Genomic DNA, 87,095 nt, shown 5'->3' on the forward strand with positions numbered 1-87,095 from the left:
CCTCAGAGGGCCACTCGCCGTCCACCCGGGTCTCGACAAGGTGCCGTATCGCCTCGTTCGCCTCGGCGGCGGACGGGCGGGCGGGCCCCGCGGGGGTGAGTGTCTTGTGCATGGTTTCAAGGCTACGGGCGGGCACTGACAGCCACCTACGGATTACGCGTGGCATCCATCACCCGGAACGCGCACCGATGGCCGCTCGTGCCCGCCCACCTGCTCAGAGTGCTTGTGCGGCGGGCTTGACCATGCCGCGCACTGTGCGCGACTTCACAAAGTCACCCATGGCGGTCATCTCCCACTCGCCGGAGAACTGCTTGATCAGCTTGGCCATCATCACGCCGGTCTGGGGCTCGGCGCCCGTCAGGTCGAAGCGCACCAGCTCCTCGCCGCTCGCCGCGTCGATGAGCCGGCAGTAGGCCTTGGCCACCTCGGTGAACTTCTGGCCGGAGAAGGAATTGACCGTGAAGACCAGGCCGGTGGCGTCGGCGGGGATCCGGCCGAGGTCCACGACGATCACCTCGTCGTCGCCGGCGCCCTCACCGGTGAGGTTGTCACCGGAGTGCTTGATGGCGCCGCCGAGGATGGACAGCTTGCCGAAGTAGCAGCTGTCGATGTGGTTGCGCTGGGGTCCGTACGCGATGACGGAGGCGTCGAGGTCGATGTCCTTGCCGCGGAAGGCGGGCTCCCAGCCGAGCCCCATCTTGACCTGCGAGAGCAGCGGGCGGCCGCCCTTGACGAGGGAGACGGTCTGGTTCTTCTGGAGGCTGACCCGGCCCTTGTCGAGGTTGATCTTCCCGGCGCCGGGGGCGGGGGCCGCCGGTGCGGGAGGCGCGACGGGGGCGGCCGGGGCGGGAGCCGCGGGCTGGGTGGCGCCGCCGAGCCAGGGGGAGGGCGGGTAGGAGGCAGGCGGGGCCGGGGGAGCGGCGGGCGCCGCGGGCGCGGGCGGGGCGGCCACGGCCTGGGGCGCCGCGGGCTCCTCGTCCACGGAGACCCCGAAGTCGGTGGCGATGCCGGCCAGGCCGTTCGCATACCCCTGGCCGACCGCGCGCACCTTCCACACGCCGCCCCGCAGGTAGATCTCGACGACGACGAGCGCGGTCTCGGTGCCCAGCTGCGGCGGGGTGAACCCGGCGATCACCGCGCCGCCGTCGGCGTTGCGCACGGTGGCGGTGGGCTCGATGCCCTGGAAGGTCTGCCCGGCGGCGTCCGGGCTGGCCGTGACCACGATCCGCTCGATGCCCGGGGGCACGGCGCCGGTGTCCACGGTGATCGAGTCCGGCGTCGCACCGCCGCCGGACCGGTAGCTGACACCGGGCCCGGTCGGCTGGTTGAAGAAGATGAAGTCGGCGTCGGAGCGCACCTTGCCGTCCGCCGTCAGGAGCAGGGCCGATACGTCGAGACGCACCGGCGCAGCCACGTCGACCGTCACACGGACGGCATTGAGCGGCAGGTTGGATCCAGGGGTCATAGCGGTCATGCCCGGAGAACGACCGGAGGCGCTTTGCCGTTCCCTTACCCTCGTGACATTTCCGTTCCGCTTCCCACGGGTGGGCCCTCGCGGACGCCCACCGTCCCGGGCGGTCGTACGCGCGTCGCCCCACGCTGCGGCGGGGCGACGCGCGTCCGGTTCAGCCCCCGGTGACCTGGCGCGGCAGACCCAGCGGGTTGGACTCGCGCAGCTCCGGCGGAAGGAGCGCGTCCGGCACGGACTGGTAGGCCACCGGCCGCAGCCAGCGCTCGATCGCGGTGCCGCCGACCGAGGTGGAGTGCGAGGTGGCCGCCGGGTAGGGGCCTCCGTGGTGTTGGGCCGGCGCCACCGCCACCCCGGTCGGCCAGCCGTTGACCACGATCCGCCCCGCCAGCCCGGTGACCTGCCCGATGAGCTCGGCGGCCGGGCCCGGCGCGCCCTCGGTCTCGGCGGCCGACAGCTGGAGGGTGGCGCTCAGGTTCCCGCCGAGGAGCCCGAGGACCGCGCCCACCTCGTCCTGGTCGGCGTACCGCACGACGACGGTGACCGGACCGAAGCACTCCTCCAGGAGGACGTCGTACCCGCCGCCCTCCAGGAGCTGCCCGGCCCGCACCGTCAGGTAGCCCGCCCCGACGGTGTGCTCCCCGCCGGAACCGGGGGTCACAGGTGCGTCGACGCCGGGCAGCGCGGCCCGTTCGCGCACCCCGGAGACGAAGTTCTCCCGCATCCGGTGGTCGAGCAGCACCCCCGGCTCGGTCTCCCCGAGCGCCTTGGTGAGCTCGCCGGTGACCCGGTCGCCGTCCACGCCCTCGGGGATCAGCACCAGGCCGGGCTTCACACAGAACTGCCCGACGCCGAGGGTGACCGAGCCCGCGAGCCCTGCGCCGATCTCCTCGGCGCGTTCGGCGGCGGCGGCCGGGGTGACCACGACGGGGTTGAGGGAGCCCAGTTCACCGTGGAAGGGGATGGGCACGGGCCGGGCGGCGGCCGCGTCGAACAGGGCCCGCCCGCCCCGGATGGAGCCGGTGAATCCGGCGGCGGCCACCAAGGGGTGGCGGATCAGCTCCAGGCCGGCGTCGAACCCGTGGACCACGCTCACCACTTCGGCCGGGAGCCCGGTGGAGACCGCGGCCCGGCGCAGCAGCGAAGCGCACAGCTCGGAGGTGGCGGGGTGGTCGGGGTGCGCCTTGACGACCACCGGGCAGCCGGCGGCCAGCGCGCTCGCGGTGTCGCCGCCGGGGACGGAGAAGGCGAGCGGGAAGTTGGAGGCGGCGTAGACCGCGACCACGCCGAGCGGGATCTTGTAGCGGCGCAGCTCGGGGCGCGGCGGGCTGAGGGTGGGATCGGCGCGGTCGATCCGGACGTCGAGGTAGGCCCCGGCGTCCACGGCGTCGGCGAAGGCGCGCAGCTGGCCGGTGGTGCGGGCCAGTTCGCCGGTGAGCCGGCCCGGTCCGAGCGCGGTCTCGGCGTCGGCGGCCTCGATCACGTGGGCGGCCGACTCGTCCAGGAGCGCGGCGGCGGCGCGCAGGAAGGCGGCGCGGACGGTGGCGTCGGCGAGTGCGCCGCGGGCGGCGTGGGCGGCCCGTACGGCTTCGTCCACCTCCTGGGGTGTGGCCTCCACCGCAACCTGTTCGCGCTGCTTCCCGGTGCGGGGGTCCACACTCCAGACTGAAGTCGTTGTCATGGCCCGCCGCCTCCTGGATCGTTCAGTATTCTGAACGTCGTTCTGGTGGATGAATGATCACATCTGCTGTGGACTCTATTTCCGCGTCCTCGGCGTGACAAGAGGCGACCAGAGGGGGAGCAGGCGTATGACGACGGCCGAGTCGGGGATTCCGGTTCAGGCGGCGCCGGTCAAATCGGCGGTTCGGACCGTCCTGCTGCTGGAGCATTTCGCGGCGCGACCGGGCCTGCACAGCCTGGCCGACATCCAGAACGACCTCTCGCTGCCGAAGTCCAGCCTCTACATGCTGCTGCGGACGCTGGTGAACCTGGGGTGGGTGGAGACGGACGCGACGGGCACCCGGTACGGCATCGGCGTACGGGCCCTGCTGGTCGGCAGCTCGTACATCGACGGCGACGAGGTGGTCGCCGCCGCCCGGCCCACCCTGGACCGGCTCTCCGACGACACGACGGAGACCATCCACCTGGCCCGGCTGGACGGGACGAGCGTGGTCTACCTCGCCACCCGGCAGTCCCAGCACTACCTGCGCCCCTTCACCCGGGTCGGGCGGCGGCTGCCCGTGCACTCGACGGCGTTGGGCAAGGCCCTGCTGGCCACGCACACGGACCAGGAGGTGCGCGGGCTGCTGCCGCGGCGGTTGGAGGCGGTCACCGAGCACACCCTGACCGACCGGGAGCAGCTGATCGAGGAGCTGGCGCTGGTGCGGGAGCAGGGGTACGCGGTGGACCGGGAGGAGAACACGCTCGGCTTGCGCTGCTTCGGGGTGGCCGTGCCGTACCGGACGCCGGCGCGCGACGCGGTGAGCTGCTCGGTGCCGGTGGCCCGGCTGACGGGGGAGCACGAGCAACTCATCAAGGCGGCACTGTTCGAGGCGCGGGACCGGCTGTCGGTGGTGACGCGCCGCATGTGACGGGCGGTAGGAGGGGCGGGTGTCGTTCCTCCCCCGCGTGGGGGAGGCGGTTCCCCATCACGGGGGAGGTGGCGGGGCCGCGCGGCCGCGAATGTTGAGTCATGAACACGCGAGAGACGCATCCGAGTGACCTGACGGAAGTGAAGCTGCCGTCGCCCTCCCGCCCGGGGGCGGGGCGGCGGGTCCTGCGCGCGGTGGCCCTGGCCGCCACCGTGCCGTATCTGGGGCTCAAGACGGTCTGGTTGTGCGGGAGTCACCTAGGGATACCCGAGGGCAGCGTGTTGCGGGAGCCGGGCCCGTTCTTCACGGCGGCCAATTCCGTCACGCTGGCCATGGACGCCTGCGTGATCCTGCTCGTCCTGGTGCTCACCAGGCCCTGGGGCATACGTGTGCCGGGTCCGCTGCTGACCTTCCCGGTGTTCGTGGCCACCGGGCTGCTGACCCCGATCGTCCTCGGCTTCTCGGGCCAGCTGCTCGTACGCGCCCTCGGCCTCGGGGCGGATCCGATGGGACAGTCGGCGCGGGAGCCCTTCCTGGACCCGTGGGTGTTCCACGTCGTCTACACCGGATTCTCGATCCAAGGACTCGCCCTGGCGGCCCTGTTCGTGCCCTATGCGCGGGAGCGCTGGGGGTGGGCCTGGCGGGGCGTGACGGGGGAGCGGCTGCCGTCGTCCACGGGGGTGGTGGCGGCAGCCGCGGCGACCGTCGGCCTCGCGGTCGCGGGGGTGTCCCTGTACTGGGCCTTCGGCGGGGCCGTCGGCCCGGGCGCCGAGCGGGCGGCCGGGTACTCCGCGGACACGGCCGTGGTGTCCGCGGTCCACGCGGTGTGTGCGGTCGCCGCCGGAGCCGGGGCTCTGTTGTCGGCCCGTGGGGGGACGCTGCGGGCGCGGTGGCCCCTGGGCCTCACCTGGGTCGGCGGGGCGGCGACGCTGAGCTGGGGGGCGTGGATGACCCTCGCCGCTCTGGGACCGCAGTTGGGCGGCGGTGAAGTTCCCCCCGACACAACGGTGTTGATCTACGCTGGACAGATGATCACCGGATTGCTCGCCGGCACCGTCCTCATACGGTTCCTCGCCACCCGCCGCCCGGGGTGAAGCGGTCGCAGGTGGCGCGGGCCCGGTGGCGCTGGGTCCACCTGATCCTCGGCGGCGCCCTGCTGATGCCGTACTTCTTCCTCACGGAGGTGGTGGTCGGTGTCGCCGCGGGCGGGGTCAACGCCCTCAACTCCGGCTCGCTCACCCTCCTGTCCTACGCCGCCTCCCTGCCCCTCGTCGCCGTCACGGCGCTGTTCGGGCCGGTCCGGCCGATGTCGGTGGCCGCCGTACGGGCCATGTGCGAGGTGCTGGGGGACGGGTTGGCCGACGGGCCCGCGCGCTCCTGGGCCGCGCGGGGGCGGGCCTCGGCCTGGTGGACCCTGCACCTGGGGACCGGCGCGGTGATCAGCGCGTTGACCCTCGCGGTGCCGCCCATGGCGGTCCTGCTGATCGCGGTGCCCGTCGTCGGGCGGATGCGGGACATGCAGGTGGGGTACGGCTGGTTCGGCACGCACGCCGACCCGTACGTCGCCCCGCTGCTCGGCATCGGGCTGCTCGCCGGGCTCACCCTGTGCGCGGTCGGCGCCGGGCGGCTGCTGGCCGCGATGGCGCCCGTACTGCTCGGGCCCACGGCGGCGGACCGGCTGGCCGCGGCCGAGGAGCGGGCCGCCGACCTGGCGGTGCGCAACCGGCTGGCCCGGGAGCTGCACGACGCGGTCGGGCACGCCCTGAGCGCCGTCACCCTCCAGGCCGCCGCGGCCCGGCGGATGCTGGAGCGCGACCCCGACTTCGTACGCGAGGCGCTGGCCGCGATCGAGGACACCACGCGGCGGACGGTGGGCGAGCTCGACGCCGTGCTGGGCCTGCTGCGGGACGGGGACCCGGCCCGGCCGGACACCGCGCCCGCACCCACCCTCGCCGCCGACCTCGACGGGTTGTTGTCCCGCACCCGGGCCGCCGGCACCACCGTCACCGCGCACCAGGACCCCGGACCCGCCGGGGACTGGGCCGCCCTCCCGGCGATCGCCTCCCGCGAGGCGTACCGGATCGTCCAGGAGGGTCTCACCAACGCCCTGCGGCACGGGGCGGGCCCGGTGGATCTGCGGATCCGCGTCCAGGCCGGCCCCGACACCGCACACCGTGAACTGGAGATCGTCATGACCAATCCGCCGGCGGTCCCCGCCGAGGAGCGGGAGCCCCGTACCACCGGAGGCCGTGGGCTGCGCGGCTCCGCGGAGCGGGCCGCACTGCTCGGCGGCAGCCTCGAAGCAGGCCCGCACGGGGACCGGTGGCGGCTGCGGGCCGTCCTGCCGCTCACCGGGGAGGACCGATGACCGTACCCGCGAATGCTTCCGGAGCCCCTCCCGCGACGACTCCCGGGAGCACTCCCGTGCCGCGGCCGCCGCTGCGCATCGTGCTCTGCGACGACGAGCGCATGGTTCGCACCGCGCTGCGGGTCATCCTGGAGGCCGAGGCGGACCTGGAGGTCGTCGGCGAGGCGGCCACCGGGGCCGAGGCGGTGCCGCTGGTCCGCTCACTCGCGCCCGACGTGGTGCTCATGGACGTCCGGATGCCCGAGATCGACGGCATCCGGGCCACCGAGCAGATCCTCGCGACCATGGCCGAGCCGCCCCGGATCGTGGTCGTCACCACCTTCGAGAACGACGCCTACGTCTACGACGCGCTACGGGCGGGAGCCGTCGGCTTCCTCCTCAAGCGGGCCGACCCCGACGAGCTGATCGGCGCGGTCCGGCTCGTCGCCCGAGGCGACTCGCTGCTCTTCCCCGCCGCCGTCCGCTCCCTCGCAGCCGCCCACACGGCCGGTGCCCCGCCCGCCGACGCGCCCTGGGTCGCCCGACTCACCGAGCGCGAGGCCGACGTACTGCGGCTGATGGTCACCGGGCTGTCCAACCACGAGATGAGCCGGCGCCTCGGGGTCGGACCGCAGACCGTCAAGACCCACGTCGCGGCGGTCCTCACCAAGACCGGCTCCCGCGACCGTACGCAGGCGGTCATCGCGGCCTACGAGGGAGGCTTCATCATGAAGAAACGCTGAGAACCCCGCCACAATCGGGGCAGAGCGGAACGGCTGGGGTCCCCGGGACGTCCTTCTGGGGGATGAACAAGACGATCAGGCGTGCGTCGGTCTTCTGTCTGCTTCTGGTGCTGGCCCTGCTGGTCCGCGTCACCTGGGTGCAGGCATACCAAGGCCAGGCCCTCGCAGAAGACAAGCACAACCGCCGGAATCTCATCGCGCAGTACGAGAACCCGCTGGGCAACATCATCGTGGGCGGGGAGGCGATCACCGGCTCGGAGAAGACGGGCGGCAAGGACTTCGGCTACAAGCGGACGTACGTCGACGGCCCCCTGTACGCACCCATCACGGGCTACAGCTCCCAGGCCTACGGCACCACCCTGCTGGAGGGCATCTACAAGAACATCCTCAACGGCTCCGACAGCCGACTGAGGACCGTGATGGACATGCTCACCAACAAGCGGGCCTCCCCCGGCAACGTCCTGACCACCATCGACAAGGACGTCCAGAAGGCCACCTACGACGCGCTCCAGGGCAAGCAGGGTGCGGCCGTGGCCATGGACCCCAAGACCGGTGAGATCCTCGCCGTGGTGAACAACCCCTCCTTCGACCCGGGCAGCATCGCCGGCGCCAACGACAAGGCGGCCTGGGACGCGCTCTCCGCGGACAAGGGCAAGGCCATGGAGAACGTGGCGCTGCGCAAGCCCCAGGCGCCCGGCTCCACCTTCAAGCTGGTCACCCTCGCCGCCGCGATCGAGAACGGACTCGTCACCGACATCGACCGGCAGACGGGGATCGCCGACCCGTACACGATCCCCGGCACCCGCACCCCGCTGCCCAGCGAGGCGGGCTCCGCGGCCTGCAACAACGTCTCGGTGCGCACCGCCCTGCGGCTGTCCTGCAACAACGTCTTCGCCGAGCTCGCCTCGAAGCTGGGCCAGGACAAGATGCGGGCGACGGCCGAGAAGCTCGGCTTCAACGTGCAGATCGACACCCCCGTCCGTACCAACCCGCCCAGCAAGTACCCGTCGAAGAAGATGTCGATCGACCAGGTCGCGCAGACCGGTATCGGCCAGTTCGACGTGCAGGCCACCCCGCTCCAGATGGCGATGGTGACGGCCGCGATCGAGAACGGCGGCAAGCTCGTCGCCCCGCACCTGGTCTCCGAGGTCACCGACTCGGGCGGCGACGTGCTGGAGAGCTTCAAGAACCCGAAGTCCCAGCAGGTCATGGAAGAGCGGACCGCCTCGATGATCCGCGACGCCATGCGTACGGTCGCCACCGAGGGCGGCGGCAAGCCGGCCCAGGTGTCCGGCGCCGAGGTCGGCGGCAAGACCGGTACCGCCCAGCGCGGTGTCAACAACAGCCTCGCTCCGCTGGCCTGGTTCACCTCCTACGGCAAGTCGAACGGCAAGCAGATCGCGGTGGCCGTGGTGATCGAGAACTCCGACACCGACCGTTCCGAGATCGGCGGCGGGAAGCTGGCCGCCCCCATCGCCCAGAAGATGATGGCGGCCTGGCTGAAGAAGTAGCCACGAAAGCCGCACGGCCGACGCGCCGGGAACCGTCGAGGTTCCCGGCGCGTTCCCACTCCCATGATCAGAGCCGCGCTCCCCGCCGACGTCCCAGCGATCGCCGCCCTGCACGCCCGGGCCCGCGCCACCTACTACCAGGGCCACATCCCCGAGCAGGCCTACCCGGGCGACGCCGAGCTCCAGCGGACCCGCGAGGGCTGGTCGCGTGCCCTCGCCCGGGACGCCGCCGAGGGCGAGGTGCTGTGCGCCGAGCGGGACGGCGAGCTCACCGGGGTCGCCGCGTTCCGCACGCGGGACGGCGAGACCACCCTCACCCAGCTCCACGTCGACCCCGCCCACTGGCGCCGCGGCACCGGAGCCGCCCTGCACGCCGCCTGCCTCGACGCATGGCGGCGGGCCGGAATCCGCCGGGTCCGCCTGGAGGTCTACGAGCACAACCTCCGCGCCCAGGCCTTCTACGCCACCCAGGGCTGGCTGGAGGACCCGTCGGCCCCCCGCTCGGGCTCCCACCGGACCCTCTGGTTGCGGGTGGGCCAGGTGCCGGTGCCGTCCGGGGAATGAGACGGGGCGGTGAATGGTTGAACCACAAACCGTTTCATCCCCCCTGAACCCGGAGAGAAGAAGGATCATGCGCGTCGAGATCTGGAGCGACATCGCTTGTCCCTGGTGCTACATCGGTAAGGCCCGTTTCACCAAGGGCCTGGCCGAGTTCGCTCACCGAGACGAGGTGGAGGTCGTCTTCCGGTCCTTCGAGCTCGACCCGGGTGGAGCGAAGGGCGTCACCGCCCCCGTCGTGGAGATGCTCGCCAAGAAGTACGGCCGCACCCTCGACGAGGCGCGCGGCATGGAGGAGCACGTCGCCGCGAGCGCCCGCGCGGAGGGGCTCACCTACCTCACCGAGGGCCGCGACCACGGCAACACCTTCGACATCCACCGACTGCTGCACCTGGCCGCCGCCCGCGGCCGCCAGGAGGAGCTGCTCGACCTCGCCTACCGCGCCAACTTCGGAGAGGAGCGCTCCGTCTTCGACCCCGAGGTTCTGATCGCCCTGGCCGTCGAGGCCGGACTGGACGAGGCCGAGGCCCGCGCCGTCCTCGCCGACGACTCCGCCTACGCCGACGAGGTCCGTGCCGACGAGCGCGAGGCCGCCGAGCTGGGTGCGAACGCCGTCCCGTTCTTCGTCCTCGACCGCCGCTACGGCATCTCCGGCGGCCAGCCGGCCGAGGTGTTCACCCGGGCCCTGGAGCAGGCGTGGGCCGGGCGCGAGGCCCTGGAGCCGGCCGCGACCGCCGAGGCCTGCGAGCCCGACGGCGCGTGCGCGGTCCCGCAGGCATAGAAACGGCTCGGGGATCCCCGGGGATCCGGACAACTCCGAGACTCGGTGAACCCGGCGATGGACTGCGGGCCGTTCCTGGCGCAGAGTTGACGGCATGGATCTTGCACTCGCCGAAGCGACCCGTGCCGAGTTCGCCCACTCCACCACCTATCTCAACACCGCCAAGTGCGGGGTCGTCCCGCGTTCCGCCGTCGCGGCCGTACGGGAGCTGGCCGAGGCGGCGGGGGCCGGGCTCCCCACCGGCTTCGGCGACTTCGACCGTGTGAACGGGGCCCGGGCGGCCTTCGCCCGCCTCGCAGGGGTCGACACCGACCGGGTGTCCGTCGGCTCGGCCGTCTCGACCCACGTCGGCCTCGTCGCCGCCTCGCTCCCCTCCGGCGCCGAAGTGCTCTGCCCCGAGGGCGAGTTCTCCTCCCTGATCAACCCCTTCGTGGCGCGCGGCGACCTCAAGACGCGCTTCGTCCCGCTCGAATCCGTCGCCGAGTACGTCGGCCCCGGCACCGCCCTGGTCGCGTTGAGCGTCGTGCAGTCCGCGGACGGCCGCAAGGCCGACCTGGCCGCGGTGCGCGAGGCGGCGACCGCGCACGGGGCCCGGATGCTCGTGGACGCGACCCAGGCCGTCGGCTGGCTCCCCTTCGACGCCTCCCCGTACGAGTACACGGTCGCCGGCGGATTCAAATGGCTGCTCGGCGTGCGCGGAGCCTCGTACCTGGCGGTGTCGCGCGAGGCCCAGCACACGCTGACCCCGCTGCACGCCGGCTGGGTACCCGCGGTCGCCGACGGGGACGCCACCTACGGGCCGATGACGGGACTCGCCCACGGGGCACGACGGTTCGACGAGTCCCCCGCCTTCCTCGCCTACCACGCCTCCGCATCCTCGCTGGCCCTGTTGGAGCGGATCGGCATCGAGGCCGTCCACGCCCACGACACCGCCCTGGCCGCCCGCTACCGGGCCGGCCTCGAACGCCTGGGCCACGAGCCCGTCCCCGGCGACTCCGCCATCGTCTCCGTGCCGGGCCTCGCCGACCGACAGCCCGCCCTGGAGGCGGCCGGCATCGTCACGTCCCCCCGGGCGGGCATGCTGCGGGCCTCGTTCCACCTCTACAACACGGAGGCGGACGTGGACCGGCTCCTGAACGTCCTCGCCGACTCCTGACGCCGCGGGTCCCGTGCGTACAGTGCCGCCATGAACGATGCGACTGATGTGAGCGACGTGCTGCACGTGAAGGGGCGGGTGCTGGTCGGGCCCGACGAGGTACGCGACGAGCTCTGGGTGGTCGGCGGGCGGATCTCCTACGAGCGCCCGCTCGGCGCCCGTGAGATCACCACGGTGACCGGCTGGGCCCTGCCCGGACTGGTCGACGCGCACTGCCACGTGGGTCTGGACGCCCACGGCCCGGTCGACGCCGAGACCGCCGAGCGCCAGGCCCTCACCGACCGCGATGCCGGGACCCTCCTCATCCGCGACGCCGGGTCACCCTCCGACACCCGCTGGATCGACGACCGCGAGGACCTGCCGAAGATCATCCGAGCCGGCCGGCACATCGCGCGCACCCGCCGCTACATCCGCAACTACGCCCACGAGATCGAGCCGGCCGACCTCGTCGAGTACGTCGGGCGGGAGGCGCTGCGCGGCGACGGCTGGGTCAAGCTCGTCGGCGACTGGATCGACCGTGACGCCGGTGACCTCGCCGCCTGCTGGCCGCGCGCCGAGGTCGAGGCGGCCATCGCCGAGGCACACCGGCTGGGTGCCCGCGTCACGGCGCACTGCTTCGCCGAGGACTCGCTGCGCGACCTCGTCGAGGCGGGCATCGACTGCATCGAGCACGCCACCGGCCTCACCGAGGACACCATCCCGCTGTTCGCGGAGCGCGGGGTCGCGATCGTCCCGACGCTCGTGAACATCGCCAACTTCCCGAAGATGGCGGCGGGCGGCGAGGCGAAGTTCCCCGACTGGTCGGCGCACATGCGGCGGCTCCACGAACGGCGTTACGACACCGTCCGGGCCGCCTACGACGCGGGCATCGAGGTCTTCGTCGGCACCGACGCGGGCGGCTCCCTGCCGCACGGCCTGGTCGCGGCGGAGGTCGCGGAGCTGGTCAAGGCCGGCATCCCGGCGATCGACGCCCTCTCCGCGACGGCCTGGGCGGCCCGGGAATGGCTCGGCAGGCCGGGGCTGACCGAGGGGGCGCCCGCCGACCTCGTGGTGTACGCCGCCGACCCGCGGGTCGACGTGGGCGTGCTGGCGCAGCCGCTGCGGGTCGTCGTGAACGGCCGGGTCCGGGCCTGAGGCCGGCGCCGGCGCCCGGTTGACGTCGCGTGACATCGGTGCCCGTCGGTCGTTGAAGACGACCGCACGGGCCGGATGTCCGTGAAACGAGAGCACTTGCGTTCAACATGAGGCGCATTGATTCGAATATGCGCCCGGAAACCACCCTTTGGGGTGAAGTAACGTCAGCTTGCCCCTCGTTCACCCACAGTGCGTAAAGATTCCGGGGTCGAGTCCGTCGGCGCCCGCGGTGTCCCCCATCGGCGGCGCGACGGCACCCAACTCCCCGGGGGTTCCACCACCGTGAACAGCCATACCTTCCGCATGCCCGCGGCCGTCCTCCTCGCCACGGGAGCGGTCGCCCTGCTCACAGCGCCGCCCGCCTTCGCCACGGGAGGAGGCGCCACCGGGGGTGAGGGCAAGGCCGGCGCCGTCGTCCTGCGCGCCGGGCTGGACGTGGGCCTGCTCAACACCGTGCACGTCCCGCTGAAGACGACCCTCAACGAGGTCAGTGCCCCGGCGACGGCCGAGAAGACCGCGCTGACCGTCACGCTGGACGGGGTCGAGGGGAACAAGCCGGTCAGTGTGCTGCGCGCCGACGTGGCCACCTCCAAGGCCACCGCCGACAAGACCCGGGCCCAGGCGGAGGCGAACCTGGCCAAGGCATCCGTCCACGTCCCCGGACTGCCGCTGCTCTCCCTCATCGAGGTGGAGAAGGTCACCTCCAAGGCCGTCTGCGAGGCGGGCAAGAAGCCGGTGGCCACTGCGAACGTCCTCGGGACGGTGACGGCGCTCGGCAAGAAGGTCACCCTGTCCGCCGGCGGCCCCACCAAGGTCGAGGTCCCCGGAGTGGGCCGGATCGACCTGGAGCTGTCCGGCACGGAGACCACCTCCACCACGGCGGCCGCCGCCGCGCTCCGCCTCAAGATCGCCGTGAACCCGCTCAACCTGAACGTGGCGAAGGTCGACGGCGAGATCGTGCTCGCCGAGGCGCACTGCGCGTCCCCGACGGGCGCCGCACCGTCCTCGGCCCCGCCCGCGAACCCGGACATCAAGCCCCAGACGGCGACCGGCACGGGCACCGGAGCCGCCACCTCCGGCGGCGCCACCGGCACGACGGGCACCACCGCCGCCAACCTCGCCGAGACCGGCGGCGGTTCACTGACTCCCTACGTCGCGGGCGGGGCCCTGACCCTGCTGGCCATCGGCGGGGGCGCGCTCCTGCTCACCCGGCGGGGCAGGGCCTCGTAGGGCGGCCGGGAGCCCCGGGCCGCCGCCCGGCGCGTCCGTCCCGAGGAGCGCACGGAGGGGAGTGCTCAACGGGACGGGCGAGGGCGGGCGGCGGTCCCGGGGCGACGCACGGGCCGACGGACCCGGCGGGTCCGGCAGCGGACGGCCGCAGATGGCGGCGGATGGCCGCGGCGCTCAGCGGGTGGCGTGCTCCAAGCCCTGTCCGCCCGCCCCACGCGACATCACGGCCTCGGTGACCTGCTGGTCGATCCGCGCGTACTCGCTCCGCTTCGCTGCCGGCAGCGAGGTGTCCGAGGCCGCGCAGGAGGCGCAGACGACACGGAACGGCGGCCCCATGTCCGAGTACTGCGTGAGGTATTCGGCCTTCACCACCTCCCAGCGGCCCGGACGGCCCGCCGCCGGGGAGAAGGTGAAGCGGGGGACCGAGGACTGGTTGCCGCGCAGTTTGTCGGCCGGTACGAAGCTGGCGACCTGGTCGCCCATCCCGAAGACCACCCAGGTGCCGTTGATCTTCTCGTAGGGCTGCGGCACGTGGTTGTGCGTACCGATGATCAGATCGATGTCGGGGAGCCCGTCGGCCGAGCGGGACGCGGTCAGCGCCTGCGCCAACGTCTTCTGCTGCTCGTCGGGCGCCGTCTGCCACTCGGTACCCCAGTGGACGCTCAGCACCACCACGTTCGCGCCCTGCGCCCGGGCGGCCCGGGCGTCCGCGATGATCCGGTCCTTGTCGATCAGATTGACGGCCCACGGCTTGCCCGGCGGAAGCGGGATGCCGTTCGTGCCGTAGGTGTACGAGAGCTGGGCGACCTTCGCCCCGCCCGCCGCGAGCAGCGCCGGGGCCTTGGCCTCCTCCGCGCTGCGGGCCGAGCCGACGTGCGGGATGCCGACCCGGTCGAGGTGCTCCAGGGTGCGGGCGAGGCCCTCGTCACCGTCGTCCAGGGTGTGGTTCGAAGCGGTGGAACAGCTGTCGTAGCCGGCGTCCTTGAGGGCGTCCGCCAACTGGTGCGGGGCCTTGAAGGTGGGATAGCCGGTGTAGGGGCCGCCGGGGCGCCCGTACGGTATCTCGTGGTGGCATATCGCCAGGTCGGCCGCGGACACCAGGGGTTTGACCCCGGCGAGTATCTTCCGGAAGTCGTACTCCCCGGCCTTGCCCGCGTCGTCCGCCGACCGCTGCACGATCGACGGGTAGGGGATGATGTCGCCCGTCGCGACCAGCGTGAACGGCTTCCCGGCGGCGGCCGCGGCGGTGCCCTCCGGCCGGTCCGCCTCGCCCTGCCCCGGCTTGCCCTGGAAGCGCTGCCCCGTGGCGGGCGCCGCCGCTCCGTCGTCGAACAGCCGTGGTACGGCGTAGATCCCGCCGCCCACGATCGCCAGCGCGGCCAGCGCGGCTATCGCCGTGCCCGTGCTCGCGGATGCCTTCATTCCCGCCCCCGGTCGTCATGCGTCGATGCGGGGATCCTCACCCGGCCCCGCCCCCGCGGCCATCGTAGGGGGCCGAACGGGTGACGGCCCCCTCGGCGCTCCGTGATGAGTACAGGTCAGGCGGGTGCGGGGAAGGCCGGTAGAGGCCGGTACCGGCCGTACACCGGTGCGGCGGCACGCCCCGCATGTGTTCAGCGCGAGGCCAGCGCGAGGGCGTGGTCCATGGCCTGGAGCAGTCGGCCCGTCGTCGCCCGGTCGCGCACCGCCAGCCGTAGCCAGGAGTGGTCCAGCCCCGGGAAGGTGTCCCCGCGGCGGACGGCGAAGCCGAGGGCGCGCAGCCGGGTGCGGACCTCGGCCCCGCCCGTCACCCGGATCAGTACGAACGGCCCCTCCGCCACCCCGACGGACGTCACCTCGTCGAACTCCGCGAGCCCGGCCAGCAGGTGGGCCCGGTCCACCGCGATCCGGCGGGCCGCTTCCTCGGCCTCGGCCAGTGCCGCCGGAGCCATACAGGCCTCGGCCGCCACCAGCGCCGGGGTCGAGACCGGCCACAGCGGCTGTGCGGCCGCCAGCTTGGCGATCACCTCGGGCTCGGCCAGGACGTAGCCGATCCGCAGTCCCGCCAGCCCCCACGTCTTGGTCAGGCTCCGCAGCACCACCAGGCCCGGCAGGTCCATCCGCCCGGCCAGGGCCTCCCGTTCACCCGGGACCGCGTCCATGAAGGCCTCGTCCACGACCAGGATCCTGCCCGGCCGGGCCAGCGCGGCGAGGATCCCCGCCGGGTGCAGCACGGACGTCGGGTTGGTCGGATTGCCGATCACCACGAGGTCCGCGTCCTCGGGCACGGCCGCCGGGTCCAGCCGGAAGCCGTCCGCCGCCCGCAGCACCACGCGCTCGACCCGGTGTCCGGCGTCCCGCAGGGCGGCCTCCGGCTCGGTGAACTGCGGATGCACCACGACCGGCCGCACCGCTCCCAGCGCCCGGGCGATCAGTACGAACGCCTCCGCGGCCCCGGCCGTCAACAGCACCCGCTCGACCGGCAGCCCGTGTCGAGCCGCCACCGCCGCGCGGGCGGACCGCCCGTCGGGATATGCGGCGAGATCCCCGAGGGAGGCGGCGATCCGCCGCTTGAGCCAGTCCGGGGGTGTGTCCGCCCGTACGTTGACGGCCAGGTCCACCAGTGCGGAGCCCGCGTCGATCACCTCGGCGTCCCCGTGGTGGCGCAGGTCGTGCGGGTGCGCCGCGGCCACGGCGCAGGTCGCCGACACCGACCGCCGCTTGGGTACGAGGAGTTCCCCGCCGCCCGCGAGAGCGGCGGCCTCCGCCACCGAGGGGGTCCCGGTGGCGGTACGCGCCGCCTCCGAGGGGTGCGGGACGGTGATGGCGGCCAGCCGGTCGGCGGGGTAGCTCACCAGGGGAACGCCGAAACGTTCCGCCGCACCCGTGATCCCGGGCTCGCCCGCCTTCGACTCCACCGTGGCCAGCGCCGTCACCGACCCCACGGCCAGCCCGGCTCCCCGCAGCGTCTCCTCGACCAGGGCGCAGACCTCCGCGACGGAAACCCCCGCGCGTCCGCCGACCCCGACCACCACCTGCGTCGTGTACTCGCCCACCGCGGGCCCTCCCTCCGTAGTCACCGTCACCGTCACCGTCACCGGCACGCACACCCACACATCACCCGCACCGGCCGTTCGTCAACACTCCGCCGCCCACCACCCGCGCGCGGACGTGCGCGCGGGGCGATGAGTCTGTATTCAGGGGCGCATGGCCGTGATCGTCGCGTTGGGCGCGTTCCTGATGACCCTGGCGGGCGGATGGGCGGCGCAGCGCGTCACCGACCGCCGCCACCTCGTGCTGGGCCTGGCCGGCGGGCTGATGCTCGGCGTCGTCGGCCTCGACCTGCTCCCGGAGGCCCTCCACGCGGCGGGCGACGAGGTGTTCGGGGTCCCGCTCGCCCTGCTGCTCTTCGTGGCCGGATTCCTGGTCGCGCACGTCGTGGAACGGCTGCTGGCGGTCCGCCAGGCCGCGCACGGGGCCGAGGACGGGGCCCGCGTGCCCCAGGTCGGACTCACCGCGGCCGCCGCCATGGTCGGCCACAGTCTCGCCGACGGGGTGGCCCTGGGAGCGGCCTTCCAGGTCGGCGGGGGGATGGGCGTGGCCGTGGCGCTGGCCGTCATCACCCACGACTTCGCCGACGGGTTCAACACGTACACGCTCACCAGCCTCTACGGGGACGACCGCCGCAAGGCCCTGATGATGCTCTTCGCGGACGCCGTCGCCCCGGTCGTGGGCGCGGCGTCCACTGTGCTGTTCACCCTTCCGGAGGAACCCCTCGGCGCGTACCTCGGCTTCTTCGGAGGCGTCCTGCTGTACCTCGCCTCCGCCGAGATCCTCCCCGAGGCCCACCACAAGCACCCCGCCCTGTCCACGCTGATGTGCACGGTGGGCGGGGTGGCCGGGATCTGGCTCGTGGTGGGCATCGCGGACTGAGTGCCGGCCGGGGACGGAGGTCACCGCCGTGCTGCCGCGGCTTCCGTGAAGCGGCGGGCGACGGACGGCTCCGCCGCCCAGTGGGTGTGCAGGTAGCTGGCGTGTACGCCCTGCCGCACGAAGCCCTCGACCCGGCGTTCCGGGTGCGTGAACCCCCAGGCCGGGGCCGCCCCGGCGCCCGGCTCGATCACCGTCCGGTGGAACTCGTGCCCGCGCAGCCGGGTTCCGGCCCGCGCGAGCGCGCTGTCGGACAGGGCCACCGCCTCGCGGTAGCCGAGGGTCAGGCGCTCCGACATCCGCGCGTCGGCGTCGAGCACCCCGCACATGGGCTTCCCGTCCAGCGATCGGCCCAGGTAGAGCAGCCCGGCGCACTCGGCGGCGACCGGGCCGCCGGCCGCGGCGAAGGCGGCGACGGCCGCCCGCAGCGGTTCGTTGGCGGACAGTTCGGGCGCGTACATCTCCGGGAAGCCGCCGCCTATCACCAGGCCGGCGGTGCCGGGCGGGAGTGCCTCGTCCCGCAGGGGGTCGAAGGTGACGACCTCCGCTCCGGCGGCGGTGAGCAGCTCCGCGTGTTCGGCGTAGGAGAACGTGAACGCCGCTCCGCCCGCGACGGCGACCACCGGCCGCCTGCCGGGGGCTCCGCCGAGGCCTGCCGGTGCGGCGCCGTCGCCGAGGGCGTCGCCCTCGGACCCCTGCGCCTCGGACGCCGGCGAGGCCGACGTACGGCCCCCGCCGCGCGTCAGCGCGGCGGTCGGCGACCACGCCGCGCACTCCAGCGGCGGAGCCGTACGCGCCAGGGCCATCAGGGCGTCCAGGTCGCAGCCCGCCCGGACCTGCGCGGCCAGCGCCGACACCGAGGCCAGCGCGTCGGTGTGCCGTTCGGCCACCGGGACCAGGCCCAGGTGACGCGAGGGCGTGGCCACCTGCGGAGCCCGCCGCAGGACGCCGAGCACCGGCATCCCCGCCTCCTCCAGGGCCTCCCGCAGCATCACCTCGTGCCGGTCGGAGCCGACCTTGTTCAGGATCACCCCGCCGAGACGCACCTGCGGGTCGAAGGACGCGAAGCCGTGCACCAGCGCCGCCACGGACCGCGACTGCGAGGAGGCGTCGACCACCAGCACCACCGGCGCCCGCAGCAACTTCGCGACCTGCGCCGTCGACGCCAGTTCACCCCGGCCCGCGGCCCCGTCGTAGAGCCCCATGACGCCCTCGACCACGGCCAGATCGCACCCGGTCGCCCCGTGCGCGAACAGTGGGGCGACCAGCTCCGGGCCGCACATGAAGGCATCGAGGTTGCGTCCCGGCCGGCCGGTGGCCAGCGCGTGGTAGCCGGGGTCGATGTAGTCGGGCCCGGCCTTGTGCGGGGACACGGCGAGGCCGCGCTCCGAGAAGGCCGCCATCAGGCCCGTGGCCACGGTGGTCTTGCCGCTGCCCGACGAGGGAGCGGCGATGACCAGCCGGGGTACGTTGAACGAAGTCACCACTCGATGCCCTTCTGGCCCTTCTGCCCCGTGTCCATCGGGTGCTTGACCTTGGTCATCTCGGTGACGAGGTCCGCGAACTCCACCAGCTTCTCCGGCGCGTTGCGGCCCGTGATCACCACGTGCTGCGTGCCGGGACGGCTGCGCAGCACCTCGATGACCTCGTCGACGTCGATCCAGCCCCAGTGCATCGGGTAGGCGAACTCGTCCAGCACGTACAGCTTGTGCGTCTCGGCGGCCAGATCGCGCTTGACCTGCTCCCAGCCTTCCTTGGCCGCCTGCTCGTTGTCGAGCTGCGCGTCCCGCTGGACCCAGGACCAGCCCTCGCCCATCTTGTGCCAGACGACGGAGCCGCCCTCGCCGGAGGCGCCGAGCACCTTGAGCGCGTTCTCCTCGCCGACCTTCCACTTCGCCGACTTGACGAACTGGAACACCCCGATCGGCCAGCCCTGGTTCCAGGCGCGCAGCGCCAGTCCGAAGGCCGCCGTGGACTTGCCCTTGCCGGGACCGGTGTGGACGAAGACCAGCGGACGGTTGCGGCGCTGGCGCGTCGTGAGCCCGTCGTCCGGAACGACGGACGGCTGTCCCTGAGGCATTAAGCGGCCCTCCTGTTGCTGTTGCTGCTGCTGTGGGGTGATGCAGTGGATGCCACTGCCGTACGTACGTTCTTCACGAGCCCGGCCAACGAGTCGGCCCGCAGCCCGTCCAGCGTGACGGCGGGACCGCCGAGGTCCTGGGCCAGTACGCCGGCCAGCCCGAGCCGGACCGGCCCGGACTCGCAGTCCACGACCACGGAGGCGACGCCCCCGGCCTGCAGCAGCCGCGCGCTGTGCCCCGCGAGCTCCCGCGGGCTGCTGTCCGTACGGCCCCCGACGTTCCCGGCCGAGGTGGCCCGCCCGTCGGTGACCACCACGAGCAGCGGCCGGCGCGAGGGATCCCGCAGCCGTTCGATCCGCAGCACCTCGTGGGCCTTCAACAGCCCGGCCGCCAGCGGGGTGCGGCCGCCCGTCGGCAACTGCTCCAGCCGGGTCGCCGCCGCGTCCACCGAGGAGGTCGGCGGCAGGGCCAGCTCGGCCGTGGCACCCCGGAAGGTGATCAGGCCGACCTTGTCCCGGCGCTGGTACGCGTCCAGGAGCAGCGACAGCACGGCGCCCTTGACCGCGCTCATGCGCTGCCGGGCGGCCATGGAGCCGGAGGCGTCGACGACGAAGAGGACGAGGTTGCCCTCGCGGCCCTCCCGCGTGGCCTGGCGCAGATCGTCCTTACGGATCACCAGGCCGCGCCCGTCGCGGCCGCGCGCCTTCTGGTGCGGGGCGGCGGCCTGGACGGTGGCGGCCAGGTGCAGCTTCGTCAGATGGCCGCGGGGGCGCTGGGAGCCGGTGGTGCGGCCGTGGGCCGTGCGGGCGCGGGACCGGCGCCCGGACGCGCCCTCGCCGAGGCCGGGCACGCTGAGCATCTTGGTCCGGAACGGCTCGGCGGCACGCACCGCGGCCTGCTCGGGCCCGGCCGCCTCCTGGGCGGAGGGCTGCGGAGCCTCGGGAGCCTCCGCGGGGGCCTCGCCGGTCTCGGGGGTCTCGGGAGACTCGGCCGGGGTACCCGGGTCCTGGGACCCGTCACCCTGCGGGGGCGTGCCACCGGGACCGCCGTCGGGACCACCGCCGGGGCCGTCGTCCTCGGGGCCGCTGTCGCCGGGGCCCTCGGGCTCCGGCTCGGGCTCGGGCTCCGGGTCCTCGTCGGGGAACTCGTCCAGGATCCGGTCGAGCATGTCCTCGTCGAGCCCGGGCGCGTCGAAGGGGTTGCGGCGCCGCCGGTGGGGGAGCGCCAGCAGGGCGGCCTGCCGGACGTCTTCCTTCCGTACGTCGGTCCGCCCGGCCCAGGCGGCCAGCGCGGTCGCGGTCCGCGCCATCACGATGTCGGCCCGCATCCCGTCGACCTCGAACCCGGCGCAGGTCGCCGCGATCTGCAGGAGCGCGGTGTCGCCGAGCGAGACCTTCGGCAGCAGCGCCCGCGCGGCCACCACCCGGGCCCGGACCTCGTGCTCGTCCCCGGCCCAGCGGGTCGCGAAGCCCGCGGGATCGTCCTCGTAGGCGAGCCGGCGGCGGACCACCTCGACGCGCTGGGCGGGCTCGCGGGAGGCGGCCACCTCGACGGTGAGCCCGAACCGGTCGAGGAGCTGCGGCCGCAGCTCGCCCTCCTCGGGGTTCATCGTGCCGACGAGCAGGAAGCGGGCCGCGTGCCGGACGGAGACGCCCTCGCGCTCCACGTACGAGGCGCCCATCGCCGCGGCGTCCAGCAGCACGTCCACCAAGTGGTCATGGAGCAGGTTCACTTCGTCGACGTAGAGGATCCCGCGATGCGCGTCGGCCAGCAGGCCGGGCTCGAAGGCCTTCACCCCCTCGGCGAGAGCGCGTTCGATGTCCAGAGCACCGACCAGCCGGTCCTCGGAGGCGCCGACGGGCAGCTCCACCATGCGCGCGGGCCGCAGGGCGCCGGGGCCGGACTCGTGCGGGCCGTCCGGGCACGACGGGTCGGGTGCGGCCGGTGCGCAGGAGAACCGGCAGCCGGGAACGACGTCGACCTGCGGCAGCAGCGCCGACAGCGCGCGCACGGCGGTGGACTTGGCGGTCCCCTTCTCACCGCGCACGAGCACCCCGCCGACCGCTGGGCTCACGGCGTTGAGCAGAAGAGCCAACCGCAGGTCGTCCTGCCCGACGACGGCCGAGAACGGGAAGTGGGTGCTGCTCACGAGATGGTCACTCCTTCGAGTGGCTTGCGATGGACATCGGTGCCGCTGTACCTGCGCTTCGCCGTGCCGGCGTTCCTGCTCCCCGCTCCGGCGGGGATGTCCCCCTCCTGCGCGAGCACCTGATCGAGCTCTTGTCGTGGTTCCCGTTCCCGCGGGGACGAGACCTTCCGGGGACGCGTCGCTCGCCGGGTCCGGGCGGAGCCCGGTCCCGGGAAGGGGCGGGGTGGGGGACAGGCCCGCAGGGCCCGGCCCGTCACGGGGCGCCCGGCGGCAGGAACGGGAGGCCCGCGGGGGCTCCGCCCTCGATCAACCGCAGCAGCGCGTCCGTGTCGGCGTGTTCTTCGATCAGGTCGCCGAGCAGGTCCAGCTGCTCCTCCCGCAGCACGGAGAACGACGTGTCCGGCGCCGGGACGAAGCGCCGCCCCGCGGCGGCGGCCACCTCGCGCAGGAACGCCCGGCGGAAGCCGTCCGACTCCAGCGATCCGTGCCAGTGGGTGCCCCACACCGACCCGACGCGACAGCCGTCCAGGAAGGCCTCGCCACCGAGCACCTCGGCCACGCCGTGGTGGATCTCGTAGCCCGCGACGTCCTCGCCCAGCGCCGAACCCACCGGCCTGGCCAGGGTCTTCTCCCGCTCGAAGCGCACCCGCACGGGGAGCAGCCCGAGGCCGTCCACCTCGCCCGCCCGCGATTCGACCTCGTCCGAGATCCGCTCGCCCAGCGCCTGGAACCCGCCGCAGATGCCCAGCACCGGCCGCCCCTCGGCGGCCCGGCGCAGCAGCGCGTCCGCGAGCCCGCGTTCGCGCAGCCACTCCAGGGCCTTCACCGTGCCCCGGGTGCCCGGTACGACGACCAGGTCCGCGTCGGCCAGTTCCTCGGCCCGGTCCACGAACCGCACCACGACCCCCGGCTCCGCCGCGAGCGCGTCCACGTCCGTGAAGTTCGACATCAGCGGCACCGCGCACACCGCGACCCGCAGGACGTCCTCACCCACCGGTGGCGCGACCACGGACTCGCGCACCGCCCCGCGCAGGGAGACCCGCAGGCCGTCCTCCTCATCGATGCCCAGGCCGTGCTGGAACGGCAGCACCCCGAAGGTGGCACGGCCCGTCAGGCCGCGCAGCATCTCCATGCCAGGCTCCAGCAGCGACACGTCACCGCGGAACTTGTTGACCAAATAGCCCGCGATCAGGGACTGGTCCTCGGGGGAGAGCAGCGCGGTCGTCCCGAAGAACGACGCGAAGACCCCGCCGCGGTCGATGTCCCCGACCACGACCACCGGGAACCGCGCGGCGCGCGCGATGCCCATGTTCACGATGTCGGTCCGGCGCAGGTTGATCTCGGCCGGACTCCCCGCCCCCTCGCAGATCACGGCGTCATACGTGCCCCGGAGCTGCTCCAGGCACTCCGTGACGATGCCGAGGAGCTGCTCCTGGCGCCCGCCGTGCAGCGCCTTCCCGGGGGACGACCCCCCAGCTCCCCCGAAGAACCCGCGCGCGCTCATCTCGCCCACGGGCTTCCCCAGCAGGACGACCTGGCTGCTGCGGTCGCTGCCGGGCTTGAGCAGCACCGGGTTCATCAGCGCGGTCGGCTCCACGCGGGCCGCCTGGGCCTGCATCGCCTGGGCGCGCCCGATCTCGGCGCCCTCCCGGGTGACGAAGGAGTTCAGCGACATGTTCTGTGCCTTGAAGGGCGCCACCTTCACGCCCTGGCGGGCCAGCCAGCGGCAGATGCCCGCGGTCACCACGCTCTTGCCCGCGTCCGACGTGGTGCCCGCGACCAGCAGACCCCCGCCGCGCCTCGTGCCGCTCATGCGCGTCCCCCTCGTACCGCTCGTACCCCGCGTACCGCTCCTGCTCGTGCCACCAGCATCCGGGTGGCCACGCAGGCGCCCAGGGCCAGCCAGGTCACCTGGCGCGACAGCCGTACCGCCCGCTCGATGTCCGCGACCTCCACCGGTCGCCCCGCCTCGCCGTTCAGTACGGCCCGGTGCTCGACCCGGCCGCCGTACGCCAGGGTTCCGCCCAGTCTGACGCCCAGCGCCCCGGCGAAGGAGGCCTCCACGGGGCCGGCGTTCGGGCTCGGGTGTGCGGCGGCGTCCGCGCGCCAGGCCCGTACGGCGCCCCGCCGGTCGGGGCCGGCCAGTACGGCGGCGACCGCCGTCAGCCGGGCCCCCGGCCAGCCGGCCAGGTCGTCGAGCCGGGCGGAGGCCCAGCCGTAGCGCAGGTAGCGGGGGGACCTGTGGCCGACCATCGCGTCCAGGGTGTTCACGGCGCGGAAGGCCAGCAGTCCGGGGACTCCGGCTACGGCGCCCCATACGAGGGCCCCCACCACCGCGTCGGAGGTGTTCTCGGCGACGGACTCCACGACGGCGCGGGCCATCTGCTGTCCGTCCAGGGCCTGGGGGTCGCGTCCGCACAGGTGGGGCAGCCGTTCCCGGGCCACCTCGATGTCCCCGGCGGCGAGCGCGCCCGCGATGGCGCGGGCCTCCCGGCCCAGGGAGGTGCCGCCCACGACGGCCCAGGTGGCGGCGGCGGTCAGGGCGATACGGGCGGCCGCGGGCCGGGAGCGCACGGCGCGGGCGCCCAGCGCTCCGACGGCGGCCGCGCCCCCGGCGCACACCAGGGTGTGCAGGAGGCCCCGGGCGCGGTCGTCGCTCCACAGGGAGCGTTCGACGGCGGCGGCGGCCCGTCCGAAGGCGGCCACGGGGTGCCCTCGGCGCGGATCTCCGAGGATCCGGTCGCCGATCAGGCCCGCCGTGGCGCCGTACGCGAAGACGCGATCGGCACGCATGGTGGCAGGTATGTCCTCACTCAGGGTCCGCGCCCTGGTTCGACGTGTCCGGCGGCGAGAGTTCCTGGCTCCCGGGACGCACGCGCGGCGTGCGATTCCGGTGACAGTGGCGGGACCGCGCCGGATTCGCACCGGACTTCCTCTCCATGCCGCCGTATTGGCTCCGGCAGTCCACCACGCGCCTCGAACGCCCGTCAACTCGCCGTTGACCTGCGGTGCGGCGGGGACGGAGGGCGAAGGAGGGAACGCGAAAGCTCCCCCCGGGACAAACCCGGAGGGAGCCTTCACACCCGACCCGCCCTACGGCGGCGGATCAGGAGACGATCAGGTAGATCCCGTACGTCACGGCCGCCGCGACGAGCCCGAAGCAGAGGTACGCGCCGGTGCGGGCGAGGGTGGCGGTGCCGCCCTGCTCGGTGGCCGTCTCGTGCTTGGACAGGCCCACCAGGCCCAGGGTGAACAGGGCCACGAGGGCGACGGTGGCGGAGAGGCTGACCCCGAAGACGGAGCCGAGTGCTTCCCAGTCGATCTTCATACTGCCGTTTCCTCTGTATGTCTCGGTCAGACCGCGGCGGCCGGAGCCGGTGCGGTCGTCGGGGCGGTCGTCTCGGCCGGGATGGTGGCCTTGAGGTCCTCGTCCGTGACCGCGGCGGTGGTACCGGCGGCGGCGACGGTCGGCGGGACGGTGACGGCCGCGATGGCCGTGGTGACGACACCCGGCGCCTCGACGTCCGCCCGCTCGACGTCGTTGACGTTGTGGTGGTCGACGACCTGGCGGCGGGAGATGACCCAGATGGCGAGGCAGGAGGCGACCAGGAAGACGGCGACGGCGGCGACGCCGATGTCACCGGAACGCATGACCAGCTCGGCACCGGCCGAGACCAGCGCGGCGGCCGGCAGGGTCAGGCCCCAGGCGATGAACATGCGGGTCGCGGTGGACCAGCGGACCACACCGCCCTTGCGGCCCAGGCCCGAACCCATGACGGCGCCGGAGCACGCGTGGGTGGTGGAGAGCGAGAAGCCGAGGTTCGAGGAGGCGAGGATGACGGACGCGGCCGAGGTCTGGGCGGCGAAGCCCTGCTGCGGCTGCAGGTCGGTCAGGCCGGTGCCCATGGTGCGGATGATGCGCCAGCCACCCAGGTAGGTGCCCATCGCGATGGCCAGACCGGCGGAGACGATGACCCAGACCGGCGGGTTCGCGTCGGGCGCGATCGCGCCGCCGGCGATGAGGGCCAGGGTGATGATGCCCATCGTCTTCTGCGCGTCGTTGGTGCCGTGCGCGAGGGAGACGAGACCGGCCGAGGCGATCTGACCGGCGCGGTAGCCCTTGGCGGAGGTCTTCTCGCCGACCTTGTCACCCAGCTTGTAGGTGACCTTGGCGGCCAGGTACGCGGCGATGCCGGCCACCAGCGGGGCGGCGATCGCGGGGATGAGGACCTTGGTGACGACGACGCTGCCGTTGACCGCGCCGATGCCGGCGGAGGCGACCGCGGCGCCGATCAGGCCACCCATCAGGGCGTGCGAGGAGCTGGAGGGGAGACCCACCAGCCAGGTGACGAGGTTCCAGAGGATCGCCCCGACCAGGGCGGCGAAGATCACCTCTGGCTGGATGCCTTCCTCGTTGACGAGGCCCTTGGAGATCGTCTTGGCGACCTCCACGGACATGAACGCGCCGACGAGGTTGAGCACGGCGGACATGGCCACCGCCGTCTTGGGCTTGAGGGCGCCGGTCGAGATGGTGGTAGCCATCGCGTTGGCTGTGTCGTGGAAACCGTTCGTGAAGTCGAACACGAGAGCGGTGATGATCACGATCCCGAGGAGAAGCGTTATGTGCTCCATTTACCCAGGCTTCTGTTTGACGTCAGTGGCTCGGCGACCGTAGGCAACCTGAGTGAACGGAAGATGAACTGGCGCGGGCGGAGCGGTGTACTGGCGCGGGGTGTGATCGGGTCATTCGTCCTGATACTTGCGTAGATAGCGCCATTAATGCACGTCAAAGCCGGGTGAATGAACCCCTCCGGAGGGTGTCCGGTGCGCGTCCGACTCCCCCTCCGGGGCGCCGAAAGAGACTCAGATCACACGCCCCCGGCCCGGCCCGCGCCGGCGGTGGACGGATCTGCTCCGGTGGCCCGCCGGAGGCCCCGACCCGACACTGGAGCAGTGCGTACCGCCACAGCGACGGCAGCGGCCGTCACCACCACCCTGCTGGGCGCCGGCGCGGCCGCCGTCGCCATCGGCCGGCACGCCGCCGACGCGGCCCTGCGGCCCGAACCCGGACGTCCCCTGCCCGGCGGACCACGGCTCGCCGTCCACGACGTGGCCGACGGCCGGATCACGCTGACCCGCTCGCTCGCCTCCCTGCGCCCCGGCACGTACGGCCTGGTCGCACCCGGCGTGCACGCCGTCGTCGGACCCGTGGACCCGGACGCCGACCCCGGCCCGGACGCGGTCGTACGACGACTCGTCTCCGTCACCCACGGCACCCTCGCACCCGGTACCCGGGTCTCCCTCACCCCCCAGGTGTACGTCGGCAACCCGCGCACCGCCCTCGGGCTCGACCACGCCGACGTGGACATCCCCGGAGAGCTCGGCGCCCTGCCCGCGTGGTTCCTGCCCGCCGCCCGGGACACCTGGGTGATCACCGTGCACGGGCTCGGCGGCAGCCGGGAGCACCCGATGGTGGTCATGCCCTTCCTGCACCGCCACCAGCTGCCCGTCCTGGACCTCGGCTACCGGGGCGACCTGGGCGCCCCCGCCTCCCCGGACGGCCTCGGCCACCTCGGCGAATCGGAATGGCGCGACCTGGACGCCGCCATCCGCTACGCCCTGCGCTACGGAGCCCGCCGCGTGATCCTCCACGGCTGGTCCACCGGCGCCACCATGGCCCTGCGCGCCTTCGAGCGTTCGCCGCTGGCCCACCGCGTCTCCGGGCTGGTCCTCGACTCCCCGGTGCTCGACTGGCACGCCACCCTGCGCGGGCTCGCCGCGGCCCGCGGGGTCCCCGGTGTGGTGCTGCCCCTGGCGGTCCGGGCCGCCGAGGGCCTCACGGGCCTGCGGGCCGACCGCCGGCCGGCGGGCGCCGACCCCGGCGTGCTGCGCGTGCCCGTACTGATCGTCCACGGCCCGGACGACGCGCTCGCCCCCTGGGGGCCCTCCCGCCGGCTCGCCGCAGCCCGCCCCGACCTCGTCACGCTGCACACCGTGGCCGGAGCCGGACACGGCGCGATGTGGAACGCCGACCCGGCCGGTTACGAGGAGGCCCTGCGCCGCTTCCTCACCCCCCTCATGTGAAGACCGTGTCGAGGCCCGCGTCGAAGGCCTCGTGAACGACCCTGTCGAAGAGCCGTCATGTGAAGGCCCTGTGACGGAGAGGGCCGCACGGGCGGCTTGTCCCGGTCTGCGCTGCGGGTGAGCGGCGACAACGGCCGGTTCCGTTTGGGCTTTCGGCCAGTGACGGGCGAGACTGCTTCCGTGACGTCCCGAAAGCCTGATGAGCAGTTGGCTCGCGACTCCAGACTCCGACTCGTCTCGCCGCGCTCCGTCGCCGCGGCCCGCAAGGCGGTGACCGACCGACGTACCCGGCCCGCGCCCCGGCCCCCGGCGGGTACGCCCGCCACGGCCGACCTCGCGAACCGGGCCCGGGCCTCGCTCGCCGACGCCGTACGCCTGACCCGCTGGGCCGAGCGCAACCTCGGCGCCGGAGACGGCGGCCGGCCCGCCCCCACGGGCGCCCTGCCCGCGGCCGACGTCGAACGCGCCGCCGCGGAACTGGGCCTGACGCACGGCCAGATCCAGGTCGGCTGGGACCGCGCCCGCCTCGCCGGACTGGTCGAGGTGCACGGCGGCCACGCCCGCCCCGGCTGGCGACTGCGCGCCTGGGACCGCGACGACACCGCCGTCCTGCGCGGCTGGGTCGCCCTCTTCGACGCCTGGTCGCTGGTCCATCCCGCGCCCGCCGACATCGCCCCCTCGGCCGTCGCCGAGGTCGTCGAGGCCATGCCCCAACTCCTCTCCCTGCTCCAGCTGTCCGCCGGCCCGGTGACCGTCCCGGACCTGCTCGACCTGCTCGGGCAGCGCGTCACCGAACTGCGCGACGAGCGGTGCGAGATCCCCTACGAGTCCGAGCCCACCGTGGCGCTGACGTCCGCCGCCGGTTCCGCGGAGGCCCGCCCCGTCCCGCTCGCCCGGCTGCTGCGCTGGGCGCTCGGCGGACTCGCCGCCGTGGACGCCGTCACCCTCGGCCCCGCCCGGGCCACGCTCACCCCGCTCGGCAGCTGGGCCGTCTGGGTCAAGCTGGAGCAGATCTGCGTCGCGGCGCAGAGCCCCGCCGGGAACATCGAGCAGTCCGCCGCCGCCATGCTGCACGGCTGCGCGCGGCTCACCCCCGGCCCGGCCCGCGCCGAGTACCAGGCCTGGCTCGCCGCCCGGCCCGTCGGCCACGCGGTGACCGAGCTGCTGCAGGCCGCCCGCGGCGAGGACGCCCTGCTGCGCGGCCTCGCCTTCGAGGCGCTGCGCGTGGTCGGAGCCCCCGCCGAGCCCGAGGTGCGCGCCGCCGTCCGCGAGCCCGCCCTGCGCCCCTACGCCCTGCTCTGGCTCGCCGTGCACGACGGGGTCGACCCCGACGACGCCCAGGACGTCCTGACCGCCGAGGAGTCGACCTGGCTCTGGGTGGACACCGCGGCCGCGATCGCCGACCACGGTGAGGCCGAGCTGCTGGCCCGCCACCTCGACTCCGCCGTCCGCACCACCGTCCCCCGGCTGCTGGACGAGGTCCGCGCGGTCGGCCATCCGCGCACGGTGCAGGTGCTCGTCGCGCTCGCCGCGGCCCACCCCGACCCGACCCTGGCCAAGGCCGTCCGCCGGGCCGCCTTCCAGGTCCACACCGGCGGCGAGTGAGCCCGTAGGGGAACGCGGGCGGGGACGGGCGCGCCGCCGGGGTCAGACCTGCGGCGCGTACGTCCCGAAGCTCCAGACGTTGCCCTCGGCGTCACGGGCCATGTAGTCACGGGAACCGTAGTCCTGGTCGGTGGGTTCCATCACGATCTCCGCGCCGTGCTCGACCGCCCGGCGGTGGTGGGCGTCCACGTCCTCGACCACGACATAGACCCCCGAGGGGCCGGCGCCCTCCATGGCCTTGTCGAAGGCCCCACCCCTGCCCGAGCTGCCCAGCATGACCATGCCGTTGCCGTACGCCAGCTCGGCGTGCGTCACCGAGCCGTCCTCACCCTCGTAGACCGCGACCTGGCTGAAGCCGAAGGCCTCGGTCAGCAGCTTGATGGCCGCCTTCGCGTCGCGGTAGACCAAGGTGGGACAGATGGACGGAACGCCTGCCATGACGATCACTCCCTCTCGTGACGGTGACCCGCGTCACACCAGCATGGCAGGCGTCACCGACAGTCAGCGGAAGGTGTTGCACTGGGCCATGTCGCCCGTCCGGTAGCCCTGGTAGAACCACTGCTGCCGCTGCTCGGCCGAACCGTGCGTCCAGGACTCCGGGGACACCCGGCCCTGGAACTTCTCCTGGATCCGGTCGTCGCCGACCGCGGCCGCCGCGTTCAGTCCGTCCCGGATGTCCGCCTCGGTCAGGGACGTGATGAGCGGCCGCCCGGTGGAGGCGTCCGCGACGTTCGTCGCGTTGTGCGCCCACACCCCGGCGTAGCAGTCGGCCTGCAGCTCGACCTTGACCGCGTTGCTGTTCGGGCCCTGCCGGCCGTCCTGGGCCCGCTGGAGGGTTCCGGTCAGGTTCTGGATGTGGTGCCCGTACTCGTGGGCGACGACGTAGGCCTGGGCGAAGGGGCCACCGGTCGCGCCGAACTTCGTCCGCAGGTCGTCGAAGAAGCCCAGGTCCAGATAGACCTGCCGGTCCGCCGGACAGTAGAAGGGGCCCACCGCCGCGCTCGCGGTCCCGCACGCGGTGTTCACCCGGTTCTCGAAGAACACGGTCGACGCCGGGCTGTACTGGCCGCCGCGCTTGGCGAACTCCTGCTTCCAGAAGGCCTGGGTGCTCCGGACCACCGCCACCAGCCGGCAGTCCTCGCGCGTGTTCGCGTCCCGCCCCGACCTGCAGGCCTGCTGCACCTGGTTGAGCGACGAGGAGACGGGCGTCGGTTCCGGCTCCCCGGTGGACAGCCCCAGCTGCTCCGGCCCCACCCCGAACAGCAGCCCGATGACCAGCGCGATCAGACCGACGATGCCGCCGCCGACGGTGGCCTTCCCGCCCGGGATGCGGCCGCCGCCACCCCGCATGTCCTTGACCTCGGAGCCGTCGAGACTGGCGTCGTCGTCGAACTGCATCCCGCACCGCCCTCCATCCGTGAAACAGGCGCGGTCGCGTCTCCGCCCATGCGGCGAGTATCAACCCAATCATCCCGATATGCGTTTCGGCCGCTCCGGGGGGACGCCGGCCCGAACGGGGGATACGGGGGAGCGGATCCCGCAGGCCGGACGGCCCCGCCCGCGCCCGGAAACCAGTTGCAGACCCCCGGTAGAATGTCTCTCATGGCAAATCTCCTCGCGGATTAGCGGCGTCGAAGCTTCGCGTCCTGCCCCCCTTCCGCCGTCCCGACCCGCCCTGGAGTATTTCCGTGATCACCGCCACCGGCATCGAGCTGCGCGCCGGCGCCCGCGTCCTTATCGAGTCCGCTTCCTTCCGTGTCGCCAAGGGCGACCGCATCGGCCTGGTCGGCCGCAACGGAGCGGGCAAGACCACCCTCACCAAGTGCCTCGCCGGCGAGGGCCAGCCCGCCGCCGGCTCCATCGCCCGCTCGGGCGAGGTCGGCTACCTCCCGCAGGACCCGCGTACCGGCGACCTCGACGTGCTGGCCCGCGACCGCATCCTGTCCGCGCGCGGCCTCGACGTGCTGATCAAGAAGATGCGCGCCAACGAGGAGCGCATCGCCACCGGCACCGGCGGCACCCGCGACAAGGCGATGAAGCAGTACGAGCGCCAGGAGACGGAGTTCCTGACCAAGGGCGGGTACGCCGCCGAGGCGGAGGCCGCGACCATCTCGGCCGCCCTCGGCCTGCCCGACCGCGTGCTCGGCCAGCCCCTGCACACCCTCTCCGGTGGTCAGCGCCGCCGCGTCGAGCTGGCCCGGATCCTCTTCTCGGACGCCGACACCCTGCTCCTCGACGAGCCCACCAACCACCTCGACGCCGACTCCATCGTCTGGCTGCGCGACTACCTGAAGACCTACCGCGGTGGCTTCATCGTCATCTCCCACGACGTCGACCTGGTCGAGACCGTCGTCAACAAGGTCTTCTACCTGGACGCCAACCGCTCCCAGATCGACGTCTACAACATGGGCTGGAAGCTCTACCAGCAGCAGCGCGAGGCGGACGAGAAGCGCCGCAAGCGCGAGCGCCAGAACGCCGAGAAGAAGGCCGCGGCCCTGAACTCGCAGGCCGACAAGATGCGCGCCAAGGCCACCAAGACCGTGGCCGCGCAGAACATGGCCAAGCGCGCCGACCGGCTCCTCGCCGGCCTGGAGGCCGTCCGCGTCAACGACAAGGTCGCCAAGCTCCGCTTCCCGGACCCGGCGCCCTGCGGCAAGACCCCGCTGACCGCCGAGGGCCTCTCGAAGTCGTACGGCTCGCTGGAGATCTTCACCGACGTCGACCTGGCCATCGACAAGGGCTCACGCGTCGTCATCCTCGGCCTCAACGGCGCCGGCAAGACCACCCTGCTGCGTCTGCTCTCGGGCACCGAGAAGCCGGACACCGGCACGGTCGTCCCCGGCCACGGCCTCAAGCTCGGCTACTACGCCCAGGAGCACGAGACCCTGGACCCGGAGCGCACGGTCCTGGAGAACATGCGCTCCTCCGCCCCGGACCTGGACCTGGTCGCCGTCCGCAAGACCCTCGGCTCCTTCCTCTTCTCCGGGGACGACGTGGACAAGCCCGCCGGGGTGCTCTCCGGTGGCGAGAAGACCCGGCTGGCCCTGGCCACCCTGGTCGTCTCCTCGGCGAACGTGCTGCTGCTCGACGAGCCCACGAACAACCTCGACCCGGCCAGCCGCGAGGAGATCCTGGGCGCGCTGCGCACGTACAAGGGGGCGGTCATCCTCGTCACGCACGACGAGGGCGCGGTCGAGGCGCTGGAGCCGGAGCGGATCATCCTGCTCCCGGACGGCGTCGAGGACCTCTGGGGACCGGACTACCGGGACCTCGTCGCCCTCGCCTGATCGGGTTCCGGTTCCCGTTCCGCTTCTGATCCAGTTCCTTATGGATCATTCGGCTCACGGGTGATCCATCATCTGAGTGAGACGGTCTCGTACCGTTGCGCGTCGTCCGACGGCCCCGGCCGCACCCTCGAAGGTGCGCGACCGGGGCTGTTCGTTTTCCGCTTCCGCGCCCCTGACCTGGTGATTCCCGGCGAGCGCAGCGGAGTGTGACGGAAGTCATGCAGCGGAAGCGAAGATTCCGTTCTGCTCGGGTGTCCACGGGTCGAGAAATGCCGTCGTACCGACCTTGCTGAATGGGTGGCCAGGAAGCGTGGGAGGGGTGATCATGAGAAGTCCAGAGCGCACTTCCCATGAGGAGGCACGGGTGGCCGAGACTCTGAAGAAGGGCAGCCGGGTAACCGGCGCCGCGCGCGACAAGCTCGCGGCAGACCTGAAGAAGAAGTACGACTCCGGTGCGAGTATCCGGGCGCTGGCCGAAGAGACCGGCCGGTCCTACGGATTCGTCCATCGGATGCTCAGTGAGTCCGGGGTGTCGCTGCGTGGTCGCGGAGGCGCGACGCGAGGCAAGAAGGCCGCCACGGCCTGATCCCGGTCCCATCGGTTCCAACGCTCCAACAGCTTCAAGGTTCATCAAGATCCGTTGGTGCCTTCGGTGACCCCCGGTCGGCCTCCCGGTCGGCTGGGTGGTTACTGTGCAGTCACTTAGGCCGAGCTTGCGGCCGACTGCACACCGGAGGCATGAGAGATGGCTCTGCTCGACAAGGACGGCGTACGACTCACCGTCGACGACACGGTCGCCACGGTGACACTGACCAATCCGGCCAAGCGAAATGCCCAATCCCCCGCGCTCTGGCGGGCTTTGGCCGAGGCCGGGAGGTTGTTGCCGGGCACCGTCCGGATCGTCGTGCTGCGCGGTGAGGGCAAGTCCTTCTCCGCAGGGCTCGACCGGCAGGCGTTCACCCCCGAAGGTTTCGAGGGCGAGCCGTCCTTCCTCGATCTGGCACGCGGTTCGGACGAACTGCTCGACTCCACGATCGCCGAGTACCAGGAGGCATTCACCTGGTGGAGGCGTAACGACATCATCTCCGTCGCCGCCGTGCAGGGGCACGCGATCGGCGCCGGCTTCCAGCTCGCGCTCGCGTGCGACCTGCGCGTCGTCGCCGACGACGTGCAATTCGCCATGCGCGAGACCAGCCTGGGCCTGGTTCCCGACCTGGCCGGTACCCAGCCCCTGACCTCCCTGGTCGGCTACGCCCGCGCGCTCGAGATCTGCGCGACGGGCCGCTTCGTGCACGCCGAGGAGGCGGAGCGGGTCGGCCTCGCCAACCTCATCGTCCCCGCGGACGAGCTCGACGCCGCCGTCCAGGACCTCACCACGGCCCTGCTGGCACCGCCGCGGGACGCCGTGATCGAGACGAAGACGCTGCTGCGCTCCGCCCAGGCCCGCCCCTACGACGACCAGCGCGCCGCCGAGCGAGCGGCCCAGGCCCGCCGCCTGCGGGACCTGGCCGGTCTCTCCGACTGAGGGCCGCCGCGACACCGGAGCCCCGGGCGAAGTCGGCCAGCCGACCGGCGTAGTCCCGGGGCGCCCGCGCGTCCGGGCGCCTAACGTGGTGCGGAGTGAGTCCGTCACCCACGTGAAGGGATACGCGATGACCGAATCCGCAGCAGGGGGCCTCGGCAAGGAGCCCGGCGACCGGGGACGTACGAGCATCGCCGACGGAGTGGTCGAGAAGATCGCCGGGCTGGCCGCCCGTGAGGTCGTCGGCGTGCACGCCATGGGCAGCGGCAGCGGCCTCTCCCGCACCTTCGGTGCCGTCCGCGACCGTGTGCCCGGCGGCCAGAAGGCCGGGGTCAGCCGCGGGGTCAAGGCAGAGGTCGGCGAGACCCAGACGGCCCTCGACCTGGAGATCGTCGTGGACTACGGCGTCTCGATCCGCGACGTCGCGCGAGCGGTCCGGGAGAACGTCATCTCGGCGGTCGAACGGATGACGGGCCTGGAGGTCGTCGAGGTCAACATCGCGGTGAGCGACGTCAAGCTGCCCGATGAGCCCGACGAGGAGCCGGAATCCCGTCTCCAGTAGCCGAGAGGACCCCGCATGAGCATGGCGATCGCCGGAATGTTCGCCGGCATGGCCCTGGCGTTCGCCGGCTACTTCGGCGGCTTCGGAGCCTTCCTGCTGGTGGCCGCCCTCGGCGCCATCGGCTTCGTCGCGGGCCGGTTCCTCGACGGGGACCTGGAACCGGGCGACCTGTTCCGCCGCCGAGACGATCGGCGCGGGTGAGGCGCCGATGAGCAGCCCACCGCGCTCCGCCCCACCCCGGGTGGACGCCGCCGAGCGCGGTGCCACCCGTATCGCCGACCGGGTCGTCGCGAAGATCGCCGCCCAGGCCGCCCGGGAGGCGCTCGCCACCACCCCGGGCACGCCCGCGCATGCCACCACCCCGGGCACGCCCCCGCACGCCGCCGTCACCGTGCACCACGACATCGCCCGGGTCCGGGTCAGCCTGGAGCTGGACTACCCCTCCGACCTGGCCGCCCAGTGCGCGGCGGTACGCCGACAGGTCGCCCTGCGGATCGAGGAGTACGCGTCGATGTCCGTACCCGAGGTGGACATCGACATCGAGCACCTGCACTCCAGCCGGTCCCGGACCGCCACCGGACGCGACCGGCGGCTGCGATGACGGCCCGCGGCTCCGGCTCGGGCTCCGGCCGGGTGCGTCGCTTCCGCTCCGCCCGCCGGGTGCCCGCCGCGCTCACCGCCCTGGTCGTGCTCGGGGTGGCGGCCCTGTTCCTGTACGACCTGGCCGCCGTACGGGCCGGCCGACCCGGGATGAACTGGCGCGGTGACCTGGCCGACGCACTGGCGACGCACACCCCCGCGGACCTGGGCGTGCAGCTGATCGCCGGGGCCCTGGTCCTGGCCGGGGCGGTCCTCCTGCTGCTGGCGTTCGCCCCCGGGCTGCGCCGGATCCTGCCGATGCGGCCCCCGGACCGGCCGGCGGGAGTCCGCGCCGGGCTCGGCCGCAAGGATGCCGCGCAGATCCTGCGGGACCGGGCCATGGAGGTGTCCGGAGTACGGTCGGTCCGCGTCAAGATGGGCCGGTCCCACGTCGGGGTGCGGGCCACCTCGCACTTCCGCGAGCTGGACGACGTACGGGCCGACCTCGACGCGGTGATCGCCGTCGGCATCGAGGAACTGGGCCTCGCCCACCCGCCGCAGCCGCGCGTACGGGTCAGGAGGTGAATGGATGCTCGCGACGGTGAACCGGATCCTGCTGGCCGTGGCCGGAGCGGTCCTGCTGGCGGCCGGGACCGTGGTGCTGACGGGCGTGTGGCCGCTGCACGGCCGCCGCGCGCCGCTGTTGAGCGAGGCCACCAGGGACCGGTACTGGCACGCCGACGGCTGGTGGTGGTGGGTGGTGCTCGCCGCTCTCGCGGTGGGCGTGCTGCTGGCGCTGTGGTGGCTGCTGTCCCAGCTCCGGCGGCCGCGCCTGCCCGCGCTGGTGGTGGACACCGGCGACGGGGCGTACGCCGTGCTGCGCGGGCGGGCGCTCGAAGAGGCGGTGGCCGCGGAGGCCGGAGCCCTGGACGGGGTCGCCGGCTGCCGGGTCGCCCTGCGCGGGCGACGCGGATCGCCGGCGCTTCGGGTCGCGCTCGAACTGGAACCCCACGCGGTCCCCGCCGACGCCCTGGCAGCCGTGGCCGGCCCGGTCCTGACCCACGCCCGGACCTCGGCGGGCCTCCCGGAACTGCCCGCGGAGGCCCGCCTCAAGGTGACGTCCCACCGGGCCCAGCGCGTCACGTAGGACTCCGGGAACGGGACCGGGGACACGGTGGGTCAGAAGCCGTGGCGGGAGCCGCCGTCGACCGGCAGCATGACGCCCGTCAGGTACGACGCGGCCGGGGAGAGCAGGAAGGCCGCCGTACGGCCGAACTCCTCCGGGGCGCCGTAGCGGCGCAGCGGGATGCGGGACTCGTTCCCGGCCCGCGTGGCGGCGGCGTCACCCGACAGCGCGTCCAGCTCGCGCACCCGGTCGGTGTCGATGCGGGCCGGCAGCAGGCCGACCACCCGGATCCCGCGCGGGCCGAGCTCCAGCGAGAGGGACTTCGCGAAGCCCGCGAGGCCCGGACGCAGGCCGTTGGAGATGGTCAGGCCGGGGATCGGCTCGTGGACCGAGCCCGACAGGACGAAGCCGATGACCCCGCCCTCGCCCAGCTCGGCGGCCGCCGCCCGGGCGAGACGGACCGCACCCAGGAAGACCGACTCGAAGGCCGCCGCCCACTGCGCGTCGGTGTTGTCCGCGGCGAAGCCCGGCGCCGGGCCGCCCACGCTGATGAGGATGCCGTCGAGGCGGCCGAAGCGCTCCCGCGCGGTGGCGACCAGCCGCGCGGCCGCCTCCGGGTCGGAGTTGTCGGCCGCCACACCGGCCGCGTTCGGGCCGAGCTCGGCGGCGGCGTCGGCCGCCCGCTTCTCGTCGCGGCCCGTGAGGAGGACCTTCGCGCCGTCGGCGGTCAGTTCCCGGGCGGAGGCGAGGCCGAGGCCGCGCGTGGCCCCGGTGACGATGTAGACACGGTCTTTCAGTCCAAGATCCATGCCGACACGCTACGCCGTCGCCGGCTCCTGCCGGGAGGCCTCGGCCCGAGCGGCCTCCTCCTGCCGCTCGCGCTTCTCCCGCCGTACGAGGACCACCCAGCCCACCGGAACCGCGGCGGCGAACAGCCACCACTGGACGGCGTACGCCATGTGCGGGCCGATCGAGTCGTGGTCGGGGTCGGCGATGGGCTCCGGAGCGCCGTCCGCCGGGGCCGGAGCGGTCAGCTCCAGATACCCGCCGAGCACCGTCCGGCCCAGGTACTCCGCCTGCTGCGCACTGTTGATCAGCATCACCTGACGGTCCGGCAGGCCCTTGCGGTCCTTGATGCCGCTGCCGCCGCTGGTCTCGTCGGCCTTCAGCCGGCCGGTGACCGTGACCTCGCCCGTGGGCGCGGTCGGCACCGGCGGGTAGGCGCGCGGGTCGTCGCCGCCCGGCACCCAACCCCGGTTGACCAGGACCACCCGGCCGTCGGAGAGGACCAACGGGGTCAGGACGTGGAAGCCGACCTTGTCGTCGTTGTCGGTGCGCATCCGTACGACGACCTCGTGCGCGGTGTCGTACGTGCCGGTCGCGGTGACCGCGCGCCAGAAGTCCGCGCGCGGGACCCGGTGACCGGGGGAGGTGACCTCCGTCATGGGGACCGGCTTCGCCCGCAGGTTGGCCTCGATCAGCTGGTTCTGCGCGACCCGGTGCTCATGACGGTGGTACTGCCAGAACCCCAGCTCGATCATCGCGGGGATGAGGGCGAGGGCCATCAGGGTGAGGAACACCCACTGCCGGGTCAGCACAAAGCGGTACACGCCCACGACGGTACCCGCAACGCGAAGGACCCCGGCGGCCGGGTGGCCGTCCGGGGTCATGGCGTACGGATCGGGGCGTCGGTACGGGGGGCGTCGGTACGGGGGGCGTCGGTACGGGGGCGTCGGTAGGGGGCCGGCCGTACGGGCTTTCGGGACGGCGGTCGGGACGGGGGCCGGGCCGCGGGGAGTCAGACGCGGTCGACGATGCCCACCTTCCCCTCCGCACGGGCGCAGTGCGCCCCGCAGAACCACTGCCCCGCGACCTCGACGCCCTGGCCGATGATCGAGACCCGGCAGTGCTCGCAGACGGGCGCCATGCGATGGATGGCGCAGGAGAAGCAGTCGAAGACGTGCACCGCACCTTGTGCATGAACCTCGAAGGACATGCCGTAATCGTTTCCGCAGACCTCACAACGTGCCATGGGCCGAATGCTGCGCACGGGGAACGAGCGGAACAAGATCCAGCGGGGTGAGTCGCCGCGCCTGCACCCGGCCGGCGCAACGGCCCCGCGGTTCAGGACTCGGCCGGAGCCACGTCCCGCAGCAGCTGGGTGAAGGCCGCCTCGTCGACGACCGGCGTCCCGAAGCTCTTCGCCTTGACCGTCTTGGACGTCGCCGAATCGGGGTCGTTGGTCACCAGGAGACTGGTGAGCCGCGACACACTCGTCGCGACGTGCAGGCCCGCCTCGACCGCACGGTCCTCCAACAGCTCCCGCTCCACCGAGGTGTCACCGGAGAAGGCGATCCGCATGCCTTGCTTCAGCGGCTTCCCGTCCTCGAAGCGCCCCGGATTCGGGTGCGGGCACGGCGGCCGCTTGCGCGAGGGCCGCCAGCTGCCGCCCCGGTAGGAGGCCTGGTACCCGACCCGCGGGGTGACGGCGGAGTCCGACCACTCCGTCAGCGGCCGGCATTCCAGCAGGGGCAGCCGTACCCCGCCCTCCGCGGCCGCGTGCAGCGAGGGCCGGAACGCCTCCGCCAGCACCCGGGCGTCGTCGAGCGCGTGGTGGGCGCGCTGCTGGACCACGCCGAAGTGCGCGGCGAGCGACTCCAGCTTGTGGTTGGGCAGCGGCAGGTTCAGTTCCTTCGACAGGGCGATGGTGCACAGCCGCTGACGGACCGGTGCGGTCGTGGCGGCCCGCGCGTACTCCCGGGCGATCATCTGCCAGTCGAAGATGGCGTTGTGCGCGACCAGGACGCGGTCGGCGAGCCGGTCGGCGAACTCGCCCGCGATGTCCTCGAAGAGCGGGGCATCGGCGAGCATCGCGCTCGTCAGCCCGTGGATCCACACCGGTCCCGGATCCCGCCGCGGGTTGACCAGCGTGTACCAGTGGTCCTCCACGTTGCCCTGGGCGTCGAGCCGGTAGACGGCGGCGGAGACTATCCGGTCGTCGCGAGCGAGTCCGGTGGTCTCCACGTCGACGACCGCGTACCCCTGTGGGTAAGCGGTCGGCCACGTCGTCTCTGCGGTCGTACGGTCGTCGAGCATGGTCACAGAGGATATCGGCCCCGACTGACACCCGTGGCCGCGCAGGCGTTTCCCGGCCGTCAGCCCAGGGATCCGCCCGTTCGGTGCGGGAACGTGGAGGCGAGCGGCGTCAACGCGGCGGGGCGGCGCCGGTCGCATCGGCGGTACCTGCCGCACCTGCCGCACCTGCCGCGCCCGGCGCGAGCAGGGCGTGCACCAGGGCCCGTACGGACAGCAGGAACAGCCGGTCGGGGTCCGCCGGGCGGGCCAGGGCGCGGGCGAGCGCCGGGTCGTGGGGGGCCGCGGCCGGGTCCCAGAGCTCGCTCTCGGCCGGGGACTGGGCGGGGGAGCGCTCACGGTTGCGCTCGACGAGCAGGTACCCGACGACCTGGAACTGGACGGCGCGCACCGCGTCCGCCGCCCGAGCGCCCCGCAGCCCGGCGGCGTGCACCTCGTGGACGAGTGCCTGCTGGGCGGGCAGGAACATCCGCTCGGTGAGCCCGCGTTCGTGGACCATCGCGATCAGGTGCGGGCGTCCGCGCAGTTCGCGGCGCAGGATCCGGGCAACCGCCAGGATCCGGTCGGCCGGGGTGCGGCCGGTGGGCCGGATCGCCCCCATCTCCTCCACGGTCCGCTCGACCAGGGCATCGAGCAGCGACTCCCGGTTGCCGACGTGCCAGTAGATGGACGTCACGGCGGTACCCAGTTCGGCGGCGAGCCCCCGCATGGTGAGCGCGGCCGGACCGTGCCGCATGACCAGGGACGCCGCGGTGTCCAGCACCTCGTCACGGGTGAGCGTGGTTCTGCCCACGGCCCGCCACCACCAATCTGTCGGAGCGTCAATTCTGGTCGACGCAGGGGTCTTTACCCTTCATCGGTGGCGGTGTAACTGTGTTACAGAACCGACTCCCCCCGAGCCGAGGGATGGTGCGAGACATGGCACGCGTACGGTACGGAGCGCGGACCGAGGCCGAGATCGCGGCGGCGCGCGAGAAGAGTTCGAAACTCCCCGACATCTGGTCCACCGGCGTCGTGGCCGTCTGGGAGAGCGACCCCGACGTGGTCGCGGCGGTCCTGCCACCGCCGCTCAAACCGGCCGACCGGCCCCTGGTGCGGGCCAACATCAGCAAGGTCGACCTGCCCGGCTACCCGCTCGGCGCCGGCTCGGTGGCCGTCGCCGCCCAGCACGACGGGGTCGAGGGCTGGTACCCCCTCGTCATGCCGATGACCTTGGAGCGCGCCCTGACCGGCGGCCGCGAGGTCTTCGGCGAGCCGAAGAAGCTGGGCGAGGTCACCGTGGAGCGCGACGGCCTCGTCGTACGGGCCGCTCTCGCCCGCCACGGGATCGCCTTCGTCGAGGTGCGCGGGGCGGTGGACCGCGCACTGCCACTGCCCGAGCCCACCCGGAAGACCGACTTCTACTTCAAGTTCCTGCCCGCCGTCGACGGCTCGGGCTTCGACGTGGACCCGGTGCTCGTGCACTGCACGCGCAACGAGAAGGTCCGCAAGCTGGAGCACATCACCGGCGACGTCGTCCTGCGCGAGTCGATGTACGACCCGGTCGCCGACCTGCCCGTCCGCCGGATCGTGGAGATCACCATCGGCGAGAAGACCACCGACCAGCAAGGCCGGGTCGTCGAACGGGTCAGCGCCCAGGCCCTCCTCCCGTACATCCACCAGCGCTACGACGACCCCCTGCAGATCCTCGACGCGCCCCCGGAGGGCTCGTCCGGCGGGAGGGGCTGACGTGCGACTCGAACCAGGACAGGTGGCCGTGGTCACCGGCGCCGCCAGTGGTATCGGCCTCGCCATGGCCCGCCGCTTCGCCGCCGAGGGACTGAAGGTGGTCCTCGCCGACGTCGAGGAGGGCGCCCTGCGCAAGGCCGCCGACGAACTCGCCGCGGACGGCGCCCAGGTCCTCGCCAGGGTGGTCGACGTCAGCGACCGCGACTCCGTGATCGCGCTGGCCGACGCCGCCTACGAGACCTTCGGCGCCGTGCACGTGCTCTGCAACAACGCGGGCGTCGGCTCCGGCGCCGAGGGCCGCATGTGGGAACACGAGCCCAACGACTGGAAATGGGCCTTCTCCGTCAACGTGTGGGGCGTCTTCCACGGCATCCAGGCCTTCGTCCCCCGCATGATCGCCGCCGGCGACCCCGGCCACATCGTCAACACCTCCTCCGGCGACGGCGGCATCGCCCCGCTGCCCACCGCCTCCGTGTACGCCGTCACCAAGGCGGCCGTGGTCACCATGACCGAATCGCTCTACGCCCACCTCAAGGCGGAGGGCGCCACCGTCGGGGCCTCCGTCCTCTTCCCCGGACCGCACATGCTGCGCACCGGGCTGTGGGAGTCGCACCGCAACCGGCCCGATCGGTACGCGAAGCAGCGGCCGCGCAAGGCTCCGTACCGCAGCCTCGACCAGTACGAGGCGGCGATGAAGCGGGCCGGCCACGAGGTGGAGTTCACCCCGGTCGAGGAGGTCGCCGAGCACGTCGTCGACGGCATCCGCGCCGACCGCTTCTGGATGCTCCCGGCGAGCGAACACAGCGACCGGCAGATCCGCGCCCGGTCGCAGTCGATGCTCGACCGGTCCGACCCCGGCTACCTGGAAAGCTTCATCCTCGACTGAGGGGCGTCTGTGGTGAGTACGAACGAAGAGCGGACCGGGAACACAACCGGAAACCGGACCGAAGACCCGTACCTGATCATCTCCTCCGACTGCCACGCGGGACTGCCCACCGAGCAGTACCGGCCCTACCTGGATTCCCGCTTCCATCGCCAGTTCGACGAGTTCCTCGGCGAACGCGACGCACGCCGGGAGGAGGCCACCCGGCTCGGCGTCCGCAACGAGGCCTTCGCCGAGAAGTGGTTCCACGACCACGAGGAAGGCCTCAAGGGCGGCTGGGACACCGGACAGCGACTGAAGGAACTCGACGGCGACGGCGTGGCGGCCGAGGTCGTCTTCCCCGACGCGGACGCCGTCGACAGCCAGACCGCCGCCCCCTTCGGCGTCGGCCTCGGCCTCTCCGGCGACCAGGACCCCGAGCTCGGGATGGCGGGCGCGCAGGCGCACAACCGCTGGCTCGCCGAGTTCGTCGGGCAGCACCCGGAACGCCACTGCGGAGTCGCGCTGCTCCCCATCACCGGCGAGCCCTCGAAGGTCGTGGCCGAGATCCACCGGGCCAAGGAGTCCGGGCTGGGCGCCCTGATGATCCCCGCGATGTGGGTGGACAAGGCGCCCTACCACGACCGCCGCTACGACCCCGTCTGGGCGGCGGCCGCCGAGACGCGGATGCCGATCGTCACCCACTCCGGGTCCTCGCCGCGCCACGAGTACGGAGACCACCTGGGCATCTTCGTCTCCGAGGTCACCTGGTGGCCCGCCCGGCCGCTGTGGTTCCTGCTCTGGTCCGGCGTCTTCGAACGCCACCCCGGCCTGAAGTTCGGCGTCGCCGAGGCGGGCTGCTGGTGGCTGCCCAACCAGCTGTGGTTCATGGACCGGCTCTACCTCGGCGCGCACGGCGGCAAGAAGCTCTCGCCGTTCGAGGAGCTGAAGAGGCCGCCCAGCGAGTACCTGGACCGCCAGGTCTTCATCTGCGCGACGAACACCAAGCGGCGCGAGCTCGCCCAGCGCTACGAGATCGGCGTCGACAACATCCTGTGGGGCTCGGACTTCCCGCACCCCGAAGGCACCTGGCCCACCACCCGAGCCTGGCTGAAGAACACCTTCCACGACATCCCGATCGGGGAGACCCGCCGGATGCTGGGGCTCGCGGCGGCCGAGGTCTTCGACTTCGACACCGCGAAGCTGGCCCCGATCGCCCGCCGGATCGGCCCCACCCCGACAGAACTGGGCCAGTCCCCGGACCAGGCGGCGGTCGAGGCCTCCTGGGCCCGCTCCCGCGAGGTGGGCCGCCACTGGCTCACCGACAACGACTTCCCCGTGCTGGGGGTGTCGTCATGACGGAGGACCGCTACACGGTCATCTCGGCGGACTGCCACGCGGGCGCCGACCTGCTGGACTACAAGCCGTACTTGGAGAAGCGCCACCACGAGGACTTCGACGCCTGGGCCGCCGGCTACGTGAACCCGTACGAGGACCTCCTCGCGGACACCGCCGACCGCAACTGGAACTCGGCGCGCCGCCTCGCCGAACTCGAAGCGGACGGCATCGTCGCGGAAGTCCTCTTCCCGAACACGATCCCGCCGTTCTTCCCCAAGGCCTCGTTGATGGCCCAGCCCCCGACGGCCGCCGAATACGAGATGCGCTGGGCGGGGCTGCAGGCCCACAACCGCTGGCTGGCGGACTTCTGCGCGGACGCGCCGGGGCGGCGGGCGGGGGTCGCGCAGATCCTGCTGAACGACGTGGACGCGGCGGTCGGGGAGATCCGCCGGACCCGGGAGGCCGGCCTGACGGGCGGCATCCTGCTGCCGGGCGTCCCACCCGGCTCCACGGTGCCCGAGCTGTACTCCGCCGCCTACGACCCCATCTGGGCGGTGTGCGACGAACTGGACGTCCCGGTCAACCACCACGGCGGCTCGGCCTCACCGCCGCTGGGCGACGAACCGGCGGCCCGGGCCGTCTTCATGGTGGAGACGACCTGGTTCTCGCACCGCGCCCTGTGGCACCTCGTCTTCGGCGGAGCCTTCCACCGCCACCCGGGCCTCAAGCTGGTCCTCACGGAGCAGGGCTCCGGGTGGATCCCCGGCGTGCTGGAGATGCTGGACTACTACCACAGCCGCCTGGTCGCGGCATCGGCCACGGCCGAGTCCAAGTTCGGGGCGGGCCTCGCGGAGTCGATGGGCCGCGGCCCGAGCGAGGTCTGGCGGGACAACTGCTTCGTCGGAGCGAGCTTCATGCGCCCCCACGAGGTCCCGCTACGGGAGCGGATCGGCCTCGACAAGATCATGTGGGGCAGCGACTACCCCCACGACGAGGGCACCACCCCCTTCTCCCGCGAAGGCCTCCGCATCGCCTACGCGGGCCTCCCGCGCGAGGAGGTCGCCGCGATGGTCGGCGGCAACGCGGCCCGCGTGTACGGCTTCGACCTGGCCCTGCTGGACGCGGCCGCCGCCAAGCACGGCCCGCTGGTGTCGGAGATCGCGGAGCCGCTGACGGCGGTGCCCCCGGATGCCACCAGCCCGGCCTTCGCCCGAGGGGGCTCGGTCCGGGTCTGGTGACGACGGCTCCCGCCGGGGCGGCTCAGTTCTTGTACACGAGCCGCTCCGGCGGGCCCGCGCCCGACCGGGGCGGCTCACGGGAGGTACGTGATCCGCTCCGGGTGCACGGACTCGACCCCGTGCACCCGGACGTTCTCCCCGACCTCGATCCGCAACCGGTCGAGCGGGGCGAGGGGCGCGAGGTCGTACTCGCCCCCGTTGAAGAGGCTCAGCCTGGTCAGCTCGGGCAGCTCCCGCAGGACGTGCAGGCCCGCGGGAAGGTCACAGTTGCTCAGGGCGAGGGTCTTCAGGCGGGGACACCGCAGGAGCGCTTCGGGGCCGAACCGCGCGTCGAGGACCTGGAACCCGGTCAGGTCGCCCGGATCGCGCAGTGCCACGAAGTCCGCCACCCGCTCGGACCCGGAGAGCGTCAACCAGGTCAGCCCCGGCCAGCGGTCGATCCCGTCCAGAGCCAGGTGCGCCGCCCGCGGCAGCAGGCTCAGCGCCGTGAGTCCGGGAGGAGCGGGCAGTTCGGAGACCCGGTCGATGCCGGCTACCGCGTAGTTGAGGTTCAGGACGGTCAAGGCGTCCATGCGGGCCAGCGGGGCGAGGCTCAGCCGGTCGGGGACGTCGGTGAGGGACAGGGTGTCCAGCCGCAGCGCGTTCAGAGGGTCGAGGACTTCGATCCACGGGCAGTTGTAGAGACCGAGGGACGTCAGGTTCTCGAAAACGATGAGGGGGGCCAGGTCGGTCAGCGCGCTGCGCAGCAGCGTGAGCTGGCGCAACCCCCGCAGGGCCAGTACCTCGGGGGGCAGTGGCCGGTCCCAGGTGAGGTGGATCCGTTCGATCCCGTGCAACCGGCTCAGGGCGGCGAACTGGTCCCGGTTGCCCACCCACAGCTGGACGTCGTCCAGGCGGGTGCGCGCCAGCACGGCGTCCGCGTACCCGCGCGCATCTTCGAAGCGGTCCCAACCGTCGGCGAGTTCCCGGCGCACCTTGTAGCGATCGTCCGAACGGAACCGGGCGAGGCGCCCCACCGCCTGCTCGCCGCCGATCAGCGTGGCCGTCCGGACCGTGGCCGCGGCCGCGTCCTCCTCCAGGTACAGGGGTTCCGTCAGCAGCTCCAGCACCAAGGGGCCCGCCTTCGCCAGCTCTTGGGCCTGCGCTGCGCTGCGGGGCGGCAACAGTTCGGCGGTGCGCTCCTCGATCTCGGTGCGGACGCCCGGGTCCAGTTCCGGGGCGTGTTCCAGGCAGGCCGCCGCCAGGAGGACCAGCCGGCTGCGGGCGCCTTTTACCTTGTCGGCCCGGCGGAGCAGGCCCCGCAGGAGGCGGGCGCGTTCGTCCGGGCGGGCGTGGCCCACCGCCATGCGGACCACGTCGTCCCAGGAGTCGTCGTGGGCGTTCTTGACCAGGACGCCGAAGTCCCGCGACTCCACCGCCGCCTTGGCCCCCAGGTAGTCCTGGAAGGTGCGGTGGACGAAGACCACCGCACCCGGGGTCGGCTCCAGCAGCAGGCCGCTGCGGATCAGCAGGTGTGCGAAGACCTGCTCGGCCCCGCCCTGCGCGCGGACCTGCGGCATCGCCTCCAGCCACTCGCCCACCATCTCGACGGCCTCGTTCCGGGCCGCCTCCAACTGTCCGTTGCGGATCAGCCAGTACGCGAGCCGCTGGAGCAGGGCGACCTGTTCCTCACGCGTCAGGTAGACCCCCTCGACCCCGCTGATCTCCCGTTCCGTGTCCCGTCGGACCAGCAGCATGTCCAGCGCGGCGTCGTACAGCTCCTTGCGGGCTCGCGGGAGCTGCATCCGCCGGTCCTGGTTCAGGGCGCAGAGCAGTGCGCACATCAGCGGGTTGGTCGCCAGCCGGGCCAGATCCCGCCGGGAGGACACCGCCTCCAGCAGCGACGCCTCATACGCGTCCACCTCCTGCCCCTGCACCCGCGCGGCCGCGTGCCAGTGCTCGACGAAGGCACGGATGTCCCGCTGCTCCATCGGCAGCATCGCGTGCGTGGCGAACCCGAGGCCCGCGAGCCAGTCCTCCGGGACGGCGGAGGGGCGGGTCGTCACCACGTAACGGGCCTTCGGGAAAGCGGAGACGAGCGACCGCAGCCAGGTTTCCGTACGGGCCCGCAGCCGCTGCGGGACCTCGTCCACTCCGTCGACCAGGACCAGCGCCCGGCCGCTCAGCATGAGGTCCTGCACCCAGCCCGCCGGGGCGGACAGCGGTACGCCGCCCGCGCGCAGGAAGTCCTCCGGAAGGGGCAGGTCGCCCGACGCGGTGAAGGAGCGAAGCCGCAGCACGAACGGCACGCACGTGCTCCACGGCCCGTCGCTCTGCCGGGCCGCGTTCAGGGCCAGCCACTGCATCAGGGTCGATTTCCCGGAGCCCGCCGGGCCGCGCAGCAGGATGCGGTCGGCCGAGGCGAGGGCCTGCTCGGCCCGGAGCTGGGTCCGGTGCGCGGTCGGGGCGCCCGGCATCAGCTGCTCCTCACCGCTGACCGCGAGGCTGATGTACGCCACGTCCAGCGGCCACTCCTGGTGGGAGCGGCTCAGGGTCAGCCCGAACAGCTGGAGGCGACCGTGGGTGCGGGCCACGTACTGCGCGTACCGCTCCTCGAAGGCGTACGCCGTCCCGTCCCCGGTGGCGCCCAGCCGGTCCACGGCCCGCGCCAGTTCGCCCGTCCGCCGGACCAGTTCCACGTCCGCCCGGGCCCCGAAGCCCGGCAGTGTCGTCACGTACTCCACCGCGTGCGCGCAGCACAGTCGGACCAGGCGGCCGTACAGGGCCTCCGCGGCCGGGGCGAGGCCCGCCGGGGGCGGGGGCAGGGCCGTCGCCAGGGCCGTCGGGTCGAGGTCCGCCGCGAAGAGGGCCTCCGCGTCCAGGGTGCCGAGCGCGGCGAAGCCGTCGCCGACCGCGTCCAGTGCGGCCAGCCGCTCGTGCTCCGGCAGCGCCGCGCATTCCGGGCCGAGTCGCGCCGCCAGGGTTTCGGTCAGGCGCCGCATCTCGCCGTCGCCGAGTTCCGCCGGGGGCTTGCGCCGGCGCGGGGCCGGCCGGGCCGGATCGGCTGCCAGGCCCGCTCCCGGGGCCCGCGCGAGGAGGGACTTCACCAGTGTCCCCGCCGCCGTCCCGGCCACCCGTAAGAGAACCGTCTCGATGCCCGTCATACCCCGCCCTCCCCTTGGCTCGGACATCATCGCGCGAACCGCTGGTAACCCCGATGGATACCGATCGGTAACAACCCCTAGCGGCACCCCCGAGGGCGCCTCTATGGTGCGGGACATGCCGAACCTGCCCGATGTCGTGCTGTGGTCCATACCTGCCTTTGTGCTGCTCACCGTCATCGAGGTGGTGAGCTACCGGCTCCGTCCCGACGAGGACGCCGCCGGCTACGACACCAAGGACGCCGTCACGAGCGTCACCATGGGGCTGGGCAGTATCGGCTTCGATCTGCTCTGGAAGATCCCGGTCGTCGCCGTCTTCACCGCGGTCTACGAACTGACCCCGCTGCGCGTGCCGTTCCTGTGGTGGACCGCCCTGCTGATGCTGCTCGCGCAGGACTTCCTCTACTACTGGCAGCACCGCCTCCACCACGTGATCCGCATCCTGTGGGCCTGCCACGTGGTCCACCACAGCAGCGAGCGGTTCAACCTCACCACCGCCCTGCGCCAGCCCTGGACCAGCGCCACCACCTGGTGGTTCTACCTGCCCATGGTGGCGCTCGGGGTACACCCGGCGGCGATCCCGTTCTGCTACGGACTCAACCTCCTCTACCAGTTCTGGGTCCACACCGAGCGCATCGGGAAGCTGCCGCGGCCCTACGAGTACGTCTTCAACACCCCCTCCCACCACCGCGTCCACCACGCCTCGCAGGGCGGCTACCTGGACCGCAACTTCGGCGGCATCCTGATCGTCTGGGACCGGATGTTCGGTTCCTGGGTGGGGGAGACGGACAAGCCCGTCTACGGACTGACCAAGAACATCGGCACCCACAACCCGCTGCGCGTGGCCACCCACGAGTACGCCGCCATCGCCCGCGACGTGCGTGCCGCCGGGAGCTGGGGCCAGCGGGCCGGACACGTCTTCCGCGGCCCCGGCTGGCGGCCCGCCGCGACGGACGCGCCCTTCCCGGCACCCACGGCCGCGCCCGCCCCGGCGGCAGCCGAGTCCGCACCCGCGCCCGCCCCGGCAGCCGCGTCCACCCCGCCGAGCGCCGCCCCGGTCGCCGACGCCGCCCCGGCCGTACAGGAGACCACCGCGTGAGCACCGCCGAGTCCCCGGGCCGACCCGCTCCCGCCTGGGCCGCGGACCGGGCACCGGCCGGCCCGTCGCGCCTCGGGCACATCGCCCTCGTTGCCTTCGTCGTGGCCGCCGCCGTCGACCTCGGCTCGCTGCTGGCCGGCTGGCACCTCGGGCACGTCATCGCCAAGCCGCTGCTGATGCCGCTGCTCGTGACCCACATGGCCACCCGCGGCGCGCCCCGCCTGCTGCTCGCCGCCCTGCTGTTCGGCTGGGGCGGGGACCTGGCCCTGCTCTTCGACGCCGACATCGCCTTCCTCGTCGGCATGGGCTCCTTCGCCGTCGGGCACGTCTGCTACCTCGTCCTCTTCGGCAAGCGGCCCGCGAACCCGCTGCTCGGGGGCGCGTACCTGCTCGCCCTCCTCGGGACCGTCGCCCTGCTGTGGTCCGATCTGCCGGCCGACCTGCGGATCCCGGTGGCCGGCTACAGCCTGCTGCTCACCGCCATGGCGTTCCGCTCCAGCGCCCTGGGCCTGCGGGCCGGCATCGGCGGCGCGCTGTTCCTGCTCTCCGACACCCTCATCGCCACCGGTGTCGCCGAATGGCCCCAGCTGCCCCGCCCGGACTTCTGGATCATGGCCACCTACCTGGCCGCCCAGTACCTCCTGGCCACAGGTTCGACCACGCGGGAAGCAGGCGTACGGTAGGACGGTTCCACAGTCGTACAAGACTGAACGATCCCGATCCGGAGGACTGCACCACCATGCGCGCCACCGTCATCCACGCCCCGCACGACATACGCGTGGAGGAGGTGCCCGACGCTGCGATCCAGCGCCCCGAGGACGCCGTCGTCCGCGTCCTGCGTGCCTGCATCTGCGGCAGCGACCTGTGGGCCTACCGCGGCGAGGCCGCGCGTCAGCCCGGCCAGCGCATCGGCCACGAGTTCCTCGGCATCGTCGAGGAGACCGGCTCCGCCGTCACCGACCTGCGCGCCGGCGACCTCGTCGTCGCGCCCTTCATGTGGTCCGACGGCACCTGCGAGTACTGCGCCGAGGGCCTCTTCACCTCCTGCGAGCACGGCGGCTTCTGGGGCTCGGTCGGCCACGACGGCGGCCAGGGCGAGGCCGTCCGCGTCCCGCACGCCGACGGCACCCTCGTGAAGCTGCCCGCCGAGGCCGTCTCCGACGACCACCTGCTGACCGGGCTGCTCGCGCTGTCCGACGTCATGGGCACCGGCCACCACGCGGCGCTGGGCGCCGGCGTCCGCGAGGGTTCCACGGTCGCCGTCGTCGGCGACGGCGCGGTCGGCCTGTGCGGCGTGCTCGCCGCCAAGCGCCTGGGCGCCGAGCGGATCATCGCGCTGGGCCGGCACACCGTACGTACGGACATCGCCAAGCTCTTCGGGGCCACCGACGTCGTCGCCGAGCGCGGCGAGGCCGCCGAGGCGGCCGTGCGCGAGCTCCTGGGCGGCCGGGGCGCGCACGCCGTCATCGAGGCGGTCGGCACCGAGCAGTCCATGCGTACCGCCGTGAACATCACCCGCGACGGCGGGGCCATCGGCTACGTCGGCGTCCCGCACGGCAGCGGCACCGGCCTCGACCTCGGCGTGATGTTCGACCGCAACATCACCCTGCGCGGTGGCGTGGCCCCGGTCCGCGCCTACATCCCGGAGCTGCTGAAGGACGTCCTCAGCGGTGTGATCGACCCGGCGCCCGTCTTCGACCGGACCGTGTCCCTCGACGAGGTCCCGGACGGCTACCGGGCGATGGACGACCGCAGCGCGCTCAAGGTCATGATCAAGCCCTGACCCGCGGAACGAAGGGGCCGGGCCGGGCGGGGAGCACCCCGCCCGGCCCGGCCCCTTTTCCTTCGTGCCGGTGTGACCGGTCCTACTTCACGGCCTTGAGCGCGTCGATCACGCCGTAGCCGTAGTAGCCCGTCTGACCCCACTTGCTCGCGCAGGTGGTGGCGTCGACCAGGGTGCCCGCAGCGTTGTATATCTGCGTCGGGCAGGCCGCCTTCGTGGACTGGGCCTTCAGCATCGCCTGGAGCTGCGAGGGCGTGGCCGACGGGTGGGCGCTCTTGAGGAGCGCCGCGACGCCCGCGACGTGCGGGGCGGCCATCGAGGTGCCCTGCTTGTAGCCGTAGCCCCCGCCCGGGACGGTCGACAGCACGCGTCCGTTGGCGTCCGGGGTGTCCGGGACCTGCCACTTGTCACCGCCGGGGGCGGCGACGTCCACGACCCCGAGGCCGTAGCTGGAGTAGTACGAGCGCAGGCCCTTGTCGCCGGTCGCCGAGACGGTCACCACACCCGGCAGCTGCGTCGGCAGGTCCAGGCAGACCTTCGGGTCGATGGTGCGCGGCACCGGGGTGGTGTCGTTCGGGCTGGTGTCGTCGTCGAGGGAGTCGGCCGCCAGGTCCTGGTCGGAGTTGCCGGCCGAGGCGATGTGGAGCGTGCCCTTGCGCTCGGCGTACTTGGTGGCCCGGCCGATGGCCTCCACCAGCGCCTTCTGGTCGTCGTCGGTCTTGCAGTTGAAGAGGTACGGATCGACGTAGTAGCTGTTGTTGGTCACCTCGATCCCCTTCTCGGCGGCGAACATGAAGCCGCAGACGACCGCCTCGGTGTAGAAGAGGCTGGTCCCGGGCTCGCTCACCTTGATCGCGGCGATCTTCACGCCCGGCGCGACACCACTGACGCCGATGCCGTTGCGCGCGGCCCCGATGGTGCCCGCCACGTGAGTGCCGTGGTCGCTGCCGTCGGCGTACGGACGCCAGGCGCCCTCGGTGGTGTCGGCGACACCGCCCACGCAGTTGGCCGACTGGCTCTTGGAGAAGTTCGGGGCGAGATCGGGGTGGGTGTCGTCGACCCCCGTGTCGATGATGCCCACGGTGACGTTCCGGCTGCCATCGTTGATCTTGTGAGCCTTGTCGGCCTTGATCGTCCGCAGGTCCCACTGGTTGGGCTCCAGCGGCTCCTGACCCTCCTGGGCCGCTGCCGCCGCCTTGGCGGCGTCCGCCGCGCTCAGCTGCTGGGTCGCGCCCTCGTCGGTGGTCCGCGCCGCCGTCATCGGGGCCGTCCGGGTGGCACCGACCGACACGAACAGGCCCCGCTGGGCGCGCAGCTGCTTCGCGAAGTCCGGGTTCTGGGAGTGTGCGACCACGACCCCGATCTGCTCATGGGCCGTCACCACCGTTCCGCCGGCCCGCTCGACGGCCTTCTTCGCCGCCTTCATCGTGGCGTACGCGTTCAGGTTGGCCACGTACGACAGCTTGGGGCCGGAGGTGTCGGCCTTCGAGGCCGGTGCCGTGTCGGCCGTGTTGCCCAGCGGGGCGGCCGAGGCCGAGACCACGGGCAGGAAGGCGAGCGAGGCGGTGAGCGCCAGGCCGACCGGTACGGCGAGAGCACGGCTGCGCTTCTTGGGCGCACGCGACCCCAGCTGATCCATGGGTTCTCCAGATCATCTCGGAATGGGAAAAAGCCGTCCGGACGCGATCGCGTCGGACGGGTTCATGACAAGCGAACCTAGCGTCGCCGTTCCCCTCTACGCCATCAGTTCGAGAAATCAGTTCCCCAAGAATCACCGGGTGTTGAACCGTCCCGACGCGCCGTCCGTGCCGTTGACAGGGGGGATCGGCACCACCGTCCCCCCACACGGAGGTTGTTTTGTCCGTCGTCCCCACCGCACCCGCGTCACAAGGAGAGCCCCCCGTGACCACCGAAGCAGCGCCGCCGCCGGGCAGCGCGGGAACGCCACCGACGGCCCCCACGGCCGATGACTACACGAGCGTCCAGCAGAGCCCCGAATTCGGCGAACTGCGCAGCTCCTACCGCTCCTTCGCCTTCCCGCTCACCGTGGCCTTCATCGCCTGGTACCTGCTCTACGTCCTGCTGTCCAACTACGCGGGCGGCTTCATGGGGACCAAGCTCTTCGGCAACATCAACGTCGCCTTCGTGCTCGGCCTCGCCCAGTTCGCGACGACCTTCCTGATCGCCTGGTTCTACGCGCGGTACGCGGCCGCGAAGCTCGACCCCAAGGCGGAAGCCATCAAGGCACGGATGGAGGCCGCCGAATGAGCAGCGCGCACCACCTGACGACGGTCGCCGCGGGAGCCTCCGAGCACCGCCCGCTGATCATCACCCTGTTCGGACTGTTCGTCGTCGCCACCCTGATCATCACCGTCTGGGCCGGCCGCCAGACCAAGGGCGCCGCCGACTTCTACGCGGGCGGCCGCCAGTTCACCGGCTTCCAGAACGGCCTCGCCATCTCCGGCGACTACATGTCGGCCGCGTCCTTCCTCGGCATCGCCGGAGCCATCGCCCTCTTCGGCTACGACGGCTTCCTCTACTCCATCGGCTTCCTCGTCGCCTGGCTGGTCGCCCTGCTGCTCGTCGCCGAGCCGCTGCGCAACTCCGGCCGCTACACGATGGGTGACGTCCTCGCGTACCGGATGCGCCAGCGGCCCGTCCGTACCGCCGCCGGCACCTCCACCATCGTGGTCTCGATCTTCTACCTGCTCGCCCAGATGGCCGGCGCCGGTGTCCTCGTCTCGCTGCTCCTGGGCATCACCAGCGACGGAGGCAAGGTGGCCGTGGTCGCCCTGGTCGGCGTCCTGATGATCGTCTACGTGACCATCGGCGGCATGAAGGGCACCACCTGGGTCCAGATGATCAAGGCGGTGCTGCTGATCGCCGGCGCCCTGCTGATCACCTTGCTGGTGCTGGTGAAGTTCAACTTCAACATCTCCGACCTGCTGGGCAAGGCCGCCGAGAACAGCGGACAGGGGGCGAAGTTCCTCGAACCGGGGCTCAAGTACGGCAAGGACTCGACCTCCAAGCTGGACTTCATCTCGCTGGGCCTGGCCCTCGTCCTCGGCACCGCCGGTCTGCCGCACATCCTGATCCGCTTCTACACGGTGCCCACCGCGCAGGCCGCCCGTAAGTCCGTCCTGTGGGCCATCGGCATCATCGGCGGCTTCTACCTGATGACGATCGCCCTCGGTTTCGGCGCCGCGGCCCTGCTCGACCGCGCCGAGATGATCAAGTCCAACAAGGCCGGCAACACCGCCGCCCCGCTGCTCGCCCAGGCCGTCGGCGGCGGCCCCGACTCCACCGGCGGCGCCATCCTGCTCGCGGTGATCTCCGCCGTCGCCTTCGCCACCATCCTGGCCGTCGTCGCGGGCCTCACCCTCGCCTCCTCCTCGTCCTTCGCGCACGACCTGTACGTGAACGTGATCCGCAAGGGCAAGGCCACCGAGAAGGAGGAGATGCGCGCGGCCCGCTGGTCCACCGTCGTCATCGGCGCCGTGGCCATCGCCCTGGGCGCGCTCGCCCGCGACCTGAACGTGGCCGGCCTGGTCGCGCTCGCCTTCGCGGTCGCCGCCTCCGCGAACCTGCCGACCATCCTCTACAGCCTCTTCTGGAAGCGCTTCACGACCCAGGGCGCGCTCTGGTCCATCTACGGCGGACTGATCTCGGCCGTCGGCCTGGTGCTGTTCTCCCCGGTCGTGTCCGGAAAGCCCACCTCGATGTTCAAGGACGCCGACTTCTTCTGGTTCCCGCTGGAGAACCCGGGGATCATCTCGATCCCCCTCGGCTTCCTCCTGGGCTGGCTGGGAACCGTCCTCACCAAGGAGGAGGCCGACCCCCAGAAGTTCGCCGAGCTGGAGGTGCGCTCCCTCACCGGAACCGGGGCGCACTGACATCCTCCGAACACCCAGCGTGGCCGCGTGGTAGGTCCCTACGACGCGGCCACGTCACGTCTCGTTCATTCGGGCACCTCTCGATGACACACGCGTCACGTAGTCTCGAAATAGAACGCGTGCAGTAGATCCAATGTCCGCGCGTACCTCTACTTCCGGACAGGGGAGGGGGCCCACAGTGCTTCTCGACACCTATGGCCGCGTGGCCACTGACCTGCGCGTCTCACTGACCGACCGGTGCAATCTGCGCTGCACCTACTGCATGCCCGAGGAGGGGCTGCAGTGGCTCGGCAAGTCGGACCTGCTCAGTGACGACGAGATCGTCCGGCTGATCCGCATCGCGGTCACGCAGCTGGGGATCACCGAGGTCCGCTTCACCGGTGGTGAGCCGCTGCTGCGGCCCGGCCTGGTCGGGATCGTCGAGCGGTGCGCGGCCCTGGAGCCCCGCCCCAAGATGTCGCTCACCACCAACGGCATAGGCCTGAGGCGCACCGCCCAGGCCCTGAAGGCCGCCGGCCTGGACCGGGTGAACGTGTCCCTGGACACCCTGCGGCCCGAGGTCTTCAAGACCCTCACCCGCCGCGACCGGCACAAGGACGTCATCGAGGGCATGGCCGCCGCCCGCGAGGCCGGCCTCACCCCCGTCAAGGTCAACGCCGTCCTCATGCCCGGCCTCAACGACGACGAGGCCCCCGACCTGCTGGCCTGGGCCGTGGAGAACGAGTACGAGCTCCGCTTCATCGAGCAGATGCCGCTCGACGCCCAGCACGGCTGGAAGCGCGACGGCATGATCACCGCCGGGGACATCCTGGAGTCCCTGCGCACCCGCTTCACGCTCACCGAGGAAGGCGCCGTCGAGCGCGGCTCCGCCCCGGCCGAGCGCTGGGTGGTCGACGGCGGCCCGGCCACCGTCGGCGTCATCGCCTCGGTCACCCGCCCGTTCTGCGGCGCCTGCGACCGCACCCGGCTCACGGCCGACGGCCAGGTGCGTACGTGCCTGTTCGCGACCGAGGAGTCGGACCTGCGCGCGGCGCTGCGCTCGGGCGCCCCGGACGAGGAGATCGCCCGGCTGTGGAAGGTCGCGATGTGGGGCAAGAAGGCCGGGTCCGGTCTCGACGACCCGTCCTTCCTGCAGCCCGACCGCCCGATGTCCGCGATCGGCGGCTGACCCGCCCCGGGGACGCGGGCGCGGTCGGTGGGGGCGGTCAGCGGGGGCGTTCCGAGCCCTCCGGCTGCACCCACTCGTCCAGCTTCACGACGTCCTTGAGGAAACCGCGGACCCCCAGGAACTGGGAGAGGTGTTCGCGGTGCTCCTCGCACGCCAGCCAGGTCTTGCGCCGTTCCGGCGTGTGCAGCGTCGGGTTGTTCCACGCCAGGACCCATACGGCCGCGTCACGGCAGGCCTTGGCGGAGCAGGTGGGATTCTCGTCGGGGCCGGAGGCGTTGGAGGAAGTCACGGCCCCACATTAGAACGGAATGGCGACGCCGAGCAGCCACGGGGGGAGCTGCCCGGCGTCGGTCCGTCGCTCCGACGGGGGATGCGGAGCGCGTCAGCAGTATGTCACGCAGGACCCGGTGGAGTGCACCGGAACTTCATGATTGATCTGAGCTTTTATTGAGGTTTCCGGCGTCCAGCGCCGGTCGCACGGGAGCCGGAACGAAGTGCGAGGGAAGCGAGGGCGTCGACTCGCGTCCGGCGTTCGCGATGACCACGGCCACGTACGGGAGCAGGGCGCCGGCCACGAGCGTCACGATGGCCACAGGGCGCTGCACGTTCCACAACAGCACGGTCGCGATGACCGAAAGGGTCCTGATCGCCATCGAGATCACGTACCGGCGCTGACGGCCCCGCACGTCCTCGGCGAGACCCATCCGCGCACCGGTGATCCGGAAGACCTCGGCCCCGTTCCGCTTCTGCCGCTTCGTCCGCTCCATGCTCCACCACCCGATCGCCCACCGGGCGCTCCCGGCCCGGACCCCTCCCACGGTACGCCCGCCCCCCTGTCGTGAGGAGAGGGGGGACCCCCGTACGGATCTGTCCGAAATGCGCGGTACGCCGGATGGGTCGAAACTGGGCCCACGTGCGCACGACGCGCCAGGAGGAGGCTCGACATGGGTTGGTTGTGGGCGATCATCGTCGGTTTCGTGCTGGGGCTGATAGCCAAGGCCATCCTGCCGGGCAAGCAGCACCAGCCGCTGTGGCTGACCACGCTCTTCGGCATCGCCGGTGCCGTCCTCGGCAACGCGGTGGCCACATGGATCGGTGTCGGCGAGACCAAGGGCATCGACTGGACCCGCCACCTGCTGCAGATCGTCGGTGCGGTCGTCATCGTCGCGCTCGGCGAGATGGCGTACGGAGCGATCAAGGGCAAGCGGCAGACGACCTGACGTACCGCGGGTCACGACGAAGGGGCCGGCCCGGACCAGATGTCCGAACCGGCCCCTCCGCCGTGTTCCGTCGCGCCGCCGCGTGTCCTACGAGGCGTCAGGCGCCGGTGACCTCCACCGCGGCCAGGTTCTTCTTGCCCCGACGCAGCACCAGCCAGCGCCCGTGCAGCAGGTCCTTCTCCGTCGGGACCGCGTCCTCGGCGGTGACCTTCGCGTTGTTCACGTAGGCGCCGCCCTCCTTCACGGTCCGGCGGCCGGCCGACTTGCTCGCGACCAGGCCGGTCTCCGCGAGCAGGTCCACCACCAGGCCGAGCTCCGCCACCTGGGCGTGCGGCAGCTCGGACAGGGCCGCGGCCAGCGTGGCCTCGTCCAGCTCCGCCAGGTCGCCCTGACCGAAGAGGGCCTTCGACGCGGCGATCACGGCGGCGCACTGGTCGGCGCCGTGCACGAGCGCGGTCAGCTCCTCGGCCAGCGCCCGCTGGGCGGCGCGCGCCTGCGGCCGCTCGGCGGTCTGCGCCTCCAGCGCCTCCAGCTCCTCAGGAGACTTGAAGGACAGGATCCGCATGTAGGTGGAGATGTCCCGGTCGTCCACATTCAGCCAGAACTGGTAGAACGCGTACGGCGTGGTCATCTCCGGGTCGAGCCATACGGCGCCGCTCTCGGACTTGCCGAACTTGGTGCCGTCCGCCTTGACCATCAGCGGGGTCGCCAGCGCGTGCACGACCGCACCCGGCTCGACCCGGTGGATCAGGTCGAGTCCGGCCGTCAGGTTGCCCCACTGGTCGGAGCCGCCCTGCTGGAGCACGCAGCCGTAGCGCCGGTACAGCTCCAGGAAGTCCATGCCCTGGAGCAGCTGGTAACTGAACTCGGTGTAGCTGATGCCCTGGTCGGAGTCGAGCCGCTTGGCGACCGAGTCCTTCGTGAGCATCTTGTTGACGCGGAAGTGCTTGCCGATGTCCCGCAGGAACTCGATGGCGGACAGGCCCGCCGTCCAGTCCAGGTTGTTCACCATCAGCGCCGCGTTCTCGCCCTCGAAGGACAGGAACGGCTCGATCTGGGTGCGCAGCCGGTTCACCCAGTTCGCGACGGTCTCCGGGTCGTTCAGGGTCCGCTCGGCCGTCGGTCGCGGGTCGCCGATCTGCCCCGTGGCCCCGCCGACCAGCGCCAGCGGCCGGTGACCGGCCTGCTGGAGCCGGCGCACGGTGAGCACCTGGACCAGGTGCCCCACGTGCAGCGAGGCCGCGGTCGGGTCGAAGCCGCAATAGAAGGTGACCGGACCGTCCGCGAAGGCCTTGCGCAGCGCTTCTTCGTCGGTGGACTGGGCGAAGAGCCCGCGCCACTTCAGTTCGTCGACGATGTCAGTCACGGTCGTGACTCTCCTTGAGAGATGGAGTGAGTAGGGATGCGGATGAGGGGTCTACCCGCACATTCTAGGTGGTCAGACGCCCTTGCTCACCGAACTCATGTTGAAATCCGGGATACGCAGCGCCGGCATCGCGGCCCGCGTGAACCAGTCGCTCCACTCGCGCGGCAGGGTCTTCTCCGTCCGGCCGGCCTCCGAGGCCCGCGACAGCAGGTCCACGGGGGACTCGTTGAACCGGAAGTTGTTGACCTCGCCGACGACCTGCCCGTCCTCCACCAGGTAGACGCCGTCCCGGGTCAGGCCCGTCAGCAGCAGCGTCGCCGGGTCCACCTCGCGGATGTACCAGAGGCAGGTCAGCAGCAGGCCCCGCTCGGTGGCCGCGACCATCTCCTCCAGGGACTTCTCGCCGCCCGCGTCCAGGATCAGGTTCCCGAAGCCGGGGGAGAGCTGCATCCCGGTCAGGCCCGCCGTGTGCCGGGTCGTGCTCAGCCGGTTCAGGTGACCGTCCGCGATCCACTCGGTCGCCGGGACCGGCAGGCCGTTGTCGAACACCGAGGCGTCGTCGCCGGAGCTGTGCGCGATCACGAACGGCGCGGACTCCAGGCCCGGCGCGTTCGGGTCGCTGCGCAGGGAGAGCGGCAGCTCGGACAGCTTCTCGCCGAGCCGGGTGCCACCACCGGGCTTGGAGAAGACCGTACGGCCCTCCACCGCGTCCCGGGCCGCCGCCGACCACATCTGGTAGATCAGCAGGTCCGCCACGGCGGTCGGCGGCAGCAGGGTCTCGTACCGGCCCGCGGGCAGGTCGATCTTGCGCTCCGCCCAGCCGAGGCGCACGGCCAGCTCCGCGTCCAGCACGGTCGGGTCCACGTCCTTGAAGTCCCGGGTCGAGCGGCCCGCCCAGGCGGAGCGCTGCCGGTCCGGGGACTTCGCGTTGAGCTCCAGGGTGCCGTTCGGCTGGTCGTGGCGCAGCCGCAGGCCCGTCGAGGTTCCGACGTAGGTGGAGACCAGCTCGTGGTTGGCGAAGCCGTACAGCTCCCGGCCGCCCTCGCGGGCCCGGGCGAAGGCCTCGCCGAGGGCCGGGGCGAAGTCCGTGAAGACCGCCGAGCTCGTCTCGGCCGGGGCGTCGGTGAAGTCCGGCGAGGCCGGGGTCCCGGTGACCAGCCGCTGGGCGTCCTCGGCCGGGCCCGCCCCGCGGGCGGCCGCCTCGGCGGCCCGGACCAGCGGCTCCAGGTCGTCCGCGGTCACGGCGGAGCGCGAGACGACCCCCGAGGCCGTGCCCTCCTTGCCGTCGACCGTGGCGATGACCGTCAAGGTCCGGGAGCGGGTCACGCCGTTCGTCGTCAGGGCGTTTCCGGCCCAGCGGAGATTGGCGCTCGACCCCTCGTCGGCGATGACGACACAGCCGTCGGCGGTGGACAGCTCCAGGGCCCGCTCGACGATCTCGTGGGGCTTGTTGATGCGGTTCGTCGAGCTCATCGCCCGGCCTCCTGCGTGGTGTTCAGACTGTGCTGTCCCGGGTGGCGACCCCCGGACCCCCGGCAGATCCCGTGGTGGGCGTGCGCGGTCATCGGCCGGCCTCCTGCGCGGTGTTCAGGATGTTCACGTCGCGGAACAGCGCGGACGGGCAGCCGTGCGAGACCGCCGCCACCTGGCCCGGCTGGGCCTTGCCGCAGTTGAAGGCGCCGCCCAGGACGTACGTCTGCGGGCCACCGACCTTCTCCATCGAGCCCCAGAAATCGGTGGTGGTGGCCTGGTACGCGACATCGCGCAGCTGACCGGCCAGCCTGCCGTTCTCGATGCGGAAGAACCGCTGCCCGGTGAACTGGAAGTTGTAGCGCTGCATGTCGATCGACCAGGAGCGGTCGCCGACCACGTAGATCCCGCGCTCGACCCCGCCGATCAGGTCCTCGGTCGAGAGCCCGCCCGGATCCGGCTGGAGGGACACGTTCGCCATCCGCTGGACGGGCACGTGCCCGGGGGAGTCGGCGAAGGCGCAGCCGTTGGACCGGCCGAGGCCGGTCAGCTTCGCGATGCGCCGGTCCAGCTGGTAGCCGACCAGGGTGCCGTCCTTGACCAGGTCCCAGCTCTGCGCCTGGACGCCCTCGTCGTCGAAGCCGACGGTGGCCAGCCCGTGCTCGGCGGTGCGGTCACCGGTCACGTTCATGATCGGGGAGCCGTACTTGAGCTTGTTCAGCTGGTCGAAGGTGGCGAAGGAGGTCCCCGCGTACGCCGCCTCGTAGCCCAGCGCCCGGTCCAGCTCGGTGGCGTGGCCGATGGACTCGTGGATGGTGAGCCACAGGTTGGACGGGTCCACCACCAGGTCGTAGCGGCCGGCCTCGACGCTCGGCGCCCGCATCTTCTCGGCGAGCAGGCCGGGGATCTGCTCCAGCTCGGAGTTCCAGTCCCAGCCGGTGCCGGTCAGGTACTCCCAGCCGCGGCCGGCCGGCGGGGCGATGGTGCGCATCGAGTCGAACTCGCCGGTGGTGCCGTTCACGGCGACGGCGGTGAGCTGCGGGTGGATCCGGACCCGCTGCTGCGTGGTCGAGGTGCCCGCGGTGTCCGCGTAGAACTTGTTCTCGTGGACGGCGAGCAGCGAGGCGTCCACGTGGGCCACCCCGTCGGCCGCCAGCAGGCGCGCGCTCCAGTCGGCGAGCAGCGCCGCCTTCTCCGCGTCCGGTACCTCGAAGGGGTTCACGTCGTACGCGGAGATCCACGTCCGGTCGGCGTGCACCGGCTCGTCGGCGAGCTCCACGCGCTCGTCCGACCCCGCGGCCTTGATCACCTGGGCGGACAGCTTCGCCATGGCCACGGCCTGCGAGGCCACCTTGGCGGCGGCGTCCATGGTCAGATCCACACCGGAGGCGAATCCCCAGCTGCCCCCGTGCACGACCCGGACCGCGTACCCGAGATCGGTGGTGTCGGAACCACCGGCAGGCTTGGCGTCCCGCAGGCGCCAGGAGGCGCTGCGGATCCGCTCCAGCCGGAAGTCGGCATGCTCGGCACCCAGCGCGCGGGCCCGGGCGAGCGCCGCGTCGGCGAGCGCCCGCAGGGGCAGCGCGGCGAAGGCCGCGTCGATGGAATGGGGCACGGAAGTCCTCCCGTGGTCGGAGCCGGTCGCCCCGATCATGTCGCGATCAGGGCCGTTGTGCCTACATCTTTCTGTAGGGATTCGACAGAGCCGGTCGCAAGGCCCTGTCGGGGGTCGATTCTCCGTACGAGCGATGCGACCTATAGGTTTTTGGTATTCAGACCGCTAGCGAAAGGGTGATCCGTTGAGCCGCTCGGTTCTCGTCACCGGAGGAAACCGGGGCATCGGCCTCGCCATCGCCCAAGCCTTCGCGGAGGCCGGCGACAAGGTCGCGATCACGTACCGGTCGGGTGAGCCGCCGCAGGCGCTCACCTCGCTCGGTGTCCTGGCGGTGCGGTGCGACATCACCGACTCCGAGCAGGTGGAGCAGGCCTACAAGCAGATCGAGGACGCGCACGGCGCGGTCGAGGTGCTCGTGGCCAACGCCGGCATCACCAAGGACACGCTGCTGATGCGCATGTCCGAGGAGGACTTCACGTCCGTCCTCGACACCAACCTCACCGGCACGTTCCGGGTGGTCAAGCGCGCGAACCGGGGCATGCTCCGGGCCAAGAAGGGCCGCGTCGTCCTGATCTCCTCCGTCGTCGGGCTCCTGGGCTCGGCCGGCCAGGCCAACTACGCCGCCTCCAAGGCCGCGCTGGTGGGCTTCGCCCGTTCCCTCGCCCGCGAGCTGGGTTCCCGCAACATCACCTTCAACGTCGTCGCCCCCGGTTTCGTGGACACCGACATGACGAAGGTGCTCACCGACGAGCAGCGCGCGGGCATCGTGGGCCAGGTGCCGCTCGGCCGTTACGCGCAGCCCGAGGAGATCGCGGCAGCCGTCCGCTTCCTGGCGTCCGACGACGCCGCGTACATCACCGGAGCCGTCATTCCCGTTGACGGCGGATTGGGCATGGGTCACTGATCACCATGAGCGGAATTCTCGAGGGCAAGCGCATCCTCATCACGGGGGTGCTGATGGAGTCCTCCATCGCCTTCCACACGGCCCGGCTGGCCCAGGAGCAGGGCGCCGAGGTCATCCTCACCGCGTGGCCGCGTCCGTCGCTGACCGAGCGCATCGCGAAGAAGCTGCCGAAGCCGGTCAAGGTGATCGAGCTCGACGTCACCAACGACGAGCACCTGGCGCGCCTGGAGGGCCTCGTCCGTGACGAGCTCGGCGGCCTCGACGGTGTCGTCCACTCCATCGGCTTCGCGCCGCAGGACGCCCTCGGCGGCAACTTCCTGAACACGCCGTTCGAGTCGGTGGCCACCGCCATGCACGTCTCGGCGTTCTCGCTGAAGTCGCTGGCCATGGCCTGCAAGCCGCTGTTCCCGGAGGAGGGCGCGGCCATCGTCGGCCTCACCTTCGACGCGCAGTTCGCCTGGCCGCAGTACGACTGGATGGGCCCGGCCAAGGCGGCCCTGGAGGCCACCAGCCGCTACCTCGCCCGCGACCTGGGCAAGGACAACATCCGCTGCAACCTGGTCTCGGCCGGTCCGATCGGCTCCATGGCCGCGAAGTCCATCCCGGGCTTCGGCGAGCTGGCGGAGGTCTGGAACACCCGCTCCATGCTGGACTGGGACATGAGCGACCCGGAGCCGACCGGCAAGGGCGTCGTGGCCCTGCTGTCCGACTGGTTCCCGAAGACCACCGGCGAGATCGTCCACGTGGACGGCGGCCTGCACGCGATGGGTGCCTGATCCCCGATCGGTTCCCCGCTTGGTACGGCGGCGGCCGCGCTTCCCTTCCGGGAGGCGCGGCCGCCGCCGTTCGCGTGCTCCGACGGGCGTGTTCGATCGCATGTTCACCGGCCGACCGGATCTTCCCGAGTCGAAAACCGGGACAGATGACTGCAAACTGACCGAGCCGGGATCTTCTCGGCTCCTGCGGGGAGGAGGTAGGAGTGCGCGCGAGACCGAGCCGAGCGGTATCCGTGCTGGTCACGTCCGTGATCCTGACCGGGCTCCTGGTTCCGGGAGCCGCGGCGCAGCCCGTGGGGGAGGAGCCCGCACCCGGACCCGAGGCGGTGGCCCCCGCCGTCGTGGACCTCGCCGACATCCCCGCCGAACCCCCCGCGCAGCCCGTACGGCCCGCGGGAGGCGACCTCTTCGGCGCCGACTGCGACACCGTCATCCAAGGCTCCCAGGTGTCGGCGTACTGCCACAACGCCTACCCGGAGACCGACCTCGTACGGCTGCACGTCGAATGCGACCGCTGGTGGGACGTGGACGGCGACGGCGTCGCCGTGGCGATCGGTCCGGCCGGCCGCACCGAGCTCGTCGGCCGCTGCTGGAAAGAGGTCCGCTCGGCCTGGGTCAGCCACCGGCGCCCGTGAGCGGGGCGTCCGCCGCGGGCTCGCCGGGCTCGCCGGTCTCGACGGGCTCGTCGGGCTTGCCGTTCCTGCCGAGGCAGGCGAAGGGGTAGCCCGCGGCCTCCGAGGCCGCCGCGTCCCCGTCGCCCCGCCGGATCGCCTCGATCAGCCGAGCGTGGTCCAGGTGGGCGGAAGGGTGCAGTTCGGTCCCCACGTCCGTCCGCAGCCAGTCGGCCACCAGGTCGCCGAGGTCCGCGTACAGCTCGATCAGCACGTCGTTGTGCGAGGCGGTCACCACCGCCATGTGCAGACTGACGTCCGCCGCCACGAACACCTCCGCGTCCCCGCTCGCCCAGGCCTCCTCGCGGCGCGCCAGCAGGGCGTCCAGCTGTACGAGGTCCCGCTCGGTGCGCCGCTCCGCCGCCAGCCGGGCGGCCGAGGACTCCAGCGTCGACCGCAGCTCGGCGATGTGCCGCGGCTCGGCCCCGGCGAAGCGGCGGTGCATCACGCCGGCGAGCTCGCTGGTGGCGATGACGTACGTCCCCGAGCCCTGCCGGATGTCGAGGAGCCCGTTGTGCGCCAGTGCCCGAACGGCCTCGCGCACCGTGTTGCGGGCGACCCCGAGCAGCTCGACGAGCTCCGGCTCGGTCGGGATGCGGGCGCCGACCGGCCACTCGCCGGAAGTGATCTGGTTCCGCAGCTGGGCGATCACCTGATCGACGAGTGCGGAGCGCCGGGGCGAGGTCAGCGGCATGGGTTCCTCTCAAGAGCGACTTCACGAGCGACGACGGGACGGGTGACTTGGCGGGCGGCTTGACGAGCGACTGGACAACCAATCATCCCATGATTCTATGATGATTGAATGCCCGACGAAGAAACCCGGACCGTGAACCGCACGCCGGTCCTGCGCACCGCCCCCGACCGGCCCCAGGCCACCCCCGCCCAGGCCACCCCCAGCTGGCTCGGCCCGGTGCTCATCGTCGGAATCGTGCTGGCCGCCCTCAATCTCCGGCCCGCCATCACCAGCCTCGGCGCCCTCTTCGAGGAGACCCGCACGGGCCTCGGCATGAGCGGCACGGTCGCCGGAATGATCACCTCCGTCCCCGCCCTCTGCTTCGCCGTCTTCGGCGTCACCGCACCCCGGCTCTCCCGCCGCTTCGGCCCGGCCGCCGTCGTCTGCGCCGGCATGGTCGCGATCGCCACCGGCCTGCTGATCCGGCCCTTCGCGAACGGCGCCGTCGGCTTCCTCGCCGCCAGCGCCCTGTCACTGGCGGGCATAGCCCTCACCAACGTGCTGCTCCCGGTGATCGTCAAGCGCTACTTCCCGGACCGGGTCGGCACCATGATCGGCCTGTACTCCATGTCCCTGGCCGCCGGCACCTCCCTCGCCGCCGCCGCGACCGTCCCGCTGACCGACGCCCTCGGCGGCAGCTGGCGCACCGGCCTGCTGGTCTGGGCCGTGCTCGCGCTGCTCGCCGTACTGCCCTGGCTGCCCGTCGCCCGCGCCTCCCGGCGCGCCGACCGGGCCGGGGCCACCTCCGACCCCGCCGGCCCCGTCGCCCCGGGAGCCGGCCCGCGCGTCGTCCGTAGCCGCACCGCCTGGGCACTGGCCTGCTACTTCGGCCTCCAGGCCACCGGGGCCTACATCACCATGGGCTGGCTCCCGCAGATCTTCCGCGACGCCGGGGTCTCCGCCTCCACCGCCGGAGTGCTCCTCGCCGTCACCATGGTCATGGGCGTCCCGCTGGCCTTCGTCATCCCGGGCCTCGCCGACCGGATGAAGAACCAGGGCGCCATCGCCGTCACCCTCGGCGTCTTCGGCCTCATCGGCTACGTCGGGCTCTACCTCGCCCCCGCCGCCGGCGCCTGGGCCTGGGCACTGCTGCTCGGCGTCTCCAACTGCGCCTTCCCGCTCGTCATCACCCTCATCGGGCTGCGCGCCAAATCCCCGGCCGGCGTGGTCAAGCTCTCCGCCTTCGCCCAGAGCACCGGCTACCTCATCTCCATCCCCGGCCCCCTCCTCATCGGCACCCTCTACCAGCACAGTGGCGGCTGGGACCTGCCCCTCGCCCTGATGGCCGGACTGCTCCTGCCGCAGATCGTCCTGGGCGTCCTCGCCGGACGGGACCGCACGATCGAGGACGAATGCGGCATGGGAGACTGACCGGCATGTCGCCCGTACTTGAACCGAACCCGCAGAACGGCCGCAAGAAGCTCGGCCTCGTGCTCGGCGCGTTCCTCGCCGTGACCGTGATCATCTCCGTCATCGCCACGATCGCCTCCCCCTGAGCGCGGCGGCCCCGTGAGGGCTGACCCCAGGGGGTGGTGGGGGTAACCCCACCACCCCCTAGGGGGTCAGGCTCAGGGTGAAGTGGGGTGTGCCCCGGATGGGAACCACCGCCCCGGATCCATAGATTCGTAGGCAGCGAATCAGTCCGGTCCACACCCACGGAGGCGGCCATGTCGGCCCCCACACACCTCAGGCCCCTCCCGCCGGGCCCGTCCGGCTCCCGGGCCCGAGCCACCACCGCCGTCGGCACCCGACTGCACTGGTGGGCACTGGCCCTGCCCGCCCTCGCCTTCGGGCTCCTGCTGCTGCTCCTCGCAGGCTCCGGTGAGGCCCACGCGGCCACCGGTGAGGCCTCGGGCCTGGTCCAGGTCGCCGAGCAGCTCCTACGCGCCGTCGGCTGACCTCCCGCGCTCCCTCAACAGCCTGCACCCCGTGGCTCGTTTCATGCGAAGCTGGGAGTCATGAGCGCCGACACACCCCGCAGGATCGCCCTCCTCCGGCACGCCAAGGCCGATTGGCCCGAGGTGTCCGACCACGATCGCCCGCTCGCGGAACGAGGCCGCAAGGACGCGCCGGCCGTCGGTCTGAAGCTCGCCGAAACCGGCATCGTCTTCGACCTGGCCCTGTGCTCCACCGCCGCCCGCACCCGCGAGACCTGGAAGCTCGCCGTCCAGGAGATGCCGCACCGGCCGAAGACCCACTACGAGGAGAGGCTCTACGACGCCTCGCTGGGCGAGCTCATCGCCCTGCTCAACGAGACCTCGGACGATGTCTCCGACCTCCTCGTCATCGGGCACAACCCCGGCATGCACGCCCTCGCCGACGCCCTCTCGGGGCGCGCGGAGGGAGACACCCTGACGCGTATGACCCGTACGGGTTTCCCGACCGCGGCCCTCGCGGTGGTCTCCTTCACCGGATCGTGGAAGTCCGTGGAGCACGGAGTGGGCACACTGCTCGACTACTGGACCCCCAAGGGCCTCTGACCGGCCGTCCCGGTACACCGCCCGCCCCCTGACATCGGCGGGCGCCGACATCGGCGGCCCCGGACGACGACGGGCCCCGGCAACCGCATCGGCTGCCGGGGCCCGTTCACGCTCTTCGGGATCAGGCCAGGTCGGCGGCCTCGATCTCCTCGCGGGTGATCCCGAGCAGATACAGCACCGCGTCGAGGAAGGGCACGTTCACCGCGGTGTGCGCGGCCTCGCGGACCACCGGCTTGGCGTTGAAGGCCACGCCCAGCCCGGCCGCGTTCAGCATGTCCAGGTCGTTGGCGCCGTCGCCGATCGCCACCGTCTGCGACAGCGGTACGTCGGCCTCCGCGGCGAAGCGACGCAGCAGCCGGGCCTTGCCCGCCCGGTCCACGATCTCGCCGGTGACCTTGCCCGTCAGCTTCCCGTCGACGATCTCCAGGGTGTTGGCGGAGGCGAAGTCCAGCCCCAGCCGCTCCCGCAGATCGTCCGTCACCTGCGTGAAGCCGCCCGAGACCACACCCACCTGATAGCCGAGCCGCTTGAGCGTACGGATCAGGGTCCGCGCGCCCGGGGTCAGCTGCACCTCGGCGCGGACCTTGTCCACGACCGACGCGTCCAGGCCCGCGAGCAGCGCCACCCGGGCGTGCAGCGACTGCTCGAAGTCCAGCTCACCGCGCATGGCCCGCTCGGTGACCTCGGCGACCTCGGCCTCGCACCCGGCGTGCGCGGCGAACAGCTCGATGACCTCGTCCTGGATGAGGGTCGAGTCCACGTCCATGACGACCAGGCGCTGCGCCCGGCGGTGCAATCCGGCCGAGACCACGGCCACGTCCACGCCGATGTGCGCGGAGGCGGTGGCCAGCGCGGTGCGCAGCGGCTCGGTCTCGACACCGGAGACGGCGAACTCCACCGCCGTCACCGGGTACTTGGCGAGGCGGAAGATACGGTCGATGTTGCCGCCGGTCTCGGTGATCCGGGACGCGATGGCAGCCGTGGACTCGGCGGTGAGCGGGTGCCCGAGCACGGTGACGTGCGAGCGGCCGCTGCCGCGCGGCCGGTTGTCACCGGTGCCGGAGAGGATCTCGGCCTGCATCTTGAGGGATTCGGCCCAGCTGTGGACGGTGGCCCGCAGGTCACCCTCGGCTCCGCCGGTGGGCTTGGTGACGAGGGCGCACAGGACGATGCGGCCACGGGTGACGACCTGCTCGATGTCGACGACGTCGACGGAGTAGGCGGCGAGGGTGTCGAACAGCCCGGCGGTGATCCCGGGACGGTCCTTGCCGAAGATCTTGACGAGGAGGGTGGGGACGTCGGAGGTCTGCGATGCGCTCATGGTGCCCTCACCGTATCTTCCCGGCCCGGCCCCCAGGACCCCCGTCCCACGTCTTGAACGATCACGCGTCGGTCGGCCGGCGCGGCGGCCGCCGCCCCGCCTCACCGCGGGGGCTCCGGTGGTTTCGGCGGGGGCGGGGCTCCCGGCGGCGGCGGGGGAGTGAAGGGCTCCCGGCGTGGCGGCCCGGGGGGCCTCGGCGGCCTGGGCGACCAGGGCGGCACGCCGGTCACGGTCACGTCCCAGGAGCCGTCCACCTCCCCGCCCGGTCCGGGCCGCGGGCCGCGCGCGGGCCCGCCGTACGGTCCGGCCCCGGGGTACGAGGCCGTCGGCGCCTGGGGATCGGGCCACCCCGGCGCGGGCCCCGGCGCGCCGCCCCGGCCCGGCAGCGCCGCCCGCCGTCGGCGGGTCAGCAGCGCACCCGCCGCGCCGGCCACCGCTCCCCAGAGCGCGCCCAGCAGCAGCGCGTACGCGACGTCCCCCCGCAGCTCCACCCCCGCGTCCACCGCTTCCACACCCGGCACCGGCACCGCGAGCGAGGCGCCCGCCGAGAATCCCGTCAGCCACACCAGCACCGCCAAGGCCACCCCGGTGCCGGCCGACAGCCGCGCCGCGCACCCCAGGACCCCGCGCCCCGGTGTCCGTACGGCCGCCGCCACGCCCGCGTGGAGCAGCAGCAGGGCCGCCCCCGCGACCAGCAGCCAGACCCGCCCGTCGTACTCCGCCAGGCGGGCCACCGTCACCGGCTCCCGCGCCGGGACCGCCACCAGGTCGTCCAGCGGGTCGGGCAGCAGCCGGGCCGGAGCCCCCGTGACCCGGCCGTGTACCGGCACGCCCAGTCCCAGCAGCACCCCCAGCCAGCTCCCGTTCGGCGCCCCCAGCAGCGCTCCGCCCAGCACCCGACGGGGATGGTCGTCGGCCGCCGCCGCCCACACCGCCGCGGCCCAGCCCGCCGCCACCGCGACCAGCGGCATCGCCACCACCGCCGAGACCACCGGACGCGACCGGGTCGCCGCGGCCGGCCCGCGCCGCGAGACCAGCAGCGCGAGCGCCAGTACGGCGAGCACCCAGAGCCCCGCGCCCAGCAGGGTCGGCCCGAGCTCCACCGAGAACCCCACCCGGGTCCGGGTCCCGATCAGGTCCCCGACGCGGTCCGGGAGCAGCCCGCCGATGTCGCCGATCCCCGGGATCTCGACCTTCGCGGGCGTCCGTGGCAGCGGCGGCGTCCCGTCGAGCGTGACCACGTCGTGCCCGACCCGCGCCAGCCCGCCCGCCGTCGCGACGAACAGCGCCGCGAGGACCACCACCCGGGCCGCCGTCTCCCCGTGGCCCGCGCCGGCCCGCAGCGAACGAAGGAACAGCGACGCCAGGGCCAGGGCTCCGGCCAGCGACACCCCCAAAGGCATCACGTCCAGGGAGGTTTCGGTGCCCGTCCCGATCACTCCGAGGACCGAGACGTCACCGGAGGGGGTCACGGTTCCACCGATCGCGAGGACCACCGCGGCGGCCGTCATGGCACCGAGCGAACCTTCCGCGGCACCGACACCGGCACCGGCGCCCGCGGCGTCGGCGCGCAGCAGGTGCAGCCCGAGTCCGGCCACCGCGGCCATCACGATCAGGGACCAGCCCACGGCGGCGACGGAGGACAGCAGCACGTCCCCCCAACGGATGCGGCGCATACGCTGAACCCCCGATGCCTACCGAGCGGTACGCGACGGGACCACCGGGCGAGAAGTCCCGTATCTCACTCTCCGGGTGACTTTCGACCCCGTCAACGGGCAGTCGTAGACGCCCCGGCAAGGCCCGGATTCCACATACGGCTGTAGGCCTGAAATAGTTCCCCCGGATGTTCGCCATCCCTAGACTCCCTGACGTCATGGGGGATTCTCGGGGGACTTAAGTGGGGCTGGAGTGCCGGAACTCGTACTGGAATTGAATGGAAGGACCTGGACGCTCGATCCGTCCAGGTCGTACTCGCTGGGGCGTGATCCCCAGGGAGACGTGGTGATCGACGATGCCCGGGTGTCGTGGCGGCATGCCACCATCGCCTGGAACGGCCGGGGTTGGGGCATCGAGGACCACGGCAGCACCAACGGCACCTACGTGCACGGGGCCAGGGTCCAGCAGACCGAACTCGTGCCCGGCACGCCGGTCCACCTGGGCAACGCGACGGACGGCCCGCGGCTGAATCTGAGCACCGTCGGCGCCGCGGCGCCGCAGCCGGCCGTGGCGCAGCAGGCACAGCAGGCCCCGGCCCAGGCGTACGCCCAGCCGCAGGCCCCGGCCTACCAGGCCCCGCAGCAGCCCCAGCACCAGGCCTGGGAACAGCAGCAGCACGCGCAGCAGCAGCCTCAGCAGCCGCAGGTCAACCTCCCGCACCAGCAGGGCGCCGCCGCTCCCCACCTGGCGCAGGGCGGGGCCCCGGCCTACGGGGACCGCAGCCCGACGACGTTCCACCAGCTCTCGCTGGGCCACGTCATGCGGATCGGTCGTGCGCTGGAGAACGAGCTGGTGGTCTCCGACCTCCAGGTCTCCCGCCACCACGCCGAGTTCCGCTCGATGCCCGGCGGGCGCTTCGAGATCCACGACCTCGGCAGCCACAACGGCACCTACGTCAACGGTCAGCCGCTGGCGAAGTCCGGCACCGCGCTGCTCGGCCCGAACGACATCGTCGGTGTCGGTCACTCGACGTTCCGGATCGTCGGGGACCGCCTGGAGGAGTTCGTCGACACCGGCGAGGTCTCCTTCTCGGCCCGCCACCTCACGGTCACGGTCGACGGCGGCAAGCAGATCCTCAAGGACGTCACCTTCGGCGTCCCGGAGAAGTCGCTGATCGGCGTCATCGGACCCTCGGGCTCCGGCAAGTCCACCCTGCTCAAGGCGCTGACCGGCTACCGGCCCGCCGACCAGGGCGACGTCCTCTACGACAACCGCAACCTGTACAAGCAGTTCGCGGAGCTCCGCCAGCGCATCGGCCTGGTCCCGCAGGACGACATCCTGCACAAGGAGCTGCGCGTCCGTACGGCCCTGAAGTACGCGGCCAAGCTGCGCTTCCCCGGCGACACCGCCGAGTCCGAGCGCGCCGCCCGTATCGACGAGGTGCTGCGCGAGCTCAAGCTCGACATCCACAAGGACAAGAAGATCACCGCGCTCTCGGGTGGTCAGCGCAAGCGCGTGTCCGTCGCCCTGGAGCTGCTGACCAAGCCGTCGCTGATCTTCCTGGACGAGCCGACCTCGGGCCTCGACCCGGGCATGGACCGCGATGTCATGCAGCTGCTGCGCGGCCTCGCCGACGACGGCCGCACGGTCCTCGTCGTCACCCACTCGGTCGCCGAGCTGGCCATCTGCGACAAGCTGCTGGTCATGGCCCCGGGCGGGTCGGTCGCGTACTTCGGCCCGCCGGACGAGGCGCTGAACTTCTTCGGCTACACCACGTGGGCGGACGTCTTCTCGGCCTTCGAGAACTACCGCGACTACGACTGGGCCGGCCGCTGGAAGGGCTCCCAGCACTACCAGCTCTACGCCGCCGACATCGACGCGGTCGCCCCGCAGTCCGTGGCGATGCCTCCGGTCCAGCACATGCGCCCGACCAAGCCGCAGGGCTGGGGCTCGCAGCTGTGGACGCTGATGCGCCGCTACGTCTCGGTGATCGCGTCGGACGTGGGCTTCCTGGCCCTGATGGTGCTCCTGCCCGCCGTCCTCGGCGTGGTCTCCACGGTGATCCCCGCGAAGTTCGGCCTCGCGCCGCCCGTCGCGCCGTCCCGCTTCAACGGCGACGCCGGCACGATCATGCTGATCCTCGCCGTCGGCATGTGCTTCTCGGGCGCCGCCAACTCGGTCCGTGAGTTGATCAAGGAACGGGTCATCTACGAGCGAGAACGCGCGACGGGTCTGTACCGGTCCGCGTACCTGATGTCGAAGGTGATCGTCCTCGGCGTCATCACGGCCATCCAGGGCGTGATCATCTGCGCGATCGGCTTCTTCCCGCGCGACCTGCCCGCCGAGGGTCTGCTCATGCCGCCGGCCGTCGAGATCTGCCTGTCGGTCATCGCGCTCGGCTTCACGTCGATGATGTTCGGCCTGGTGATCTCCTCGCTGGTGAAGACCGCCGAGAAGACCATGCCGCTGCTGGTCATGTTCGCGATCGTCCAGGTCGTCTTCACCGGCATCCTCTTCCAGGTCTACGACTCCCCGGGCCTGGAGCAGTTCGCCTGGCTGATGCCGTCCCGCTGGGCCATCGCCGCCGCCGGCACCACGCTGGACCTCGGCAAGCTCATGCCGCCGTGGGACGCGGAGAACCCGACCAACACCGACCCGCTCTGGGACGCCACGATCGGGCAGTGGAGCCTGAACATCACCATCCTGCTGCTGATCGGCGTCGCCTGCGGCTTCGCGGTGCAGCGCCTGCTGCGCCGCCACGAGCCCGAGGTCATGCGCGCGGGCAAGTAGGACGCGGGCGCGCGGGCGGCGGCACGAACGCCCGCGTACACGACGACGCACGAAAACGCCTCAGGGCGGCATCCGGAGGTCCGGGTGCCGCCCTGAGGCGCATGGGGCTTCGGGTGCGTCAGGGCCTAGTAGGCGCTGTTGACGTTGTCCATGGAGCCGTAGCGGTCGGCCGCGTAGTTGCAGGCGGCGACGATGTTGGCGACCGGGTCGTACTGGTCGAACTTGGTGCCCTTGACGTGGTACGCCTTGAAGGTCGGGTAGATGACCTGGAGCAGACCCTTGCTGGGGATGCCGTTCTGGGCGTTGATGTCCCAGTTGTTGATCGCCATCGGGTTACCGCTGGACTCGCGCATGATGTTCTTGTGGATTCCGGCGTAGGTGCCCGGAATGCCTTCCTTCTTCATGATGAAGAGGGCTTCCTTGATCCAACCGTCGAGGTTGTTCGCGAAGACCGGGGTGCGGGCGGCGGAGCGGCTGGCGGCAGCCTTCTGCTCGCGGGCCTTCTTCGCGGCGGCCTCGGCCTTGGCCTTGGCGTCGGCGTCGGCCTTGATCTTGGCCGCGGCCTTGGCGTTCGCCTGGGAGATGACCTGCTGTGCGGAGAGGTGGCCCTGCAGCGTCTTCGTCTGCGCGCCGTTGACGGCCTGGGTCCAGGCGACGGGGGCAGCGTTGATCGTCTGCGCCTCGGCGGCGGCGGTGCCGGCCGGTGCGAGGGAGAAGGCGACGGCGGCGGCGCTCAGCGTGGCGACACCGGCGATGGACAGCTTGTGTGCCTTCGTCAGACGACTGTGACCGGGGGTGCGGGAAGCAGACATGGCGGGGCAACCTCTTCGAATAGCGGGAGTCGCAGGAAGGCGCTTTGTGGATCCGGGGATCCGCGGTGCTGTGCGACGGGAGCAATTCTTAGCGGCGGCAAAATCCTGTGGCAAAGGTGTGACGTACGATCCCGCTTAGTGGATCACGCACGGGCGCCGAGGCCCGATTTCAGGCCTCGGCGCTAGGTGGGACAGCACTGACAGGGTCTTTATGCGTCCACTAGGCAGCTTCGTAAGTGATGTGGGTCCTATGTGCGGGGTCACATCGGGCATGCGACGGTTTTACCGTGCGTTGCTGCCGCAATGCATATGGTCACGGTTCTCATCCTTGAGTAGCAGATGGACGTCCCCGAACTCGTGCCACAGGCAGAGTCGGGCCCGTGCCTCGGCATACCCGAGCCGTACCGCGGTCCGCCCCGCGACCGCCTCCAGCATCAGCAGATGGGAGGCCTCGGGCTCGTGCAGCCCGGTCAGCAGTCCGTCCACCACCCGCACCCCGCGCTCCGGGGTCACCACCAGATCGGTCCACCCGGCGGCCGGGCGCACCCGCCCCCGCGCGTCCGCCGCCGACTCCAGGGCCCGTACCGCCGTGGTCCCCACCGCGATGACCCTCCCGCCGGCGGCCCGCGCGGCGTTCACCAGCCCCGCCGTCGTGGCGGACACCGCGTACCGCTCCGGGTACGGCGGCTCGTGCGCCTCCTGCGAGGCCACCCCCGTGTGCAGGACCAGCGGGGCGAACTGCACCCCCCGGCTCACCAGCCGCGCCACCAGCTCCGCCGTGAAGGGCCGGCCCGCGCTCGGCATCTCCGCCGAGCCCGACCCGTCGGCGGCCGGCACCGCGAACACCGTCTGATAGGCCGAGAGCGGCTGGTCCCGCTCCGTGTACGCGTACCGGATCGGCCGCCCGTGCGCCCGCAGCAGCGCGGGCACCCCGTCCGCCGCGGGGGAGGGGCGCGCCCACCACAGCCGGTCCGCGCCCGCCGCCAGTGGCTCCTCCAGGGTCAGGCGGTACCCACCCGGCAGCTCCAGCACCGCCCCGGCCGGCCCCCCGGGGCGCCGCCGGGTCGTCCCGTCGCCGGCCGGGGCGCGCAGCTCCACCGCCCAGCGGCCTCCCCCGGAGCTCGACCGGGGGTGCCCCCTGTCGCCGCGGGTCGAGAAGTGCACCACCAGGTCCTCGCCGCCCAGCCGGGCGTCCACGGCGGCCGCCAGTGTGGTCGAGGTGTTCACCACGAGGACGTCCCCGGCCCGCAGCAGCCCCGGCAGCTCTCGGAAGGCGCGCAGCGACACCGGCTCGCGGCCCCGGGACACCAGCAGCCGCACGGCGTCCCGCCCCAGCCCCGGCCCCCGCTGCTCGGCCGGAACCCGAGCAGACAATTGTGGCGGTATGTCCGTTATATATAGGGCTTCCTCCCGCAGGGTCCGCCGGCCGCTCACCGCCCGGCCCCCGCGCCCGCCCCGAAGCCCGCCTCCAGGCCCGCCCCCGCGGGCGCCCCCGGGCCGACGTCCGACCCTCCCACCGGGCCCGGCTCCGCCACCAGCTCCAGCGCCGTGTACCGCCCGCTCGGCAGCGCCCGCTCCACCAGCCGGAGCAGCACCGGAGCCACCTCCTCCGGTGTCGGCAGCCCCGTCAGGTCCTCGCCCGGCTCGGCCGCCGCCATCATCCGCGTCCGCATCGACCCCGGATCGGCCCACCACACCCGCAGCCCCGGCTCCTCCACCGCCAGCACGGCCGACATCAGGTCCCCCGCCGCCTTGGTCGCCCCGTACGCCCCCCACGTCGCGTACGCCACCACCGCCGCGTCCGAGCTGATGTTCAGCACCGCCCCGGCCCGCGCCGCCCGCAACAGCGGCAGTCCCTCCTGGATCAGCCCCAGCGGCCCCACCACATTGACCTCGAAGGCCTCACGCAGCCCGTCCGGCGCGTGCTCCGCCAGCGGCACCAACGGCTCGGCACCGAGCACCCCCGCGTTGTTCACCAGCAGGTCCAGCCCGCCCAGCTCCCGCGCCGCCGCCACCAGCGCCGCCCGGTGCGCCGCCGAGGTCACGTCCCCGGCCACCGCCACCACCCGGCCCCCGGAAGCCCGCGCGGCCCCGGCCGCGGCCTCCTCCAGCGCCGCCGCACCCCGTGCGCTCAGCACCAGGTCCCAGCCCCGCGCCGCCAGCTCCCCGGCCAGTGCCCGGCCGAGCCCCCTGGACGCCCCCGTCACGATCGCCACCGACATGACAGCACCCTCGCCTTCCGTACCGATCAGCAGATGCCCCCAACCTAGGAACGGCCCACCTCCCACCGCGTCGGCCACGAGCCCCACCCCCACAGGTCCCTTCGACCTACGTCCGCGGCCCGATCCCGCAGGTCACGGCCGCGGGTACGGTGACCCCATGACCGGTAGCCCCCCGCACGGCGGGCCCCCCAGCGGCCTGGCCGCCGTGAGCACCGCGCTGCTCGCCATGAGCCGCCGCCTGGAGGTCCGCGACGTCCTGCGCACGATCGTCGTCTCCGCCCGCGAACTCCTGGACGCCGAGTACGCGGCCCTGGGCGTCCCGGACGACCACGGCGGCTTCGCCCAGTTCGTCGTGGACGGCATCAGCCCCGAGCAGTGGCGCCGCATCGGCCCGCTGCCCCGCCAGCACGGCATCCTCGCCGCGATGCTCCACGAGGACGGCCCCGAGCGCCTGGCCGACGTACGCCAGGACCCGCGCTTCGAGGGCTGGCCGGCCGCCCACCCGGAGATGTCCGACTTCCTCGGCATGCCCGTGCGCGACGGCGAGGAGACCCTCGGAGCCCTCTTCCTCGCGAACAAGCGCGGCGGGTCCCCGGACGGCCGCCAGGGCTTCACCGACGAGGACCAGGAACTCCTCTCCCTCCTCGCCCAGCACGCGGCCATCGCGCTCACCAACGCCCATCTCTACGAGCGCAGCCGCGAGCTCACCATCGCCGAGGAGCGCTCCCGGCTCGCCCACGAGCTGCACGACGCCGTCAGCCAGAAGCTCTTCTCGCTCCGCCTCACCGCCCAGGCCGCCGCCGCCCTCGTCGACCGCGACCCGGCCCGCGCCAAGGACGAGCTCCAGCAGGTGGCCGCCCTGGCCGCGGAGGCCGCCGACGAACTGCGCGCCGCCGTGACCGAGCTGCGCCCGGCGGCCCTGGACGAGGACGGGCTGGTCGCCACCCTCCGTACGCACGTCCACGTACTCGACCGCGCCCACACCGCGCACGTCACCTTCACCTGCGCGGGCGTACGGGCCCTGCCCGCGACCCAGGAGGAAGCCCTGCTCCGCGTCGCCCAGGAAGCCCTGCACAACGCCCTGCGCCACTCGGCCGGCGACCGCGTCGAGGTGACCTTGGCCCGGACGCCCGCCGGGGGAGCGGTCCTCACGGTCCTCGACACCGGCAAGGGCTTCGACCCCCAGGCGGTCCGCCGGGCGGGCCGCCATCTGGGCCTGGTCTCCATGCGCGACCGCGCGAGCGGCGTCGGCGGCCGGCTCACCGTGCACTCGGAGCCCGGTCGGGGCACCACGATCGAGATGGAGGTCCCCGGTGGCTGACGGCACCGGCCGCGGCGGCGGCATTCGGGTACTGCTGGTCGACGACCACCAGGTGGTCCGGCGGGGCCTGCGCACCTTCCTGGAGGTCCAGGAGGACATCGAGGTGGTCGGCGAGGCCTCCGACGGCGAGGAGGGCATCGCCCGCGCCGAGGAGCTGGGGCCCGACGTGATCCTGATGGACATCAAGATGCCCGGCACCGACGGCATCGAGGCGCTGCGCAGGCTGCGCGAGCTGGCGAACCCGGCCCGGGTGCTGATCGTCACCAGCTTCACGGAGCAGCGGACCGTGGTCCCCGCCCTGCGAGCCGGCGCGGCGGGCTACGTCTACAAGGACATCGATCCCGACGCGCTGGCCGGAGCCATCCGCTCGGTCCACGCGGGCCACGTACTCCTCCAGCCGGAGGTGGCCCTGGCGCTCCTCTCCCAGGAGGACCAAGGCGCCCCTGCGGGCCGGCCCGGCTCGCTGACCGACCGCGAGCGCGAGGTCCTGGGCCTGATCGCCGACGGGCGCTCCAACCGCGAGATCGCCCGCGCGCTGGTCCTGTCCGAGAAGACGGTCAAGACCCACGTCTCGAACATCCTGATGAAGTTGGACCTTTCCGATCGGACCCAGGCCGCGTTGTGGGCGGTCAGGCACGGAATCGCGGAGTGATCGGAGCTGAATCGGACCGTCTCGTTCCGGTCTGAGATTCATACGGTCGGGTGTATGTAGCCCACATGGCGTATCCGGATCGCGGGCCGGGCGTTCTCCAAGGCGTGTCGCGACGGCTGGTCGCGGCAGACGCACTGGAGGACGAGAACGTGAAGAACTTCAAGAAGGCCGCAGCCGTCACCATGATCGCGGGCGGCCTCCTCGCCGCCGGCGCCGGTGTCTCCTCGGCGCACGGCGGTGCGTCGGCGGAGGGTGAGGCCCTGAACTCGCCCGGCGTGGCCTCCGGGAACCAGGTCCAGGTCCCCGTGCACATCCCCGTGAACGTGGTCGGCAACACGGTCAACGTGATCGGCCTGCTCAACGGCGCCTTCGGCAACACCGGCGTCAACGCCTGACCCCCCGCACGGCCTGACCCCGCCCGCGGCGCCGCTTCCTCCCTCTCCCCAGGAAGCGGCGCCGTTGCGGTGTCTCCGCACGTGGTCACGGGGCGGACGGGGGGACGTCGCCCACCCGTGCGCGAGCCTCACCCCGCGGCCCCGCCCGCGGTCCTAGCTTTGCCCGCATGACGAGGAACCGGTACATCGGCCGATGCGCCGCCGTCGCGCTCGCCGCGGCAGTGGGCCTGACGGGACTGCCGGACGCGCCCGGGGCGCAGGCGGCAGCGCCGTCGGCGAGCCCCGCCCACGCGGCCTCCGGCCTCGTCTACGTGGCGAACCTGAACTCCGACACGGTCTCGGTCGTCGACCCCCGCACCGGCACTGTCGTGGACACCGTTCCCGTGGGGACGGGCCCGACAGCGTGGCCCTCAGCCCCGACGGCACCCGCCTCTATGTCACCGACTCCGCGGCGGACACCGTGTCCGTGGTCGACACCCGAAGCAGGACGGTCGTCGAAACCGTCGCGGTCGGGCACGAACCGAGCAGGGTGACGGTCTCCCCGGACAACAGGAACGTCTACGTGGCCAACGTCGGCGCGGGCACCGTGTCGGTGATCAGCCCCCGCACCCTCGCCGTCACGGACACCATCGCGGTGGGCGACGCGCCCCTGGGCCTCGCGGTGACACCGGACGCACGCACGCTGTACGTCGCCTCCGCCGGATCCGACAGCGTCTCGGTGATCCGCACCGACACCGGCACGGTCACCGCCGAGATCCCCGTCGGCGGCGGACCCACCGCCCTCGCCCTCACCCCCGACGGTCATCACCTCTACGTGTCCAACCTGACTTCGGACGACGTATCCGTGGTCGACACCCGGGCCCGCAGGGAGACGGACCGCATCCGGGTCGGGGACCAGCCCGCGGGCATCGGAGTCCTGCCGGACGGCCGGCGCGTCTACGTCGCCGACCTCGGGTCGGACGACGTCTCGGTGATCAGCACCCGCAGCCGCACCGTCACGGAAACCGCCGCCGTGGGCGACGGCCCCAACGGCCTCGCCGTCGGCCCGGACGGCCGTAGCGTCCACGTCAGCAACTTCGACTCGGACTCGTTGTCGGTGATCGACACCAGAACGGGCAGGACGTTCACCGTCCCGGTGGGCGACGGCCCGACCGGCGTCACGACACAAGCACCCCCGCACTGACCCGAGGCGCCCCCACCCAGCCCCAACGGCGCCGAGGCGCACCCACCCACCCACCCTCGTCGGTGTCGTGGCGCGCCCGTTCCAGCCTCGCCGGCGTTTGAGGCGCGGGGTGTGGGGCGGAGCCCCACGAAGCCCGGCGCAGCCGGGGCCGCCCGCGCAGCGGCGCCGCACCCCCGCCCCCGGCCCGCCCCCGGCCAGGAAGGTCACCCCCGCTCGCGCGCCTCGACGGCCGAGTTGTACGCCGCCACCAGCGCCCGCCGAGCGACCCGCTCGACCGGCCGCAGCGCCTCCGCCCGCGCCGCCATCTCGGAGGCGGCCACCGCACCCCCGTGTCCGTTCTCGTACGCCAGCGACACCATCAGATCCACCCGCTGCGCCAGCGCCAGCACCCGCACGGCCCGCGCCGGATATCCCGGCGCCAGCGCCTCCCGCCCGGCCTCCGCCCGCGCCCGGTACGCCGACAGCGCGGCCTCCGCGACCGGCCCCGACCCGGCCACGTCCAGCCGGGTCAGCACCTCGGTCGCCTCGCGCAGCGCCTCCGCCAGCTCCCGCTCCGCCTCGCCCAGCGAGGGCACGTCCGCCGGCGGGGCCTCCCGTACCGGCAGCACGTGCCAGGTCACCGACACGTGCACGTCCCCGGCCGGCCCGACCTCCGACACCTCCGGCACCAGACCCAGCGCCGTCCCCACGGCGACGACCGCCTCCTCCGCCTCCAGGGCGCGCGCGTTGAACTCCGGCGGCCCGCTCAGTCCCAACGGATGCCCCGGCGCCGGCAGCGCCACCCGCAGCCCCGTCACCCCCAGCGCGCGCAGCCGGCCGAGCGCCAGGGTGAGCCCGACCGGGCCCGTCTCGCCCGGCAGCCCCTCCACCCGGTGCACGACGTCCTCGCCCACGATCGACAACACGGCCTCGTCGGGCGAGACCAGACCGGCCAACAGTGCGTTCCCCCAGGCGGCCAAGCGCCCTGAACGTGGTTCGAAAAGCATCCCCCTACTTTACGGATCGGCCCCGGCACCGGGCCCCGGCCCCGGAGGCCTCTCCGAGTGGCGTAGGTTTTCCCCTGGGGCTGCGTCTAGCGGCGCACAGAGAGCCGAACCGTGACTGCAAGGGGTGACAACACGCTCATGAGCGATGTTCTGGAGCTGGTGGACGTATCCGTGGTCCGCGAGGGCCGGGCTCTGGTGGACCAGGTCTCCTGGTCGGTGAAGGAGGGGGAGCGCTGGGTGATCCTCGGCCCCAACGGCGCCGGCAAGACCACTCTGCTGAACCTCGCCTCCAGCTACCTCTTCCCCACCAAGGGCAGCGCCACCATCCTCGGCAGCACCCTCGGCAAGGTCGACGTGTTCGAGCTGCGCCCCCGCATCGGTGTCGCGGGCATCGCGATGGCCGACAAGCTGCCCAAGCGGCAGACCGTCCTGCAGACCGTCCTCACCGCGGCCTACGGCATGACGGCGACCTGGCAGGAGGAGTACGAGGACGTCGACGAACAGCGCGCCCGCGCCTTCCTCGACCGCCTCGGCATGACGGAGTACCTCGACCGCAAGTTCGGCACCCTCTCCGAGGGCGAGCGCAAGCGCACGCTGATCGCCCGCGCCCTGATGACGGACCCCGAGCTGCTGCTCCTCGACGAGCCCGCCGCCGGTCTGGACCTCGGCGGTCGCGAGGACCTCGTACGCCGCCTCGGCCGCCTCGCCCGCGACCCGCTCGCCCCGTCGATGGTCATGGTCACGCACCACGTCGAGGAGATCGCCCCCGGCTTCACCCACGTCCTGATGATCCGTCAGGGCAAGGTCGTCACCGCGGGTCCGATCGACCTCGAACTGACCTCCCGCAACCTCTCCCTCTGCTTCGGCCTCCCGCTGGTCGTCGAGCGCAACGGGACCGATCGCTGGACCGCCCAGGGACTTCCCCTCGGCTGAACCCCCTTACGGGTTCCCCGCACCCTGTCCCGACCGCGCCCACCCGACCTACCATGACCATGTGGACATCGACGCGTGGGTGTGGTGGCTCATCGGCGCGGTCGGACTGGGCATCCCCCTCGTCCTGACCGCCATGCCGGAGTTCGGCATGTTCGCAGTCGGCGCGGTCGCGGCCGCCGTCACGGCTGCCCTCGGCGGGGAAGTGGTCGCCCAGGTCCTGGTCTTCGTCATCGTGTCGGTCGCGCTCATCGCCGTCGTACGGCCCATCGCCAACCGCCACCGCGACCAGCGCCCCCAACACCGCAGCGGCATCGACGCGTTGCGGGGCAGATCCGCCGTCGTCCTGGAACGGGTCGACGGCAGCGGCGGCCGCATCAAGCTCGCCGGCGAGGTCTGGTCCGCGCGCACCCTCGACGCGGACAGCAGCTTCGAACCGGGCCAGTCCGTCGATGTGGTGGAGATCGACGGGGCGACCGCGGTCGTCATGTGACAACCAGCCTGCTCGCGGCCCCAAGGTCTGCGAGACTCCGATCAACGGGGCAGCACAGACAGCCGGAAGGGCACGGGGAACCGCATGCAACCGATCATCATCGTCCTGATCATTCTGGTGGTTCTGGTCTTCATCGCACTGGTCAAGACGATCCAGGTGATCCCGCAGGCCAGCGCCGCCATCGTCGAGCGGTTCGGCCGCTACACCCGCACCCTCAACGCGGGCCTCAACATCGTCGTCCCGTTCATCGACTCCATCCGCAACCGGATCGACCTCCGTGAACAGGTCGTCCCGTTCCCGCCGCAGCCCGTCATCACCCAGGACAACCTGGTCGTCAACATCGACACCGTCATCTACTACCAGGTGACCGACGCGCGGGCCGCGACCTACGAAGTGGCCAGCTACATCCAGGCCATCGAGCAGCTCACCGTCACCACGCTCCGCAACATCATCGGTGGCATGGACCTGGAACGGACCCTCACCTCCCGCGAGGAGATCAACGCGGCCCTGCGCGGCGTCCTCGACGAGGCCACCGGCAAGTGGGGCATCCGCGTCAACCGCGTCGAGCTCAAGGCCATCGAGCCGCCGACCTCCATCCAGGACTCGATGGAGAAGCAGATGCGCGCCGACCGCGACAAGCGCGCCGCGATCCTCCAGGCCGAAGGCGTCCGCCAGTCCGAGATCCTGCGCGCCGAGGGTGAGAAGCAGTCCTCCATCCTGCGCGCCGAAGGTGACGCCAAGGCCGCCGCCCTGCGCGCCGAGGGCGAGGCCCAGGCCATCCGCACGGTCTTCGAGTCCATCCACGCCGGCGACGCCGACCAGAAGCTCCTCGCCTACCAGTACCTCCAGATGCTCCCGAAGATCGCCGAAGGCGACGCCAACAAGCTCTGGATCGTGCCGAGCGAGATCGGCGACGCCCTCAAGGGCCTCTCCGGAGCCATGGGCAACTTCGGCCCGATGGGCGGAGGTTCGGGGTTCAACCCGCAGAACGCCGGCAAGGACGGCGGCGGCATCCCGGCCGCACGGGACAAGGACGCCGCGGAACGCCGCGAACAGCCCCCCATCGATTGACCGGCCATCCCCTTCCTGCATGATCGGTGAGGCCCCTCGACCTTCATGGCGGGGAGGCGACTCACTCACGCAAAGGGGATGGCACCGTCCATGTCCATCTGGGAATCACTCGCTGTCCTCGTCGCCGGCATCGGCGCGGGCACGATCAACACCATCGTCGGCTCCGGCACCCTGATCACCTTCCCGGTGCTGCTCGCCACCGGTCTCCCGCCGGTCACCGCCAACGTGTCCAACACCCTCGGCCTGGTGCCCGGGTCGATCAGCGGAGCCATCGGCTACCGCAAGGAGCTCCAGGGACAACGCGCCCGCGTCCTGCGGCTCGGCTCCGTGTCCCTCGTCGGCGGACTCGCGGGCGCGATCCTGCTCCTCACCCTGCCGTCCGAGTCCTTCGACACGATCGTGCCCGTCCTGATCGCACTGGCCCTGGTCCTCGTCGTCCTGCAGCCCCGGCTCGCCGCCGCGCTCCGCCGACGCCAGGAAGCCGCCGGAGGCGACACCGGCCACCCCGACGGCGGACCGGCCCTGCTCGGCGGGATGCTGCTCTCCAGCGCCTACGGCGGCTACTTCGGTGCCGCCCAGGGCGTGCTCTACCTCGGCCTGATGGGCCTGCTGCTCCGCGAGGACCTGCAACGCGTCAACGCCGTCAAGAACGTCATCGCCGCTCTGGTGAACGGCATCGCGGCCGTCGTCTTCCTCTTCGTCGCCGAGTTCGACTGGACGGCCGTCGTCCTCATCGCCATCGGCTCCACGATCGGCGGCCAGATCGGCGCCAAGGTCGGCCGCCGCCTCTCGCCGACCGTCCTGCGCGCGGTCATCGTGACGGTCGGCATCCTCGCCATCGTCCAACTGCTCGTCAGCTGAGCGACGTAGAAGAACTACGTCGCCCAGCGCATCCGGCTACATCAACACGGAGGACCCGCCTAGGCGGAACGCTCCAGCCACTCCGGGAGCGCCTCCTGCCCGGCCACCCCAGAGCCAGCAGCATCGCCTCCGCCGGCGACGGCACGAACGGCCTCCGGAGGAGCGGCATCCCCGCCTCCTCCGGAGTCCGGGCCGCCTTGCGGTGGTTGTCCTCGGCGCAGGAAGCCACCGTGTTCAGCCAGGTGTCCCCACCCCCCTGGGCCCGCGGCAGTACGTGGTCCACGGTCGTCGCGCGCTTCCCGCAGTACGCGCAACGGTGCTGGTCCCGGACCAACACCCCCCTCCGCGACCAGGGAGCGTGTCTTCGGAAGGGCACCCGGACGTACCGGCAGAGCCTGATCACCCGGGGCATCGGAAGATCCATGGTGGCCGCGCGCACACGCAGCTCGGGGTGCGACTGTTCGACGACGGCCTTGTCCTGGAGCACCAGAACCACGGCCCGGTTCAGAGTCACTGTCGACAGCGGCTCGAAGCTCGCATTCAGCACCAGCGTGTCCCGCATCTCGCCCACCTCCCGTGTGCAGGCCCGCGACCACCCTGGCGGCAGGGCCCGGAACCACTCTGGCCGCGCGCGCCACGCGGGACAACGCAATAAAAATGCCCGGTCCTGGCCTTCTTTAGACCAGGACCGGGCAAACGCTCGGGGAACGATCAGCGCGCGGGAGGCGCTTCGTACTCGGCGACGAGCTGCGCCCGCCCCAAGGCGTGGAACCGCAGATGGAAGCCGACGACGGCCGGCGAGGAGTCCGCGTCGGGGCCGAGCTGCTCCTGATCCACCGCGTACACGGTGAACACGTAGCGGTGCCGCTCCCCACGCGGCGGGGCCGCACCACCGAAGTCCCTCGTGCCGTAGTCGTTCCGCGCGTGCACGGCACCCTCCGGCAGGCCCACGAAGTCCCCGGTGCCCGCCCCCGCCGGCAGCTCCGTCACCGAGACGGGCAGATCGAAGAGGACCCAGTGCCAGAACCCGCTGCCCGTGGGGGCGTCCGGGTCGAAGCAGGTCACGGCGAAGCTCTTCGTGCCCTCGGGGGCCCCCTCCCACCGCAGGTGCGGCGAGACGTTCTTCCCCGTCAGGATCTGAGCCGCGTGCAGATCGGCTCCGTGGGCGACGTCCTCGCTCGTCACCGTGAAGGACGCGACCTCCGGGTGGAAGTCGTGGGGAAGAGGCGCCCTGCTCTGCTCTGACACTGCTGAACCTCCGAAAAAGCGGGATGTCGGACCGCGTCCGCGATCGGACGCGCTTGCGAGCCTAGAACCAGTTGCGCTTCGAACCGACGCCGGCGATCCACTGGTTCAGGTACGCGGCCCAGTCCGTGTCCTGGTACGACTGCAGCCCCACCTGGAAGCAGCGGTAGGTGTCGCTGCCCTCGGTGAACAGACCGGGCTTCTTGTCCATCTCCAGCACGACGTCCATCTCGCGACCGTCGGAGATGAAGGTGAGCTCCACCTGGTGCAGCCCGCGGTACTGCGACGGCGGCAGGAACTCGATCTCCTGGTAGAAGGGCAGCGACTGGCGCGTCCCACGGATGTGACCGCGCTCCATGTCCGCGCTGCGGAAGGTGAAGCCGAGCTGCCGGAAGGCATCGAGGATCGCCTGCTGCGCCGGCACCGGGTGCACGTTGATCGCGTCGAGGTCACCCGCGTCCACCGCGCGAGCGATCTCCAGCTCGGTGCTGACGCCGATGTTCATCCCGTGCAGGTGCTGACCCCCGAAGTGGGTGATCGGCGTCTCCCAGGGGATCTCCAGCCCGAACGGCACCACGTGCAGGGCGCCGGGCTGCACCTTGAAGGCACCACCCAGACGCTGCTTGGTGAAGACGATGTCCTGCTTGTACTCCTGGTCCCCGCCCTCGACCTCGACCCGCGCCTGCAGCCCGACGGACAGCCCCTCGATCTGCTGCTCCACGGATCCACCCTGGATCCGGACCTCGCCCTGGACGATTCCGCCCGGCACGACGTTCGGCTCGGTGATGATCGTGTCGACCGAAGCACCACCGGCGCCCAGGCTCGCGAACAGCTTCTTGAAGCCCATGCTCTAACTCCCCTTGAAGGATCTGGCGACTACGCCGCGACTACCCCGTATCAACGCGGAACCTTAGGCCCCGGTTCCAGGAGGACGCGTTCCACTACGCTCGACCGGATGAGCGCGCGCCCTGACCGTACGCCCCTGCCCAGGTCCTTCTTCGACCGCCCGGTCCTCACCGTGGCCCCGGACCTCCTCGGCCGCACCCTCGTCCGCCGCACCACGGACGGGCCCCTCGAACTACGCATCACGGAGGTGGAGGCGTACGAGGGGGAGAGCGATCCCGGCTCCCACGCCTACCGCGGCCGCACCGCACGCAACGCCTCCATGTTCGGTCCACCCGGACACGCGTACGTCTACTTCATCTACGGCATGTGGTTCAGCCTCAACCTGGTGTGCGGCCCCCCGGGCCACGCGAGCGGGGTGCTGCTGCGCGCGGGCGAGGTCACGGTGGGCGCCGACCTGGCCACCAAACGTCGAGTTTCGGCCAGAAACCCGAGAGAACTGGCCAAAGGACCGGCCCGCCTGGCCACGGCCTTGGACGTGGACCGCTCCCTCGACGGCACCGACCTCTGCGCGGGCCCCGATTCCCCCTTGTCCCTCCTCACGGGCACCCCGACCTCGGCGGACCTGGTGAGCAGCGGCCCGCGCACGGGAGTGGGCGGAGCCGGCGCGACCCACCCGTACCGCTTCTGGATCACCCACGACCCGACGGTGAGCCCGTACCGCGCCCACGCACCACGCCGCCGCTCAACTTGACTCGGCCCTTCCGGACGCCTAACGTAGCCCGAGCCGCTTGAACGGGTCACTGCCATCAGCAGCCCCCGGAGCGGCCAACCCACACCTACGACTTACCCCTGGCGGGGATCTATTCGGCATGCCCGAATTCCTGGCCGGTGGCTCGATTATGAGCCGCGAGGGATAAGCGCTAAAGTGGTGGAACGCCGAAAGGCAAAGACCCCCAACGGTCACCGAATTCAAATCCACCGCCGGAAACGGCGCGGAAATGATCTGGTAGAGTTGGAAACGCAAGAACAGAACGAAAGCCCGGAGGAAAGCCCGAGAGGGTGAGTACAAAGGAAGCGTCCGTTCCTTGAGAACTCAACAGCGTGCCAAAAATCAACGCCAGAAGTTGATACCCCGTCCACTTCGGTGGATGAGGTTCCTTTGAAAAAGACCTGTGAGGTCGCCTTCGGGTGATGCTTGCAGGCAACAACACAGCGAGGACGTTGTGGCGCGTCGGTCTTATTCCGACATGACGTGCCCGCTCTAAGTGATGTGTGCACCCGATCACGGGTAAACATTCATGGAGAGTTTGA

83 protein-coding genes, 1 rRNA gene, 4 pseudogenes and 1 riboswitch (2 of these 89 cut by a window edge) are annotated in these 87,095 nt (G+C 72.2%); of the genes and pseudogenes, 52 read left to right on the forward strand and 36 right to left on the reverse strand.

The features are described 5' to 3' along the window. The 3 genes from ACWG52_RS28255 to ACWG52_RS28265 all read right to left on the reverse strand — a co-directional run. Nucleotides 1-112: the 5' portion of a hypothetical protein gene (locus ACWG52_RS28255; RefSeq protein WP_167745547.1), read on the reverse strand. It extends 65 nt beyond the left edge of the window; 112 of the gene's 177 nt are visible here — the first part of the coding sequence; its start codon is at nucleotides 110-112; its stop codon lies off the left edge, out of view. Nucleotides 113-214: 102 nt separating this feature from the next. Next, complete coding sequence (locus ACWG52_RS28260; RefSeq protein ID WP_389808920.1) at nucleotides 215-1,465, reverse strand: TerD family protein; 1,251 nt, start codon at nucleotides 1,463-1,465, stop codon at nucleotides 215-217. Between the two features lie 160 nt (nucleotides 1,466-1,625). Next, nucleotides 1,626-3,149, reverse strand: a complete 1,524-nt coding sequence (locus ACWG52_RS28265; protein WP_389808923.1) for an aldehyde dehydrogenase (NADP(+)) — start codon at nucleotides 3,147-3,149, stop codon at nucleotides 1,626-1,628. Between the two features lie 127 nt (nucleotides 3,150-3,276). On the opposite strand from ACWG52_RS28265, the gene ACWG52_RS28270 reads away from it, so the two are divergent. From ACWG52_RS28270 to ACWG52_RS28315, 10 genes are all read left to right on the forward strand, one after another. Beyond that, nucleotides 3,277-4,059, forward strand: coding sequence for an IclR family transcriptional regulator (locus ACWG52_RS28270; RefSeq protein ID WP_033220646.1), 783 nt, complete (start codon nucleotides 3,277-3,279; stop codon nucleotides 4,057-4,059). Nucleotides 4,060-4,160: 101 nt separating this feature from the next. Next, nucleotides 4,161-5,153 carry a hypothetical protein gene (locus tag ACWG52_RS28275; RefSeq protein ID WP_390167954.1) on the forward strand — a complete coding sequence of 331 codons (993 nt, stop codon included), beginning with the start codon at nucleotides 4,161-4,163 and terminating at the stop codon, nucleotides 5,151-5,153. 65 nt (nucleotides 5,154-5,218) lie between these two features. After that, entirely contained in the window at nucleotides 5,219-6,427 is a 1,209-nt protein-coding gene (locus ACWG52_RS28280) for a sensor histidine kinase (RefSeq protein WP_453129085.1), read from the forward strand. 56 nt (nucleotides 6,428-6,483) lie between these two features. Beyond that, entirely contained in the window at nucleotides 6,484-7,149 is a 666-nt protein-coding gene (locus ACWG52_RS28285; protein WP_390167952.1) for a response regulator, read from the forward strand. Between the two features lie 62 nt (nucleotides 7,150-7,211). Continuing rightward, nucleotides 7,212-8,660 carry a peptidoglycan D,D-transpeptidase FtsI family protein gene (locus ACWG52_RS28290; protein WP_375933644.1) on the forward strand — a complete coding sequence of 483 codons (1,449 nt, stop codon included), beginning with the start codon at nucleotides 7,212-7,214 and terminating at the stop codon, nucleotides 8,658-8,660. A 63-nt stretch (nucleotides 8,661-8,723) separates the two neighbouring features. Beyond that, entirely contained in the window at nucleotides 8,724-9,224 is a 501-nt protein-coding gene (locus tag ACWG52_RS28295; RefSeq protein WP_389808932.1) for a GNAT family N-acetyltransferase, read from the forward strand. Nucleotides 9,225-9,291: 67 nt separating this feature from the next. Further along, nucleotides 9,292-9,999 carry a DsbA family oxidoreductase gene (locus ACWG52_RS28300; protein WP_390139582.1) on the forward strand — a complete coding sequence of 236 codons (708 nt, stop codon included), beginning with the start codon at nucleotides 9,292-9,294 and terminating at the stop codon, nucleotides 9,997-9,999. Between the two features lie 94 nt (nucleotides 10,000-10,093). Continuing rightward, nucleotides 10,094-11,155, forward strand: coding sequence for an aminotransferase class V-fold PLP-dependent enzyme (locus ACWG52_RS28305; RefSeq protein ID WP_389808938.1), 1,062 nt, complete (start codon nucleotides 10,094-10,096; stop codon nucleotides 11,153-11,155). A 30-nt stretch (nucleotides 11,156-11,185) separates the two neighbouring features. Beyond that, the gene (locus ACWG52_RS28310; protein WP_389808941.1) at nucleotides 11,186-12,289 is read left to right on the forward strand and encodes an amidohydrolase family protein; all 1,104 of its coding nucleotides are present in this window, start codon (nucleotides 11,186-11,188) and stop codon (nucleotides 12,287-12,289) included. A 282-nt stretch (nucleotides 12,290-12,571) separates the two neighbouring features. Next, on the forward strand, nucleotides 12,572-13,519 hold the full coding sequence (locus ACWG52_RS28315; RefSeq protein ID WP_389808944.1) for an SCO1860 family LAETG-anchored protein: 948 nt from the start codon (nucleotides 12,572-12,574) through the stop codon (nucleotides 13,517-13,519). Between the two features lie 174 nt (nucleotides 13,520-13,693). Here the strand turns inward: ACWG52_RS28315 and ACWG52_RS28320 are convergent, their stop codons facing one another. Both ACWG52_RS28320 and cobC read right to left on the reverse strand, forming a co-directional pair. Beyond that, complete coding sequence (locus ACWG52_RS28320; RefSeq protein ID WP_389808947.1) at nucleotides 13,694-14,941, reverse strand: CapA family protein; 1,248 nt, start codon at nucleotides 14,939-14,941, stop codon at nucleotides 13,694-13,696. Between the two features lie 191 nt (nucleotides 14,942-15,132). Beyond that, on the reverse strand, nucleotides 15,133-16,554 hold the full coding sequence (cobC, locus tag ACWG52_RS28325) for an Rv2231c family pyridoxal phosphate-dependent protein CobC (protein WP_389808950.1): 1,422 nt from the start codon (nucleotides 16,552-16,554) through the stop codon (nucleotides 15,133-15,135). Between the two features lie 151 nt (nucleotides 16,555-16,705). Between cobC and ACWG52_RS28330 the strand changes: the two genes are divergently transcribed. Then, on the forward strand, nucleotides 16,706-17,431 hold the full coding sequence (locus tag ACWG52_RS28330) for a ZIP family metal transporter (RefSeq protein WP_453126305.1): 726 nt from the start codon (nucleotides 16,706-16,708) through the stop codon (nucleotides 17,429-17,431). 20 nt (nucleotides 17,432-17,451) lie between these two features. Here ACWG52_RS28330 and ACWG52_RS28335 read toward each other — a convergent pair whose 3' ends face one another. The 7 genes and pseudogenes from ACWG52_RS28335 to ACWG52_RS28365 all read right to left on the reverse strand — a co-directional run bounded on the left by ACWG52_RS28335 (nucleotide 17,452) and on the right by ACWG52_RS28365 (nucleotide 26,290). Beyond that, the gene (locus tag ACWG52_RS28335; protein ID WP_453126307.1) at nucleotides 17,452-18,915 is read right to left on the reverse strand and encodes a cobyrinate a,c-diamide synthase; all 1,464 of its coding nucleotides are present in this window, start codon (nucleotides 18,913-18,915) and stop codon (nucleotides 17,452-17,454) included. After that, the gene (gene cobO / locus ACWG52_RS28340) at nucleotides 18,909-19,508 is read right to left on the reverse strand and encodes a cob(I)yrinic acid a,c-diamide adenosyltransferase (protein ID WP_375933616.1); all 600 of its coding nucleotides are present in this window, start codon (nucleotides 19,506-19,508) and stop codon (nucleotides 18,909-18,911) included. Before cobO ends, ACWG52_RS28335 begins: the two co-directional genes overlap by 7 nt. Beyond that, nucleotides 19,508-21,658 carry a putative cobaltochelatase gene (locus tag ACWG52_RS28345; RefSeq protein WP_389809135.1) on the reverse strand — a complete coding sequence of 717 codons (2,151 nt, stop codon included), beginning with the start codon at nucleotides 21,656-21,658 and terminating at the stop codon, nucleotides 19,508-19,510. The genes cobO and ACWG52_RS28345 overlap by 1 nt, the downstream gene beginning before the upstream one ends. 144 nt (nucleotides 21,659-21,802) lie before the next feature. After that, nucleotides 21,803-23,471: pseudogene (locus ACWG52_RS28350) on the reverse strand (cobyric acid synthase); the annotation flags it as partial. Then, nucleotides 23,468-24,451, reverse strand: a complete 984-nt coding sequence (locus ACWG52_RS28355; protein WP_389808958.1) for a cobalamin biosynthesis protein — start codon at nucleotides 24,449-24,451, stop codon at nucleotides 23,468-23,470. The pseudogene ACWG52_RS28350 and the gene ACWG52_RS28355, both read right to left, overlap by 4 nt. Before the next feature lie 39 nt (nucleotides 24,452-24,490). Then, nucleotides 24,491-24,642, reverse strand: a riboswitch (cobalamin riboswitch). Nucleotides 24,643-24,764: 122 nt separating this feature from the next. After that, nucleotides 24,765-24,986 carry a hypothetical protein gene (locus tag ACWG52_RS28360; protein ID WP_375933604.1) on the reverse strand — a complete coding sequence of 74 codons (222 nt, stop codon included), beginning with the start codon at nucleotides 24,984-24,986 and terminating at the stop codon, nucleotides 24,765-24,767. 26 nt (nucleotides 24,987-25,012) lie between these two features. Continuing rightward, complete coding sequence (locus ACWG52_RS28365) at nucleotides 25,013-26,290, reverse strand: inorganic phosphate transporter (protein ID WP_390167948.1); 1,278 nt, start codon at nucleotides 26,288-26,290, stop codon at nucleotides 25,013-25,015. A 321-nt stretch (nucleotides 26,291-26,611) separates the two neighbouring features. Here ACWG52_RS28365 and ACWG52_RS28370 point away from each other — a divergent pair, with 321 nt between their 5' ends. Further along, nucleotides 26,612-27,742 carry an alpha/beta hydrolase gene (locus ACWG52_RS28370; protein ID WP_390139578.1) on the forward strand — a complete coding sequence of 377 codons (1,131 nt, stop codon included), beginning with the start codon at nucleotides 26,612-26,614 and terminating at the stop codon, nucleotides 27,740-27,742. Nucleotides 27,743-27,922: 180 nt separating this feature from the next. After that, nucleotides 27,923-29,347 (forward strand): hypothetical protein, encoded by a 1,425-nt coding sequence (locus tag ACWG52_RS28375; protein WP_371587557.1) that lies wholly within the window; start codon nucleotides 27,923-27,925, stop codon nucleotides 29,345-29,347. A 42-nt stretch (nucleotides 29,348-29,389) separates the two neighbouring features. Here the strand turns inward: ACWG52_RS28375 and ACWG52_RS28380 are convergent, their stop codons facing one another. Together ACWG52_RS28380 and ypfJ are read right to left on the reverse strand one after the other, a co-directional pair. Further along, on the reverse strand, nucleotides 29,390-29,785 hold the full coding sequence (locus ACWG52_RS28380) for a VOC family protein (RefSeq protein WP_389808967.1): 396 nt from the start codon (nucleotides 29,783-29,785) through the stop codon (nucleotides 29,390-29,392). Between the two features lie 63 nt (nucleotides 29,786-29,848). After that, on the reverse strand, nucleotides 29,849-30,745 hold the full coding sequence (gene ypfJ / locus ACWG52_RS28385) for a KPN_02809 family neutral zinc metallopeptidase (RefSeq protein ID WP_390167945.1): 897 nt from the start codon (nucleotides 30,743-30,745) through the stop codon (nucleotides 29,849-29,851). Nucleotides 30,746-31,035: 290 nt separating this feature from the next. Here ypfJ and ACWG52_RS28390 point away from each other — a divergent pair, with 290 nt between their 5' ends. From ACWG52_RS28390 to amaP, 8 genes are all read left to right on the forward strand, one after another. Next, complete coding sequence (locus ACWG52_RS28390) at nucleotides 31,036-32,634, forward strand: ABC-F family ATP-binding cassette domain-containing protein (protein ID WP_030010788.1); 1,599 nt, start codon at nucleotides 31,036-31,038, stop codon at nucleotides 32,632-32,634. Nucleotides 32,635-32,998: 364 nt separating this feature from the next. After that, nucleotides 32,999-33,220, forward strand: a complete 222-nt coding sequence (locus ACWG52_RS28395) for a helix-turn-helix domain-containing protein (RefSeq protein WP_030010789.1) — start codon at nucleotides 32,999-33,001, stop codon at nucleotides 33,218-33,220. A 159-nt stretch (nucleotides 33,221-33,379) separates the two neighbouring features. After that, nucleotides 33,380-34,159: an enoyl-CoA hydratase/isomerase family protein gene (locus ACWG52_RS28400; RefSeq protein ID WP_453126311.1), complete on the forward strand. Its 780-nt coding sequence runs from the start codon at nucleotides 33,380-33,382 to the stop codon at nucleotides 34,157-34,159. A 127-nt stretch (nucleotides 34,160-34,286) separates the two neighbouring features. Then, nucleotides 34,287-34,718 (forward strand): Asp23/Gls24 family envelope stress response protein, encoded by a 432-nt coding sequence (locus ACWG52_RS28405; protein ID WP_389808976.1) that lies wholly within the window; start codon nucleotides 34,287-34,289, stop codon nucleotides 34,716-34,718. A 15-nt stretch (nucleotides 34,719-34,733) separates the two neighbouring features. After that, a complete protein-coding gene (locus tag ACWG52_RS28410; protein WP_030762666.1) occupies nucleotides 34,734-34,919 on the forward strand; it encodes a hypothetical protein in 186 nt (61 codons plus the stop codon). 7 nt (nucleotides 34,920-34,926) lie between these two features. Then, complete coding sequence (locus tag ACWG52_RS28415) at nucleotides 34,927-35,319, forward strand: Asp23/Gls24 family envelope stress response protein (RefSeq protein WP_389808979.1); 393 nt, start codon at nucleotides 34,927-34,929, stop codon at nucleotides 35,317-35,319. Beyond that, entirely contained in the window at nucleotides 35,316-35,882 is a 567-nt protein-coding gene (locus ACWG52_RS28420; protein ID WP_389808981.1) for a DUF6286 domain-containing protein, read from the forward strand. The genes ACWG52_RS28415 and ACWG52_RS28420 overlap by 4 nt, the downstream gene beginning before the upstream one ends. A 4-nt stretch (nucleotides 35,883-35,886) precedes the next feature. Next, nucleotides 35,887-36,444, forward strand: a complete 558-nt coding sequence (gene amaP, locus ACWG52_RS28425; RefSeq protein WP_389808984.1) for an alkaline shock response membrane anchor protein AmaP — start codon at nucleotides 35,887-35,889, stop codon at nucleotides 36,442-36,444. A 32-nt stretch (nucleotides 36,445-36,476) separates the two neighbouring features. Here amaP and ACWG52_RS28430 read toward each other — a convergent pair whose 3' ends face one another. The 5 genes from ACWG52_RS28430 to ACWG52_RS28450 all read right to left on the reverse strand — a co-directional run bounded on the left by ACWG52_RS28430 (nucleotide 36,477) and on the right by ACWG52_RS28450 (nucleotide 40,309). Next, the gene (locus tag ACWG52_RS28430) at nucleotides 36,477-37,232 is read right to left on the reverse strand and encodes an SDR family oxidoreductase (protein ID WP_453126315.1); all 756 of its coding nucleotides are present in this window, start codon (nucleotides 37,230-37,232) and stop codon (nucleotides 36,477-36,479) included. A gap of 9 nt (nucleotides 37,233-37,241) precedes the next feature. Beyond that, nucleotides 37,242-38,033 carry an SURF1 family cytochrome oxidase biogenesis protein gene (locus ACWG52_RS28435; protein WP_389808986.1) on the reverse strand — a complete coding sequence of 264 codons (792 nt, stop codon included), beginning with the start codon at nucleotides 38,031-38,033 and terminating at the stop codon, nucleotides 37,242-37,244. Between the two features lie 188 nt (nucleotides 38,034-38,221). Further along, nucleotides 38,222-38,455, reverse strand: a complete 234-nt coding sequence (locus ACWG52_RS28440; protein WP_030009585.1) for a hypothetical protein — start codon at nucleotides 38,453-38,455, stop codon at nucleotides 38,222-38,224. Between the two features lie 92 nt (nucleotides 38,456-38,547). Next, entirely contained in the window at nucleotides 38,548-39,525 is a 978-nt protein-coding gene (locus ACWG52_RS28445; protein ID WP_033220593.1) for a DEDDh family exonuclease, read from the reverse strand. 103 nt (nucleotides 39,526-39,628) lie between these two features. After that, the gene (locus tag ACWG52_RS28450) at nucleotides 39,629-40,309 is read right to left on the reverse strand and encodes a TetR/AcrR family transcriptional regulator (protein WP_389808991.1); all 681 of its coding nucleotides are present in this window, start codon (nucleotides 40,307-40,309) and stop codon (nucleotides 39,629-39,631) included. Between the two features lie 125 nt (nucleotides 40,310-40,434). On the opposite strand from ACWG52_RS28450, the gene ACWG52_RS28455 reads away from it, so the two are divergent. From ACWG52_RS28455 to ACWG52_RS28470, 4 genes are read left to right on the forward strand one after another with little or no spacing between them, the layout of a single operon-like run. Continuing rightward, complete coding sequence (locus ACWG52_RS28455; RefSeq protein ID WP_375933567.1) at nucleotides 40,435-41,244, forward strand: acetoacetate decarboxylase family protein; 810 nt, start codon at nucleotides 40,435-40,437, stop codon at nucleotides 41,242-41,244. Between the two features lies 1 nt (nucleotide 41,245). Beyond that, nucleotides 41,246-42,130: an SDR family NAD(P)-dependent oxidoreductase gene (locus tag ACWG52_RS28460; RefSeq protein WP_389808996.1), complete on the forward strand. Its 885-nt coding sequence runs from the start codon at nucleotides 41,246-41,248 to the stop codon at nucleotides 42,128-42,130. 12 nt (nucleotides 42,131-42,142) lie between these two features. Next, entirely contained in the window at nucleotides 42,143-43,465 is a 1,323-nt protein-coding gene (locus ACWG52_RS28465; RefSeq protein WP_389808998.1) for an amidohydrolase family protein, read from the forward strand. Beyond that, nucleotides 43,462-44,682, forward strand: coding sequence for an amidohydrolase family protein (locus ACWG52_RS28470; protein WP_453126319.1), 1,221 nt, complete (start codon nucleotides 43,462-43,464; stop codon nucleotides 44,680-44,682). Before ACWG52_RS28465 ends, ACWG52_RS28470 begins: the two co-directional genes overlap by 4 nt. 74 nt (nucleotides 44,683-44,756) lie before the next feature. Here ACWG52_RS28470 and ACWG52_RS28475 read toward each other — a convergent pair whose 3' ends face one another. Further along, nucleotides 44,757-47,825: an NACHT domain-containing protein gene (locus ACWG52_RS28475; RefSeq protein WP_453126320.1), complete on the reverse strand. Its 3,069-nt coding sequence runs from the start codon at nucleotides 47,823-47,825 to the stop codon at nucleotides 44,757-44,759. Nucleotides 47,826-47,940: 115 nt separating this feature from the next. Between ACWG52_RS28475 and ACWG52_RS28480 the strand changes: the two genes are divergently transcribed. Genes ACWG52_RS28480 through ACWG52_RS28490 form a run of 3 tightly spaced genes read left to right on the forward strand, consistent with a single transcriptional unit; the run spans nucleotide 47,941 to nucleotide 50,704 of the window. After that, nucleotides 47,941-48,921, forward strand: a complete 981-nt coding sequence (locus ACWG52_RS28480; RefSeq protein ID WP_389809006.1) for a sterol desaturase family protein — start codon at nucleotides 47,941-47,943, stop codon at nucleotides 48,919-48,921. Then, entirely contained in the window at nucleotides 48,918-49,604 is a 687-nt protein-coding gene (locus ACWG52_RS28485) for a lysoplasmalogenase (RefSeq protein WP_389809008.1), read from the forward strand. Before ACWG52_RS28480 ends, ACWG52_RS28485 begins: the two co-directional genes overlap by 4 nt. Nucleotides 49,605-49,660: 56 nt before the next feature. Then, nucleotides 49,661-50,704, forward strand: coding sequence for a zinc-dependent alcohol dehydrogenase family protein (locus tag ACWG52_RS28490; protein ID WP_266390030.1), 1,044 nt, complete (start codon nucleotides 49,661-49,663; stop codon nucleotides 50,702-50,704). Between the two features lie 82 nt (nucleotides 50,705-50,786). On the opposite strand, the gene ACWG52_RS28495 is transcribed toward ACWG52_RS28490, so the two are convergent. Continuing rightward, nucleotides 50,787-52,343 (reverse strand): S8 family serine peptidase, encoded by a 1,557-nt coding sequence (locus ACWG52_RS28495; protein ID WP_390167941.1) that lies wholly within the window; start codon nucleotides 52,341-52,343, stop codon nucleotides 50,787-50,789. 263 nt (nucleotides 52,344-52,606) lie between these two features. On the opposite strand from ACWG52_RS28495, the gene ACWG52_RS28500 reads away from it, so the two are divergent. From ACWG52_RS28500 to moaA, 3 genes are all read left to right on the forward strand, one after another. After that, nucleotides 52,607-52,972, forward strand: coding sequence for a DUF485 domain-containing protein (locus tag ACWG52_RS28500; protein ID WP_389809013.1), 366 nt, complete (start codon nucleotides 52,607-52,609; stop codon nucleotides 52,970-52,972). Beyond that, on the forward strand, nucleotides 52,969-54,597 hold the full coding sequence (locus ACWG52_RS28505; RefSeq protein ID WP_389809016.1) for a solute symporter family protein: 1,629 nt from the start codon (nucleotides 52,969-52,971) through the stop codon (nucleotides 54,595-54,597). The genes ACWG52_RS28500 and ACWG52_RS28505 overlap by 4 nt, the downstream gene beginning before the upstream one ends. A 178-nt stretch (nucleotides 54,598-54,775) precedes the next feature. After that, nucleotides 54,776-55,765: a GTP 3',8-cyclase MoaA gene (moaA, locus tag ACWG52_RS28510; protein WP_375933534.1), complete on the forward strand. Its 990-nt coding sequence runs from the start codon at nucleotides 54,776-54,778 to the stop codon at nucleotides 55,763-55,765. Nucleotides 55,766-55,802: 37 nt separating this feature from the next. On the opposite strand, the gene ACWG52_RS28515 is transcribed toward moaA, so the two are convergent. Further along, complete coding sequence (locus ACWG52_RS28515; protein ID WP_033220578.1) at nucleotides 55,803-56,054, reverse strand: hypothetical protein; 252 nt, start codon at nucleotides 56,052-56,054, stop codon at nucleotides 55,803-55,805. 136 nt (nucleotides 56,055-56,190) lie between these two features. Beyond that, a complete protein-coding gene (locus tag ACWG52_RS28520) occupies nucleotides 56,191-56,532 on the reverse strand; it encodes a DUF3099 domain-containing protein (RefSeq protein WP_389809020.1) in 342 nt (113 codons plus the stop codon). 177 nt (nucleotides 56,533-56,709) lie between these two features. Between ACWG52_RS28520 and ACWG52_RS28525 the strand changes: the two genes are divergently transcribed. After that, nucleotides 56,710-56,985, forward strand: a complete 276-nt coding sequence (locus ACWG52_RS28525; RefSeq protein WP_030720149.1) for a GlsB/YeaQ/YmgE family stress response membrane protein — start codon at nucleotides 56,710-56,712, stop codon at nucleotides 56,983-56,985. A gap of 97 nt (nucleotides 56,986-57,082) precedes the next feature. Here ACWG52_RS28525 and tyrS read toward each other — a convergent pair whose 3' ends face one another. From tyrS to ACWG52_RS28540, 3 genes are all read right to left on the reverse strand, one after another. Beyond that, nucleotides 57,083-58,351: a tyrosine--tRNA ligase gene (gene tyrS / locus ACWG52_RS28530; protein ID WP_386025391.1), complete on the reverse strand. Its 1,269-nt coding sequence runs from the start codon at nucleotides 58,349-58,351 to the stop codon at nucleotides 57,083-57,085. A gap of 72 nt (nucleotides 58,352-58,423) precedes the next feature. Next, a complete protein-coding gene (locus tag ACWG52_RS28535; protein WP_389809024.1) occupies nucleotides 58,424-59,824 on the reverse strand; it encodes a metallopeptidase TldD-related protein in 1,401 nt (466 codons plus the stop codon). 88 nt (nucleotides 59,825-59,912) lie between these two features. Beyond that, on the reverse strand, nucleotides 59,913-61,436 hold the full coding sequence (locus ACWG52_RS28540) for a TldD/PmbA family protein (RefSeq protein WP_389809027.1): 1,524 nt from the start codon (nucleotides 61,434-61,436) through the stop codon (nucleotides 59,913-59,915). A 184-nt stretch (nucleotides 61,437-61,620) separates the two neighbouring features. On the opposite strand from ACWG52_RS28540, the gene fabG reads away from it, so the two are divergent. From fabG to ACWG52_RS28555, 3 genes are all read left to right on the forward strand, one after another. Next, nucleotides 61,621-62,340: a 3-oxoacyl-[acyl-carrier-protein] reductase gene (gene fabG, locus ACWG52_RS28545; RefSeq protein ID WP_030720137.1), complete on the forward strand. Its 720-nt coding sequence runs from the start codon at nucleotides 61,621-61,623 to the stop codon at nucleotides 62,338-62,340. Between the two features lie 5 nt (nucleotides 62,341-62,345). Next, nucleotides 62,346-63,116 carry an enoyl-ACP reductase FabI gene (gene fabI, locus ACWG52_RS28550; protein WP_389809030.1) on the forward strand — a complete coding sequence of 257 codons (771 nt, stop codon included), beginning with the start codon at nucleotides 62,346-62,348 and terminating at the stop codon, nucleotides 63,114-63,116. Nucleotides 63,117-63,319: 203 nt separating this feature from the next. Beyond that, nucleotides 63,320-63,751 (forward strand): hypothetical protein, encoded by a 432-nt coding sequence (locus ACWG52_RS28555; RefSeq protein WP_389809032.1) that lies wholly within the window; start codon nucleotides 63,320-63,322, stop codon nucleotides 63,749-63,751. Here ACWG52_RS28555 and ACWG52_RS28560 read toward each other — a convergent pair. Further along, entirely contained in the window at nucleotides 63,732-64,481 is a 750-nt protein-coding gene (locus ACWG52_RS28560) for a FadR/GntR family transcriptional regulator (RefSeq protein WP_389809035.1), read from the reverse strand. The genes ACWG52_RS28555 and ACWG52_RS28560 overlap by 20 nt on opposite strands. Nucleotides 64,482-64,589: 108 nt before the next feature. On the opposite strand from ACWG52_RS28560, the gene ACWG52_RS28565 reads away from it, so the two are divergent. From ACWG52_RS28565 to ACWG52_RS28580, 4 genes are all read left to right on the forward strand, one after another. Continuing rightward, nucleotides 64,590-65,891 (forward strand): CynX/NimT family MFS transporter, encoded by a 1,302-nt coding sequence (locus ACWG52_RS28565; protein ID WP_390139564.1) that lies wholly within the window; start codon nucleotides 64,590-64,592, stop codon nucleotides 65,889-65,891. Between the two features lie 5 nt (nucleotides 65,892-65,896). Further along, a complete protein-coding gene (locus ACWG52_RS28570; RefSeq protein WP_252120216.1) occupies nucleotides 65,897-66,016 on the forward strand; it encodes an SGM_5486 family transporter-associated protein in 120 nt (39 codons plus the stop codon). A 171-nt stretch (nucleotides 66,017-66,187) separates the two neighbouring features. Further along, nucleotides 66,188-66,418, forward strand: coding sequence for a hypothetical protein (locus tag ACWG52_RS28575; RefSeq protein ID WP_389809041.1), 231 nt, complete (start codon nucleotides 66,188-66,190; stop codon nucleotides 66,416-66,418). 60 nt (nucleotides 66,419-66,478) lie between these two features. Continuing rightward, a complete protein-coding gene (locus tag ACWG52_RS28580) occupies nucleotides 66,479-67,000 on the forward strand; it encodes a SixA phosphatase family protein (RefSeq protein WP_390139562.1) in 522 nt (173 codons plus the stop codon). 121 nt (nucleotides 67,001-67,121) lie between these two features. On the opposite strand, the gene serB is transcribed toward ACWG52_RS28580, so the two are convergent. Continuing rightward, nucleotides 67,122-68,321 (reverse strand): phosphoserine phosphatase SerB, encoded by a 1,200-nt coding sequence (gene serB / locus ACWG52_RS28585; RefSeq protein ID WP_033220560.1) that lies wholly within the window; start codon nucleotides 68,319-68,321, stop codon nucleotides 67,122-67,124. 101 nt (nucleotides 68,322-68,422) lie between these two features. Then, a complete protein-coding gene (locus ACWG52_RS28590; RefSeq protein WP_389809045.1) occupies nucleotides 68,423-69,997 on the reverse strand; it encodes a streptophobe family protein in 1,575 nt (524 codons plus the stop codon). A gap of 232 nt (nucleotides 69,998-70,229) precedes the next feature. On the opposite strand from ACWG52_RS28590, the gene ACWG52_RS28595 reads away from it, so the two are divergent. Continuing rightward, nucleotides 70,230-72,767: an FHA domain-containing protein gene (locus ACWG52_RS28595; RefSeq protein WP_453126329.1), complete on the forward strand. Its 2,538-nt coding sequence runs from the start codon at nucleotides 70,230-70,232 to the stop codon at nucleotides 72,765-72,767. 125 nt (nucleotides 72,768-72,892) lie between these two features. On the opposite strand, the gene ACWG52_RS28600 is transcribed toward ACWG52_RS28595, so the two are convergent. From ACWG52_RS28600 to ACWG52_RS28610, 3 genes are all read right to left on the reverse strand, one after another. Continuing rightward, the gene (locus tag ACWG52_RS28600) at nucleotides 72,893-73,579 is read right to left on the reverse strand and encodes a transglycosylase SLT domain-containing protein (protein WP_389809047.1); all 687 of its coding nucleotides are present in this window, start codon (nucleotides 73,577-73,579) and stop codon (nucleotides 72,893-72,895) included. A gap of 282 nt (nucleotides 73,580-73,861) precedes the next feature. Beyond that, entirely contained in the window at nucleotides 73,862-75,013 is a 1,152-nt protein-coding gene (locus ACWG52_RS28605; RefSeq protein ID WP_453126331.1) for an S-adenosylmethionine:tRNA ribosyltransferase-isomerase, read from the reverse strand. Further along, the gene (locus ACWG52_RS28610) at nucleotides 75,010-75,801 is read right to left on the reverse strand and encodes an SDR family NAD(P)-dependent oxidoreductase (protein WP_453126333.1); all 792 of its coding nucleotides are present in this window, start codon (nucleotides 75,799-75,801) and stop codon (nucleotides 75,010-75,012) included. The genes ACWG52_RS28605 and ACWG52_RS28610 overlap by 4 nt, the downstream gene beginning before the upstream one ends. Before the next feature lie 157 nt (nucleotides 75,802-75,958). Between ACWG52_RS28610 and ACWG52_RS28615 the strand changes: the two genes are divergently transcribed. The 6 genes and pseudogenes from ACWG52_RS28615 to ACWG52_RS28640 all read left to right on the forward strand — a co-directional run bounded on the left by ACWG52_RS28615 (nucleotide 75,959) and on the right by ACWG52_RS28640 (nucleotide 79,352). Then, nucleotides 75,959-77,122, forward strand: a complete 1,164-nt coding sequence (locus tag ACWG52_RS28615) for a GAF domain-containing sensor histidine kinase (protein ID WP_453126335.1) — start codon at nucleotides 75,959-75,961, stop codon at nucleotides 77,120-77,122. Further along, nucleotides 77,115-77,774 carry a response regulator gene (locus tag ACWG52_RS28620; RefSeq protein WP_386236518.1) on the forward strand — a complete coding sequence of 220 codons (660 nt, stop codon included), beginning with the start codon at nucleotides 77,115-77,117 and terminating at the stop codon, nucleotides 77,772-77,774. Before ACWG52_RS28615 ends, ACWG52_RS28620 begins: the two co-directional genes overlap by 8 nt. A gap of 149 nt (nucleotides 77,775-77,923) precedes the next feature. Further along, nucleotides 77,924-78,169, forward strand: coding sequence for a chaplin (locus ACWG52_RS28625; RefSeq protein ID WP_030386462.1), 246 nt, complete (start codon nucleotides 77,924-77,926; stop codon nucleotides 78,167-78,169). Between the two features lie 167 nt (nucleotides 78,170-78,336). Then, nucleotides 78,337-78,555, forward strand: a pseudogene (locus tag ACWG52_RS28630) (hypothetical protein); the annotation flags it as partial. Continuing rightward, nucleotides 78,549-79,073, forward strand: a pseudogene (locus ACWG52_RS28635) (YncE family protein); the annotation flags it as partial. The pseudogenes ACWG52_RS28630 and ACWG52_RS28635, both read left to right, overlap by 7 nt. Then, nucleotides 79,050-79,352, forward strand: a complete 303-nt coding sequence (locus ACWG52_RS28640) for a YncE family protein (RefSeq protein WP_389809142.1) — start codon at nucleotides 79,050-79,052, stop codon at nucleotides 79,350-79,352. The pseudogene ACWG52_RS28635 and the gene ACWG52_RS28640, both read left to right, overlap by 24 nt. Nucleotides 79,353-79,555: 203 nt before the next feature. Here the strand turns inward: ACWG52_RS28640 and ACWG52_RS28645 are convergent, their stop codons facing one another. Beyond that, a complete protein-coding gene (locus ACWG52_RS28645; protein WP_453126338.1) occupies nucleotides 79,556-80,338 on the reverse strand; it encodes a hypothetical protein in 783 nt (260 codons plus the stop codon). 138 nt (nucleotides 80,339-80,476) lie between these two features. Here ACWG52_RS28645 and ACWG52_RS28650 point away from each other — a divergent pair, with 138 nt between their 5' ends. From ACWG52_RS28650 to ACWG52_RS28665, 4 genes are all read left to right on the forward strand, one after another. After that, on the forward strand, nucleotides 80,477-81,271 hold the full coding sequence (locus ACWG52_RS28650) for an ABC transporter ATP-binding protein (protein WP_030720092.1): 795 nt from the start codon (nucleotides 80,477-80,479) through the stop codon (nucleotides 81,269-81,271). 61 nt (nucleotides 81,272-81,332) lie between these two features. Continuing rightward, complete coding sequence (locus tag ACWG52_RS28655; protein WP_389809061.1) at nucleotides 81,333-81,761, forward strand: NfeD family protein; 429 nt, start codon at nucleotides 81,333-81,335, stop codon at nucleotides 81,759-81,761. Between the two features lie 84 nt (nucleotides 81,762-81,845). Beyond that, on the forward strand, nucleotides 81,846-82,832 hold the full coding sequence (locus tag ACWG52_RS28660) for an SPFH domain-containing protein (protein WP_033220549.1): 987 nt from the start codon (nucleotides 81,846-81,848) through the stop codon (nucleotides 82,830-82,832). Between the two features lie 90 nt (nucleotides 82,833-82,922). Next, on the forward strand, nucleotides 82,923-83,693 hold the full coding sequence (locus ACWG52_RS28665; protein WP_389809064.1) for a sulfite exporter TauE/SafE family protein: 771 nt from the start codon (nucleotides 82,923-82,925) through the stop codon (nucleotides 83,691-83,693). Between the two features lie 59 nt (nucleotides 83,694-83,752). On the opposite strand, the pseudogene ACWG52_RS28670 reads toward ACWG52_RS28665, so the two are convergent. The 3 genes and pseudogenes from ACWG52_RS28670 to ACWG52_RS28680 form a co-directional block, all read right to left on the reverse strand. After that, nucleotides 83,753-84,255 (reverse strand): annotated as a pseudogene (locus ACWG52_RS28670) (HNH endonuclease). 149 nt (nucleotides 84,256-84,404) lie between these two features. Further along, complete coding sequence (locus ACWG52_RS28675) at nucleotides 84,405-84,941, reverse strand: YbhB/YbcL family Raf kinase inhibitor-like protein (RefSeq protein ID WP_389809067.1); 537 nt, start codon at nucleotides 84,939-84,941, stop codon at nucleotides 84,405-84,407. A gap of 61 nt (nucleotides 84,942-85,002) precedes the next feature. After that, the gene (locus ACWG52_RS28680; protein ID WP_030720076.1) at nucleotides 85,003-85,785 is read right to left on the reverse strand and encodes a sporulation protein; all 783 of its coding nucleotides are present in this window, start codon (nucleotides 85,783-85,785) and stop codon (nucleotides 85,003-85,005) included. A 108-nt stretch (nucleotides 85,786-85,893) separates the two neighbouring features. On the opposite strand from ACWG52_RS28680, the gene ACWG52_RS28685 reads away from it, so the two are divergent. Then, nucleotides 85,894-86,535, forward strand: a complete 642-nt coding sequence (locus ACWG52_RS28685; RefSeq protein WP_389809071.1) for a DNA-3-methyladenine glycosylase — start codon at nucleotides 85,894-85,896, stop codon at nucleotides 86,533-86,535. Between the two features lie 544 nt (nucleotides 86,536-87,079). Further along, nucleotides 87,080-87,095, forward strand: a 16S ribosomal RNA gene (locus ACWG52_RS28690) (it continues 1,507 nt past the right edge of the window).

The sequence above is a fragment of the Streptomyces sp. CLCI03 genome, assembly GCF_053615355.1.

Excerpts from the sequence above, each read along its gene's own strand:
- ACWG52_RS28495 (WP_390167941.1), bottom strand. The coding sequence starts at position 52,343 with ATGGATCAGCTGGGGTCGCGTGCGCCCAAGAAGCGCAGCCGTGCTCTC.
- ACWG52_RS28420 (WP_389808981.1), top strand. The coding sequence starts at position 35,316 with ATGACGGCCCGCGGCTCCGGCTCGGGCTCCGGCCGGGTGCGTCGCTTC.
- ACWG52_RS28355 (WP_389808958.1), bottom strand. The coding sequence starts at position 24,451 with ATGCGTGCCGATCGCGTCTTCGCGTACGGCGCCACGGCGGGCCTGATC.
- ACWG52_RS28310 (WP_389808941.1), top strand. The coding sequence starts at position 11,186 with ATGAACGATGCGACTGATGTGAGCGACGTGCTGCACGTGAAGGGGCGG.
- serB (WP_033220560.1), bottom strand. The coding sequence starts at position 68,321 with ATGAGCGCATCGCAGACCTCCGACGTCCCCACCCTCCTCGTCAAGATC.
- ACWG52_RS28565 (WP_390139564.1), top strand. The coding sequence starts at position 64,590 with ATGCCCGACGAAGAAACCCGGACCGTGAACCGCACGCCGGTCCTGCGC.
- ACWG52_RS28570 (WP_252120216.1), top strand. The coding sequence starts at position 65,897 with ATGTCGCCCGTACTTGAACCGAACCCGCAGAACGGCCGCAAGAAGCTC.
- ACWG52_RS28560 (WP_389809035.1), bottom strand. The coding sequence starts at position 64,481 with ATGCCGCTGACCTCGCCCCGGCGCTCCGCACTCGTCGATCAGGTGATC.
- ACWG52_RS28650 (WP_030720092.1), top strand. The coding sequence starts at position 80,477 with ATGAGCGATGTTCTGGAGCTGGTGGACGTATCCGTGGTCCGCGAGGGC.
- ACWG52_RS28610 (WP_453126333.1), bottom strand. The coding sequence starts at position 75,801 with ATGTCGGTGGCGATCGTGACGGGGGCGTCCAGGGGGCTCGGCCGGGCA.
- amaP (WP_389808984.1), top strand. The coding sequence starts at position 35,887 with ATGCTCGCGACGGTGAACCGGATCCTGCTGGCCGTGGCCGGAGCGGTC.
- ACWG52_RS28280 (WP_453129085.1), top strand. The coding sequence starts at position 5,219 with ATGCCGTACTTCTTCCTCACGGAGGTGGTGGTCGGTGTCGCCGCGGGC.
- ACWG52_RS28580 (WP_390139562.1), top strand. The coding sequence starts at position 66,479 with ATGAGCGCCGACACACCCCGCAGGATCGCCCTCCTCCGGCACGCCAAG.
- ACWG52_RS28660 (WP_033220549.1), top strand. The coding sequence starts at position 81,846 with ATGCAACCGATCATCATCGTCCTGATCATTCTGGTGGTTCTGGTCTTC.
- ACWG52_RS28615 (WP_453126335.1), top strand. The coding sequence starts at position 75,959 with ATGACCGGTAGCCCCCCGCACGGCGGGCCCCCCAGCGGCCTGGCCGCC.
- ACWG52_RS28260 (WP_389808920.1), bottom strand. The coding sequence starts at position 1,465 with ATGACCCCTGGATCCAACCTGCCGCTCAATGCCGTCCGTGTGACGGTC.
- ACWG52_RS28665 (WP_389809064.1), top strand. The coding sequence starts at position 82,923 with ATGTCCATCTGGGAATCACTCGCTGTCCTCGTCGCCGGCATCGGCGCG.
- ACWG52_RS28330 (WP_453126305.1), top strand. The coding sequence starts at position 16,706 with ATGGCCGTGATCGTCGCGTTGGGCGCGTTCCTGATGACCCTGGCGGGC.
- ACWG52_RS28505 (WP_389809016.1), top strand. The coding sequence starts at position 52,969 with ATGAGCAGCGCGCACCACCTGACGACGGTCGCCGCGGGAGCCTCCGAG.
- ACWG52_RS28405 (WP_389808976.1), top strand. The coding sequence starts at position 34,287 with ATGACCGAATCCGCAGCAGGGGGCCTCGGCAAGGAGCCCGGCGACCGG.
- ACWG52_RS28440 (WP_030009585.1), bottom strand. The coding sequence starts at position 38,455 with ATGGCACGTTGTGAGGTCTGCGGAAACGATTACGGCATGTCCTTCGAG.
- ACWG52_RS28520 (WP_389809020.1), bottom strand. The coding sequence starts at position 56,532 with ATGGAGCGGACGAAGCGGCAGAAGCGGAACGGGGCCGAGGTCTTCCGG.
- ACWG52_RS28535 (WP_389809024.1), bottom strand. The coding sequence starts at position 59,824 with ATGAGCTCGACGAACCGCATCAACAAGCCCCACGAGATCGTCGAGCGG.
- ACWG52_RS28410 (WP_030762666.1), top strand. The coding sequence starts at position 34,734 with ATGAGCATGGCGATCGCCGGAATGTTCGCCGGCATGGCCCTGGCGTTC.
- ACWG52_RS28265 (WP_389808923.1), bottom strand. The coding sequence starts at position 3,149 with ATGACAACGACTTCAGTCTGGAGTGTGGACCCCCGCACCGGGAAGCAG.
- fabI (WP_389809030.1), top strand. The coding sequence starts at position 62,346 with ATGAGCGGAATTCTCGAGGGCAAGCGCATCCTCATCACGGGGGTGCTG.
- ypfJ (WP_390167945.1), bottom strand. The coding sequence starts at position 30,745 with ATGCAGTTCGACGACGACGCCAGTCTCGACGGCTCCGAGGTCAAGGAC.
- ACWG52_RS28360 (WP_375933604.1), bottom strand. The coding sequence starts at position 24,986 with ATGAAGATCGACTGGGAAGCACTCGGCTCCGTCTTCGGGGTCAGCCTC.
- ACWG52_RS28300 (WP_390139582.1), top strand. The coding sequence starts at position 9,292 with ATGCGCGTCGAGATCTGGAGCGACATCGCTTGTCCCTGGTGCTACATC.
- ACWG52_RS28275 (WP_390167954.1), top strand. The coding sequence starts at position 4,161 with ATGAACACGCGAGAGACGCATCCGAGTGACCTGACGGAAGTGAAGCTG.
- cobO (WP_375933616.1), bottom strand. The coding sequence starts at position 19,508 with ATGCCTCAGGGACAGCCGTCCGTCGTTCCGGACGACGGGCTCACGACG.
- ACWG52_RS28470 (WP_453126319.1), top strand. The coding sequence starts at position 43,462 with ATGACGGAGGACCGCTACACGGTCATCTCGGCGGACTGCCACGCGGGC.
- ACWG52_RS28490 (WP_266390030.1), top strand. The coding sequence starts at position 49,661 with ATGCGCGCCACCGTCATCCACGCCCCGCACGACATACGCGTGGAGGAG.
- ACWG52_RS28430 (WP_453126315.1), bottom strand. The coding sequence starts at position 37,232 with ATGGATCTTGGACTGAAAGACCGTGTCTACATCGTCACCGGGGCCACG.
- ACWG52_RS28685 (WP_389809071.1), top strand. The coding sequence starts at position 85,894 with ATGAGCGCGCGCCCTGACCGTACGCCCCTGCCCAGGTCCTTCTTCGAC.
- ACWG52_RS28305 (WP_389808938.1), top strand. The coding sequence starts at position 10,094 with ATGGATCTTGCACTCGCCGAAGCGACCCGTGCCGAGTTCGCCCACTCC.
- ACWG52_RS28380 (WP_389808967.1), bottom strand. The coding sequence starts at position 29,785 with ATGGCAGGCGTTCCGTCCATCTGTCCCACCTTGGTCTACCGCGACGCG.
- ACWG52_RS28270 (WP_033220646.1), top strand. The coding sequence starts at position 3,277 with ATGACGACGGCCGAGTCGGGGATTCCGGTTCAGGCGGCGCCGGTCAAA.
- ACWG52_RS28480 (WP_389809006.1), top strand. The coding sequence starts at position 47,941 with ATGCCGAACCTGCCCGATGTCGTGCTGTGGTCCATACCTGCCTTTGTG.
- ACWG52_RS28475 (WP_453126320.1), bottom strand. The coding sequence starts at position 47,825 with ATGACGGGCATCGAGACGGTTCTCTTACGGGTGGCCGGGACGGCGGCG.
- ACWG52_RS28290 (WP_375933644.1), top strand. The coding sequence starts at position 7,212 with ATGAACAAGACGATCAGGCGTGCGTCGGTCTTCTGTCTGCTTCTGGTG.
- ACWG52_RS28575 (WP_389809041.1), top strand. The coding sequence starts at position 66,188 with ATGTCGGCCCCCACACACCTCAGGCCCCTCCCGCCGGGCCCGTCCGGC.
- ACWG52_RS28680 (WP_030720076.1), bottom strand. The coding sequence starts at position 85,785 with ATGGGCTTCAAGAAGCTGTTCGCGAGCCTGGGCGCCGGTGGTGCTTCG.
- ACWG52_RS28415 (WP_389808979.1), top strand. The coding sequence starts at position 34,927 with ATGAGCAGCCCACCGCGCTCCGCCCCACCCCGGGTGGACGCCGCCGAG.
- ACWG52_RS28600 (WP_389809047.1), bottom strand. The coding sequence starts at position 73,579 with ATGTCTGCTTCCCGCACCCCCGGTCACAGTCGTCTGACGAAGGCACAC.
- ACWG52_RS28525 (WP_030720149.1), top strand. The coding sequence starts at position 56,710 with ATGGGTTGGTTGTGGGCGATCATCGTCGGTTTCGTGCTGGGGCTGATA.
- ACWG52_RS28590 (WP_389809045.1), bottom strand. The coding sequence starts at position 69,997 with ATGCGCCGCATCCGTTGGGGGGACGTGCTGCTGTCCTCCGTCGCCGCC.
- ACWG52_RS28455 (WP_375933567.1), top strand. The coding sequence starts at position 40,435 with ATGGCACGCGTACGGTACGGAGCGCGGACCGAGGCCGAGATCGCGGCG.
- ACWG52_RS28365 (WP_390167948.1), bottom strand. The coding sequence starts at position 26,290 with ATGGAGCACATAACGCTTCTCCTCGGGATCGTGATCATCACCGCTCTC.
- ACWG52_RS28645 (WP_453126338.1), bottom strand. The coding sequence starts at position 80,338 with ATGCTTTTCGAACCACGTTCAGGGCGCTTGGCCGCCTGGGGGAACGCA.
- ACWG52_RS28295 (WP_389808932.1), top strand. The coding sequence starts at position 8,724 with ATGATCAGAGCCGCGCTCCCCGCCGACGTCCCAGCGATCGCCGCCCTG.
- ACWG52_RS28320 (WP_389808947.1), bottom strand. The coding sequence starts at position 14,941 with ATGAAGGCATCCGCGAGCACGGGCACGGCGATAGCCGCGCTGGCCGCG.
- ACWG52_RS28400 (WP_453126311.1), top strand. The coding sequence starts at position 33,380 with ATGGCTCTGCTCGACAAGGACGGCGTACGACTCACCGTCGACGACACG.